This is a genomic window from Pantoea sp. Cy-639 (assembly GCF_011752525.1).
Lineage (GTDB): Bacteria > Pseudomonadota > Gammaproteobacteria > Pseudomonadales > Pseudomonadaceae > Aquipseudomonas.
This window is the reverse complement of the sequence record NZ_VWXI01000001.1, coordinates 336,002-448,399: the sequence shown is the minus strand read 5'-3', so window position 1 is coordinate 448,399 and position 112,398 is coordinate 336,002. Positions and strand designations below refer to the sequence as shown.

Here is a 112,398-nt window from a genome sequence, read left to right as displayed (position 1 = left end):
GGGCTTCGTCCAGGTCCGGCTTGGCGGTTTCGCACCAGATCAGGTCGGCGTACGGTGCATAGGCCAGGCCACGGGCGATGGCCTGGTCGAGGCCGGCACGTACCTTGTAGAAGCCTTCGCGGGTGCGCTCGCCGATCACGAACGGCTGGTCGTACGGGTCGCAGTCGCTGGTCAGCAGGTCAGCGGCGTTGGCGTCGGTACGGGCCAGGATGATGGTCGGGACGCCCGATACGTCGGCAGCCAGGCGCGCGGCCACCAGTTTCTGTACTGCTTCCTGGGTCGGTACCAGTACCTTGCCGCCCATGTGGCCGCATTTCTTCACCGAGGCCAGTTGGTCTTCGAAGTGCACGCCGGCGGCACCTGCCTCGATCATGTTCTTCATCAGTTCGTAGGCGTTCAGTACGCCACCGAAACCGGCTTCGGCGTCAGCCACGATTGGCGCGAAGTAGTCGATGTAGCCTTCGTCGCCTGGGTTCTTGCCGGCTTTCCACTGGATCTGGTCGGCGCGGCGGAACGAGTTGTTGATGCGCTTGACCACGGTCGGTACCGAGTCGACCGGGTACAGCGACTGGTCAGGGTACATGGATTCGGCCGAGTTATTGTCGGCGGCCACCTGCCAGCCCGACAGGTAGATGGCCTGGATGCCGGCCTTGACCTGCTGCACGGCCTGGCCACCGGTCAGGGCGCCCATGCAGTTGACGAAATCTTTTTCTGGGCGGAAGGACGGGTGGGCACCTTCGGTGACCAGCTTCCACAGTTTCTCTGCACCCAGGCGGGCCAGGGTGTGCTCCGGCTGCAGGGAGCCACGCAGGCGAACGACATCAGCGGCGGTGTAGGTACGGGTCACGCCTTTCCAGCGCGGGTTCTCGGCCCAGTCTTTCTCGAGGGCTGCAATTTGCTGTTCGCGTGTCAGTGCCATGGAAATAAACCTCGTCGCATCGATCTTGAATGTAATTGTGCTGATGCTCGGAATCGCGGATCGGAGGGCCGGGGCGGCTGTCCATTCGCAAGGAGTGCGGCGGCGAACGGGGAAGTGTGCAGGGGGAAGGGGGCAGGTCAGGCGAGGGTGTGCCCTGCAGGTCGGCTCGTGGTTGCCTTGCTGCTGTGCGACGCGATTGCCAGAACTGCGGTGATGCGCTTCCGTCCCTCGGGACAACTTCTTCGTTGCAGTCGCAATCCCGTCGAACCGCCTTGTGGGCCGTATGGACACGAGGCGCCTCCACGGTGGGAGGAGCGCGCCTCGAAGACCCTTGCCAGGGCCTCTGATTAGCGGGAGCGAGGCCATCATGCCCTTGCCGAAAAGAGCCTGTCAAACGTTTTGTAGTGATTTTTTTGGTCTACTACATCCTTGGTCTAATGCGACTTGCCGGTCAGTTTCAAGGCCTCTGGTCGAGGCCTTGATTTGCCTGGTATCAGTCGAGAAGGTCGACTTTGACGCGCAAGGTCATGTTTTCACCGCGCTGGGTGCTGTAGGTCAGGGTCGACGCGCGGTTGTCGGCTTGGCTCTGCTGGTTGAACCCGGCCAGGGTGATCCACTCGCCGAGCTTGCCGGTGATGGTCGTGTCGGTGCTCTGCACTTTCACTACATCGGGACGTTCGTGACTCATTCGGTCGTTATTGGTGCTTATTTGCAGACGAACCGTATCTCCGCTCAGGCGTGGGGTGACGTAGAAACCCTGGGTGACATTGCGGTATTCGGTGTTGCTCTGGAGGCGTCCGTAGCCGTCGGTGGACGTGCTGGTGACTGGGATGCTCTGGCCGACCTGGATCAGCGCCGGCTGGCCTTCGCTGGCCTGCACTTGCTGCAGGCCGCCTTCGCGGTTGGCGGTGCCGTACTGGATGACTCGCGCGTTGCCGCGGTTGTCCTGGAAGTTGCTGTCGCTGTTGTCGACGCTGATCAGCATGCGCTTGGGGGCGGTGTCGAGTTGCTGCAGCAGGGCGCGCAGGTCGTCGATGCGCGGCTGCGGAGCGTTGACGATCAGCTTGTCCTCGAAGGTGTTGACGCTGCCGTCCTTGCCGATGAACGACTGGGCGGCGGGCAGCAGTTCGGCGCTGCTGCGGTGCTGCAGCGCAATGACCTCGGTGGCGGCCTGGGCGCCGAGGCTGGCGGCGAGCAGCAGGGAGGCGATGATGGGGCGTAGCGGCATGTCCATGATCTCCGCGGGTGGAATGTTCATGATGGCAAATTTGTCAGCATCTTGCCGGGTATGGATCACAGCGGGGTGAATTAATGCGTGGTGGCTGCTGTCAGACAAATTCCGTAACATCGCGCCCCTCGATTTCAGGCTCACCCCCCTCGCTGCTCTATTGCGTGGGCGCGGGACAAACCCGCTCCCACGCGGTCGAGCCGGGGCTGTTTACAGGACCACCATGAAACCCGCTCGCCTACGTGCCGACCTGCTCGCCGGCCTCACGACCTCCTTCGCCCTGGTGCCCGAGTGCATTGCCTTCGCGCTGGTGGCGCATCTCAACCCTCTGATGGGGTTGTACGGTGCCTTCATCATCTGCACGCTCACTGCGCTGTTCGGTGGTCGTCCAGGCATGATTTCAGGCGCTGCCGGCTCGATGGCGGTGGTGATCGTCGCCCTGGTGGTGCAGCACGGCGCCCAGTACCTGCTGGCCACCGTTCTGCTCGGCGGGGTGGTGATGATCCTGTTTGGCGTGTTGCGCCTGGGCAAGTTGGTGCGCCTGGTGCCGTATCCGGTGATGCTCGGCTTCGTCAACGGCCTGGCCATCGTCATCGCCCTGGCCCAGCTGGAGCATTTCAAGGACGGCGAGCACTGGCTCAGTGGCGCGCCGCTGTACCTGATGATCGGCCTGGTGGCGCTGACCATGCTGGTGGTGTACGTGCTGCCGAAGCTGACCCGTGCGGTGCCACCGGCGCTGGTGGCGATCCTCGGCGTCGGCCTGCTGGTCTACCTGCTCGGCCTGCCGACCCGCACCCTCGGCGACATGGCGCATATTGCCGGTGGCTTGCCGACGCTGGCCCTGCCGGACATCCCGTGGAACCTCGAGACCCTGAAGATCATTGCGCCCTACGCGGTGCTGATGGCCATGGTCGGCTTGCTGGAAACACTACTGACCCTCAACCTCACCGACGAGATCACCGAGAGCCGTGGCTACCCGGACCGCGAATGCGTGGCCCTGGGGGCGGCCAACATGGTCTCGGGCCTGTGCGGTGGCATGGGGGGCTGCGCGATGATCGGCCAGACCGTGATCAACCTCAGTTCCAACGGACGAGGCCGGTTGTCGGGCGTGGTCGCGGGGGTGATGATCCTGCTGTTCGTGCTGTTCCTGTCGCCGCTGATCGAGCGCATTCCGCTGGCGGCGCTGGTGGGCGTGATGTTCGTGGTGGCCCAGCAGACGTTCGCCTGGGCCTCGTTGCGGGTGCTGCACAAGGTGCCGGCGAGCGATGTGCTGGCGATCGTCGCGGTGACCGTGGTCACGGTGTTCACCGACCTGGCCATGGCGGTGATGTTCGGCATCGTCATCGCCGCGGTGAACTTCGCCTGGCAGCATGCGCGGGAGCTGTATGCCGACAGCCATGAGGACGCGCAGGGGAGCAAGCACTACCAGGTGCATGGCACGCTGTTCTTCGCCTCGACCACGCCGTTTCTCAACCAGTTCGACCCGGCGGGCGATCCGGCCAGGGTCATCCTGGATTGCCGGCACCTGAGCGTTGTCGACTACTCGGCGATCGCGGCGTTGAAGACGTTGCGCGAGCGTTATGCCAAGGCTGGCAAGCAACTGCGCGTGGTGCACCTATCGGAGCGCTGCAAGAAGTTGCTGAGGCGGGCTGGCGAGCAGGACTGAGGTTCTTCATGGGCCGAGCCGGCTTCATCGCTGGCTGTCGCCAGCTCCCACAGGATGTCTATTGATCTGGCTTTATCGCTGGCTGTCGCCAGCTCCCACAGGATGTTTATTGACCTGGCTTCATCGCTGGCTGTCGCCAGCTCCCACAGGATGTTTATTGACCTGGCTTCATCGCTGGCTGTCGCCAGCTCCCACAGGATGTCTATTGACCTGGCTTCATCGCTGGCTGTCGCCAGCTCCCACAGAATGTCTATTGACCTGGCTTCATCGCTGGCTGCCACCAGCTCCTGCAGGGTTCTAGGTGACTTTGGGGGCAACATGGTCCTTGTGGGAGCTGGCGATAGCCAGCGATGAGGCCGGTACAGGTCATTCCCCGCGGTTCTTCTTCACGATGGCATCGGCAATGCTCGCCGGTGCCTCGGCGTAGCGGGTGAACTCCATCGAGAAACTGGCCCGGCCCTGGGTCATCGAGCGCATCGAGGTGGCGTAGCCGAACATCTCACCTAAAGGTACCTCTGCACGAATTGCCTTTCCTGCGGAAACATCTTCAGTGCCCTGTATCATTCCTCGGCGGCGATTCAAGTCGCCCATGATGTCCCCGAGAAAATCTTCCGGCGTCACCACCTCGACCTTCATCACCGGCTCCAGCAGCACCGCGCCGCCTTTCTGCGAGAGCTGCTTGGTGGCCATGGACGCGGCGATCTTGTAGGCCATCTCGTTGGAGTCGACGTCATGGTACGAGCCGTCGAACACCGCCGCCTTGAGGCTGATCAGCGGATAGCCGGCCAGCACGCCGTTCTTCATCTGCTCCTCGATGCCTTTCTGGATTGCCGGGATGTACTCGCGCGGCACCACGCCGCCGACGATCTCGTTGACGAAGGCCAGGCCCTCCTGGCCTTCGTCGCCCGGAGCGAAGCGGATCCAGCAGTGCCCGTACTGGCCGCGCCCGCCGGACTGGCGGACGAAGCGGCCTTCGATCTCGCAGGTGTTGCGGATCTTCTCGCGGTAGGCCACCTGCGGCTTGCCGATGTTGGCCTCGACGTTGAACTCGCGGCGCATGCGATCGACGATGATGTCCAGGTGCAGCTCGCCCATGCCGGAAATGATGGTCTGGCCGGTCTCCTCGTCGGTCTTGACCCGGAACGACGGGTCCTCCTGGGCCAGCTTGCCCAGGGCGATGCCCATCTTCTCCTGGTCGCCCTTGGTCTTCGGCTCGACCGCCACCGAGATCACCGGGTCGGGGAAGTCCATACGCTCGAGGATGATCGGCTTGTCCATGTCGCACAGGGTATCGCCGGTGGTGACATCCTTCATGCCGATCAGTGCGGCGATGTCGCCGGCGCACACGTCCTTGATCTCGGCGCGCTGGTTGGCGTGCATCTGCACCATGCGACCGATGCGTTCCTTCTTGCCCTTGACCGAGTTGAGCACGGCATTGCCGGAACTGAGCACGCCGGAGTACACCCGGGCGAAGGTCAGGGTGCCGACGAACGGGTCGGTGGCGATCTTGAAGGCCAGGGCCGAGAACGGCTCGTTGTCGTCGGCGTGACGCTCCAGGTGCTTCTCTTCGTCGTCCGGGTCGGTGCCTTTGATGGCGGGGATTTCCGAAGGCGCGGGGAGGTAGTCGATCACCGCGTCGAGCATCAGCGGCACGCCTTTGTTCTTGAACGATGAGCCGAGGATGGTGGGCACGATCTGGTTGGCGATGGTGCGCTGACGCAGGGCCGCCTTGATTTCTGCGATGCTCAGCTCCTCGCCGTCGAGGAATTTCATGGTCAGCTCGTCATTGGCTTCGGCGGCTGCTTCGACCAGGTGCGCGCGCCACTCGTCGGCGAGCGCCTGCAGTTCGGCCGGAATCTCTTCTTCGCGGTAGCTGGTGCCCTGGTCGGCGTCGTTCCAGTAGATGGCCTTCATCTTCACCAGGTCGATCTGGCCGATGAAGTGTTCCTCGCTGCCGATGGCCAGCTGGATCGGTACCGGGTGGTGGCCCAGGCGCTGGTCGATCTGCTTGACCACGCGCAGGAAGTCGGCACCCTGACGGTCCATCTTGTTGATGTAGGCCAGGCGCGGCACATGGTACTTGTTGGCCTGGCGCCACACCGTTTCCGATTGCGGCTCGACCCCGTCGGCGCCGCTGAACACCACCACCGCGCCATCGAGCACGCGCAACGAGCGTTCCACCTCGATGGTGAAGTCGACGTGGCCAGGGGTGTCGATGATATTGAAACGGTACTTGTGCTCGAACTGCTTGGTCGAGCCTTGCCAGAACGCCGTGGTCGCCGCCGAGGTGATGGTGATGCCGCGTTCCTGTTCCTGGGCCATCCAGTCCATGGTCGCGGCGCCGTCGTGGACCTCGCCCATCTTGTGGTTGACCCCGGTGTAGAACAGGATCCGCTCGGTGGTGGTGGTCTTGCCGGCATCCACGTGGGCGACGATACCGATGTTGCGGTACAGCTCGATGGGGGTCGTGCGGGCCATGGTCGGATCACCTGCGGGTGAGGATCCTCCCACGTTAGCAGAGCGGGAGAATCCTGCCGGGGCGTCCGTCAGTCGGCGAGCACCTGCAACTGCCAGTGGCCGTCGCTTTCGCGGGCCAGGCCGCTGGCCGGCAGCAGGGCCAGCAGGCGGCTGTGCAGGGCGGTCTCGGTGAACGACTTGAGGGTGGTCATGTCCAGCTGGCCGACGGTGACCAGGTCGCTCTTGGTGTAGGACAGCCAGGCCTTCTTCAGTGCCAGCAGCACATCGCTGCCCGCCGTGCCGGCGAAGCGACGGTGCAGGGTGCTGCCGTCCAGTTCGAACGTGTGGCGGTGGCTGTAGCCGCTCTCGTCGCCATTGCCCTCGACGCAGCGGTGGCAGCGGCAGGGGCCGTCGCCGAAAGCGTTGCGCAGGAAGCTGTTGAAGTCCACGACGGGCTTGAGGGTCAGGCGTTTGTCGACCTCGAACAGGTCGGCGATCAGGGGTTGTTCGGCGCTCACTCGGTATCCTCGCGTGGTGGGGCATGCATCGGCGGGCACCCTAACAGATCGGGGCATTCAGATCACCTTTTGCAGGCCCGCCCTCATCGCGGGGCAAGTCCGTTTCCACGCGACACGTGCAAGCCGTGCATGGGAGGGTGCATTGCTTGGGCGTTTTGCGTGGGAGCGGGCTTGTCCCACGATGCGTTCGCTAGAGACAACCACGACCGTCTGCCGTACCCTAGCGCCACTTTCCGCACCTTACCCCGAGGTAACCCCGCTTGAGCAGCAAGTACCCCTACACCGCCACCGTCACCGTCAGTTCAGAAGACCGTGGTGGTGATACCGAGGCTTCGGAAAACACCAACATGCGCGTGGGTCTCGAGGCGGTGACCGAAGTGCTGAAGAAGGTGCATTTCGTCGGCACCCTCGGTGCGCCGGAAAAGGGCGCCACGCACATCTGCGTCACGCTGGAGAACGGTCTGAGCTACTACGGCCCGATCGTCAACGGTCACGCCGAACTCGAAGGCGGCTGGATCGCCTTCGAGTGCGACATGCCCACCCCAGAAGAGCTGGGCCTGTAACCCTCAGTCCAGTTCCGCCAGGCACTGCTCGAGGATATCCAGCCCTTCCTCGAGTACCTCGGCCTCGATGGTCAGCGGTGCCAGCAGGCGAATGATGTGCCGCGCCTTGCCGCTGGGCATCAGCAGCAACCCGCGATCCCGCGCCGCTTGCAGGACCTTGGCCAGTGCCGCGGGCGCAGGGCTGCCGTCGCGGTTGAGCAGTTCCAGCCCGCGCATGGCGCCGACTCCGGTCAAGCGTCCGAGCGCGGTGCACAATCCCGAAGCCTTCCAGCGCGCGTAGCGTGCGACGATTGCCTGTTCCTGGCGTTCGCCCCAGTCGGCGAGGTGCTCGTCGGTCATCTGCGCCAGGCTGGCCAGTGCCGCCGCGCAGGCAATCGGGTTGCCCGAGTAGGTGCCGCCCAGCCCGCCCTTGGGCAGTGCATCCATGATCTCCCGGCGACCGACCACCGCGCCCAGCGGCATGCCACCGGCAAGGCTCTTGGCCAGTAGCAGCAGGTCGGGCTCGATGCCCAGGCGTGGGTAGGCGAAGCGCTGGCCGGTGCGGCCGAAACCGGACTGGATCTCGTCGATGATGATGAGGATCCCGTGTTCGTCGCAGAAGCGGCGCAGGGCCTGGGCAAAGGCCGGGTCGAGGGCGAGGAAGCCGCCTTCGCCCTGTACCGGCTCGAAGATGAACGCCGCTACATCCTCCACCGCCAGTTCGACGCTGAACAGGCGCTCCATGGCCTTGAGCGCCTGCTCGCAGGTGACGCCGGTGTCCGCGCTGGGGTAGGGCAGGTGATAGACCGGGCCGGGCAGTTCGCCCACGCGCTGTTTGTACGGCGCCACCTTGCCGTTGAGGTTGAGGGTGGCCAGGGTACGTCCATGGAAGCCGCCGTCGAAAGCGACGATGGCGCGTTTGCCGGTGCTGGCGCGCACAAGCTTGAGGGCGTTTTCCGCCGCTTCCGCGCCACTGTTGGTGAGCATGCCAGCCAGCGGGTAACTGACGGGAACGAACTGGCACAGGCGCGTCATCAGCTCCAGGTAGGGGCCATGGGGCGCGGCGTTGAAGGCGTAGTGGGTCAGGCGGGTGGCCTGCTGCTGGATCGCCGCGACCACGGCTGGGTTGCAATGGCCCAGGTTGAGCACACCGATGCCGCCGACGAAGTCGATATAGCGTTTGCCGTCGGTATCCCAGGCTTCGGCATTGCGGCCATGGGAAAGTGTGATCGGGTGAACGATGGCAATGGACTGGCTGATACTTTCCGGGTTCATCTGCAGGCGGCCTGTTGTTCGATTTGATGACTATCGAAGCGTGCCGCGGAGGCCTTGCGCAAACGAATTATTGGATTGCGATCATTCCTTGAATTCGTGAACTTTCGCGGGCAAGGCCGCTTTCCATGCAACACATGCGAGCATTGTCCCGCGCAGGTCTTCAGTCCGCCTGCGCCACCCGCTCGTGAATCCACTCGACGAATGCCCGCACCTTGGGCACTTCGGCGGCATGTTCGGCATGGGCCATGAAATGCCGGCCCTTGCTCTGCACCGGGTGATCCCAGGCCACCACCAGCTTGCCCTCGGCCAGTTCCTCGGCGACCAGGTAGCGCGGGATCAGGGCTATTCCGCAGCCGGAGATGGCCGCCCGGATGCACAGGTAGAACGTGTCGAAGCGCGGTCCGTGGTAGCTGTTCTGGCTATGCAGCCCCAGGCCAAGGAACCACTCGTGCCAGGCCTCCGGACGCGAGGCGCATTGCAGCAGGCGATGCTCGGCCAGTTCCCCGGCGCTGGCGAAGCGCCGTTGCTCCAGCAACTGTGGGGCGCACACCGGCACCACTTCCTCGCTGAACAGTTCGATACAGGTCGCCCCCGGCCAGGTGCCCTTGCCGAAGAAGAACGCGATATCGGCCTTGGCCTGCACCAGGTCGAACGGTTCCAGCTCGTTGCGTATGTCCAGGTGGATGCGCGGGTGGCGATCGCCGAAGCCCTTGAGCCTGGGCACCAGCCAGCGCGCGCCGAAGGTCGGCTGGGTGGCGATGCGCAGGACCTCGGTCTCGTCGCCGTAGCTGAGGATGTAGCGGCTGGAGATGTCGATCTGGGTGAGGATCTTGTTCACCTCGGCGAGGTACAGCGCGCCGGCCGGCGTCAGGTGCAGGCGCCGGCGAATGCGCTGGAACAGCGGGTGGGCGAGCATGTCTTCGAGCTGCGCCACCTGCTTGCTCACCGCGCTCTGGGTCAGGTGCAGCTCCTGTGCCGCACGCGTGAAGCTGAGGTGGCGGGCGGCTGCCTCGAAGCACTGCAGGGCGGTGGAGGAGGGCATCAGGCGCTTGGACATGACGAAGGGTTATCCCGCGAAAATGGAAGAAGTTCATTCTTTTGGAGAATGATGTGCTTCGAAAAGGTCGTTTGTTGACCCGCTCTAAATAAATTAATACTGACCTCGGTCAACGATGACAACCCGGTGCCCTGACAAACGCAAAGGACAACTTTTCAGGCACGCCACTGGGGTGCGGGAGTGGGCTCCCACAGGATCAAGAACAACAAGAACCAGCAGCAAAGACCTACAACAAATCTGCTCAGACTCATCGCCGCCCTTGCGACGATCGACCCACCCGAGGGTTCTCCATGGCATTGCCAGACAACAAGAAACAGCGTTCCCTGCAGCACGGCCTGACTTCGCGTCAGGTGTCGATGATCTCCATCGCCGGCATCATCGGCGCCGGCTTGTTCATCGGCTCCTCCAACGCCATCGCCACTGCCGGCCCGGCGATCCTGATCTCCTACGCCATGACCGGCCTGCTGGTGCTGCTGGTGATGCGCATGCTCGGCGAGATGGCCATCGCCAACCCCAACAGCGGCTCGTTCTCCACCTACGCCTCGGAGGCCATCGGCCCCTGGGCAGGCTTCACCATTGGCTGGCTGTACTGGTGGTTCTGGGTGCTGATCATTCCGGTCGAGGCCATCGCCGGCGCGGATATCCTCCACGCCTACTTCCCGGGTGTGCCGTCGTGGCTGTTCGCGTTCCTGATCATGGTCGTGCTGTCAGGCACCAACCTGGTCAGCGTGAAGAACTTCGGCGCCTTCGAGTACTGGTTCGCGCTGGTCAAGGTGGTGGCGATCATCGCCTTCATCGTGGTCTGCAGCCTGGCGGTGTTCGGTGCCTGGCCATTGGCCGAGGTGTCCGGCGTCAGCCGCCTGTGGGACAACGGGGGCTTCATGCCCAATGGCTTCGGCACCGTGCTGGGCGGCGTGCTGATCACCATCTTCTCGTTCTTCGGCGCCGAGATCGTCACCATCGCCGCCGACGAGACTGCCAACCCGAAGGAGAAGATCCGCCGCGCCACCAACCTGGTGGTGTACCGCATCGCCATCTTCTACCTGGCGTCGATCTTCCTGGTGGTGTCGCTGGTGGCCTGGAATGACCCGGGGCTCAAGGCGGTCGGTTCGTTCCAGCGGGTGCTGGAGGTGCTCAACGTGCCAGGCGCCAAGCTGCTGGTCGACCTGGTGGTGCTGGTGGCGGTCACCAGTTGCATGAACTCCGGGCTGTACACCGCTTCGCGCATGCTCTACTCGCTGGGCGCGCGCGGGCAGGCCCTGGGCATGACCCGGCGTATCTCCGGGGCTGGCGTGCCGACCGTGGCGGTCATCCTCTCGACCTTGGCCGGTTTCGCGGGTTGTTTCGTCAACTACGTGTTCCCTGGCAAGGTGTTCGGCTTCCTGTTGTCGACCACTGGCGCCATCGCGTTGCTGGTGTACCTGGTCATCGCCGTGTCGCAGTTGCGCATGCGTGCCCGTGCCGAGCGCGAAGGGCGCCCGCTGGAGCTGAAGATGTGGCTGTTCCCCTGGCTGACCTGGCTGGTGATCGGCACCATCGTCCTGGTGCTGGGCTACATGCTGTTCAGCGATGCCTACCGCTACGAGACCTTGATGACGGCCGGGGTGACGCTGTTCATCCTGCTGGTGTCGCTGACCCAGCGCGGTAATCGCCAGGGCCTGGCGCAGACGGCCTGAGTCGCGACCGTTGGCCGACCCGCGCCCATGAGCCGGTCATGGGCGCGTGCATTGGCGTCGGCCGGGCAGGGCGTTAACATCGGGCGCTGCTTCCTGTTCCAATTCCAACAAGCCAAGGACGCGTATGACCCTGCAATCCCCCTCCCTGCAAGCCCTGGCCGCCCCCGAAGGTGTCTGCTACGGCTGCGGCTGTTCCCACCCCAGCGGCCTGCACCTGCAGAGCCACTGGGACACCGATGGCATTCACCTGCTGTGCCGCCATGCCCCCGACGAAACCTTTACCGGCTGGCCGGGCCTGGTCTATGGCGGGTTGCTGGCGATGCTGGTGGACTGTCATTCGAACTGGACCGCGATGGCCTACCACTACCGGGCCGAAGGCCGCGAGGCAGGCAGCTTGCCGCGGATCGACTGTGTTACCGGCCAGCTCGGGCTGACTTACCTCAAACCCACGCCGATGGGCGTCGAGTTGCTGCTCAAGGCGCGGGTCGAAGGCGAGGTCGGGCGCAAGAGCCGGGTGATCTGCGAGGTCTGGGCCGGTGACGTGCTGACGGTACTCGCCGATTCGGTGTTCGTACGGGTCGACACCGAAAAACTCAAGCTCAAGGCCCATCAGCAGGGTTGATGCTTGCAACCACGCTTAGCCCCTGTTTCGGTCTGCCGTTACAGGGGAGCCACCTGATATTTTTGTCAGTAGACGCCTTTCCAGTCGAAATCCTACCGTCAGCAAGCGTCATTCCGACGTAATAGCGGCTCGGATTGGAGAAGGCATCATACCCAACGGAAATACCCTGCAAGACGCAAAACAGCCTACCCCTCTGGACACCAGCAAGTCACCGGCCAGTCTCGGAGGGGAGGGCGTGGTCGTTTGTTGAAAAACCTTACAGGTCGATTGCGAAAAGTCCTATTCGGTTGCCTGTTTGCTGGGAATAGTCTGATGCCGTTTTCGAAACAGTCTGTCTTGGTTGCTCTCAATTTCCTTATGCCGAAAAGGACCATGGCACCAGGTCTCAATAAGCTTTATGACGAGCAATCCAGACATTTCCCACATTCTCAGACCTGTTCCGCTGACGAGCGTCGCTCGCCGGTCACCGGTCTGCGAGCGCAGCAAAGGAGCTTTTCCATGCGTGTCCCATTCAACCGCAAGACGTTGCCGCTGGCCGGCCTGCTCTTGGTCCTTGGCGGGTGTGCCAGTGCGCTGGTGCCTACCGAACAGATCGAACTCGCCCGTAGCGCCGTCAACCGCGCGGTTGCCGCCGACGCCACCCAGTACTCACCAGTGCGGATGCACTCGGCGCAAGGCAACCTCAGTGCCATGGATCGGGCACTGGGCGAGAAAAACTACGACGAAGTCGTTCGCCTGGCCAAGCGTGCCCGGGCAGATGCCGTCGCAGCAGAGGCCGAGGCCGGCGCGGCCAAGGCCGATGAGCACGCGAAGGAAGCGAAGAAGGCCGTGGACGATATCCGTAAAGAGGGGCTCCAGGCGTCTGGTCTCTCCACTGACAAGCCTGCCCACTGAGAAGGAAACCATCATGTCGAAGAACCATCTGCTTCCAGCCCTGTCCGTGCTTGCACTGATGCTCGCGGGTTGTGCCGCCACGCCGGAGAATCCGCAACTGGTGGACGCCCGCGAGGCCTTCACGGCGTTGCAGGGCAAACCTGAGTCGCACCGCCTGGCAGCCTTGGAAACCCAGCAGGCACAAGCCGCGCTGCAGCGAGCCGAAGCCGCCTCGCAGGTCAATCGCAAGTCGCCTGAGGTGGAGGAACTTGCTTACGAGGCCAAGAGCAAGACCGACACTGCCAATGCGGTCATCGACCGACGCCTGGCCGAGGCGAAGCTCAAGGGCGTCGAGGCCGAGCGTGCCAAGGCGCAACTGGATGTACGTACCGCCCAGCTCAACGCCTTGAAGGCACTCAAGGCCGACAAGGTCGAACAGACCGAGCGGGGCACCGTGGTGACCTTCGGTGATGTGCTGTTCAAGACCGGCAGCGCCGAGCTGAGCGACCGTAGCCACGATGATATCCAGCGCCTGGCGAGGTTCCTGAGCGAAAACCCAGAGCGCAAGGTGCGGATCGAAGGCTTTACCGACTCCACCGGGGGCAATGAACTGAACCAGCGGTTGTCGGAAAATCGTGCAGAGTCGGTATCTCGCGCCTTGCAGCGCCAGGGGGTGGATCGCGCGCGTATCGCGACCCGCGGCTACGGCAAGGCCTATCCGGTGGCGAGCAACGGCGCGCATTCGCGGCATCTCAACCGCCGCGTCGAGGTGATCATCTCCCAGGGCTCGGAGGTCGTGAGAGCGCGTTGAGGCGATAAGCAGGCGATCCGGTGTGAGCCGGGTCGCCTTTTCATTTGCAGCGCCCGGGCAGGGCTGGCATTGTCGGAGTCGATCCGGATGCCCGACAGGAAGTTGCCATGCCCTACCAGATCCGCCCGGCCCACGGCGATGACTGCGCTGCCCTGAGCCAGGTCGGCCAGGCCACCTTCGCCCTGGCCAGCCCGCCCGACAGCGCACCCGCCGCGCAGCGGCACTACATTGCCGACAACCTGCAGCCCGAGCACTTCCTGGCGCACCTGCGCGATCCGCACAAGCGCCTGCTGGTGCTCGAGCAGGATGGCCGGGTGCTGGGCTACAGCATGCTCGACCTGGCGCCCGGCACGTTGGGTATCCCCGACGCCGACCCGCTGGTGGAAATCTCCCGTTGCTACGTGCTGCCCGAGGCTCACGGGCAGGGTGGCGCACAGCAGTTGCTCGACGCCACCCTGGCGTATACCCAAGGCGCGGTGCGCCTGACCGTCAATGAACGCAACGCCCGGGCCATCCGCTTCTACCAGCGCAATGGCTTTGGCAAGGTGGGCGAGGCGATCTTTCCCTGCGGCGAGGAGCGTCACCGCGACTGGGTGATGGTTCGTCGTCCTGAACTTTCCTGATTACTCACTGCGCAAGGCCTGCCCATGACCGATCTTTCCGCGTTCCCCATTACCCGCAAATGGCCAGCCAGCCACCCCGAGCGACTGCAGCTCTACTCGTTGGCCACGCCCAACGGTGTCAAGGTCTCGATCATGCTCGAGGAGATCGGCCTGCCCTACGAGGTGCACAAGATCAGCTTCGACAGCGAGGACCAACTGACCCCGGCATTCATCTCGCTGAGCGCCAACAACAAGATCCCGGCGATCCTCGATCCCGACGGTCCCGGTGGCCAGCCGCTGGCGCTGTTCGAGTCGGGGGCGATCCTGCAGTACCTGGCGGAAAAAAGCGGCCAGTTGCTGAGCCAGGAGCCGGCTCAGCGTTACCAGACGCTGCAATGGCTGATGTTCCAGATGGCTGGCATCGGGCCGATGTTCGGCCAGGTGGGGTTCTTCCATTTCTTCGCCGGCAAGGACTATGAGGACAAGCGTCCGCGCGACCGCTACGTCAACGAGTCGAAGCGTCTGCTCGGGGTGCTGGACCGGCATCTGCAGGGGCGCGAGTGGATGGTGGACGACTACAGCATCGCCGATATCGCCATCTTCCCCTGGGTACGCAACCTGGTGGAGCGCTACAACGCCCGCGAACTGGTGGAGTTCGATCGGTTCCAGCAAGTGCAACGGGTGCTGGCGACGTTTCTCGAACGCCCGGCCGTGCAGCGTGGCTTGAAGATTCCGGCCTGACGCGTAACTGTGCAGGGCAGAGCAAATGTGTGGCGAGAGGCACGTGGGAGCGGGCTTGCCCCGCGATAGGGCCGGCATGGCAATCGCGGGGCAAGCTCGCTCCCACGCCTCTTCCATGAACTGCACCACGCCTTCCACGGCCTGCCCCGCGTGCATCCAACCAGCCTGAGCCGGCGTCTCAGAACACCTGGTTGAGCAGCCAGTACAGGCTCCCCGCCAGCAGCATCGCCGCCGGCAGTGTCAACACCCAGGCCATCAGCAGGTTGACCAGAGTCTTGCGCTGGATCCCCGAGCCATTGGCGACCATGCTCCCGGCCACCCCCGAGCTCAGCACATGGGTGGTCGACACCGGCAAGCCGAACATGTCCGCCGCGCCGATCGTGCACATCGCCACCACCTCCGCCGAAGCGCCCTGGGCATAGCTCAGGTGGGTCTTGCCGATCTTCTCGCCCACCGTCACCACGATGCGTCGCCAGCCGACCATGGTGCCCAGGCCGAGGGCAATGGCCACTGCCACCTTGACCCACAGCGGGATGTAGCGGGTGGCATCGTCGAGCTGACGCTTGAACAGTTGCACATGGCGCTGGGTGTCGGCATCGAACGCGGCCAGGCGGTGCTTGTCGAGCAGGCGGATGGCCTCGCTGGTCAGGTACATGTCGTTGCGCACGTTGGCCATGGCTTCGGCCGGCACACGCTTGAGCGAGCCATAGCCCTTGACCTCGTCGCCGATCATGCCGGTCAGCGCGGCCAGCGCCGGCACCAGCTCAGGGCTGGCCTTGGGCTCGGAGATGAACGCGGTGAGGGCCTGGCGCGGATCCGTCGGCGGCGCTTGCGGGGCGCTGCGCACCAGGGCTTGGCGGGTCACCTCGGCGACCGCCGAGAATTGCAGGGCCTGCTCGTTGGGCATGGTCTTGTTCAGGGCGTAGGCCATCGGCAGGGTGCCGACCAGGATCAGCATGATCAGCCCCATGCCTTTCTGTCCGTCGTTGGAGCCATGGGCGAACGACACGCCGGTACAGGTGAGGATCAGCACGCCGCGAATCCACCACGGTGGCGGGGTCTGTCCCTCGGGTGCCTGGTACAGTTCGCGGCGCTTGACCAGCGCGCGCAGGGCGAGCAGCAGCAGGGCGGCGCAGGCGAAACCGATCAGGGGCGAGAACAGCAAGGCGTAGCCGACCTTGCTGGCCTGGGTCCAGTCCACCCCGCTGGTACCGTCACGGCCATGCATCAGCGCGTTGGCCACGCCCACGCCGATGATCGAGCCGATCAGCGTGTGCGAGGACGAGGCCGGCAATCCCAGCCACCAGGTGCCGAGGTTCCAGATGATCGCGGCCAGCAGCAGGGCGAAGACCATGGCGAAGCCCGCCGAAGAGCCGACCTGCAGGATCAGCTCGACCGGCAGCAGGGCAATGATGCCGAACGCCACTGCGCCGCTGGACAGCAGCACGCCGAGGAAATTGCACAGCCCTGACCAGACCACCGCCACGGGAGCCGGCAGCGAGTGGGTATAGATCACCGTGGCCACGGCGTTGGCGGTGTCGTGGAAGCCGTTGACGAATTCGAAGCCCAGGGCGATCAGCAGCGCCAGCCCCAGCAGCAGGAAGGGCGTGACCGTGGTGACCAGGGTGCCGCTGGCGCTGACGTCCTGCTTGAGGCTCCAGAAGGTGTAGGCGAGGCCGGCGAGCAACAGGCCGAAGAACAGGATCAGGGTGGCGCGGCCAGGACGGTGGGACAGGTGCGGGCGGGAATCGGGCATGGGCAGCGTGTCCTGGCTGGCCAGCGAGGGAGTGGTCATGATGGCTCCGGTGTGCGTCGGCGGAGAAGGGGATGGCTTCCTATCCTAGAAACAATCTGTTACCGGGGAGTGACCTCGGTCAAAGGAGCTTCTAGTCTAGAAGGCAATGCCGGATTGCCAAGCGAGCCGCTGATGATTCACTGCAAGCGTGTGTACGAACCTGTCGCCGCCACGGATGGCCAGCGAGTGCTGGTTGATCGCCTATGGCCACGCAACAAGCGCAAGGAAGACCTGCATGGCCAGTGGTTGCGCGAGGTGGCGCCATCCGACGAGCTGCGCAAGGCGTTCCATGCCGGCGAGGTGGATTTCGCCGGCTTCAGCCAGCGTTACCGGCACGAGTTGGCCGCCCATCCGGAGCACTGGTATCCCCTGCTCGATCTGGCGGGCAAGGGCGACCTGACTCTGCTCTATGCCGGCAAGGACACCGAGCACAACAATGCCAGGGTGCTGGCCGACTGGCTGGAGGAGGAACTGGATCGACGCGGCCCGGGTAGTTCCCCGGTGTGCTACGCCCAGTGAGCCGTGTAACCTGTGCCAGTCGCCCTTGAACCGCACGTTTGCGCAAGCCCATGCCCCTGCAATTGACCCCCGCCAACGACAGTCACCGCACCTTCGCCCGCGATCTCGCCCGCCGTGCGATGCTGCCGTATTACCGCGAATTCGACCTGCTGTGGATCGAGGAGGCCTTCGACGAAGCCTGGGGGTGGCGCGAACAGTGGCTGGTGGAGGAGGACGGCGAGCTACTGGGCTTCTGCAGCCTCAGCCAGGACCGCCAGGCGCTGTTCATCCGCGAACTGCATTTGCTGCCCGAGCATCGGGGGCGGGGTATCGGCAGTTGGCTGCTGGAGGCGCTTGCCGGATGGGCGGCGCAACGCCGGCTACCGTTGCTGCGCCTGATGGTGTTCAGCAGCAATCCGGCGCGGCGGCTGTATCTGCGTCACGGCTTCGTCGAGGTGGGGATGGACGAGTGCTTCGTACGGATGCAGCGCCCGGTTGCCTGATCCAGGTATCTGGCCGTAGCGGTTGGCGCTATCGCGGGGCAAGCCCGCTCCCACGCAGTGTTCGCTGGGCTCGGGCAAGTCGGCATGGCAGCACTATTGCTGGCGAATCCGCACCATCCGCCCCTGGCTCAGCGTCGCCTCCAGCACTTGCCCTTGCACCGGCGACAGATCGCCGATCAGCAGGTTCTGCAGCAATGCCTTGCCCTCGAAGCTGTTGCCCCCCAGGCGCACCTCGTTCATCCCTTCGACCCTTACCAGCGCCTTGCCCACTCGCCCCAGACGGTTGTCGCTGATCAGCAGCGGCCCCGGTTGCGTCGTGCTGTTGCGCAGGCTGAACGCATACTCCGGCGTATTGCCGATGCGGTTGTCCACCAGGGCCAGGCTCGTCACTTCGGCGGCATCCACCGCGCTTGCCTGGCTGCCGGCCAGCAGGTTGCCGTCGATCAGCAAGGGGGCTGCCGTGCTGGGGGTCAGGTTGCGCAACTGGAGGCCGTTGCCCCGACTGTCGCCGATACGGTTGCTGGTGACCAGCACGGCCCCGCGCTGGTCGCTGAGTTCGATGGCGGCCTTGGCCGCGCCGAGGATCAGGTTGCCTTCGATCAAGGCGCGGGTCTGACCGCGCAGGCGTACGCCGCTGTTGTTGGCGATGCCGCGCAACTGGTTGTCGCGCAGGCTCAACTGGCTGTCGCGGGCGTCGATGGCGTACTGCTGGGACTGCTCGAAGCGACTGCCGGTGATCACCGCCTGGCTGTGCTGCAACTCCACGCCGCTGGACAGCTCGCGGAACTGGCTGGCGTCGATCAACAGCGTGGCCGGGCGGGTAGCGACAGGTTGCTGGCTACTGAGCGCGGTGCTCAGGCCCCGGGACAGGTTGGCGTTGTAGCCCAGGCGCTGCAGGCGTGAGTCGATCACCTGGGTGTGGCTGCCGGCCCAGGCCACCACGAAGGGCCGCCAGGCACGATCGGTGGCGCTGGGACGGTCGCCGCTCAGGCTTTCCAGGGTCGCGTGGCGCAACCCGAGCCAGCCCTGGTTGATCAGCGCGGTGCCGGAAAAGCTGTAGAGGTACAGGTGGGTGTCTTCGACCAGCAGCCCGGCGTCGGCGCCGATCAGCAGCGGGTAGCTGAGCAGGTAGCCGTCCTTGTAGCGTCTGAGGATGCGTGGATCGTTCAGCGCGTCATGCAATTGTCCCAGGCTGATGCCGCCGCCACGCAGCACCACGGCCTGCGGATGGTGTGCCTGATAGCCGGCGATGGCGCGGAACAGCCCGTTGTTGACGAAGGGCTCGAACGGCCAACTGCCGGCCTGGGCGGAGAACATCGGTTGCAGGCTGACGCTGGCACGACCGCCGGGCAACGCGCGCGGCTTCTGTTCGAAGGCCACCGCCTGGCGGGCCTGCTGGCGCAACTGGGCGAGCTGCTGGCGGTGCTGCTCGGTGTCCAGGGTATCGACCACTGGTGTGGCAGCCAGGGCATTGCCGGCGAGCAGCAGGCCGATGAGGGAAAAACGGGCGAACGTGGCCATGACAGGTTCCTGGTTCAGGGCAGTATGGGGTAGGCCGGCTTGAGCGGGCCGCCGACCTGGCTGTAGTTGTCCACCTCGCCGTGTTCGCGCTCGTACAACTGACGGGCCAGGTGATGGCCGGGCTGGCGGGCGAGGAAGGTGATCAGCCAGGCCAGCTTGTACGGGGCGACGTCAGCCTGGCTGCGGCCCTCGAGCTCCGGCAGGCTGTCGGGGGCGAGCACGCTGCGCGCGGCGAAGCTGGCCAGGCGCTCGAGGGTCTGCTGGTCGTCGTCGTTCCAGGCCAGGCCGTTGGCCCGTGCCGACTCGCCGAGCAGGACCAGCGGCACCAGGGCGTACTGGCTGTAGCTGGCGGCCAGCTTGCCGCGGGCTACCTCAAGGGGCAGGTAGGCGTAGTCGCCGCGGCGTACCGCCTGGGCCAGGCCACGGCGCAGGGCGCCGTCGGCCCAGCGAATGAAATCGTCGCGCTGCACCAGCATGCCGGTGGCGGCCACGGCCCAGGCGGCCCAGTAGTCGTGGTTGTTGAAGTACACGGTGGTGGCGTGGCGGCGCGGCTCGTAGTCGCGGATCACCTGCTCGCCGAGGCGGGTGAACCAGCGCTGTTGCGTGGGGCTGAGCTGGAGCTTGCCGTCGGCCGCGGCCTGGGTCAGCAGCACCGCGCCGGCCATCGCCGCCAGCGCCCATTTGCGCGCGGCCATGCCCGTGGCGCTGGCGTCCGGGTCGAGCAGGGCATCGGCGCGTGCCCAACGTTCCAGCCATTGGTCCTGGCAGGCCAGGGCCAGGTTGGCTTCCTGGGGTTTCTTCGCCTTCTGGAAGCGCTTGCCGGCATAGATCAGGCCACCGATGAACTGCTTGACCTGCTTGCCGATACGCTCGCTGTCGGCGTCCGGACGGGCGCGCAAGGTCGACTTGCTGGCATCGCGCTGGTCGTACTTGCTTTGCAGGCGCAGGTTGCCGGTATAGGGCGCAGGGGGCTCCTTGTTGCACGTGAGCGCGCGGTAGTCGGCGATCATGGCCGACTGCGCGGTGGCGCGGGCTGGCCAGATCGACTGGGCGGCGTGGGCCTGGGGCAGCAGCATGGCAAGCAGCAGCAGGCCGGCATGACACCTGTGGGCGTTCACAGGCATAACCGGGTCTGCACTTCGGTGGCGGTGGTCCCGGCCTTGGTCGGCTCGAGGAACACCGACAGCAGGTTGGCCCCGGCGAATGCCGGCGCCTTGCTCAGTTCCAGGTAGTACTGGCCGCCGCTGACCGCCGCTTCGCGACGGAACCAGACTTTGTCGCGAGCGCCATTGTCGTAATAGACGATGATGTAGAAGTCACGCACGTTCTTGTCGCTCAGGCGGATATCGAGAAAGCCACCGGTCACCGACTGCCGGGCGCTGCCGGCATTGCTCAACAGTTCGATGCGTTCGCCCACCTGCAGGGCCGGGCGCTGGAGCTTCGAGCTCAATACCCCGGCGGCGGCCTTGCAGCCACCCTGGATCGCTGGCACCAGTTGCCGGTACATCAACGGCGAGTCGAGCCGGTAGTTGGCCGGCAACTCCCAGACGATCAGCTTGGGCGGCGCCTCGGGCTTGTAGTCGGCGGACAGCAGGTATTCGAGCAGCGAACCGTCCTCGCCGACGCCGGGCAGGGCGTAGTTGAGAATGTCCACACCCAGGTACTGCTTGAGATAGCCGTCGAAGTTGAACTGCTTGCTCTCGTCCTCGCGGGTTGCGGCGTTGCTGTCGCCGACCAGGATCACCTGTGGATCGGGCGCCTCGTCGAACAGGGCATCGCTGCTGTCGGCCACCGGGATGGTCTGGTAGCCGCGCACGTACTGGAACCCGTAGTTGTTGCCGCAGATGTAGCTCAGGGCCAGGTTCAGGGTGCCGTCCTTGGGCACCATCACCCCAGGCTCGGTGCGGTACTGTTTCTTGGTCAATCCGGCGTAGAACGGCTGGCGACGGATTTCGTCGGCCAGCAGTCGCGCCGTGGCCTCGGCGCCGGCGGGGGTCCAGTGGTGGTCGCGGCGGAAGAAATACTCGTCCTTGGGCGGTTGCCGCACCAGCTGCATCATCGGCGCCACCACGGCGCCACCCTGGCGCAACTGGCCCAGGTAGGTGTCGAGGTTGTGGCTGGCGCGCTCGTAGTCGAAGCCGTGCAACTGGTCCGGGTACAGCTTGTCCCGGTGCATCAGGCCACGGGTCGGCTGGATGGCCATGGCTACCTGGATACCCTGGCGCTGGAAGGCCGCCATCAGGCGGGCGAACTCCGGGCGCATGGGCGCGGGGATGCCGAAGTCGTTGGTCAGGTCGACCATCGAACGGAACAGCCAGCGCTCCTTGCCGGGGACGATCTGGCGCATCAGCTTCATGCGCCCTTCGGCGTAGCGCTGGGGTTCGGCCAGGGCCGGGCAGACCATGCACTGCAGGTTTTCGCAGCCGGGCCGCACGGGCGCCTCGGCGGCCTGGCCGGACAGGCTCAGCAGCGCCAGGGACGCTGCCAGGCCGAGGGGGAGGAGGGTATTCATGGGCCGGTCATCCTTGCGGGGCGCTGGGTCACTCGGTCGGGTCGATGCTGTTGGCCAGGCTCAGGCCACGGTTGCCCGGCAGCAGCACGTAGCTGTAGGAGCGGCCTTTCTTGAGGAACAGCTCGTCGAAGCTGGCCACTTGCTTGTCGCCGACGTAGGCGGCGAAGTCGATCTTGATCTCGTTGACCATGCGCGCGCCGGTCTGCCCGTTGGCCAGGGCCTTGACCACCTCGTGCTTGCCATCGGCGGTGCGCAGCATGGCCTGGGCAGGCGTGAGGTTGTAGAACGCGACCTGGGCCTTTTTCGGCTCGTTGACGTACTGGTCGGCGATCAGCTTCAGTTGCTGGCCGTCATAGACCACGGTACTGGCGGCGTTGGCCTGCAGGCTTGGCTCGATGGCCTTGGCACCGATGGCGATGCGGTGCGTGCCGGCGGGCACGAAGCGGTAGCCGCCCAGTTGGCCGGGGGCGACCTTCTGCGGGTTGAGCTTGCCGCTCAGGGTGACGTCGACGCTGGCGTCTGACAGGTTGAGCACCCGGACGAAGGCCGAATCGGCCGGAGCCACGGCGTCATACAGGTCGGCGTTGCCTTCGGCGGCCAGGGTGGCATGGCTGGCGCAGGCCAGGGCGAGTGTGGCGAACAGGGGCGAGAGCTTCATCGGGTTTCTCCTTGAAACGTCAGAAATGCGCGGGCTGGGTGTTGCCCGCGAGGGTGCCGGGGCGGTGGGCAAGCAAGGTACGCAGCGGGAACTCCCAGACCACGGTGTCGATCTGCGGGTTGTGCGACTGGTCGCTGGCGAGGAACTGGCGCATCGCCTCGAACGGCCCGCGGGCCTCCACGGCGATGTTCAGCAAGTCACGGTTGAGCGCCTCCTTGAGGAAGCCGACGAAGTTCCAGTCGTCGATCTTGCTGTAGCTGGTGCCGACCAACAGCAGGCTCTGGGCCTGTTCGGCGAACAGGTCGTCGCTGTCCTGCTCGGCCTTGAGGGTTTCGTACAGCTCGATGGTGCTGGCGCCGTATTGCGGCGCCAGGCCATGGTCGAACTGCAGGTAGTTCATCAGGTCGCCCTTGACCTGCTTGTCGCCGGTCTTGTGCGAGACGTAGACCTGGTCGCCCAGCAGATGCGGACGCTGGCGTGCCAGCTCGTAGGCCGCCAGGCGGGCACCGTCCGGGCTCCAGTGGGTATCGGACTTGAGGAACAGCCGCGGGCCGGACAGGTTGCGCAGGTACGCCTCGCGCAGCGGCACCACATCCAGCTGGCGGGCCTGCAGGTCGCTGACGAAGCGCTGGTAGAGGCTGCTCACCCGCGGGTCGAAGGTGCGTGCGGCGTGGGCGGCGTAGATGTCCAGCTTCATGGGCAGCGGCAGCAGCAGCAGGTGCTTGCCGCGCTCGGCCAGTTGCCGCTCGATGTCGGTGATCTGCGCCAGCTGGTACGCCAGGTTGGCGTCCAGGTCGTTGGGCACACGGTATTCCTGGTTGGTGTAGAGCCAGCCGTCGTGACCCAGTAGCACACCCTTGGTGCCTTCGCCGAACAGCCGGAACTGGGCGTCGGCCCACAGTCTTACCGACGGGTCGCGCAGGAAGAAGCGCTTGTCGTAGGCCTGCTCGAACCTGCGCAGCAGCTTGCCGTCGACGAACAGATGCCAGGCGTCGTCCTGGCTGCGGGCGAAGCTGAACACCGGTGGCAGCGAATAGACGAACATCGCCGCCAGCACCAGGGCGAAGATCACACCATTGGCCTTGCTGGCCGAATTCATCACTGGGTACATGCTATTTCCACGAAACAGTAAGTTGGGTCATCGAGCGACGCGTTCCCTGCCAGCGCCTGGTCCTAGAACTGGAAGTACAGGAACGGCGAGAACGAGTTGGCCGCCAGGCTGCTCAGTGCCAGCAGGAAGCCGCCCCACAGCAGCAGGCTGTGCAGCACTCCCACGCGGGCCATGAAGTAGCCGTCCTTGTTGCCGGCGTAGAAGCGCACGTTGTTGATCCCGGCCAGCAGCAGCCAGACCAGTGCCACCAGGGCGAAGGCCATGGCCATCTTCGAGGCGCCGAGCACGTAGAGCTCCAGCGAGCCGAAGCCGTTGAAGCCCAGTAGCGCCTGGTAGATGTCGAGGCTGTGGCGCAGGTCCATGGTGAAGAACAGCGGCATGCTGAGGATGATCAGCAGCGCGGTGCGCAGGTTGCGGCCCAGGCGGTACGGGCTGTTGAGCTTGGTGGCGAGGCCGAACTTGCGTTCGAGCACCATGCCGATGCCGAAGAACAGCCCCCAGCAGATGAAGGCGAAGCTCGCCCCGTGCCACAGCCCCGACAGCAGCATGGTCCACACCAGCGCCGGCAGCGCGCCGGCGACACGCTTGCGCACCAGCGGCAGGTACACGTAGTCGCGCAGGAAGTGGGCCAGGGTCATGTGCCAGCGTGACCAGAACTCGGTGATGCTCTGCGACACATAGGGCTGGTTGAAGTTTTCCGGGAAGCGAAAGCCCATCATTAGTGCCAGGCCCAGTGCCATGTGGCTGTAGCCGGCGAAGTCGAAATACAGCTGCAAGGTCGAGACCACCAGGCCGAACCAGGCATCGCTGAACTGCAAGGTACCCTCGCCGACGAACAGCACGTTGATCGGCGCCAGGCGGTCGGCGATCAGCACCTTCATGATGAAGCCGAGCATGAAGCGGCATGCGCCCAGGGAGAACAGCTCCAGCGAGTGGCTGCGCTGACGCAGCTGCGGCGCCAGCTGGCTGTAGCGCAGGATCGGCCCGGCCACCAGGTGCGGGAACAGTGCGACGAAGGCGGCGAAGTCGATGAAGCTGCGGGTCGGCGTGGCTTCCTTGCGGTAGATGTCGACGATGTAGCTCAGGGCGTGGAACACGTAGAACGAGATGCCCAGCGGCAGGAAGATGTTCTCCAGGGTCCAGGTGTCGATACCCAGCGGCGCCAGCAGCAGGGCCAGCACCTCGGCGCCGAAGTTGGCGTACTTGAAGTAGCCCAGGGTCGCCAGGTTGCCGGCCACGCCAAGCCACAGCAGGCGCAGGGCGCGACGTTTGTCGTCGGCGTCCAGGCGCGCCTTGATCAGCAGGCCGAGGCCGTAGTTCCAGGCGGTGATGGCGACGAACAGCAGCAGGAAGTCCGGGCGCCACCAGGCATAGAAAAGGTAGCTGGCGGCGACGATCACCAGCGAGCGCCACTGCGGCCGGGCCAGGTAGTAGATGGCCAGGAACAGCGGCAGGTAGAGGAACAGGAACACGTTGGAAGCGAAGATCATGCTGGGCCGTCCTTAGTAGCTGATCACGACGCCGACGCTCAGCTGGTAGTCGTCACCGGTGTTCAGGGCATTGCCGGCGTTGAGGTAGCTGGCGCTGACCAGGGTGTTGACGTCCAGGCGCTTGCCGTCGAGGGCTACCGGGAACATCTTCCAGTAGTAGTTGAGGTCGATCATCTGGCCGACGTTGTCGCCCTTGCGCTGGCCCTGGCTTGCCTCGAGCGTGGCTTGGCGCCGCGCATCGGCGGCCATGCGGATCGGCAGGGCGCCCTGGGTGTCGCGCAGGTTGAGCTGGGTGATGCGCAGGTCCAGTGCGCTGCGCGGGGTCGGGCGGGTTTCCAGGGCGATGCCGTAGTAGCTCAGGTTGCGCAGGTCGAGGGCGACGAACGAACTGGTCAGCCGCGTGCTGTAGGAGCCTTGGCGGGTGATGCGGTCGGACTGGATCGGGTTGAGGCGAAAACCGTCGTTGTCGTCGTCCGGCTTGTCGGTCAGGCCGCCGCGCAGGGCGACCCGCGGGGTCCAGGGCAGGTTGTCGAAGCGCGTGCCGACTTCGCCGAGGGCGGCCCAGCCACGGCTGGCGTGGCCAGTGGTGGTGACGCCGTTGCTGGCGGTGTTGTCCATCGTGCCATCCAGCGCTGCCAGCTCCAGGTGGTAGTCGCTGTCCAGTGGCAGGTGCTCGCCCTTGAAGAACAGGCCGTAGCGCAGGCCCTTGAAGTCGTAGCGATCGTCGCTGTCGTGGCCGCTGCGGTCGTTCTCGTGCATCAGGCGCAGGCCGGCCTGGTTGTGGGTGCTCCAGCGGTAGGCGTATTGGCCCATCACGTAGAGCGTGCGTTCTTCGCTGGCGGGCAGGGCGTTGACGTCGGTGTTGTAGTTGTGGAATTTCTGCCCGACGGCGAGGAAGGCATCGGAGAAGCTGCCCTGGTAGTTGAAGCGCACCGACTCCAGGCTGTCGTCCCACCAGATGCCATAGTCGTCGTTGAAGCGCTGGCGGCCGAACGACAGCGAGAAGCGCGGGTCGTCGCCGATCAGGTTGCGCTTGACGTACAGCTCGCGCAGTTCGGCGTACCAGCCTTCGGGTTGTTCGCGAGTGTTCGGGTTGGTCGATTCGCTGTTCAGGTTGCTTGACTGGCTGGAGTCGTAGTTCAGCCACAGGCGGCCGTAGACCATCCACCTGGCCCAGCGCTTCTCGGGCGAGTACCAGGCGAACGACGGTTCGTAGCGCAGGCTGTAGAAGCTCGTGCGGTCACGGCCGACCTGGGAGTCCTCGGGGCCGTAGCCGGTCTGCACGGTGAGCTTGTTGAAGAACTCCGAGGTGATCACCGGCTCGCCACCGTCGGCGGTTACGCGTACCGGCGCGTTCTGGTCGGCCTCGGGGCCGGTGACTTCCTCCGCGGCCAGCGCCGCCGACAGTGGCGCCAGGGCGAGCAGGGCACCGAGCAGGGGATGATGCGCTTTCACAGCGAAGCCTCCTTCAACAGATCGCCCCGCGCCGCGAGGGCACGTGCGATGTCATCCTTGGGCAGGGTCTTGTCCAGGCGCCTGAGCAGGCCGCGGGCGCGGGTCTCGCCCAGGTCCAGGGCGATGCGCGCATAGGTGTAGGCCTTGACCGGGTCGTGACAGACCGCCCGGCCGCGCAGGTGCACGGTGGCCATGCGGTACCAGGCAGCGGTCGAACCCTGCTCGGCCTGTTGCTGCCAGATGCGCAGGGCGCGCTCCTGGTCGGGCTGGTCGAGGCCGCCCTTGCTGTACAGGTCACCCAGCAGCAACTGGGCCTCGGGGTAGTGGGCGTCGATCAGCTCGTCGATCAACCCCAGGGCCTTCTCCGGATCCAGGGTCAGCCAGTTGTTGACCATGTAGAACGATGCCTCCAGCGCCTTGGCCCGGGTCGGTTCCTTGGCCCGCACCTGGGCGATCAGCGCCTGGGTCTGCTCGGCGTTGTGCTCGGTGGGATTGGAAATCATGAAGTTGGCCTTGGACACCAGGGCCGGCAGGTAGCCCCGAGCCACGGCATGGTCCAGCCAGCGCTGGGCCTCGGCGATGCCGTCGGCGCGCAGCTTGTCGTTGGCCTGGTCGCGGGCCTTCTGCTCGGGCGTTGGCTCGACCTTGGGGCCCATGGCATCGCCCAGGCGCTGTTCGCGCTCGGCATCCAGTTCGGCGCGGGTGACGGCATGGATGTTGTCCACCAGGGCACCGATGCGTTGCACGATCTCCACCGGCAGGCTGGCCATTTCAGGTTCCAGGCGGCGGGCGAAGGCGAGGAACGCGTTGTCCTGCTGCGCGCCAAGAAAGCGGTAGTAACGGTCGACGGCACGCGGGTCGATGCGCGCAGCCTGCTGGTACCAGCGCTCGGCGCCGACGCGGTCGCCCTGGCGCTCGGCGACCACGGCGTGGAACAGTTCGGGGCGGCAGTAGAGCAGGCAGCTCTGTTCGTACAAGGCCAGCAGCTCGGCGGCGCGGTTGCCGGCGAACAGCTGCGGGTAGACCAGGAACACCTCGAGGCTGGTACTGGTGCTGCGTGGGTCGAGGTCGTTGGGGTAGCGGGTCAGGGCCTGGCGCATCCAGGCCTGGTAGCGGCGTTGCAGGTTCGGCGTGCGGTCGAGCAGGCGTGCCAGCGAGGCCAGCGCGGGGATCTGCCCGTGACCGTCGGCGAAGGCTTCCTGGTACAGGCGGATGATCTGCGGGCGGCTGGCAGCGTCACTGCCGGCCAGCACGTCGCCGAGCAACTGCTTGGCGGCCAGGTCGCCACGCTCGGCGAGCGCGCGCAGGTCGGCGCCGACGTCGGCGCTCGGGTCCTTGTACAGCGCATAGCGCACCTGCTCCAGGCTCTGGCCGGCGCAGGCGCTGCCGGCCCAGGCCAGGCCCAGGCCGGCCAGCAGCAGGCGCGGGACGTTCTTGGCGTTCATGGCCCGTCCTCAGTTGCCGCTGCCGAACGGCAGGCCCAGGTACAGGTCGACCGCCACCGCCTTCTGGTAGGCCGCCGCCGGCAGCGGGCGATCGGGCTGGATGGTCAGTGCCAGGTTGCGGTTGACCTCGTCGGAGCGGGCATCGACCACCGTGCCGGCAAAATGCTGGTCGAGGCCGAACACCTGCATGTCCACCGAGCGCACGCGGCTGACATCGGCGAGCTTGTCGAACGGCACATTGGCACGCACGAACAGCCCCTGGTCCTTGGGCAGCAGGTGCATCAGCGGGGCCGCCTTGTAGCCGAAACCGTCGAGCGGCGGCGTGGGGTAGTACACCCGGCAGTCGCAGGGGCTGTTGATCACCGTCTCGATCGTCGCACGGCCGAGCAGTGCCTGCAGGTCACCGGGGGCGAGGTCGGCCAGGGCCTTCATGTCCGCGGGGCTGGTGAAGCTGGTGGCCAGTTGGGTGGAGATGCTCGCCAGCGGCTGGCCGGCCTGTACGTCGGTGGCGCCGGCAGGCAACAGGAACTTGAGGTAGCCGTTGTCGGGCATGCTGATGACCTGGGCGTTGCCTGCCACCGTGGCTTGCACGGCCGGGACGCGGAAGAACAGCAGGTAGCCCTTGTAGCCGACGAAGCCCAGGGCGGCGAGGCCCGCGGCGGTGTACAGCGCGGTGCCGGCCAGCGCCTTGAGGCGCTCGCCAGGGGTGCGCGCATGGGCCTGCTTGTGCTTGCGCTCCTTGATGTAGTTCTCGCGCTGCATCACGTTGAACAGGCCGTTGATGTCGGCGACCTCGCCGGACAGGTAGGCGCTGATCAGATAGCGCAGGATGTCGCGCTTCTGCGTGTCGAGCTCGACGAACTGGGCGCCGACCTCGGGACCGCGCTGGGAGACGATGCGCACCTTGCCGTCGATCGACAGGTCGACCTGGTTCAGGCGCAACTGGATCGAGGCGTCGTACAGCGCGCCGAGGGTCAGCGGCGCGTCGTGGCGCAGGCCGATGCCGCCCAGCGAAATGTCCGCCAGCTCCGCCTCGAACGCTTCGCGTCCGTGGCCGGACAGTCGCACCCGTGCATGCATCCGGGTGCGCACGTGCTGGCGCTCGTCGATCGCTTCATGGACGATGTTGGCCGGCGTCTTGCCCGTGGCCGCGGGGGTGTGCGAAGTACTCATGTGCAGGCGCCTTTCCTTAACGTTGCGAGAGTTCCAGAAGAACGGTGATGACCCCGAAGAAGATCGCGATGGACGAGCCCAGCATCGCCTTCGAGGACCAGCGGTTGAGACGGGCGTCGAAGTCGACGCTGCCGTTGGCCAGGGTGGTCTGCTGCCGGGTCCAGCGCTGCTGGTCCAGGTGGAACAGGGCATAAACCTTCATCAGCGAGCCGACGATCTGGTTGTAATAGAGAACGAATGGGTACATCGGGCTGACCGGGTGGCCGGCGAAGACGAACAGCACCGTCACCAGGCTGCGCGAGAGCAGCACCCAGAACAGGTACACCAGCAGGTACTGGATGCCGAACACCAGTCCGGCCACCACCGAGGCGGTCAGGCCCATCAGGCAGGTCCACATCGACACCCGCTGGTCGAGCAGCACGTACAAGGTGAACAGGCCCAGGCGGGCGCGGCCGAGCAGGGCGGTGGCGCGCAGGTTCTGGCGCAGCGAGTTGCCGTACCAGCGGAACATCAGCTGGCGGGTGGCGACCCAGAAGCTGTCGCTGGGCGGGTGCTCGACGGTCAGGGTATGGCTGTCGGGCACGTAGAAAGTGTCCCAGCCGGCGCGCATCAGGCTCAGCCAGCTGGACTTATCGTCGCCGGTGAGGAACTGGAACCGACCCAGGCGCCAGTGCTCGAGGAAGTCGGCCTCGACGTCGCGAATGAAACCGGGGTCGGTCATCACCCCGGCGCGGAAGAACGACAGCCGCCCGGTGAGGGTCAGCACCCGATGTGACAGGGCCATCGAGCACATGTTGATGTGTCGCTGGACGAAGCGCATCGAATGCCACTGGCGCATCCAGCGGCTGCCTTCGACCTCGCAGAATTCGTTGGTGGTCAGTCCGCCGACATTCGGCAGCAGGGCGAACAGCTTGACCGCCCGCTCGACGCAGCCAGGCAGCATCATGGTGTCGCCATCGACCACGCCGACCACGGCGTCATCCAATGGCATCTGCCGAGACAGCGCCCGGAAGGCGTGGGCCAGGCCATCGCGTTTGCCGGTGCCGCGGGCACGGACGATCACCAGGTCGATGTCGTCGCGTTCGCGCACTTCGTTGCGCATGATGTCCTTGATGAACTGCTCGTCGCCTTTCTCGACGATCGAGGCGATCACCGTGCATGGCACCTGCAGCCGCTGCACTTCCTGGAACACCGACTGGTACACCTTGAACGTGGTGTGGGTAGGGATGCGGAAGCTGGTCACCACCATGAACAGGTGCGAGGGCAGCGCCGCGTCGCCGAGGCGTTCGACCTGGCGGCGCAGGCGCGGGAACCGCCAGTGCAGGAACCACATGCCGCGCAGGTAGTGGACGATGGCGTTGCCGTAGCGCCACATGCCCAGCGTGCCGATGAGGAAGATGAACAGGTGATGGCCGGGGTCCAGGTACTGCGGGCCGACCAGTTGCGCGACCAGCGCGATCAGCGCGGCGAGCAGCGCCCAGGCGCAAGAGGTGGCGGCCAGGCGCAGGTGGCCCGGGGCCACGAAGGGCCGCTGTTGCTGTCGATCCATGTCACTGAAACTCCTGTGTCCGGTAGCCGCCCGGGCGGCTACCTGCGTCGGGGGCCTACCAGCAGATACCCTGGTGGCGGGCGTCGCTGCCGGCGGCCATGAAACCGACCAGGTCGATCACCTGTCGGTCGCCCTCGGCGTCCAGGGCCTGGATGAAGCGCTCGTCGTTGTTGCCCAGCACGATCACCTCGGCCTCGTCGATCACCTGTGCCAGGTCGCTGCGCAGCAGCGCGGCGACATGAGGGATCTGTTGCTCGATGTAGGCGCGGTTGGCGCCGAAGCGCCGTGCGTGATCGACGTTGGCGTCGAAGATGCGCAACGTGTAGCCCTTGCCGATCAACTGTTCGGCAAGGGCCAGCAACGGGCTTTCGCGCAGGTCGTCACTGCCGGCCTTGAAGGCCAGGCCGAGCAGGGCAATGCGCCGTTTGCCCGACTGGGTCACCAGTTCGAAGGCGCGACGTACCTGGTGGCGGTTGCTGGGCATCAGCGATGCCAGCAGCGGGTGCTCGACGTCCAGCTGGCCGGCGCGGTAGGTGAGGGCGCGCACATCCTTGGGCAGGCATGAGCCGCCGAAGGCGAAGCCTGGGCGCAGGTAGTAGCGCGACAGGTTGAGCTTGTGGTCCTGGCAGACCACATCCATGACCTCGCGGCCGTCGACCCCCGAAGCCTTGGCGATGTTGCCGATTTCGTTGGCGAAGCTGACCTTGGTGGCGTGCCAGACGTTGCAGGTGTACTTGATCAGTTCGGCAACCTCGATCGGTTTGCGGATCAGCGGGGCGTCGAGGCCTTGGTACAGCGAGGCGAGCAGGTCGCCGGAGGCCGCGTCCAGCTCACCGATCACGGTCATGGCCGGGAAGTCGTAGTCCTGGATCGCCGTGCTCTCGCGCAGGAACTCCGGGTTGACCGCCACGCCGAAGTCGCGTCCGGCCTGCTTGCCCGAGGTACTTTCGAGCAGCGGGATGACCACGTTCTTCACCGTGCCCGGCAGCACGGTGCTGCGCACTACCACGGTGTGGCGTGCGGCCTTGTCGCGCAGGGCGGCGCCGATCTCGCGGCATACCGTTTCCATGTAGGTCAGGTCGAGGTCACCGTTGCGCTTGCTGGGCGTACCCACGCAGATCAGCGACAGGTCGGTGGCCAGGATCGCTGCCTGGACATCGGTGGTGCCGCGCAGACGCCCCTGGCGCACGCCGTCGAGCAGCAACGCCTCCAGGCCGGGCTCGACGATCGGTGAACGGCCCTGGTTGATCATGTCGATCCTGGCCTGGTCCACGTCCACGCCCTGCACGTGATGGCCACGGGCCGACAGGCAACCGGCGCAGACGGCTCCTACATAGCCGAGTCCGAAGATACTGATGTTCATAGATCCCTCTCCCCAGGCACGGCACAGGCCGGCCGAGATACACCGTTCATGAAGTTTTGAAATAGCAGACGCGCAGGCGCAGGCCGCACTTTTACTTAGTGTGGGCGCTGCTTTTCGATAGTCTTTTTACATCCTAAGAAGTTTTTTATTAGTTCGGCAAGCGTTCAAGTGATGCTTTTTAAAAAAATACTTCAATCGCGTTGTTGAAGTTTAAAAATCCTTATAAATCAAAAAGATAAAGTTTGTACAAGGTTGGGCGTCAAAAAATTGTATTGTCGCTTTGTGTCGATAAAATGGCGTCAATTCGATGGTTTTCTGGTGTTTTGAGTGGCTTTTTGATAGTGCTTTCTCGGGTTTTTATTGCACTTTTTAATTTGCAAAGTTGCTGTTTTCGGCGGGGTGATTTGTGCCTGGCACGTCTGCGGCGAGGACTTCGTGGTTCTTCCGTTCGCGGCCACCTATCGTCAGCCTGGGGGCTGTATTCCAGGCCAGTCTTGAGCGCCCCCCTGTCGCCGAAAGCGTCATGCGCGAAAAAAATGAAGCGCCCAAAAACTCGTATAGGCCCCTAAATACAAGGCTTGACGAGTTGTCCCGCAAGTCAATCGGAAAGTGTGGCTCAATGATGGCTTGCAAGGATTGGATCCAATTGGCATAGTGCCGAGCGAATGCGCAAACATTCACTCGGGTGCTGGATGCACCTGTCTTCCATCCATGCAAAGGAGGCAACCAGATGAGCGGATTCGGTCCACGGTTACGAGAGGAACGCGAACGCCTGGGTCTGACCCAGCGTGTATTCGGTGATATCGGGGGGGTGGAACCCAACGCCCAAGGCAAGTACGAGAGCGGCGAGCGTACGCCGCGCATGGACTATCTGGCGGCCGTCGCCGCTCGAGGTGTCGACGCGCTGTATGTACTGAGCGGGGTACACACCCCCGCACCACTGGACAGCCTGACCTCCAATGAAGACCGTCTGCTCGGCGTGTTTCGGCGTTTGCCCCCGGCCGATCAGGCTGCCGTCTGGCACCTGCTCAACCGCCTGGCCGGCGATGTGGGGGACTCCGAGGGCATGCGCATCCGACGCCTCGACCGTCCGGCATATTTCCATGACGCTTTGCGCTAGGTTCGTTGTGAAAAATTTTGTTAAGGTGGCGGGATCCAATCGCCCACTGACGAGGTGTCTGCTTGATTAGGGTCCTGGTGGTCGACGATCACGATCTGGTGCGTACCGGCATCACACGCATGCTGGCCGACATCGATGGCCTGCAGGTGGTGGGAGAGGCGGACTCGGGTGAGTCCGCCCTCAAGCTTGCCCGCGAGCTGAAGCCGGACGTGGTCCTGATGGACGTGAAGATGCCAGGGATTGGTGGTCTGGAAGCCACGCGCAAGCTGTTGCGCAGTCATCCGGACACGAAGGTGGTCGCCGTTACCGTGTGCGAGGAAGATCCATTTCCCACTCGGTTGCTGCAGGCGGGGGCCGCCGGTTACCTGACCAAGGGCGCCGGGCTCGACGAGATGGTCCAGGCCATTCGTCTGGCCTTCGCCGGTCAGCGCTACATCAGTCCGCAGATTGCCCAGCAACTGGCGCTCAAGTCGTTCCAGCCCCAGGGCTCGCCGTTCGATGCGCTGTCGGAGCGGGAAATCCAGATCGCCCTCATGATCGTCGGCTGCCAGAAGGTGCAGATCATCTCCGACAAGTTGTGTCTGTCCCCCAAGACCGTCAATACTTACCGTTATCGAATCTTCGAAAAACTCTCGGTCACCAGCGACGTCGAGTTGACATTGCTGGCGGTCCGACACGGTATGGTCGACGCAAGTCTGTAAATACACCTCATGTCTCAACCTTTTGACGCAAGCGCGTTCCTGGCGACCTGCAGCGGTCGCCCGGGCGTGTACCGGATGTTCGATGCCGACGCCCGGCTGCTCTACGTGGGCAAGGCCAAGAACCTCAAGAAACGCCTGGCCAGCTATTTCCGCAAGTCTGGCCTGGCGCCGAAGACGGCTGCCCTGGTCGGGCGTATCGCCCAGGTCGAAACCACTATCACCGCCAACGAGACCGAGGCGCTGCTGCTTGAGCAGACGCTGATCAAGGAATGGCGGCCGCCTTACAACATCCTGTTGCGCGACGATAAGTCCTATCCCTATGTGTTCCTGTCCGACGGAGAGTTTCCCCGCCTGGGTATCCACCGTGGCGCCAAGAAAGCCAAGGGGCGCTACTTCGGTCCATATCCCAGCGCCGGTGCCATTCGAGAGAGCTTGAGCCTGTTGCAGAAAGCCTTCTCGGTGCGTCAGTGCGAGGACAGCTACTACGCCAACCGCACCCGGCCGTGCCTGCAGTACCAGATCAAGCGCTGCAAGGGACCGTGCGTGGGGCTGGTGGAGGCGGCGGAGTATGCCGAGGATGTGCGTCACTCGGTGATGTTCCTCGAAGGACGCAGCCAGCAACTGGGCAACGAGCTCAACGCCGAGATGGAAAAGGCCGCCATGGCCCTGAATTTCGAGAAGGCCGCCGAGCTGCGTGACCAGATCGCCCTGTTGCGCCGCGTCCAGGACCAGCAGTACATGGAAGGTGGCTCCGGCGACGTCGATGTGGTGGCTGCCTTCGTCAACCCTGGCGGCGCCTGCGTGCACCTGATCAGCGTGCGCGGCGGGCGGGTGCTGGGCAGCAAGAACTTCTTCCCGCAGGTGGGTATCGAGGAGGACGTGTCCGAAGTCATGGCCGCGTTCCTGTCCCAGTACTACCTGGGCAACGCCGAGCGCGAGTTGCCGGGGGAACTGATCGTCAACGTGGTCCACGATGACTTCGCGACCATCGCCGAGGCCGTGCAAACCCTGCGCGGTCGCGAGTTGACCTTCAGTCACCGGGTGCGCGGTACCCGCGCGCGCTGGCAGCAATTGGCGGTGACCAACGCCGAGCAGGCGCTCAATGCCCGCCTGGCTAATCGCCAGCACATGGCGGCCCGGTTCGAGGCGCTGGCCCAGGTACTTGGCCTGGATGAGGTGCCGCAGCGCCTGGAGTGCTACGACATCAGCCATTCCAGCGGCGAGGCCACGGTGGCCAGTTGCGTGGTGTTCGGCCCCGAGGGCCCGCTCAAGTCCGACTACCGCCGCTTCAACATCGAAGGCGTCACTGCCGGCGACGACTATGCCGCCATGCACCAGGCCTTGATGCGCCGTTATGGCCGCATCAAGGAGGGCGAGGGCAAGCTGCCCGATGTGCTGCTGGTGGACGGCGGCAAGGGCCAGTTGAACATGGCCCGCGACGTGATGCAGGAACTAGGCCTGAGCGAACTCACCCTGCTCGGCGTGGCCAAGGGGGTGACCCGCAAGGCTGGTTTCGAGACCCTTTATCTGAACGATGTCGCTCATGAGTTCACCCTCAAGGGCGATTCGCCTGCGTTGCACCTGATCCAGCAGATCCGAGACGAGGCCCACCGTTTTGCCATTACTGGCCACCGCGCGCGTCGCGGCAAGGCTCGGCGCACCTCGAGCCTGGAGGATGTGGCCGGGGTAGGGCCCAAGCGCCGGCGCGACCTGCTGAAACATTTCGGCGGCCTGCAGGAGCTCAACCGCGCCAGTATCGACGAGATCGCCAAGGCGCCGGGAATCAGTAAAAAGCTTGCCGAGTCGATTTATGCCAGCCTGCATAGCGAGTAGAATCCCAGGCTCAACTCGCAGCCAGTCGTACCGATGAATATTCCAAACCTGCTCACCGTTCTACGCGTCCTGCTCATTCCGATCTTCATCCTGCTGTTCTACGTGCCGTATCACTGGAGCTACGCCGCTGCCAGCACGGTGTTCGCCATCGCCGCCGCCACCGATTGGCTGGATGGCTACCTGGCTCGCCGGTTGCAGCAGAGCACGCCGTTCGGCGCCTTTCTCGACCCGGTGGCCGACAAGCTGATGGTGGCCGTGGCCCTGGTGTTGCTGGTGCAGGTGCATGCCAACTTCTGGCTGACGCTGCCGGCGGCGGTGATCATCGGTCGCGAGATCGTGGTCTCGGCATTGCGCGAGTGGATGGCCGAGCTGGGTGCCCGTGCCCATGTGGCGGTGTCCAACCTGGGCAAGTGGAAGACTGCGGCGCAGATGCTGGCGTTGGTCATCCTGCTGGCCAACCCGCCGGTGCTGAGCTTCTGGGTCGTGCTGGGCTATGGTCTGCTGCTGGTTGCCGCTGGCCTGACCCTGGTGTCGATGGTGCACTACCTGCTGGCCGCCTGGCCGCACTTGCGCGAAGGCTCGGAGCAGAAGTAAAAGTTTTTTTGAATCAAGGGGTTGACGTCATTCTGGAAATCGCTAGAATGGCACCCATCACGACGCGGGAATAGCTCAGTTGGTAGAGCACGACCTTGCCAAGGTCGGGGTCGCGAGTTCGAGTCTCGTTTCCCGCTCCAAATTAGCCTTAACGAAGTATTTCGGTAAGGCAAGAAATAAGGCCCTTCGGGGCCTTTTTTCGTTTCTGGCAAATCCACTTCGATCCATGGGCATCCGGACTTTTTAGTTCAGGAATTAGTTCATGGAACCGTACCTGGACTGTGGCGGTTTGTTGCTGGAGATGAGCGTCGAGCGTTACGAGGAGAACACCTTTCAGGCGATGTATGCGTATGGTGTGAACCATGGAGGCGTGCTCAAGAAGGGCCGGCAAATGCACTTTGGAGCAGATCGAGCGCATTTTCGTCAACGATGTGCTTCCAGCCTTGGGCAAGTACTCAATCTGCGCCATCAAGCGGCATGATCTGCTGGACCTCTACCGTACTGCAGTAGATCCGGCCGGTACTCACAACACGTGTAGATTGACGAAGCCAGCCGCCGCAGTTTCGAACCGGAAGGCAAGGCCACTCTGACCTGCAACCTGTCGGTGCTGGCGTCGTACACCTAAACCGACGACGGAGTGCCCAAGACTGGTTATGTGACTTTCACGTACAGCGATATAAATAACGATCTGCCCCACACCCCGCGCTAACAATCCAGAACCTGGGACGCAGCGTGGTGGCGATGTTGACGGACAACAGGTGATGCGTAAGCCGTTCTTGGGCGGGCGCCCAAAAACGGCTGTTTATAAAAAGATTCTGCGAGCAAGCGCTTATTCCGCAGCGAGAACGGCCAGACTTCGCCGTTCACGCTGTGCTGAAGATAGAATAAATGTTATGAAGTCTCGTAACCTCGCTTGCTTTTAGCATGATCAAGCGACGCTTAAGTAAAGTCCTCATATTCTGCCGGAGAGGGCGAGCGGTAAGGGTCCTCATAAATTCCCTTGTTGCTATGATAGCGCTTCAGAATAGCGCTATTTGACATATGATTATATTTATATTTTACGGAGCCGTTTTCATATGTAAAGGTTGCAGACTTGAAATTTTCATAGCGCACCAATGTGCCTTTTCCTGTCCCAGGCTCTAGCAGTATCCGACCGTTCGCATCTCTGACCCACTGAACCTTAATTGGTTTCAGCGAACGATTGATCGCTTCTTTTCCTAGCATCGCTTCCATTTGTGAATAAGTATGAGGCGCATACACCCCGACATGCTCGTTCATGGCAGGAAGGAACTCAGAGGCACTCTCGATGGTTAACCCCATTGTCATCCTGCCGTGATAACCCTTGGTTGTTGTTTTGGTCAGTCGCGCCCACTCTTCTGCAAAGGAAACACCGTTCTCCGCAGCATCCGCAGAATGACACATGTGCAACTTGAAATATTTAAATCTGGTAAGGTCAACGCCTTGAGCTTCGAGAGTGGCTTTAAGTTGTCGTGGTGTCACCCATTGATCGTCGACATAGGTTAGCCCTGGCTGGCCGTGAGATTCTATGATCAACCGTGGAAGGCCTTTGTGGATATCTGTATAGAATCGACTGTATCTGCCTAGAGTTTGATAGCTGTCTATGTCTCCCATGTCCCATGTGTAAATCCTATTACCTCCACGCGTGATTTGCGCAGCAACCGGTTTCGGAGTTTTAGAGAGCGTACCCTTCAATTTATTAATAACGTTCCGAACCAGCCGTAATCGCGCGATTCCCTTCGCAAGGGACGGCAGCGTCGTAACCGCCCCGACAATCCCCGACGCGGATGAAGCCCACCCAAGTTTTTCTGCCAGTTCCGGGTTGTCCTGTTCCACGGCCATCCTCGCAATATCCAGTGTTGCCGAAGCCAGCGTAGTGGCCACCACTACTCCCGCAAGCAACGCTGGCAAGCTGGCAGCCATCCCCGGAAGGCTAGCCAATAGCATCACGATGTGTCCCGCCCCTTCCAGGCGTGAGGACAATCGTGGATTGCTCTGGCGCTGGGCCATGCCTGCGGCAGTGATGACCCCACCCACCGTGATCGCGGTACAGAGCGCCATACCGATCCCGGCCATCACCGGTCCCGCAGACCCAAACGTGGCGATGGTCGCGGCAATAGCGACTACCACAAAGACCCCCAATAGAAGCCATTGCCACCAGGGAGCGGCCTCATGCACCGGTGGCTGGGTTTCCGTGATTGTCCTATCAAGCCGCGCCAGACTTTCAGATTGATCACGTCGGCTGAGCATGATGTGCCCGCTGGGATCATGCCAGTTCACAGGGTCCGCACCCGGGCCATAGGCATGACCATTGATCCCGGCAGGGCCGAACGGGGTCCAGCTGTCACGCTGATAGAACGCTCGGTGACGCGGATCATAGATACGATAACCATTGCCCAGATGAGAGTACCCGGTCGATGGGTCCAGCCGTTGCCCGTCACGACCCAGGCCACTCTGCATCGCTTGTATGCTGGCCAATGGCGCTTCTCCCCAAGGCGTGAACGCCAGCGATCGGCGCTGCCAGCCCCCATCGGCATCCACCCAATACTCGTCGCCACCTGCCTGTTGCGGATCGCCAAGAATGAACAGCTGTGTCTCTGCCGCTCCCTGGCGGTTTTCGCTCACCAGGCCAGCGTGCTCATCCAAGGCCAGGGTGCGGATAACATTCCCCTCTTTGTCGAGCCAGGTTTCACCACAGAGCACATCACCCGCGTAAGCAAGAACACGACGTTGCTTGTCCGCGGCTATCCATTGGCTGACTAAGCAGTCGTTCTCGTCGTACTCGTAATAGGTTGAAGGCGTGGCCTGATCCTTTCCGGTGACCGAGCGCAGCCTGCCGGTGTCCGAATACGCAAGGGTTTGCTCGCGTTCGTTGAACGTCAGTTGACCATGGGAATCGTAGGTGTAACTCAATGATCGAACCGTGCCCGCCTGACCTCCGTGTGGCGTCAGCTGGGTACTTTGCCGAGTGCGACGAGTGGGATGATCTTTGTCATAGGCATAGGTCACTAGCTCCAAATCACCATTCTTGCGGGTGGTACTGCATTCCGTAAGGTTGCCCAGTACATCGTACTTATAGCGCTGTTCCTTGATTGGCTGCCCCTCAATGTCCTTGATCTCATTACCGGGGGTAGCCTCGACTGTCCATTTTTGCAGTTCATCACGCGTACCGCTCACACTGGTGTAGTAAACAAATGTCTCGGTACGAGCCGGCGTGGATTGGCCATCGCGGAACAGGGCTTTGCTCAGCAATTGGCCAATTGATGACCATGTCTGCACATACCGTGCTTTGGTCTGATCATCGAGCCTATACTGCCTTTCAACTTCATTACCCAACTTGTCGTACGTGTAGGACACCGCCATGTTTCTGCCTGTTTTCAGGTCACGTACACTCATCCGCTCGCATTGGCCCAAAGCTGTGTATTCATACCAATACTCAAGCGAGCCGCGGACAACGCGATTACATTGCCCCTGCGGACCACTCCAAGCTCGACTGGTCACGCCATTGGCATGTTTCGCTCGCTGAAGCTGGCCGCGCAAAGAAACCAACGCTTCCTGCCGCTGCCGCTGGGCATGCACAGTGCGGTCGAAGTGCCAGCCTCCCAGCAGCAGCGGGGTCAAGGCCTCACTGGTGACTTTGCTCTGCTGGGCCCCCTGCGCCGGGCGTTCGGATTTGAGAGACTGTGACAGCCTGTTATATTCAAACGATGCCAGCAGCGTACCCGCACTATCGTCCTTGCCCTCTACATACCACTCCACTCTGTTGTCAGTTTCTTTGCTGTAGAGTTTCTTGCCGTCTGGCCCGGTGATTCTTCCGTCTTGCTTACTGTAAGCCAACCCATTTTTTCCGTCGACGACCAGGCCCGTCACGCTGTCCCCCTGGTTCCCGCCGCCCCGCAATGTCTGGGTGCCGAGCACCTGGCTTTCCTTGCCCTTGGCCCTGATACTGACGCTTGTCGGTACTGAGCTCATTCCCTGGTAACTCCAGGTGACTACCGACTCGTCGGGCTGGGTTCGCGAAAGCGGGCGGTTCAAGTCATCCCAGGTCGTGGTCCACTCCCGAGACTTGACCGTTTCATCCTCCATCGGTATATGCTGCGTGAGCGTAACATTGCGCCCACGGGCATCAATGATCTCCACGGTTCTCAGCGCCTTGGCCTCATTGCTGCTGTCATGCCCGCTCCACACAGCAGACGACAACGTCACGGACCCTGCCGCATGGTTCACCTGCTGCTGCTGAAGGCTGTGCTGGACACCGCCATGCAAGAGCCCTAGCACCGACTGGTGGGTGAGTGTCTGCTCATTCTTCGCGTTCTTCTCAACGACAGGGTCGGCATACACCTGCCAGAAATGCTGGCGCGGTTGCGAGGGTGCCTGGAGCTCCCTGTCATTGTGGGTGCAAAGGCCGCCTGGCAGGAAATCGTAAGCCTTGATCTTTACAGGAGCCTCGCCCCGCTCCCAAGTGCTTTCCTCCAGCAGAACGAACTCGCTGGTGTCACTCGCCTCACGTTGCATTTCGCGTCTGATTGCGCGTTGCATGCCATCGTACAGGGTGCGCTGCCGGCGGCTATTCAAGCTTAGGGTCGTCAGCCAGGTGCCTGAACCCGTTTCTGAGCGGGTAATGAGGTGTTCCTCGATATGCCTGAGCCGGTTGACATTTCCTGAATCGAACGCACCTTGATCGTACGGATACGTCACACTGTGTGTTCCTCGGCCCCGTGTATCGTAGTTATGGCAGGAGAAACGCACAGGCTTACCCTCACCATCCTGGTGTGACTCGCGCAGCAGCCGACCACTGAACGACGACTGGATCTGCTGGCTGAGAACGGCGTCGCCGCCTGCGATCAAGGTTGCCGTGGTGATGACCTTCCAGGTATTAGGCTGTATTCCAGGATAAGTGGTTTCCGTGACTTTCTGAGTGCTGCAAGCGGTGTTGTCCTTGTACCAGGTCGTCGCTGTCCGGGTGATGCTTCGCAATGCTCCGCTGACCGTATTGGCTTGACTCTGGATCAGCGTAACTTTGATGCCACTCCAGGATTGGGCAAGCGACACCGCCCAATCCTTCGCCTGAGGCTCGATACTTTCAACCGTGACACCCTCCAGCACCAGCACTGTGTCAGGTATCAACCGGCCCTGTGCGTCCTTGGTTGCGTGGGCATAGCCACAGAGCGTAAGGGTCGCCGCCGAAGTGGATGTGCCATCGAACGCCAGGTACTCCAGGCGGGCCATCAACGGCGGTTGGCGTGGGTCGATGATCTTCGGGCACCCCAGCGCAGCTGCGGCCGCCAGCGGTGTTCCATCAGCAAGTTTAAGGCCGCTGATCAGCGAACTGATCACGGGCAACTGATTGTCGCGATTGCTAGCCGAACTATCCGCTTCGGTGTAGTAACGCATGCAAGTCGTCTGCCCATCGCTGGTAACGGTCGAGGTCGGTAGAGCGCGTTCGTCATAAACAGCCGAGGTGCTTTCGACCTGCGAGGCATTCGATGACTGTGCTTTGGCATTGTCGGTCATGGCGCGTTCTCTGCGGTTTAATTAGAGGTAAGGGATTCGGAGGTGACTTCGGTTCTGATGGGGCGTGACAGTATCAAGTACTTGTAATCATTCGCGGAGGCAGTTGCTGGATAAGTGAAACGCGTCGTACGGCGGCGTGAGCCAGGCTGCTCTTCCATTATCGAATCCACCACTCGCACTCCGTCATTAAAGGTCCACGTGGTCAGGACGAAAGGCCCAGCGTCTTTTCCGACACTGACCAGCTGCCGTTTATTTAACTGCTCGATTACGTACTTGCCTTCCCATTCATAGTGATGGGAGATGCATTGTTGTTCGGCGCCCGGAACTAACGTGTGCGTTACGACACGTGGGGCCAACTCCCCCCGAGACTGGTATCTCACTACTTCCAGCGAACCATCTTCTTCAGCAATGCTGGTAAGCACTCGATCCAACGCTGGGTCCTGGTCATAATCGAAGCGCACATAGCGCTCTGGTATTTTTTTCTGCCCGATACGATGACGCTTGATCGATTCCAGCAAGCAGTTTCGGATGTCCAGTGTTACCTCGTAGCCTTCAGGAGTGTCAGGCCAAACAGTGAATGTGCTTTGCGACGAGCCCTGCAGGGCTATGGAACCATGATTGGCCCGTAGCAGTACCGTGCTAGCGTCTGTGATGCTGTCCAGCCGGATATGCCCTTCAATGCCCTGCCATGCCAGCTTGAGTTCCCCGCCTTGTGGCGAGCGGATACTCGATGTCACTAACACCAGGCCTTTGCGGTCAATCTCCGCTAATTCCGCTTTCCAGGTTTCGCGCTGTTTTTTCAGGTTTGCAATCTGATCGTTTGTAATCTTTTCCTTGTCGATCCATTGCGTCAGGTTAGCGATGATCGTCTGCAATTTTTTCTTATAACTTGTCTTGAACGCTTCACTCGCTTCTTTTCCGTCATGGGTTGCAGGTACCTGAAGCACCTCCTGACGTGCGTCGGAGCCTGCTGGCATCTGCACAGTCAGGGCGGTCCATGCGTGCTCGTCACCTTCGACAGCCGTTATACGGTAGCCGTCCTGATCAAGGAATTTAGTCTTGTCGGCACTCAGTGACTTCATTTGTGCCTTGGTCAAGGTCAACGTGTGGCCGCTGCTTAACGTCAATACCCGGCGCCGATTGTCGAAGTAGGAGAAGCGAAAAGCCCAGCCGTCACCCAGTGCCCCTTCATTGGCGCGTACTGCGGAATAGTGCAGGGTCAGGTCCAGCTCGGGACCTTTACCCTCAAGTCCCCTCAGTGTGGCGAGTGGGTAGTGGGCATGGAACAGGCCGGTGTTCTCGTCTACACCATTGTCCCGAGCGCCCCCTGTATCGTAGACATGCGCTCCTAAGGTCATGCAGCGGTCGGCACAAAGCGTATTGTCGGGACTGAATGATGCTATGTGGTCTGGTGGCGTCTTCAGGTCGCGTTTAAAAGGTCGATGCCAAGGGGATTCAGTAGTGAAGTAGGCACCGATTACACCCACTGATGCTAAGGGTGATGAGTGGGAGGCGGATGAAAGAAATAAAGTATCCCTTCCCGCTAGCGCTTCAATAGTTGTGAAGCGTACACCTGCGCTTATCGCTTCCCGTTCAAGATTTAACTGTAGCAACCGGTTAGATAATATCGCGGTACCGCCGGATACCAAGTTAGGGTAGCGCATATTGTCTTTGGTTAGAGCTAAGAGGTCTTGGCTCTTGATGTTCATGCCTTCAAGGCGATAGTCGCTGTAATGGATGTCTCGATAATTCTCGTAATCAAAAGGACTTTCAGAGTATGTTGTGGTGGGTGTGATGGTATGTGTGAAATTCAGAAAAAAGTTGCCAGTCGATTTCGTCAGTTTTGTGGGGGGCTGTAAACATAAGGTGCCCGTCATGCCAAGTTTCTTAGGTAGCCACAAAGTAATCGTCTTCTCCGGGCTCTCAGCATCATTACTAGGTGAAGGGTGATCTCCAAGGGTCACGTCGGGAAGGCCACTGTTTCGCATGCCGTTTATCAATGCTTGGGTGAACGCTTGGAATGTATTGGTGTATCCCACTTTGAATTTCAATTGCGATCGATAACAAATATACCCTGTGCGATTATCTTGCAGCGTCACTTCAATCGTAATGACTTCCCAGTGCCTGTCGCGCGCTGCTGTAATTCCCCAGTCTGTAAATACTTCCGGCTTTGTATAGTATCCAGCCTTCAAAGCGTCAGCGTCGAACTCTTTCTTTGAACTTGCTAGCTGGAGTAGCCGCTCGTTAATTGTAATGGGCTGATCAGGTTGGCTATCTTGAGATAGCATCGGCACCCGATCATTACTTTCCTCGAGGGGCGCGCTCATCAAGATGCGCAATGGAACCCCCGCACACTTCCACTGCCCGGAGGAGGCGCCATTATCTTTCCCAAGCTCCAAGGCAAGATAGTCGCCCAACAGTGATGCTTGCAGTCTTTCGGCCAAGGCTACCGGCCATTTGCACTGATCAAGCTCTTCAGCGCCAGCCGTGAAGATAAACGGCGAACCCGTCAGTTGCATGCCTGTGACATCATCATGTATGTGGATCCGCAATTCTTCATCCGCCGCGAGTGCTCGCGATGCGGCGAAGTTGTCATGGACTACCCATGGCGCAGGATCTACGGTTACCGACAAATCCGAAAGCTGTGGCATCCACAGGGAGTTCCCCTGATCGTTCAGGGTGATACTGATACCGTTATCCTCCAGCACGCCGGCCCGCAGTATCTGACTGTTGTGCATCACCGCTTCGCACAGCGCTCTGGCCCGAGCAGTTGAAGTAGTACCGGCCTCGAAGGTAACCACAATTGATTCCAGTAAACCCTGACTGATGCGGTCACGTACTTGAACGCACATGCGGTGTGCCGCTTGGAAATCGACGCTCGCCAAATTGTGTGCCATCACCTGATTAGCGGCGAACGGTGCATTGGTAAATAGCCTCGCATGAGTGGAAAACACCCATAGACGGTTGTAATCCTCACGGGAAGACGCGGCGATGCAATCCGCCGTGGAGTAGCTCGCTGTGCCTACTTCGAAAGTGGTGCCCTTGATGACGCCCCCATGAAGTAATTTGGAATCGTCGACCAGCGTGTCATCGTCACGGATCGCTGTAACAAGGGCTGCCGGCCATTTATCTTTGGTGCGGTTGGCCGCTGTGGCTGTCAATGCAACCATTTTCAATATGCGCCCGTCATCCTTACCAACCGCCCACACACGTATGACCTCGTTCAATGCAAGATCTCTGTCAGCCAACAAGTAGCAAGGCGAAGTCCACTCACATCTTGGAATGCCAATTCGTTCTTCTGCAAAACCGACCATGCAGGGCAGGGCGTCATTAAACGGGGTGGGAACAAAGGCAGTTACGTCAGTGGGGGCAGAGTCAGGCTGATCACGTGCAGCTGCCAAGGTATCACGTGCCCGTGCTTCAGCTTTACGTGCTTCTATTGCTGGTTTGAATAGCTCAATGTTTTCCAGCGAATAGATCGTGCGAATATCTTTCACGGTAATGGCTGTAACGTCGTCTGGCGCTTTGAAGTAATTCAGCAGCCTGTGTTTTTTTGCGAATTCATTTTTGATTTCTCTGAACGCCTCGTCTGTTGATACACTGAGATGTTGTACATACGCTAGGGAAGGACTGATATCTCTCATGTAGCCGACGATACTGTAATTTCCAAGCTCGGCCGGGAGTGGATGGTCAGGTCTGGTATAGTCATGGGTTCCGGTGTCCTGGTAGAATTCGGCCGGCTCCTTGAGTTCAATAAGTGCCGGAATATGGCTGTTGGTGTCCTGGTGGAGCTCGGCCGGTTCCTTGAGTTCAATAAGTACCGGAATATGGCTGTTGGAGAGCGCCGGTATATCTGTAATTGATTTTTCAATTGCGCCCGCTTCTATAAATTCATCTACCAGGTCGTTGTAGACGGTCTCATATCTCTCGTATGCTTTAGGATTGCAGCTATGCACTGTGATGCGCTCGGTCGCGATGCCATCGATTGCCAGTAGAAGTTCTGTATGTGCTCTGCCCAATGCTGTTTTGTCGAATACAAAGCGTCTAGGGTATTTTCGCTCACTATCTTGGGCTGCCGTAATTCCCTCGTCGTCCACACTCCAGTATGTACTAGCGTTATTGTAAGTTTTCTGAATCCTTATGTTGTCGCCATGTTTTAGCATGGCTTTCTCGATCACGCTTTTGTTATAGCCATACTTGAACATTTCTGTGAAACGACCCATGGGAGACTCCAGTTTATCTTTGAGTGAACGCTAATGGGCGGTGTGGCAGGATCGAGATGTATCATGCTCACCGTGCCAGGGGATATTTGCCTTTTTGCGGGCATACTGATGAAACTGTGAATCTGGCTAGGCGTTTTGCCTTGCGAACTTGTACTTACTCTCATCCTTTGACGGCACTCCGGCAACTGATAAAAGTGACAGTGGACATGTGAACAAAAGTGAGGGCCTCGGCGTCCGAGGTATTCGGTTTCTCTGCGGGGGGGGGGGCTACCCTGTTAACACGGACACTTTCGAGTAAGCTCAGATCGAGCCGAAGGAGTGTTCATGTCCAAGCGTAAAAATACAGTCCCGAGTTCAAGCGGGAGGCTGTCGAGTTGGCCCATCGTTCAGAAGCCAGCTGCCGCCAAATCGCTCAAGAAATCGGAGTAGCTCCGAGCCTATTGAATCGCTGGGTTCGCGAGGCACAGCCAGGTACAGAAAAAATCTTTCCCGGAACAGGTAGCCCACGAGATGAGGAACTAGCCCGCCTCAAGCGTGAGCTGGCCCACGTGCTCAAGAGAATGCGCGTCTGGTGAGGCGCATTCATGAGATTCATGAGGACAGCCGTGGCGTAATCGGTACACCGCGTATGCATGAGGATCTGCTCGACGAGGGCGAAACCGTCAGCCTGAACCGCGTTGCTCGCCTGATGGCGGCGGAGCGAATTCAAGGCTGGCCACGCCGCAAGAAACGCGGCCTTGGCCGAACAACCATTGGCCGCCCAGCAGGGGTGAAAAACCTGCTGGAGCGCGACTTCTGCGCCCTGGAGCCGGAACGAAAATGGGTTACGGATATCACGGAAATCGCGCGTCGCCGGGGTCAAAAAGAAAGAGGCCGAAAGGCCTCTTTTTTATGCTTGGGAGTTCTTGGGCGACCGGATTTTCCCTCAGGAAGTCGAAATCTGGTGAATGGCCGAGCAGAGATAGCGCATTGCAGTGCGGTCTTTCTCGGGAAGGGCGCGGAAGTGTTCGAGGAGGTTCGACTCTTCATCGCTGAGCCGCTGGCGGGAGGCTCTGCTCAGGGTTGGAGCCAGCTCGCGGAAGAACTGCAGCAAATTATTGTTCTTGGGTGCCATGCATTCACCTTGTTTTGCTATCCATCCTTGGGTGATTGTTCGAGGTCCGTGCTTGGGCAGGCGCGCTCAGGCAAGCACGTGGCGAAGGCTGAAGTCTAGAGGCGCGTGGCAGGGGTAGCATCAAGCGCTTCATTACATTTCTTGTCTCCCTGCTCCCGCCAGATGCAGGCCTGGCAGAAGGGGCCGCGATGCGGCCCCGTGCTCCTGGGTCAATCGCTCGCCTTGGGTGCGAAGCGCAGGATCAGGCAGGCTATCACCGCCGACAATATCGACCCCAGCAGGATGCCGATCTTGGCCGCGTCGATCTTTTCGGGCTGCCCAGGGAAGGCCAGCTCGCCGATGAACAGGCTCATGGTGAAGCCGATGCCGCAGAGCATCGCCACGCCATAGATCTGCAGCCAGCTGGCGCCACGCGGTTTGCTGGCCAGGCCGGTCTTCACCGCCAGCAGCACGCCGCCGAACACGCCGAGCTGCTTGCCCAGCAACAGGCCGAGGGCAATCGCCAGCGGCAGCGGGGCGACGATATCGCTCCAGCCCAGGTTGCCGAAGGAGACCCCGGCATTGGCGAAGCCGAAGGCCGGCACGATGAGGAACGCCACCCAGGGCGCCAGGCCGTGTTCGAGCTTGAGCAGCGGGCTCGCCTCACGGGGCTTGCCGGCGCCGGCGCTGTAGGGGATCAGCAGGGCGCCGACCACGCCGGCGATGGTGGCGTGCACGCCCGACAGCAGGGTCACGTACCACAGCGCGGCCACGCCGAGCAGGTAGGGCCACAGTGCCACCACGCGCAGGCGGTTGAAGGCCAGCAACAGGGCGACGATACCGGCAGCGCCGGCCAGCGCCAGCAGGTTGATCGACGAGGTGTAGAACACTGCGATGATCGCCACTGCCCCCATGTCGTCGATGATCGCCACCGACACCAGCATCACCTTCAACGACAGCGGCGCATGTCGGCCGAGCAGGGCCAGGGCGCCGACCGCGAAGGCGATGTCGGTGGCCGCCGGGATCGCCCAGCCGCCGGCCAGGCCCGGCTCGCCGCACGACACCGCGAGGTAGATCAGCGCCGGCACGGCCATGCCCATCAGTGCCGGCAGGGCCGGCAGGCGGCGCTGCTCCCAGCTGGCCAGGCGGCCATCGACCAGCTCACGCTTGATCTCCAGGCCCACCAGCAGGAAGAAGATCGCCATCAGGCCATCGTTGATCCACATGTGCACGGTCATCGGGCCGAGCTTGTCGGTCAGGGTCGGGCCGACCTGCAGGTGCATCAGGTGCTGGTAGGCCTCGGCCCAGGGGCTGTTGGCGATGACAATGGCCAGTGCGGCGGTGAGCATCAGCAGCACGCCGCCAGCGGCTTCGCTGGTCAGCAAGCGTTGCAGCAGCGAGCGCTGCCGGACAGGGGAGAGTGGGGCATTCATGCGGGAGTCCTCGTTCATGACGTCGCGCTCGTGCAGGCAGCGGCGTGGCGTACGGCGGGCACGGCAAGACGATGGCGCCGGAAGCGACGGGCCACTGCGGCGAAGGGCGAGAAGAAGGATGGGTGACGCGGCGCAGCAGGTTGTGCCGTGCGGACACGGGACGTAGCTGGCCATGGGAAATGGGGGCATGCGTGCAACATGGACGGATCTCACGGAAAACAAATGAATGTTCTCCGTATTCGGGAAGGCTCCCGGGCGCACGCAGCACACGCCAGGCGCGCATTTTAGCGATACGCACGAATGGATGCGCGGGTTATTTGCGTCGAAATGTTGCCAAGCAGGTGTGCGCCCCCTAGCATCCACCTTCAGGAGATGGCATTCCTCCTTGAACCGCCTCGTGCTGATGATGCCTGCGCAACCCCCATCGAAGGGCGCGCAGGCGGCTGCCTGTCTCTCCATGGGGGTCTTTCCGACCTTTGATGGAGTCTGTCGATGTACCTGTCCTTGTTTTCCGTTGTCGTCGGTGGCAGTGCCGGTTGCGTGCTGCGCTGGATAGTGGGCCTGCGCCTGAATTCGCTGTTCCCCGGCATGCCGTTCGGCACCTTGCTGGTCAACCTGGTCGGTGGTTTCGTCATCGGCGGGGCGATGGCCTTCTTCCTGCGTTTCCCGAATCTCGACCCGGCCTGGCGCCTGCTGATCACCACGGGCTTCTGTGGCGGGCTGACCACCTTCTCGACGTTCTCGGCCGAAGTGCTGTCGATGCTCATGCACGGCCGTGCCGGCTGGGCCATGGCCACGGTGCTGGCCCATGTGCTTGGCTCGTTGCTGATGACCTTCGCCGGATTCGCCCTGGTGCGCTGGCTGGGCTGAAGGGCCGTCGTGTGGCTGCCAGTGCCATTTGGCCAGGCGTTGCGCTGGTGGTCCGCACTGTATCGTTCGCCTGGTGTGTGATCACGCCCTTTTTCACTGGTGCGGCGCATCGGCAGCGACAGGGATATCACCCTGCGTACACGTGAGTCGGCCAGGTTGCTGGTCATCGACCCTGAGCGGAGGGGCTGCTGTTCCGGCTCGTCCACACCCAGGGGCCCCTGGCCGGCGATGACTACTGGGCCACCCCTGGCGGTGGTTTCGCGGGCGCTGATCCGCGCGTACGTGCTGTGTTCGCGCAGGCAGACCAGCACGTGGGTCTGGTCTTCGAACACGTCGCGGCAAACGATCATCGCCTTGCTCAGGGCAGTGACGAAGCGGTCGATGGCATTGCCCGACTCGGCCAGCTCGAAACGCAGGCCGCCGGGATTGTTGTAGAAGATCGGTCGCTCGAAGCAACGTTCGCCGAAGATGCGCTGGATTTCCTGTTGCAGACTCAAGCTTGCCTCACAGGTCGGATGCCGGAGTGTATGAAGCGGCCATGGTACGTGGCACAACCTTACGATAAAACCAGAATCCTCCCACAGAGGCTCTGGCATGGGTATCATGCGGCTTTCGCCACCTGCCCGAGGGTCGTACATGGACACCCATTCGCTTCTCGCCTTCACCCTGGTCGCCGCGATCGCCATCGCCAGCCCCGGACCTGCCACCCTGATGGCGATCAACAACAGCCTGGCCCATGGCCAGCGCAGTGCGGTGTGGTCGTCGCTGGGCAATGCCAGCGGACTGTTCTGCCTGTCGGCGGCGGCGATGCTAGGGCTGGGCGCGCTGCTGGCCAGCTCCGAGATGCTGTTCAACGCCGTCAAGCTGGTCGGCGCCGGCTACCTGTTCTACCTCGGTGCCCGGCAATTGCTGAAGAACAGCCCGATGCTGGTGGCCGGGACGGAGCAGGGCGATGCCCGGCGTCGGCCGACGCCAGCGAAGCTGTACAAGTCGGCATTCCTCACCGCCGTCACCAATCCCAAGGCGACGATGTTCTTCACCGCGCTGTTTCCGCAGTTCATCGACCAGGGGGCTGCACTGCTGCCGCAGTTCCTGCTGCTGACCGGGATCTTCATCCTGTTGTCGCTGACGTCATTGAGCCTGTACGCCGCGCTTGCCGCCCGGGCCAAGGGTGTGCTGACCCGACCGTCGCTGTCGCGCTGGGTGAGCCGGGTAGTGGGCACCACCTTCATCGGCTTTGGTGCGGCGATTCTGGCGATGCGTCGGCAGACGGCCTGAGGCTGTCCACGCAAGCGTGCCTCTCGAGGGCCGCTTGCGAATGGGCATCGACGACACGGCGAGCCCTGGCCAAACAACTTTCAAGTTGATCAAAAGTTGTACGAGCTGCCGCTGGAAAGATGCTTTTCAGCAAAGTGCCTAAATATTTCGACGCGCAATTCGTTTCTGTCGGTAAGAAGGCTTCGGCACATCTGTGTGGCAGTTGGATTGTTGGACAGTTTTACCAGTTGCGGCTCTCCAGGCCATGAACCAGAAGGCCTGTAGAACTTGTATCGAGTATTTCAAGGAATGAATAGACGAACTTGATCAACTTTTGATCAAGTAGCAGGTAGCGCTGTCCCGACGAACTAAAGTTTCATGAGTTGTGCCGATACCCTCAAATAAGTAAGCCGGAAAGTTCAGGCTGTTGCCGACGCCGGTGAGCGTCTTTCGCGCTGTTTCGTTTGCATGGGTGTTGTATGTCGTACCGGTTAGCCAGTTCCCGCCGTTGTTCCGCCCCTTGCGTGCTGTTGTCGCTGGCCTGGCTGGGCCTGTACGGCGACGTCCAGGCCGAACCGGTGGCGCCGGGGCAGGAAGCCTTGCGCCAACAGCAACAGCAGCAGCGCGACTTGCAGCAATTGCAACTGGAGCAACGCCGCCGACAATTGCAGCGCGGCACGTTCGCGCCACCCGGCGGCACCGTGCAGGCGCCGCAGTCGGTGGCGCAGGATGAGTACTGCTGGGCGGTGAGCGGCGTGCGCGTCGGCGGAGTCACGCTGATCGAGCGCAGTGTCGTCGACGCACGTATCCAGCCACTGCTGGCACCGTGCATGGGCGTTGGCCAGATCAACCACCTGCTGGCGACCATCACCGCGCTGTATGTCGAGAAAGGCTACATCGCCAGCCGCCCCTACCTGGCCAGTGCCCCGGCAGCCGGCCAGTCGCTGGACATCCTGGTCGACGAGGGCTATCTGGAGGCCATCGAGCTGGCCGACCAGCAACTGCCGGTGTCCCTGGCAGGAGCCTTCCCCGACATGCTCGGGCGACCGCTCAATCTGCGAGATCTGGAGCAGGGCCTGGACCAGTTGAATCGCCTGCGTTCGGTCGATCTCGGCGCCGATATCGCCCCGGGCAGCCAGCCGGGCGCCTCGCGCATCATCCTGCGTGCTCGCAGTGCCGGACAGCCCCGGGTATCGCTGGGCCTGGGCCTGGACAATCTCGGCAGCGCCAGTACCGGACGTGACCGCAGCGTGCTCAGCCTGGGCCTGGACAGCCCCTTGGGGCTCAACGACCTGCTCAGCCTCAGCGCCAGCGACACCCTCAACCAGGCGGACCGCTACAGTCGCAACGCCAGCCTCTACTATGCCGTGCCCTACGGCTACTGGACCTTCAGCCTGTTCGCCAGCCACGCCGAGTACCGCGCGCCGGTCAAGCTCAGCAGCCAGACCTTGTACAGCACGGGCATCACCGACCAGCTCAGCCTGCGCGGCGAGCGGGTGCTGTGGCGCGACCAGAGCCATCAGCTGAGCGCCAGCCTGCAACTGGCGCACAAGGACGTCGACAGTGAGTTCGCCAAGGTGCGCCTGGATATCCAGAGCCCCACGCTGACCGTGGCCGAGGCCGGCCTCAACCTGTTCTGGCTCGACCGCGCGGTCTGGAACCTGGACTTCAACTATGCCCAGGGCCTGCGCTGGCTTGGCGCCGACGACGATGCCCGGCGTCTGGTCGACGATTTGCCCCGGGCACAGTTCCACAAGTACCGCGCCAGTCTCGGCCAGTGGCGCAACGGCCAGTTGGCCGGCCAGCCCTGGCAGTGGCAGAGCCAGCTCAACCTGCAGTACAGCCCCGACCCGTTGCCGGCCATCGAGCAGTTGCTTGGCACCGACGATTCCGCGGTACGCGGCTACCGGGTCAGCAGCCTGTCCGGCGCCAGCGGGGCGATCTGGCGCAACACCCTGCGCCTGCCGCTGCGTCAGCAGGGGCCGCTGGGCATCACCCCGCGCATCGGCCTGGACCACGGCTGGATCAAGGCCGACCACGGCGCCACCAGCCAGCGCCTGGGCGGCGCCAGCCTCGGCCTGAACCTGGCCTGGAAAGACCTGCAGTTCGACCTCGACTACCAACGCAGCCTGACCACCCCCAGCGGCTTGCACCGCGAGCCGGAAGTCTGGCTGTTCCGGGCCAGCGTACAGATCTGAGCCCGGGTACACCGTATTGCAGCACCTACATGGAGAGTGACCTATGACGATGAACACCTTTGCCTTCAATCTGTCTCCCCAGGGCAAGCTGCGCTGGGCGATCGCCAGTCTGTTCCTCGCGGCGAGCCTGCCCCAGGCGCTGGCCGGGGGGCTAGTGGTGGCGCCCGGACCGGGCGGCACGGCGCAACTGCAGACCCAGGGCGGCGTGCCCATCGTCAATATCGTCGCGCCCAACGGCGCGGGCCTGTCGCACAACCAGTTCCTCGACTACAACGTCGAACGCCAGGGCGTGGTGCTGAACAATGCCTTGCAGGCCGGCAACTCCCAGCTGGCCGGGCAACTGGCGGCCAACCCACAGTTCCAGGGCCAGGCGGCCAGCGTGATCCTCAACGAGGTGATCAGCCGCAATCCTTCGGCCATCAACGGGGCCCAGGAGATCTTCGGCCGCGCTGCCGATTATGTGCTGGCCAATCCCAATGGCATTTCGGTCAACGGTGCCAGTTTCATCAATGCGCCCAATGCCAGCCTGGTGGTGGGCCGACCTGAACTGAACGATGGCAAGCTGCAGGCATTGAACACCCGTGATGCCAGTGGTCAGTTGCAGGTGCAGGGCGGTGGCCTGCGCAACGACGGTGGTTCGGTCAACCTGATCGCCCCGCGTATCGACAGCCAGGGCCGTCTCGCTGCCCGTGACCAGCTCAATCTCAGCGTCGGGCGCCAGCGCGTGGACCACGCCAGCGGGCAGCTCAGTGATATCGATCCGGCGGCTGCCAGCGGCGAACGACGTATTGATGCAAGCCTGTTCGGTGCGATGCAGGCCGGGCGCATCAATATTGTCAGCACCGCCGAGGGCGCGGGTGTGCGGGTCGGTGCCGTGCAGGTCGAGGGGCGCGATGGTGTGCAGATCCGCTCGGCTGGTGACTTGAGCATCAGCGGCGAGGCACAGGCCAACGCGTTGCAGGCGACCCGTGCCGGCATCACCAGCCAGGGTGATGTCGGCCTGCGCAGCGGCCAGGACCTGACCCTGGCCGCCGCCGACGTGCATGGCCGCGATGTACGCCTGGATGCCGGGCGCAACCTCACCCTGACCACCGTGCAGAGTCGCAAGTTGCAGGAGCAGCGCGAGAACTGGCGCAGTGGCGCGCTGGGCATCGACTGGGAAACCTACCAGCGCACCCAGACCGACAGCGACACCCGCGAGCATGGCAGCCAGGTGGTCGCCCAGCGCGATGCTCGATTGAGCGCGCAACAGGACACCCTGATCAACGCCGCCGGCCTCGAGGCGGCGGGCACCTTGAGCGTCGACAGCGGCGCCGACCTGCGCCTGAGCGCTGCCACCGATCAGCATGTGCAGACTGACCAGGGCAAGCACACCAAGGGCTTCTGGAAGGCCGACTGGGACAAGCGCACGCAAACCCAGCGCAGCGTCACCACCCAGCTCAAAGGCGGCGACATCAACTTGCAGGCCAAGGGGGCGTTGACCACTGAAGGCGCGCAGTTGGCCAGCGGCAAGGACATCCGCATCACTGGCAAGCAGGTGCAGATCGGCACTGCCTCGCGTACCGACGCGCGCGACAGCCATGACCAGCAGAGCAAGTTCTTCGGCATCAGCCACAACCAGGCCAGCGCCGGCAGCCGCGAGAGCACGGCGGTGCGCAGCGAGCTGGTGGCAGGTGGCACGCTTGGCCTGAGCAGCGGCGAGAACCTGGATGTGGTCGGCGCCACGGTCAAGGCCAACGGCGCGCTGAGTGCCGAAGCCGCCGGCGACGTCACCTTGAGTGCTGCCGAAGACCGTCGCGAGCACAGCTCCAGCAGCGACAGCCGTGGCTTTGTCGCCTCGGCTGGGGCGACGAAACCGGGCAGCGGGCAGTACCGCGCCGGTGTCGGCTATGTGAGCGAGCACCAAGGCAGCAGCGCCACCGATGTCACCCAGCACGGCGCCAACCTCAGCGCCAGCTCGGTGCAGGTCAATGCCGGCAGCGAGCTGGCACTCAAGGGCGCGACGCTGCAGTCCACCGCCGGCGACACCACCCTCGGCGGCCAGCAGGTGTCGTTGCAGGCCGGACAGGACCAGCACAGCGAGAGCGCCGACAGCCGCCGCACCGGTGGCGGCCTGTATGTCACCGGTGGCCTCGATCGCGCCGGTGCCGGGGTCGATTTCGCCCACGCCACCAGTGCCGATGCGGCCAGCAGCAGCACTGCGAAGACCAGCAGCGTGAGCAGCAGCGGCAACCTGACCATCAACGCGGGCACTTTGCTCAGCGAAGGGGCGCAGGTGAGCAGCGCCAAGGGATTGACCGTGACGGCCGACGCGGTGGACAACCGTGCGGCGCGCGATAGCACCAGCAGCAGCCACCAGCAGAGCAGCTGGACGGCGGACATCGGCGTCAATGCCGAGTACAAGGACATCGTCCGGCCGATCGCCGGTGTGGTCAGCGATGTGATCGATGGCAAGCTGTCGGTCAAGGACGCCCTCGACGGCAAGCTGCCGGTCAAGGAGGCGCGCGACGTGCTCGAGGGCAAGGCCTCGCTGGTCGACACCCTGGGCAAGCTGGGTTCGCCGAACCTGGGCGTCGATGTTGCAGTCGGCCATGCCAGCCAGCAGCAGTCCGAGCAGACGGGAACTGCGGTGGTGAGCCAGTTCAGCGGACAGCATGTCGACCTCGACGTCGCCGGCGCACTGAAGGACCAGGGCACCCGCTACACCGCCAGCGAGGGTGCTTTGAACGTGCATGCGGGCTCGCTGCAGGCGGACGCGGCCAGCAACACCCATGAACGCAGCGACCGTCAGGTCAATGCCGATGTCGCGGCGCGGGTCTACACCAAGACTGGCGAGGATCTCAATGTCACCGCCAGCGGCTCAGGCGGCAGCAAGCGCATCGACGAGGGCTCGTCCACCGCAGTGGTGGGCGCCTTTACCGCGAGCCAGGGCGTGAACGTCCAGGTGGGCGGCGACGCGCGCCTCGAAGGTAGCCGCCTCGACGGTGGCCAAGGCGGCGTGACCCTCGCCACGGGTGGCGAACTGGCGCTGCAGCAGGCCAGTGATCAGACCCATCGCGACAGCAGCAAGCTGGACGGCAGCGGATCGCTGACTGTCGGTACCTTGCCGGTGGGTGACAAGGTCGACCTGGGTGTCGCTGGGCAACTCGACTACAGCGGCGAACAGCAGGCCGACAGCAAGGCGCGGGTGGTGCAGGTCACCGGCCAGGGCCCGGTGCGCCTGAGCAGCGGTGGCGGCCAGGTCCAGCAGGGCACGGACATTCGCACCACAGGCCCGCTCGAGGTCAAGGCCGGTGGCACCCTGGAACTGCAAGCGGCCAGTGACAGCCGCACGGTGAACGGCTTGCAACTTGGCGGCGGCTTGAACCTGGGCGGCAAGTCCGCCACTGGCGAGCAGGGCCATGAGCTGGCTGGCACGCTCGGCGGCAACGTCAAGGCGGGGCAGACCCGCGAGGCATCGACCACCCTCCAAGGTGGCCACCTCGAGTCCCGCGACACGGTAGCGTTGCAGGGGCAGTCGGTGCATTTGCAGGGGAGTCAGGTGGCCGGCCGTGATGTCGCCGTGAGCGCGGGGGCGGGCGGGCTGGTCATGGAGTCGGCGCAGTCGACCCAAGGCCGCACCAACTGGGGGGTGGACCTCAAGGCCGGTGGCAACCTGGCCCAGACCACGCCGGTCGATGCCGATCAGCCGGGCAAGGCTAGCCAGGGCTTCGAGCTGGGCGCCAAGGTCCAGGTGGATCACCTGCAAGCCACCACCCAGGGCAATAGCCGTATCAACGCCGACAGCGTTCAGCTCGACAGCGTCGGCCAGGCGCAGCTCAGCGGCGCACGGGTCGAAGGCAGGCAGGTCGGGGGGCAACTGGACGGCGGACTGGTGATCCAGGATCGCCAGGACACCCGGACCTCGGTGCGTCTCGACCTGGGCGCCGGACTGACCGGCAAGCCTGGTGAAGCCAAGGAAGGGGAGGCGCCGGCCAAGCAGGACTACAAGCCATCTTTCAATGCCCAGGGCGAGTTCGTGCGTTCGGCGAAGGTGAAGGACGATTCGCGCATCACCGCCGAGGCTGGCCTGGCGCTGGCGGGGTCGGGCGTGGAGCAGGGCGGTACGTTGCTCGGTGCCGAGCTGAAACCGGTCAGCTACGAGCTCAAGGCCACGTTGGACCAGCCGACGCTGCCGGAACTGAGCCTGCCTGCTGCCTCGCTCGAGAATGGCAAGTTGACGGTCGGGCCGGTGACGGTCGAAGGGCATATCGACGGGCTGTTGTAAGCTGTGCTACCCGGGGTCGGTTCGCGGCCCCGACACGGTCAAGGCCGCTCCTGCAGGCACCACCGATGGCGGTGTCCGCAGGAGCGGCCTTGGTCGTTTCTGGGGGGCTCAGGGCACTGCCGAGAACACCGACCCGGTCATGCGTTCGCTGAGCAGCTCCAGTGCCCGCAATCCCGCCAGCGAGTTGCCCGAGGCATTGAGCGCCGGCGACCATACGCAGATGCTGTAGCGCCCCGGCACCACGGCGACGATCCCGCCGCCCACGCCGCTCTTGCCCGGCAGGCCGACCCGATAGGCGAAATTGCCGGCTTCGTCATACAGCCCGCTGGTGGCCATGATCGCGTTCACCTGCTGCGCCTGGCGCGGGCTCAGCACCTGCTCGCGGCTGTGCGGGCAATAGCCGCTGTTGGCGAGGAAGGTGAAACCACGCGCCACGTCCACGCAGCTCATCGACAGGGCGCAGTGATGGAAATAGCTGCGCAGCACCGCATCGACATCGTTGTGGAAGTTGCCGAAGGACTGCATCAGGTAGGCCATGGCCGCGTTGCGCGCGCGGTGCTGGTATTCCGACTCGGCCACCACCGGGTCGCTGACGATACGTGGGTTGGCCGCCAGGCGGCGGACGAAGTCGCGCATCGACAGCGACGGGGTGGCATAGCGCGACTGATTGATATCGCAGATCACCAGGGCGCCGGCGTTGATGAACGGGTTGCGTGGCCGGCCTTTCTCCACCTCCAGCTGCACCAGCGAGTTGAACGCCTGGCCGGACGGCTCGTAGCCCAGGCGCGACCAGATGGCCTCGCCGCTGTGGTTGATCGCCTGGACCAGGCTGAACACCTTGGAAATGCTCTGGATCGAGAACGGGGTGCGGGCATCGCCGGCACAGTGCAACTGGCCGTCGAGGCCCTGTACGGCAATGCCCAGCTGGTGCGGGTCGACCTGGGCCAGGGCAGGGATGTATTGCGCCACCTGGCCTTGGTCGAGCAGGGGGCGGACTTGATCGAGGATCTCTTGCAGGAGTGCTTGCATGGTGGCCTGGGATGGGAGAAAGGCGAAACGCTTGCGGGTCTGACGCAAGCAGGGGCGCGGGCGACACAGGATAGCTGACAGTCAGCGTGGAAAGATGAAGGTTCGGTAGGTTCTGAATGTTCATCTGATCTGCTTTTTTTACGCGAACCTGATTCTGTAACCGTATCAGCGGGGGGCGGACAATATCGCCATGTCCAGCGCGCCGCCCCGGCGAGCCGGGCAGGCCAGGCCCGCATCGTCCCGCCTTGCCGTTCCGTCATCACACTGTAGAGGTTCCGATGGGCAAGCTCGCTCTGTTCCTGGGTGGTTTTCTGCTGCTGACTATCATGATCGGTCTGCTGGGCACCATTCCACCCAGCTGATACGCCGGTTTTTCCGTTTCAGCCCGCCTGGTGCATAGGCGGGCGCGCCGCTCCCGCCCCGTTTGACCGCAGTCATCTAGACAAGCGGTATCTGCAAGTCGTTCTCAAGTAGCAGACGCTCGTGTAATCTCGCGCCCCCGTCAAACAGGCCCGGGCACACGGGCCATCATCTGCCTTGGAGTCGATACACACTATGGAATGCAAGAAAGGCACTGCAGCGATGCTGGAGTGGCGCGGGCGTTTTCTCGGCGAGGGCATCCTGCACGAGGAAGACTACGATCAGGCACTGCGCCGAGCCGAAGAGTTGGAGCGTTCCGGAGTGATCACTGCAAGCGAATGGATCGAACTGGTCAAGTTGGCCAATGCTGCCCTTTTGCGTTTGCGATAAATCCTTCAAGCCCTTCTGAAACTGTCCACAAAAAACGTGGGTAGGTCTGTGGATAAAACGCTACAGGCCAGTATTGGCAGGTGCTCTGTTAGATTGGGCAGAAAATGATCAGCGCAGTCCTGGCCTTTTTTCACGGGGCCGGACGAGCTTCGCGCAGGTTCTGCAGCAGCTCCCGCACCCGCGCCGGCACATCGCCGGCCGGGTACACCGCGTGCATCTGCGGGTCCTGGCCGACGCTGGAGGTCAGGCGATAGTCAGGGCATACCCGCAGCAGTTTCCCCTCTCGTACCAGCGGCTCCCCGAGCCAGTCGGCCAGTCGGGCGATACCTGCCCCCGCGAGGGTGGCTTGCAGGACCGCCACCCCTGAACCGAGCCGTAGCCGCGGTTGCGGTCGCAAGCTGCTGATCCGCTGCTCCCGGCAGAAATGCCAGGCCTTGAGGATGCGTGGGGCGGTGTGCAGGATCAGCCCGTGTCGGTCCAGTTCCTCCGGCGCTTCGGGGATACCTGCGCGTGCCAGGTACTGCGGGCTGGCGTACAGGTAGCGCTGGTACTGCCACAGCGGATAGCCGATCAGTTCGCTGGATTGGGGAAAGGCGCCGCGGATGACGAAGTCCAGCTTGCTTTGCAGGGGATCGATGGCCTGGTCCCGGTACTGCACGTCGAGAGTGACTCGCGGGTGACGTCGGGAGAAGTCCGCCAGTACCGCCGGCAGCACCTGCTGGGCCAGCAGGTGCGGGGCGGCGAAGCGAATCCAGCCTTGGGCGTCGCCGGTCAGGGCGGCGAGCTCGTCGGCAGCATCGCGTTGCACATCCAGCAAGCGTTCAGCGTGGGGCAGCAAGCGCTCACCGGCCTCGGTGAGGGTGACGGCGTTGGCGCTGCGGTTGAGCAGTTTCGCCCCGCAGTTGTCTTCCAGTGTTTGAATGGCGCGGGTAACGGCGCTGGGCGAGCGGCCCAGGGCGCGGGCCGCGCTGACGAAGCTGCGTTTGTGCGCGACGCTGACGAAGGCCTGTATTTCCCGCAGCATGTCCAGGGCCATGGTAGTGCTCCTCATTGCAGATTTCGCAACGTGGCATTTCAACACAAGCGCGCTGCTTTTATTAGTCTGGGAACCTGCCTTTCGCTGCCCGGACCTTCGCCATGATGGATATCGCCCTGCTTTCGCTGTTTGCCTTCGCCGCTGGCCTGATCGACGCCGCCGTGGGGGGCGGCGGACTGATTCAGATCCCGGCCCTGTTCAACGTGCTGCCCACGGCGCAGCCGGCGGCACTGCTGGGCAGCAACAAGCTGGCCTCGGTGTGTGGCACCAGCTTCGCGGCGCGTTCGTTCATCCGCAAGGTGAAACTCGACTGGGGGTTGATCGTGCCAGCGGCGCTGAGCGCTTTCGTCATGTCGTTCTTTGGCGCCGCCACGGTGTCGCTGGTGCCCGCCAGCGTGATGCGCCCGCTGGTCCTGGTGCTGATCGTGCTGATGGCGGTCTACACCTTCTGCAAGAAAGACTTCGGCACCCAGCATGCGCCGACGGTGATCGGCCGCAAGCAGCAGTGCCTGGCGGTGCTGATCGGCGGCGCGATCGGTTTCTACGACGGACTGTTCGGCCCAGGCACCGGCAGCTTCCTGATCTTCCTGTTCATTCGTTTCTTCGCCCTGGACTTCCTGCATGCCTCGGCGTCGGCCAAGCTGGTCAACATCGCCACCAACCTCGCGGCGCTGGTGTTCTTCGTGCCGTCGGGCAACGTGCTGTGGGCGATCGCCTTGCCCATGGCGTTGTTCAACATCCTCGGCGCGCTCACCGGTACCTGGCTGGCGGTGCGCAAAGGGGCGGGCTTTGTACGTGGGCTGTTCCTGATCCTGCTGTGCGTGCTGATCGCCAAGCTCGGCTGGGACTTGCTGGCCGGCTGAGCTCAGACCACCTGGCGCTGTGGCCCGGCCAGCTCGATGCGGTTGCGGCCATGAGCCTTGGCCCGGTACAGCGCCTGGTCGGCCTCGGCCAGCAGGGCGTCCAGGCTAGGGGCGGGGCTTTCGTCGACGCAGCCAGCGAGGCCAATGCTGACGGTGATCTGCAGGTGCTGGTCGGCATGGGCGATCTGCAGGTCCTGGACTGCGCGGCGCAGGCGTTCGGCGGTGAAGCCGGCCTGCTGCGGAACCAGTCCGGGCACCACGATGGCGAACTCTTCGCCACCTAGGCGGGCGAGCAGTTCGCCTTCGTGCAACTGGTCCTGGAGAGTGACGGCAAACTGGCGCAGCACCTGGTCGCCCACCGCGTGACCGTAGCGGTCGTTGATCGCCTTGAAGTGATCGATATCGAGCATCATCAGCGTCAGCGGCATCTGCCCGGCATCCTGCTGGCGGCATTCGAGCAGGCTATTGGCGCGACGGGTGAACGCGCTGCGGGTGAGCGCGCCGGTCAGGTGGTCGACGGTCGCCTGGTGTGCCAGGCGGGCCATCAGGCTGCGGTTGGCGCTGCTGACGCAGACCAGCACCAGCGGGCCGAGGACCAGCATGGCGATGCCCAGGCGCGCCGACATCAATGTGGTCACCCCCAGCTCGCTCTGTGGCACGCTGAAGTGCATGAGGTTCTGCGCCACCGCGATGATCAGCGTGCTGCCAGCTGTCAGCGTCAGCAGCGAGACGAGGAACGGCGAATAGCTCAAGGCGCACCACAGCAGCGCGGCGATGGGGAAGGCGATGGCGCCGGGGCCGCCAAAGGCGATGCTCAGGCTCAGCGAGGCCAGCAGCACCAGCAATGGCGCCACCCGGATCGGCTGGCTACCGCCGCGAGTCAGGGCCCGTGGCGAAGGGGCGGTGAGCAGCACTGGCAGGACCAGCACGCTGGTGGAGAACTGTTCGCTGAACCAGGCCAGCCAGGTGGCGCGCAGGGATTGTTCGAACCACGGGGTGGCCATCACGCAAGCCAGGCTGGCCGCGACCATGGCTCCGCCGGCGCAGGCTCCGAACAGGCACAGGGTGCCGTGGGGCGTGCGCAGGCGGCGGTGCAGGCGTGGCAGGCGGGCCATCAGGTACCAGATGGTGGCGATGGCACCCAGGTTGCACAGGTTGAACCACAATGACGCTTGCCAACCGCTGCCGCAGGCCAGGTCGGCGAGGACCATGGCCAGGTAGACCAGAGCGAAACCGCGGGGGCTGGCCAGGCGCGGGTTGCGCAACAGCACACCGGCGAGCACGGCATTGACTGGCCAGAACAGTGAGAGGGACTCGATCGGGCGGGCCAGGATGCCGCCCACGGTCAGCGCCAGGGTGAGGGCGAACAGGATCACGGAGGGCAGCAGGCGCGACGTAGCTGGAGACACCATAGGCTCGACCGGCAAGCGATAACGGAATCCAGGAAAACGGCTGTAGGCACCTGGGACGATGTCGCGTCAGTGTGTTTCAGTCGGCAATTGATGTCAATTCGCCGGAAATCGCGCGACCGCTGACCAGGACTACAGCCCGAAGACCCAGGGCACCATGACCACGGTGACCAGCATCACCAGCAGCGTGAAGGGCACGCCGATCTTGACGAAGTCGGCGAAGCGGTACTGTCCGGGCCCCAGCACCAGGGTATTGACCGGCGATGACACCGGGGTCATGAACGCCGCGGATGCCGCCAGGGCCACGGTCATGGCGAACGGGTAGGGCGACATGCCCAGCTGGTGCGCGGTGCTGATCGCCACAGGTGCCATGAGTACCGCGGTGGCGGTGTTGGAGATGAACAGGCCGATCAGTGCCGTGAGGGCGAACAGGCAGGCCAGCATGACCCTCGGCCCGGCGCCGCCGAGCAGGTCGACCAGCGCGCCGACGGCCAGATCGATGCCGCCGGTCTTTTGCAGCGCCAGAGCGAAGGGCAGCATGCCGACGATCAGTACCAGGCTCTGCCAGTGGATGGCGCGGTAGGCGCTGTTCATGTCGATGCAGCGGCCGGCGCCCATCAGCAGGCAGCCGATCAGGGCTGCGATGACGTTGGGCACCGCGCCACTGACCATCAGCCCGACCATCACCGCCAGGCTGATCAGCGCATAGGGTGCGCGGGTGCGGGCCGGTGCCACCTGGTCGATCTCGGCCGGCAGGCTCAGTACCAGAAAGTCCCGGGGCTTGCCTTGCAGCTGGCGCACTGCCTTCCATGGACCGACCACCAACAGGGTGTCGCCCAGGCGCAGTTTTTCCTCGACCAGCTGTTCCTCGATGGCCAGTTGATCGCGGCGCAGGCCGACGACGTTGAGGTCGTAGCGAGTGCGAAAGCCCAGTTCGAGGATGCTCTTGCCTATCAGTTGCGAGCCAGGCGGCAGCGACACTTCGGCCATGCCCAGTTCCTGGGACTGGTCGATGAAGTAGGCGGCCTTGAAGTGCAAGGGCTCGAGCAGCATGGTCTGGCACAGGCTGCGCAGGTCGTCGCGGTTGGCGAACAGGTCGAGCAGGAGGATGTCGCCCTGTTGCAGCAGGGTGCCGGAGTCCGCGGCGATCACCCGGGTGGTGAACTTGTGCTGGCGCTCGATACCGATCACGTTGGCGCCGTGGCGGGTGCGCAGCGCCAGCTCACCCAGGGTGTGGCCGATCAGCGGTGAATGCGGGCGGATGCGCAGGCGTCGCTCGCGGCCGCTGAGCTTGTAGTCCAGTACCAGGTCGAGCAGGGTGCGCCGGGTTTCCACCCGGCCGTCCTTGCGCACCTCGCCGTTGAGCCAGTGGCGGGTCAGCAGCATGTAGCCGATGCCCAGCACCAGCACCACCAGGCCGAACGGCGTGAAACTGAAGAAGCTGAAACCGGCCTCGCCGTGGCGCACCAGTTCACTGTGCACCACCACGTTCGGCGGCGTGGCCACCAGACTGAGCATGCCGCTGATCAGGCCGGCGAAGCTCAGCGGCATCATCAGGCGGCTGGGCGACAGTTGCAGGCGCGCAGCGATGCTCAGCACCACGGGGATGAAGATCGCCACCACGCCGGTGGAGCTCATCACCGAACCCAGGCCGGCCACCGCCACCATCAGCAGCACCAGCAGGCGGGCCTCGCTGTTGCCGGCGCGCTCGCTCATCCACTCACCGATCCGATAGGCGATGCCGGTACGCACCAGCCCTTCACCGATCACGAACAATGCGGCGATCAGCACCACATTGGGGTCGCTGAAACCGGCCAGCGCCTGCTCCACGGTGAGGATGCCGGATAGCGGCAGGGCGAGGATCACCAGCAGGGCGACCACGTCCATGCGTGGGCGGTTGATGACGAACAGCACGACGACGACGGCCAGCAGGCCGAGGACCCAGAGCAACTCTTGGTTCATGGAGGGGGGGGGTTCCTTCACACGGGCACGGAAGACGATGGCACCAGTGTGGCAGCTCGACGCGAATACGTCGTTGACGTGCTGCAGTGTTTTGCGTGGCAGGCGTGCCTGCACGGCACCGTCGTGGATGCCGTGCAGGCAACAGGACGATCAGTGACGGTGGTGGCGTTTCTTGTGCTTGCCGTTGTTGTCGCCCATGTGGTTGCCGATGGCACCACCGGCCGCGCCGCCCAGGCCGGCACCGATGGTCGAGCCGTTGGCGCCGCCGAGCTTGCCGCCGATCACCGAGCCGCCGGCCGAGCCCAGGCCACCGCCAATGGCCGCTTCGGTGCGGTTGCCCTTGCGCGCGCCCATCGCGCTGCCGGCCGCGCCGCCGACACCGGCGCCGATGGCGGCACCGGTGCTGCCACCGATCTGTTGGCCGACAACGTTGCCCAGGGCGCCGCCCAGACCACCACCGATGGCGGTGGTGCCGTCACCGGCGAATGCGCCCTGGCAGAGCAGCAGGCCGAGGGCGAGGGAAGGCAGAGTCAGACGCATGTTGAAAACCTCAAAGGAATCATCAGGGGGAAATGCCGCACGGTCAGCGGCGAATCAGGCAGGTAGAGACGCATCAGCGCCAATCGCGGTCACGGTACTGGCGGTTGTCGTCGTCGCGATCACGGTCCTGGCGATGGTGATGACGGTGGTCGCGATCGCGCCAGCCATCATCGTCGTCGTAGTGGTTGTAGTAGCAGCCGCCGAGCAGCAGCAGGGCGGTGCTCAGCGAAACGCTTGCGAGGCGAATCTTCACGATATAGGTCCTTGATCGGTAAAGGTTTACCGGGTACTGCCTGAGACCTGATCCGATCCATTTGGTTTCTTTGCCGGAGAAGATTTTGCTGTGTCGACGATAAACGGCCTGGCGCGCCGCGCCTGACATTCCACGGCCCTGCCCGGCAGTGCTAGAGTCGCCTTCTTTTTTGTCTCGAGGATGGAAACATGCGAGCGATTCTGCCGATGACCGTGGCGCTGTTGCTGGTGGGCTGTGCGTCGTCGACCATGGAGGCGGCACGCAACAGCGCGCCGACCGCGCGACTGGATTCGCACAAGACTCCTGACGTGGTGGCCCAGTGCATCCAGTTCAGCTGGCAGGAAGAGGCCGTGTATGGCGTCGATGCCAGCGGTTACCTGGAGGCGCGCAAGCAGGGCGGCTTCACGGTGTACACCCGCGAGGCCGAGTCGTTCGTCGACGTGTATGCCCAGGCCGGTGGCACGCGGGTGGATTACTACGCGCAGCATGACGACGGCATGGCCCTGCGCCGCCGTGCGGCCGCGGCGACCTGCCTGTAAGGGATTTTGTCAGGCCAGCTGTGCCTGCAGCCCGGCGATATGCGCTTGCAACCGCTCACGTTCCTCGCGCTCGGCGCCGATGTCCTCGAACACGCTGATCAGGTGTTCCGGCTGCCCATCGGCGCGGCGCTCCAGCGAGGTGCGCGCGCGTACCCAGATATACCGCCCGTCCTTGTGCCGCACGCGCTTTTCCACCTCGTAGCGCTCGATCTCGCCAGCGAGCATGCGCCGTAGCAGTTCGAGGTTGTCCGGCAGGTCTTGCGGATGGGTCAGTTGCTGGAAGGTCAAGCCGTACAGCTCGCTTTCGGCATACCCCAGCAACTCGCAGAAACTGCCATTGACTCGGCGCCAGCTGCCGTCCGGGTCGATGTAGGCCAGCGCGCCCCAGGCCAGTTCGAAGATGCTGCGAAAGCGCTCTTCGCTCTGGCGCAGTTCTTCTTCGGCGACCTTGCGCTCGGTGTTGTCCATGCTGATGCCGACCATCTTCACCGGCCGCCCGACGCTGTCTTGCAGCACCGTGGCACGCGAGGCGATCCAGCGCTGGCTGCCATCGGGGCGGGTGATGCGAAAATCGCATTCGCAACCGGTGCCATCGGCCACGGCCTGGGCGTACATGGCTTGCATGTGGCGGGCGTCGTCGGCGTGGATGTGTACCCAGAAGTCCTCGTTGCGGCGCAGCGGCCAGCCATACACCGCCTCGACGTTGGGCGAGTAGGTGACTTCGTCGGTGACCAGGTTCCACTCCCAGGTGACGATGCGCGCGCCTTCCTGGGCCAGCTTCATGCGCGTCTCGCTTTCCATGATCTCGGCGGTGTAGCGCCGGCGCACATCGGTCATCGGCAGCTCGACCACCTCGGCCTGCTGCACGCTGTGCAGCGCTTCCTCGCCATAGCGCAGCCAGATCCAGTTGACCTTGAGAAAATCCGCCAGCTTGCGCAGGTTGTCGTAGTCGATCTCGCCGCCACGGGTCCACTTGTGCACTGCTGTGCGCGAGATGCCCAGGGCCGTGCCCACGGCTTGCAGGGTCAGCTTGTGGTGCTCGAGCAATTCCTTGAGGCGAAAGGCGAAGCTGTTTTCCGTCATGGGCGCTGGATCCTGTGGCGGGGACGAAGCGGGCAGTATACCCGAGCTGTCAACTTGAGGTTGACGGGAGGTTGCCGTAGACGTAAGCCCCGGTTAACGTGGCGCCTGACTTGAAAAAGACCAAGGAAGCAAGCCGCATGAGTCGATCACTGGAACTCAATCGCGCCAGTTGGGATGAACGCGCCCCGCTGCATGCCGCCTCGAAGGATTATGAAGTGGAGACCTTCGTCGCCGATCCTGGCCACCTCTCGGAGGTGGTGCGCTTCGATCTTCCGCGCCTGGGCGATATTCGCGGTCAGCGCGCCGTACACCTGCAATGCCATATCGGCACCGACACGCTCTCGCTGGCACGGCTGGGGGCCGAGGTCAGTGGCCTGGACTTTTCCGCCGCCTCGCTGGCCCAGGCACGTCGCCTGGCCGAGCGCTGTGGCACGGGCATCGACTATGTCGAGTCGGATGTCTACCAGGCCGCCCAGGTGCTGCCCGCCGGCGGCTTCGACCTGGTCTACACCGGCATCGGCGCCTTGTGCTGGCTGCCCAGCATCGAGCGTTGGGCAAGCACCGTGGCGGCCTTGCTCAAGCCAGGTGGGCGGCTGTTCCTGCGCGATGGCCACCCGATGCTGATGGCGGTCAACGAGGAGCATGAGGACCGCCTGCAAGTGGAGTATCCGTACTTCGAGCACGAGGCGCCGACAGTGTTCGTCAGCGACCAGACCTATGTCGATACCGACCAGGCTTTGACCCATACCGAGACCCATGAGTGGAACCATGGCCTGGGCGAGGTGATCACCGCGCTGCTGCGCAATGGCCTGCGCATCACTGGCCTGCAAGAGCACCAGAGCATCCCCTGGGAGGCGTTGCCGGGGCAGATGGCCCTGGGCGACGACGGCGAGTGGCGCCTGCTCGAAGCGCCCTGGCGTCTACCCCTGAGCTACACCCTGCAGGCCATCAAGGAGTAGGCAGCGGGCGCCTGTCAGCCTGTCCTGGTGGCCTCAGGACAGGAAGCCACCGTCGACATTGAGCGCGGTGCCGGTGGTGTAGCTGGAGGCGTCACTGGCCAGGTACAGCACCGCACCGGCCATCTCGCTCGGATCGGCGACGCGCTTGAGCGGGATCTGCTGCAGCGCGGCGTTGCGGATGCTGTCGTTCTTCACCAGTGCCGAGGCGAACTTGGTGTCGGTCAGGCCCGGCAGCAGGGCGTTGCAGCGGATGCCGAACTGCGCGCACTCCTTGGCGAAGACCTTGGTCATGTTGATCACCGCGGCCTTGGTCACCGAATAGATGCCCTGGAACAGCCCCGGCGATACGCCGTTGATCGAGGCCACGTTGATGATGCTGCCGCCGCCGTGCTCGCGCATCAGCTGGCCGGCTTGCACCGACATGAAGAAGTAGCCGCGGATGTTCACGTCCACGGTCTTCTGGAATGCGCCCAGGTCGGTGTCCAGCACGTTGCAGAACTGTGGGTTGGTGGCGGCGTTGTTGACCAGGATGTCGAGGCGCCCGAACTGCTCGCGAATCGCGGCGAAGGTCTGCTGGATCTGTTCCATCTCGCCGATGTGGCAGGCGATCGCCGTGGCCTTGCCGCCTGCGGCGTTGATCGCCTCGGCGACCTGCTGGCAGCCGTCGAGCTTGCGGCTCGACACGATGACATGGGCGCCCTGCTGGGCCAGCAGGTGGGCAATGGCCTCGCCGATGCCGCGGCTGGCGCCGGAAACGAAGGCGATCTTGCCGTCAAGGTCGAACAGGTGGGTCTTGGACATGCTGGTTTTCCTTGTTGTCGCCGGTTACAGGGTGGATTTGCCGATCAATTGCAGGCTCATGTGCTCCAGCAGCTTGTTCATGTGGATGAACTGGGCGAAGCGCTTGTCCTGGGTCTGGCCGTGGAAGAAGCGGTAGTAGATCTGCTGGACGATGCCGGCCAGGCGGAACAGGCCGTAGCAGTAATAGAAGTCGAAGTTGTCGATGCGGATGCCGGCCTGCTCGGCGTAATGGTCGACGAACTGCTGGCGGGTCAGCATGCCAGGGGCATTGCTCGGTTGGCGCCGCATCAGTTGTACCGGCGCCGGGTCGCCGGCCTCGATCCAGTAGGCCAGGCTGTTGCCCAGGTCCATCAGTGGGTCGCCGAGGGTGGCCATTTCCCAGTCCAGTACACCGATGATGCGCATCGGGTTGGCGCTGTCGAGGATGACGTTGTCGAAGCGGTAGTCATTGTGGATGATGCCTGGGCGCGGGTGGTCGGCGGGCATCTTCTCGCGCAGCCAGGCGATGACCTGCTCCCAGCGCGGCGCATCCGGGGTCAGGGCCTTTTCGTAGCGACTGGCCCAGCCTTCGACTTGCCGCTGCACGTAGCCTTCCGGCTTGCCCAGGTCGGCCAGGCCGCAGGCGTTGTAGTCGACCTGATGCAGTTCGACCATGCGCTCGATGAAGCTCTTGCACAGGGCCTCGGTGCGGCTGGCGTCGAGGTCGAGTTCGGCGGGGATGTCCGAGCGCAGGATGATGCCATTGACCCGCTCCATCACGTAGAACTCGCCGCCGATCAGCGCTTCGTCGGTGCAGTGCACGTAGGCTTTCGGGCAGTAAGGAAAGCCGGCGTTGAGCTGGTTGAGGATGCGGAACTCGCGGCCCATGTCGTGGGCTGACTTGGCCTTGTGGCCGAACGGCGGGCGCCGCAGGACGAACTCTCGGTTCGGGTACGCCACCAGGTAGGTGAGGTTGGAGGCGCCGCCGGGGAACTGGCTGATGATCGGGGTGCCTTGCAAGCCGGGGATGTGATCCTTCAGGTAGGGATCGATGACGGCGGCATCGAGTTCTTCGCCGGGGCGGACCTGGGTGGACTGGTCGGTGAGCGTCATGCGATTTCCTTATGATCGGTAGCAAGGACTATTGGCTAATCTAATTTCCTGTTACTGCTGGTACAAGCGTGCCAGACGCTTATAGGTCCGGGTGTTGCCGGACGATCAATGGCCCTGATGGTGCGGCCTTGTGCCAGGCGAAAAAAAACCGAAGCGGGTGAGGCTTCGGTTCTTTTCGCAGGCGATCCGCCGTGCCGATCAGGCCGGGAACAGCTCGCTGAGCTTCATCGACAGCATCATGTCGCCTTCGACGCGCAGCTTGCCGCTCATGAAGGCCTGCATGCCGTCGGTGTCACCGCTGACGATGCCCTTGAGGGTCTCGCTGTCCAGCACCAGGGTGCAGTTGGCGTCGGCATTTTCACCTTCCTGGATCTCGCAGGTGCCGTCTTTGACGAGCAGCGCATAGTGCTTGTCTTCGTCGGTGATATTGAAGCCGAACACCAGGTCCAGGCCTGCGGCGGCAGCAGGGTTGAATTTCGCTTTCATCGCCTCGACGGCTTTAGCTACATCGCTCATGGTGTATTCCTTGTTAAATGATATTCGCGTCCGCAAGGACACAACGGACCGGGCTTATCGATAAGTGATGAGCTCCGGTGCCCGCAACAGCTGCACATGGGCTTGGCTGTTGAAGGAAGCCAGCGCCACGTCGCGGCCACGGAACTTCAGGTGGCTGAGCGACGTGTTGATGATCTGCCAGTTCAGGGCGAAGGCCTGCGCCGGCGTGATTCCGGTAACCAGGTGAAGCAGGGCGGCGATGGTGCCGCCGGAGGTGAACAGGGCGATGTTGGCACCAGCTGCGGCGCTGTCGAGCAGGCGACGCAATCCGTCGCCGACCCGGGTGGTAAATGCCTGCCAGGTTTCCAGGTGTTCGTCCTGGGTGTGATCGCCGTTGTGCCAGCGCTGCACCATCAGGGCGAACAGCCGTTGGAACTCGCTGCGGTGCTGCGCGCCATTGCGCAGGATATGCAGCGCTTCGGGCTCGTCGGACAGAAGGCCGGGGAGCAGGGCGCGGATCACGCCGTCGGCATCGAACTCATTGAAGGCTGCGTCGGTCTCTATGACGGGCACTGCTGTGCCGTGGGTCTGCAGCGCTTCGAGGGCGAGCCGGGCAGTGTCCTGCTGGCGGCGCAGGCTACCGGCGACGCAGCGGTCCAGGCGCAGCCCCAGCTGGGCCAGGTGCTCGCCCAGGGCCAGGCTCTGGCGTTCGCCCACGGCCGAGAGGACGTCGTAGTCGTCGGCGCCGAAGGAGGCTTGGCCATGTCGGATCAGGTAGAGGTTGCCCACGAGGTTGTCCGGCCCGGTTGAAGGTTGTTGCGAGGTTAGGTTGCCCCAGTCGGGCTGTCAACGAAAAAACATACAAGCGTTTGAAAAGGTCGTTTGAACTGTATTGCCAGCGTTTTCCCCGGCTGACAGAGGCTCAGGCGCACCGGTATGCTTGCAGGCATTTCACGCCCGACGGGCGCAGGTCTATCAAGGAGTCAATGTGGAGTTTCTTGCCGAATACGCAAGCTTTCTCGCCAAAACCGCCACGCTGGTGATCGCCATCCTCATCGTCTTGTCGGCCATCGCCGGCCTGCGCGGCAAAGGGCGGCGCAAGCCTGGAGGGCAGCTGCAGGTCACCCGCCTCAATACGTTCTACAAAGAACTGCGCGAACGTCTGGAGTCCGGCCTGCTCGACAAGGCTCAGCTCAAGGCCCTGCGCAAGCAGCAGGCGAAGGCGGAAAAGCAGGAGAAGAAAAAGCCCGAGGACAAGCGCCGGGTGTTCGTGCTCGATTTCGATGGCGACATCAAGGCCTCGGCGACCGAAAGCCTGCGCAACGAAATCACCGCGCTGCTGACTTTGGCCACGCCCCGTGACGAAGTGGTGCTGCGCCTGGAAAGCGGTGGCGGCCTGGTCCACAGCTATGGCCTTGCCGCTTCGCAATTGGCGCGTATCCGCGAGGCCGGCATCCCGTTGACCATCTGCATCGACAAGGTCGCCGCCAGCGGCGGCTACATGATGGCCTGCATCGGCGAGAAGATCGTCAGTGCGCCGTTCGCCGTGCTCGGCTCGATCGGCGTGGTGGCGCAGATGCCCAACGTCAATCGCTTGCTGAAAAAGCACGACATCGACTTCGAGGTCGTCACTGCCGGCGAGTACAAGCGTACGCTCACGGTGTTCGGCGAGAACACCGAGAAGGGCCGGGAGAAGTTCCAGGAGGACCTGGACGTCACCCATCAGCTGTTCAAGGACTTCGTCGCTCGCTATCGTCCGCAGTTGCACATCGATGAAGTAGCCACCGGTGAAGTCTGGCTCGGCGTTGCCGCGCTCAATCGCCAGTTGGTGGACGAACTGGGCACCAGCGACGAATACCTGAGCCGCAGCGCTCGTGAAGCCAATGTGTTCCACCTGCACTACGCCGAGCGCAAGAGCTTGCAGGAGCGCATTGGCGTGGCGGCCAGTGGCGCGGTGGAGAACACCGTGCTCGGTCTGTGGAGCAAGCTCGGACGCCTGCGCTAACACCTTGAACCCCTTGAAGATTTTTTTCTTGCAGGGGGTTGCAAGGTCCATCGAATGCCGACATAATGGCGTCCATCGAAACGCAGCTGACTTGAAAAAGCCCAGCGGTTTCAAGGAGATAGCGAAAGCGCTCCGACTTTGAGGCCGAGTAGCAAAGTGGTTATGCTCCGGATTGCAAATCCGTCTACGCCGGTTCGATTCCGACCTCGGCCTCCACCATTCGAAAGCCCCGCAGATCTAGGTCTGCGGGGTTTTTATTTGCGCGCCAGAAAAGACCGAGAGTTCCGAGATCGTTTCGTTGGCGCAGAAGTGTCCCGGAAGAAGAGGTCTACCGCCTCCGGTTGTCGCTAAAGTTCGTTGCGAAATTCAAATCGATGCATTTCATCATCAAGGCCTGCGTACCTCCATCCAATTGAGGAGAAGAATGCCTCTGCCGCAGCATTCTGAGGTGAGACGAAAGCCACCCATCCACTACAGGGAGGATGCCCTGGCCATTTGATGGTCTCGTATAAAGCGTTACGACCGAGCCCTTTCCTCTTGTAGGCAGGGGACACCGCGATGTCTGTTATGCCATGCAGCTCATGAGGTTCGGGGTGCCAGGCGCACCCTATTAGCGCTACCGGTTGTTTATCCTCAAGCGCTACAAGTTGAATGCCGTTGTTTTCATTCAATACGACGTCCAGCCATTCTTGATCGAGAGGGCCCAGCTCTTGATTGAGTTGGGGATCTTTGAACCAGTCTTGGATCCAGGACCAATCCTCTCGTGTCAGCCGCCTAAGTTCCATGGTAACGCTCCGTTGCTGGCTCCACGCATCGTAGCATGAGGCTGCCAACGGAAATGGGTTGCAAGAAGGCTGACCTGTACGAGTCGAGGTCCTGGTACAAGTGCCTTGCCTGGCCCGCAGTTTAGGTGCCGCTCTGGGCAGTTCCGGCCTGTGAAAGACCGACAGCGTCAGGGTGCGACTCTTCTACTGCTAGCCATGGACACCCTCTGCACAGGCCTTGTGCAGAAGAGGGGATTAGCGCTAGGGGTATCGGGAAGGGCAGAAAAAAGAAAACCCGCCGGGAGAGGGGCGGGTTGAACAGAACGTTTCGAAGCCAGGTCAGTCTGCCTATCGGAATGTCAGAATTTCGTGAAGATCCTGGGGAAAGATGTTGCCAAGCATTACCAGTATTTATTCCTTCTTTATTGGTGACTCAGGTCCAAGTGGCTGATCACACAGACCGAGCCGTCATCTGTCGGGGTGGTCTCGTCATAGTCCAGTTGGTTGTAGATGCCGCCATGGAAATCAAACGTGTGGTCATTCCAGGTGGCGGCCATCAACAGGGAAGGTGAACTTGCGCTGCGCCCGTTACAGATGGCACTGACGCTCGCAACTCCGTTGCTGTTGACTTCGATGGTGATGTCGAATGGCGTTCCTGGCGGTACTTCCGTCAGCAGGTCGGCATTGAGGGGTATCGCCTGGTTGAAGTCCTGACGAAAACCGAAGCTGATCTTGCCCTTGTTCCAGAAGACTTTGATGACTGGACTGTCGTCATCGCGTACATGCATTTGCGCGATGACCACTTTCTGCGCGGCATTGACCTTCTCCAGCGCCATGCGTTGGTGATTACGGTGCCGGCTGGCACTTCCCAGAGCCCAATACAGGGGCTCCTTCCATTCGCAGCGGGTGCGCTGGGTGCTCTTGCTCGAGGCGCCTCGGGTCGGTGCGTTGAAGCGGATCGAGCCATCTGCCAGGCGGCTGACGATGCCCGGGAGGGTGGCCAATGCCTGGGCGCCGGTCAACTCGAGTGCGATCGGGATACTCGAAGATCTGGCAACTGGGGTCGTGATGGTCAGTTTGTCGATGTTTACGGCCATTGCGCTTGCTCCATGTTGAAATACCGGGCCTTCCTGGTGGGCGTGCCTGATGCAGGGACACTTTCTGCAAGGGAAATTCGCCATGGACGGGCGACAGGAGCAAAAAAAGCCCGCCGGATGGGCGGGCAAGCGTTTTTGAAGGGAGCTTGTCCAACTTGCATCATGTCGGTTAAGTCAGGGTTAACTTCGAGAAGATTGACCGCTCGCGTCGATCCGCCTATATAGGCGGGCTGTTTCCATTGGAGCCTGTGATGCGCGACGAAGACGATCTGCACGAGCCCGAGCATGACCATCTGCTCGACCATGAATTCCACGAGCACTTCGATCCCGAAGCGGACGCCCACGGTGTGCTGGATGAGGTCGAGGAGGACGAAGTGCTGGACGATTTCGACGACGATGACGACCATCCCGCCTGGCATGACGACTGCGACGACTGATGCTGCGCTGATGCGTTCAGGTACAACCTGATCCGGCGTCAGGCCTCAAGGGCTTTCATCGGCGTGCGCACCGGTAGCGCCGAGGGGCGGGCGCCATGCCTGCCCCATATGTTGGCCAGGCTGGCGTTCAGCGTCGGTCGAGGGAGAAGCGTCCCGGCCCGGCAGCTGCCAGAGCCAACAGTCCACCGACAATGCTCAGGTTCTTCAGGAACTGGGTCATGTTGGCGCTGCGCTCAGGCTCGACCATGTTCCAGAACGGGTGCCCGAGCAGCCCGGTGCCGAGCACGAATAGGGCGAACAGCAGCGCCAGCGGGCGGGTATAGAAACCCAAAACCAGCAGGATGCCGACCAGGAACTCCATGATCACCGCAATGGCCGTTGCCAGCATGGGGGCCGGAGCGCCGAGCGACGCCATGTAGCCTGCGGTGGCGGTAAAGCCGGTCAGCTTGGCCCAGCCGGACAGGATGAACAGGATCATCAGAAGGATCCGGGCCAGCAGCAAGAGAATGTCGCGTTGACCTTCGAGCAAGGTGTAGCGCATGGCGGCGCCTCCAGTGGCGGGTGGTACCGTTCACTCTAGGCGATTTATGACGAGCATGAAAAAGGCGCCGCAAGGGCGCCTTTTCGAGATTCGATGGTGCGAGTGGCGGGACTCGAACCCGCAAGGCTCACGCCGACAGATTTTAAGTCTGCTGTGTATACCAATTCCACCACACTCGCACGCTTGACCGCCGTGCTTCATGGGCAGAAGGCCAGACAATCAAGCGCGCTTTATAACCCATTGTTATAGAAGCGTCAACCGCGCCTCGTTCTCAGGGCTGGATGGCTTCGGCGATGTCACGCATTTCGCCGGCCGTGTCGCGCAAGGCTTCGGCCTGATTGTCCATGGCCTGGGCGTCGGCCTGGTGAATCGAATGGCGCAGGTACAGAGCATGCCCGTCCAGGGCTTGGCAGAGCAGGTCCAGGTCGGTGGCGGTGCGCAGCAGGTCGTCCTGCAGACCTTGCATGCGAAGGTTCGAAATCATGTCGCTTCCTGATCGGCGGTGGGCGGCGCCTACTATAGGTGAATTGACAGGCTGCTGCCATTAGGCCATCTTTTGGCCAATTGGATCCAATGGAATCGGTCTGCCATGCCGCCGCAACCTTCAGAGCTTCCTCCCTCATCTACGCGCACCGTGCGCCCGAAACTTTTCTGGCGCCTGCTGTTTCTTCAGGTCTGTCTGCTCGGGGCGTTCCTCTATGCCGGGCTGATGTCGCTGGGTGGCTACCTGGTGATGTTGGCGCTCGACGAGCAACACCCCGACCCGCAACGTTTCATGGCCTTGTGTGGCGGGGCGCTGATCCTGTTGGTGGGCTTGTGGCTGCTGAAGGTGGCGATGCCACGCAAGCTGGTGCCCACGCTGCGCGAAGGTTGACGACTGCCGAATGCGTGGCGATGCCGCCGCCGGGACTTTTGACTACGCTCATCTATGTCCTTTCGCGGTGCTTGTGGAGCTTCCATGGTTTCAGCGGACCGCCCCGCCCATTCGGTGATGCCCGAGGCCCGCTATGAGCAGTTGGTCCAGGCGGTCGTCGACTATGCCATCTACATGCTCGATCCCACTGGGCATGTGGTGTCGTGGAACGCCGGCGCCCAGCGTATCAAGGGCTATGCCGCCGACGAGGTGATTGGCCGGCATTTCTCGTTGTTCTTCACTGACCAGGATTGCGCCGAGGGACGTCCCGATCGCTTGCTGCTCCAGGCATTGGCGGAGGGTGGGGCGCAGGACGAGGGTTGGCGCGTGCGCAAGGACGGCACGCAGTTCTGGGCCCTTGCGGCGCTGGATGTCATCCGCGATGAGCAAGGCCAGGTCATCGGCCTGGCCAAGGTGACCCGGGACATCACCGACCGCCGCGAGTCAGCGCTGCAACTGGACAGCATGCGCGCGCAACTGTTCCAGGCGCAGAAGCTGGAGGCCCTGGGGCAACTGAGCGGTGGGTTGGCCCATGACTTCAACAACCTGCTGACCATCATCCTCAGCTCGGCGCGGCTGGCGCTCAACAGCCAGGACCCGTCGCGCATCCGGCGTCTGCTCGGGCATGTGCTCGACGCGGGTCAGCGTGGTACCCAGTTGACCCAGCAACTGCTCAGCTTTGCCCGCCACCGCCAGTTGAGCGTGAGCCGTATCGCGGTGGCCAGCGTGGTCGAATCCACGCGTGGCCTGATGGAGCATGCCCTGCCGCGCGAAATCGAACTGCTGCATCAGGTCCAGGTCGACCTGCCGCCGATCGAGGTGGATGCCGGGCAATTGCAGATGGTGCTGTTGAACCTGATGTTCAATGCCCGTGACGCGATCCAGGTACAGGGGCGCATTCGCCTGGTGGTCGAGCACATCATGCTGGCAGGCGAGGTCGAAGGATTGCAGGGGCAGTTCGTGCGGTTCGAGGTGCATGACGATGGCCAGGGGATCGATCCGCATGTGCTGCCGCGCATCTTCGAGCCTTTCTTTACCACCAAGCCGTTCGGCAAGGGCACCGGGCTTGGTCTGAGCCAGGCGTATGGCTTCGCCCGGCAGAGCAACGGAGCGATCGAGGTGACCAGCCGGCTGGGCGAAGGGACGTGCATCAGCCTGTACCTGCCAGCCAGCCCCAACGACTTGCATACGGAAGAATGAGCCAATGACCGAGCGACTCAAGCGACTACCCACCGGTATCGAAGGGCTCGACGCGTTGCTCAAGGGTGGGTTGGTGGTAGGGGCCTCCTACATCGTCCAGGGCCCTCCGGGCGCAGGCAAGACTATCCTGGCCAACCAGGTGGCCTGCAATCATGTGCGCGAGGGGGGGCGGGTACTGGTAGCTACCCTGCTCAGCGAGTCGCATGAGCGCCTGTTCCAGTATTTGTCGACGCTCACCTTCTTCGATCCGGCAATGGTGGGGGACAGCATCCAGTTCGTCAGCGCCTTCGACGTGCTGGAACAGGATGGCCTGGACGCCGTGGTTCGCCTGTTGCGCCAGGAAATTGCCCGGCAGCAGGCCAGTCTGCTGGTGGTCGATGGCTTGCTCAATGCCAGATCGCGGGCCGAGACCAGCCTCGATACCAAGAAATTCGTTTCCGAGCTGCAGGGGCATGCTGCCTTTGCCAACTGCACCGTGCTGCTGCTCACCAGTAGCTGCCTGGAGGCGAGCAGTCCTGAGCACACCATGGTCGATGGCGTGATCGAGCTGGGTGAGCATCTGGTCGGCAGTGCAGCGGTGCGCTGCGTTCAACTGCGCAAGACCCGCGGCAGTGGCGCGCTTTCCGGCCGCCACGAGTACTTGATCGGCGAGGCTGGGCTACAGGTGTTCCCGCGTCTGGAGTCGCTTTACAGCTATCCGAGCCTGGCGGGGGCACAACTCTTGCGGCGGGTCGGTACGGGTGTGGCGGACCTGGACCGCATGCTCGGCGGCGGCCTTGCCGAGGCGTCGGTGAGCCTGTTGATGGGGCCTTCCGGCGTCGGCAAGACGGCCCTTGGCATCGCTTTCCTGGCTGCTTCCAGCACAGTGGAGCCGGGGCTGCATTTCGGCTTCTACGAAACCCCCGAGCGGCTGAGGCTCAAGGCGGCAGCGCTGGGATACGATCTGTCGGGACTGGAGCGCAGCGGTGCGCTGCGCCTGTGTTGGCAACCGACCACTGAAGGCCTGCTCGATCAGGTCGGCGCACGCTTGCTGGAGCAGGTGAGGGCTTCAGGGGCCCGCCGCGTGGTGATCGACAGCCTCGGCGCCTTCGGCCGCCTGGCACTGGAGCCTGCACGGCTGAACGCGTTCTTCCGTGCCCTGAGCGGCGAGCTGCGGGCGCGCGACATCACCGTCCTGCTGACCTGGGAAATGCGCGATATCTTCGGCGCCGAAATCACCGCGCCGGCTCCGGACCTTTCGAGCATCGTCGACAACCTGTTGCTGCTGCGTTTTGCCGAGTATCAGGCGCAACTGCACCGGGTGCTGTCGATCGTCAAGGTTCGCGACAGCGATCACGATCCGGCGCTGCAGGCGCTGGACCTCGGATCGCAGGGCATCACGCTGGGGCGGGCTTTCGACGGCGCCAGCGGTGTGCTCAGCGGCACGGCCGTGCCTCAGGGCGACCCCTGACGGTGGGCAACCGATGAACACCATCCTGATCGTCGACGACGAGTACCTGATTGCCGATATCCTCGGTTTTGCCCTGGAGGATGAGGGCTACCTGGTGGAAAAGGCCGGCAATGGCGCCAAGGCCCTGGAGGCGCTGAAGGCGAAGCGGGTCGATCTGGTCATCACCGACTACATGATGCCAGTGAAGAACGGCGAGGAACTGGCCCAGGCGATCCGTAACGAGCTGCAGTTGCCTGACTTGCCGGTGATCTTGATGAGCGGCGCGCAGGCCAGCCGTGGACATGTCTGCCCGGGGCTGTTCGCCGCCGTGTTCGACAAGCCGTTCGACATGGACAAGGTGGTCGACAAGGTGCGCGAGCTGCTGGGCACCTGAGGGGCAGGGGAGGCGCCCCGCATGGGCGGGCAGTCGATCAGTCGCGTCCGTGCGGCTTGATACGGGAAATCAGTGTTGCTCGTCGCCTTTCTCGGGGGCCGGAGTGCCCGCCTGGATACGTTTGTAGATCTCTTCACGGTGCACCTGGACATCCTTCGGTGCATCGATACCGATCCTCACTTGCATCCCTTTGACGCCCAGAATGGTGACTTTGATGTCATCGTCGATGACGATGCTTTCGCCAACCTTGCGGGTGAGTATCAGCATGTAGTTCTCCTTGGTGATATAGAAAACCGCCGGGTTGTTTACCCAACGGTGGGAGCCCGTCCCTCTTCCTTCTCATTAAAGACGCTTTCGGCGGATAGTAATTCCCCGACAGACAAATTCTGTAGCCTGTCTTTAGTCGCAGGTGCCGACGCCAACCTGGTGGATTCGCCAGCGAGAGTGCTCGGTGGCAAGGATAGGGTGGTTGGCGTCATATGGGAAATTTCTGTGCTCGATAGGGTAAATAGCGGTTATCAATGATCGTTCTGATGCTCCGGGGGCGTCGGCTGCTGTTCAGCCGAGCAGCGCCACCGACTTGATCTGCGCCCATAGCAATTGACCCGGTTGCACCCCGAGCTGGTCTGCCGAATAGCGGGTGATACGCGCCAGCAACGGGCTGCCACGGGCATCGAGGCTGACCAGCACATGGGCCGGGTTGTCCGCCGGACGGCATTCACGGACCCTGACCGGCAGACGGTTGAGGATGCTCGAGGCCCCCTCGGCACTCAGAGCCAGGCTGACGTCGCGCGCCTGGACCTTGAGTCGCAGCGCGCTGCCCATCTGCAGTGCCGGGTGGGCGATACGCAGCAAGGGGCCTTCGCCACCAGGCAGGCGCAAGTCGAACAGGCCATAGTGCGGATCGTGGCCGATCACCACGCCTTCGAGCACCACGCCGGCGTCCTCGCCCTGGGCGAGCGGCAGGTCAAGACGCGCCAGGGTCTGGCCGATCGGGCCGCTGGCGATGGCCTGGCCTTGCTCCAGCAGTACCAGGTGGTCGGCCAGGCGTGCGACCTCGTCCTGGGCGTGGCTGACATAGACCAGCGGGATGTCCAGTTCGTCGTGCAGGCGTTCCAGGTAAGGCAGGATCTCGCGCTTGCGTGCGTTGTCCAGGGCCGCCAGCGGCTCATCCATCAACAACAGGCGTGGGCTGCTGAGCAATGCCCGGGCGATACCCACGCGTTGGGCCTCGCCACCGGACAAGGTGGCAGGCCGGCGTTCGAGCAAATGGCTGATCCCCAGCAGCTGGCAGGCCTGCGCCTGGGTGATCTTGCGCTCGGTCGGGGTGATGCGGCGCCAGCCAAACTCCAGGTTGCCGCGCACCGATAGGTGCGGGAACAGGCTCGCTTCCTGGAAGACATAGCCCACCGGACGTTTGTGCGGGGCGATGAACAGCCCGTTCCGACTGTCTTCCCAGATATCGCCGTTGATCTCGATATAGGCGTCGGTCGCACGTTCCAGGCCGGCCAGGCAGCGCAGGCAGGAGGTCTTGCCCGAGCCGGAGTGGCCGAACAGGGCGCTGATGCCGCGCCCTGGCAGGTGCAGGTCGACGTCCAGGGTGAAATCGGCGCGGGTCAGTTTCAGCCGCGCATGGATCGATGCACTCATTTCAGCTCCAGCCAGCCTTGCCACGGCGGCCGGCATAGAGCATCAGCAGCACCAGGAAGGAGAACACCAGCATGGCCCCGGCCAGCCAATGGGCCTGGGTGTATTCCATGGCCTCGACGTGATCGAAGATCTGCACCGAGACCACGCGGGTCTTGTCGGGGATGTTGCCGCCAATCATCAGCACCACGCCAAACTCACCCACGGTGTGGGCGAAGCCGAGAATACTGGCCGTAATGAAGCCAGGGCGGGCCAGCGGCAGGACCACGTGAATGAACGTGTCCCAGGGGCTGGCACGTAGCGTCGCGGCTACCTCCAGCGGGCGCTGGCCGATGGCGCCGAAGGCGTTCTGCAACGGTTGCACCACGAACGGCATGGAGTACACCACCGAGCCGATCACCAGCCCGGCGAAACTGAATACCACGCTGCCCAGGCCCAGGGCCTGGGTCGCCTGGCCGACCCAGCCGTGAGGGCCGAGCAGCAACAGCAGGTAGAAGCCGATCACCGTCGGTGGCAGCACCAGCGGCAATGCCACCACCGCGCCGATCGGCCCGCGCAGCCACGAGCGGGTTCGCGCCAGCCACCAGGCGATGGGCGTGCCCACCACCAGCAGGATCGCCGTGGTCAGGCTGGCCAGCTTGAGGGTCAGCCAGATGGCGCCCAGGTCACTGGCATCGAGCGGCATCAGATTTCATAGCCATAGGACTTGATCACCGCAGCCGCCTTCGGCCCCTTGAGGTAATCGACCAGGGCCTTGGCGGCTGGGTTGTCCTTGCCCTTGTTGAGGATCACTGCATCCTGGCGGATCGGCTCGTGCAGGTTGGCCGGGACGATCCACGCCGAGCCTTCGCTGACCTTGCCGTCCTTGTAGATCTGCGACAGGGCGACGAAGCCCAGCTCGGCATTGCCGGTGGAGACGAACTGGAAGGCCTGGGTGATGTTCTGGCCTTCGACGATCTTGGCCTTGGTGGCGTCGGTCAGGCCGAGCTTGTCCAGCACCTGGGTGGCAGCCAGGCCATAGGGAGCGGCCTTCGGGTTGGCGATGGACAGGTGCTTGTAGGCGTTCTTCTTCAGCACTTCGCCCTTGGCATCGACGTAACCGGGCTTGGCCGACCACAGGGCCAGGGTGCCGATGGCGTAGGTGAAGCGCGAGCCTTCGACGATCTCTTTTTCCTGCTCGAGCTTGGCCGGGGTGCTGTCGTCGGCGGCCAGGAACACCTCGAACGGTGCACCGTTCTTGATCTGTGCATAGAACTGGCCGGTGGCGCCATAGGCGGCGACCAGCTTGTGGCCGGTGTCTTTCTCGAAGTCCTTGGCGATGGCCTGGATCGGCGCGGTGAAGTTGGCCGCGACGGCCACCTGGACCTCGTCGGCGAGGGCACTGTTGACGCTGATCAGGGTGGCCAAGGCGCTGATGGCCAAGTGGGACAGGCGAATACGCATGCGAACGGCTCCTAGGGACGACGGGTTATCGTTATGGTGCGGAATATATAGCGATAAGCCATCCGTCGGGAAGAGCCGTCTCGATTGTTTCTTGATCAGAGAGTCAGTTTTTTCAGCGCCTGCGCGGCAATCTCCCGGGTCAGCTCGCCGGCGGGCAGGTGCCGGCCCAGGCGCAGGGCCTGGCCAGACCAAAGGTTGCTGAAGTCGCTGTTCCCTTGTGGGTCGGTGATCGCACGCAACGGCATCAGTGCGCCGCCGGCCAGGGGAAAGCGCGGGGCCAGGTCGCTCATCGGCCCCAGTTCACGCATGAGGCGGTTGTTGATGCCTCGCGCCGGGCGGCCGGTGAACAGGTTGGTCAGCGCGGTGTCGCTGGCAGGGGCGCTGTCCAGGGCGTGGCGGTGAGCGGGGGAGACCTTGGCTTCGGGACAGAACAGGTAGGCGGTGCCGATCTGCACCGCCGAGGCACCGAGGGCGAGCGCGGCGAGCAGGCCGCGGTGGTCGGCGATGCCACCTGCGGCGATCACCGGTACGCGCACGGCGTCGACCACTTGTGGCACCAGGGCCAGGGTGCCGATCTGGCTGGTGATGTCGGTGCTCAGGAACATGCCGCGATGACCGCCGGCTTCGTAACCCATGGCGATGATCGCGTCGCAGCCGTGCTCCTCGAGCCACCGGGCCTCTTCCACGGTGGTGGCGCTGGAGAGCACCTTGGCGCCGCTGGCCTTGACCCGTTGCAGCAAGTCAGGGGCGGGCAGGCCGAAGTGAAAGCTGACGACCTGCGGACGCAGTTGCTCCACCAGCTGGCAGCTGTGCTCGTCGAATGGCGCGCGGTTGGACACCGGCGTCGGCGCCTCGAAGTCGGCGCCGACCTCTTGGTAGTAAGGTTGGAGTGCCTGCTTCCAGCGCGCGTCGCCCTGCGCATCCGGCATGGGAGGCTGGTGGCAGAAGAAGTTGAGGTTCAACGGGCCCTGGCAGGCGGCGCGAAAGGTCGCGATCTCGGTGCGCACCTGGTCGAGGCCAAGCATGGCGCAGGGCAGGGCGCCCAGGCCACCGGCATTGCCCACGGCGATGGCCATCGCCGAACCGGTGGCGCCGGCCATGGGCGCCTGGAGAATGGGCACCTCGATGCCCAGCAGGTCGAGGATGCGGCGGTCTTGCCAGGTGCTCATGGGCGACTCCTTGAGTGCGACGGATCGGGCGTGATTACAGGGCCTTGCTGACCTGAATGTCGGAGATCTTCTCGGCGTCGTCGCCGTGGATCTTGCGCAGGGCTTCCTTGGCCTGTTCGAGGGAGGCGTCGGGCATCTGGGCGAAATCCCAACGGCGCGCGCCGTCGAGCTTGTACTTGATCACATACTTGATGGTCTGGGTCATGCGTGGGTCATCCGAGTTTCGACGACGAGCGTCGAATGATCTTGATCTTGTGGCTCAAGGCCGGCTTGCGCGTCACCGAGATCGGGCGGGTGGTGACGGTGTCGATGGTGATGTTCCAGAAACCGGTGCTGGGCACGGTGATCTTCGCCGGGAACCGTTCGAAGTGACCACCGTGGTAGGTGTGGCGCCCGCCGTTCTTGAAGCTGCGGAAGTTGGCGTCGTTCATCAGGCGGATGTTGCAGCGCTGGGAGCACTCGATGACGACGATGTCGTCCTCGTTCAGGTGCTCGCGCTGGTGTACGAATTTCATGGGGTGCTCCGCAAGGATTGGTTCTGCAAAGGCGAACGATATCACGATGTAGGGGGGGGCTTGCGCGCTGGCGTACCTGCCCAGGGATATTTCTGCCAGGACACGGAGCAAATCGTCCACGGCGTGGTCACAGATGGACTTTGACTTGGGAGATGGCATGCATGAAATGGATGGTGGCGGCGATGGTGCTGGCATTGGGGGGATGCGTCAGCGTGGAGGAGCTGGAGCAATCCCGCGAAACGTTGAACGTGATGTCCGGCAAGACGCCCCGCGAGTACGCCGATTGCGTCAAGCGCAAGTTGGCCGACACCCGTGATCCGCTGCAGGAAGAGGCTCATGGCAGCGGCCTGCGCCTGATCGTGCCGCAGAAGCTGACAGCCGGTGCCGGCCCGGCGGCGCTGCTGGACATCGACAAGCGCGGCAGCGGCAGCGCGATCAAAGTCTACGAGCGGTTGAACAACTTCCCGCTGCGCCTGGGTGACGTTCGCACCTCGGCGACCGAGTGCATCTCGGGTTCTTGATCCAGCGCAGTAAATTCGCAATTAGCTGGCGGATTGCCACATTCCTGCCCGGTGACACGTTGTCGCATGCCGGGGAATAGGCCTAGTATTTTCTTGGCTTATATCGTTTGAGCCTAAGCTTATAACAAGGAAAGGGAGTCCATCTGATGAGAACCCTCAGTCGCGTCACGATCGGCAGCCTGCTGATCCTGGCCTGGCCCGCGGCGCATGGCGCCGACGGCCAGAAAATCTTCAACCAGGGCGGGCAGAACCCCGCCGCCATGGCCTGCATGGGCTGCCATGGTCCGGATGGCAAGGGCATCGATGCTGCCGGCTTCCCTCGACTTGCCGGGCTGCCCGCCGGCTACCTCGCCAAGCAATTGCAGGACTTTCGCAGCGGCAGCCGCAAGCAGGCGGTGATGGAGCCACTGGCCAAGGCGCTGGACGACCGCGAGATCGAGGCGGTCAGTGCCTACATGGCGAAATTGCCTGCCGATCCTGCGCCAGATACGCGTCGCCAGCAGATCGCCAGCGATCCGGTCACCCGCCTGGCACTCTACGGGGACTGGAGCCGGCAGATTCCGGGCTGTGTGCAGTGCCATGGTCCGGGCGGCAGTGGTGTCGGCGAGCACTTTCCTCCCCTGGCCGGGCAGTCGGCCACCTATCTGGCCGGCCAGCTCAATGCCTGGCGCGATGGCAGTCGCAGCAATGACCCGAACCAGTTGATGGTCAATGTGGCCAAGGCCATGACCGACGCCGAGGTCAAGGCCATCGCCGAGTACTTCGCTCATTCGGCCCGCCAGGAGGTCAAGCCATGAAGACCCTGATGCCAGCCCTGCTGCTGATCGCCACGGGCAGTGCCCAGGCGACGCCTATCGCCATGGAAGACCAGTCCCAGCTCAAGGTTCCCGACGCCCAGGCCGCCCCGCAGTTCGTGCCGCCGGCGGAAAGCAGCATTCCCGACAATGCCTTCGGCAAGATGATCCGCGAAGGCCATGCGCTGTTCGTCGACACCCGTCGGTTGATGCCCGAGGCGGTCGGCAATGGCATGAACTGCAGCAACTGCCACCTCGATCAGGGCCGCCTGGCGCACTCCGCTCCGCTGTGGGGCGCCTACCCGATGTATCCGGCCTATCGCAAGAAGAACGACAAGGTCAACACGTTCGCCGAACGCATCCAGGGCTGCTTCCAGTTCAGCATGAACGGCAAGCCGCCGGCGGCCGACAGCCCACAGATGACGGCGCTGAGCGTCTATGCCTACTGGCTCTCGACCCAGGCTCCGACCGCTGTGGAGATCGCCGGGCGTGGCTATCCGGAGGTGCCGAAACCTGCCAGTGGCTATGACCTGAAACGAGGCCAGCAGGTGTACCAGGCGCAATGTGCGATCTGCCACGGCAATGACGGAGAAGGGCAGAAGGTAGCCGGCGAGTACGTGATGCCGCCGTTGTGGGGCAAGGATTCCTACAACTGGGGTGCGGGTATGCACCGGATCAACACCGCCGCGTCGTTCATCAAGTACAACATGCCGCTGGGCAAGCCTGGCAGCCTGAGCGACCAGCAGGCCTGGGACGTGGCGGCCTGGGTCAATCGCCATGAGCGCCCCCAGGATCCGCGCCTGGTCGAGGGCTCCATCGAGAAGACCCGGCAGAAGTTCCATGCCAACGACGGGGTCAACCTCTATGGGCAGAAAGTGGACGGGGTGCTGATCGGCCAGGGCACCGGGGGGTGATGCAGAGGTGGTCGCAGGTGGGTACCTGCGGCCACATCGGCCGGGTGAAAGCGCCAGGCGCAGGTGAAATTTGCGCTTGCCCGGAACTATCTACACTGAGATATCTCTATGATGGCATCGGCCAGGTGTGGGCGGGGCATTGTAAGGTGATCGCCGCCTGATTAGACTGCGCCGAATTTCGTACGCTAAGCCCTTGTTAAGGACGTTTATGATCAAAAAATGCTTGTTCCCGGCAGCCGGCTACGGCACCCGCTTCCTGCCTGCTACCAAAGCCATGCCCAAGGAAATGCTGCCGGTGGTCAACAAGCCACTGATCCAGTATGGCGTTGAAGAAGCATTGGATGCTGGTCTGAACGAGATCTCCATCGTCACCGGCCGCGGCAAGCGCGCGCTGGAAGACCACTTCGACATCAGCTATGAGCTGGAAACCCAGATCAAGGGCACCGACAAGGAGAAATACCTGGTCGGCATCCGCCGCCTGCTCGACGAGTGCTCGTTCTCCTATACCCGCCAGACCGAAATGAAAGGCCTGGGTCATGCCATCCTCACCGGCCGTCCGCTGATCGGCGACGAACCGTTCGCCGTGGTGCTGGCCGACGACCTGTGTGTCAACCTCGAAGGCGAAGGTGTGCTTGCGCAGATGGTTGCGCTGTACAAGAAATACCGCTGCTCGATCGTCGCCATCCAGGAAGTCGACCCGCAGGAAACCAACAAGTATGGCGTCATCGCCGGTGAAGAGATCAAGGACGGCATCTTCCGCGTCGACGCCATGGTCGAGAAGCCGAAGCCCGAGGACGCTCCGTCGAACCTGGCGATCATCGGTCGCTACATCCTGACCCCGGACATCTTCGAGAAGATCGAGCAGACCGAACCGGGCAAGGGTGGCGAGATCCAGATCACCGACGCGCTGATGAAGCAGGCTGCCGAAGGCAACGTGATTGCCTACAAGTTCAAGGGCAAGCGTTTCGATTGCGGTGGCGCCGAAGGCTACATCGAGGCGACCAACTTCTGCTTCGAACACTTCTACAAGGCCGGCAAGGCGTACTGATACGCCACTGCGGGTTCAAGGAGCCACCCTTCGGGGTGGCTTTTTTGTTTGCGACGAGCAACGGCGCTATGCTGGGCGCCTGCCTAGGAGACTGAATACATGGCCTACGATTTTGATCTGTTCGTGATTGGCGCCGGTTCCGGCGGTGTGCGCGCGGCGCGTTTCGCCGCGGGCTTCGGAGCCAAGGTGGCGGTGGCCGAGAGCCGCTACCTCGGTGGTACCTGCGTCAACGTCGGTTGCGTGCCGAAAAAACTGCTGGTGTACGGCGCCCATGTCGCCGACGAACTGGAACAGGCTGCCGGTTTCGGCTGGACCTTGGAAGAGGGGCACTTCGACTGGGGTACCCTGATCGCCAACAAGAACCGCGAGATCGAGCGCCTCAACGGTATCTACCGCAACCTGTTGGTCAACAGCGGGGTGACCCTGCTGACCGGCCATGCCCGCATGACCGGCGCGCACGAAGTGGAAGTGGAGGGGCAGCGCTACACCGCCGAGCACATCCTCATCGCCACCGGTGGCTGGCCACAGGTGCCGGACATTCCGGGCAAGGAGCTGGCGATCACCTCCAACGAGGCGTTCTACCTCAAGGACCTGCCGCGTCGCGTGCTGGTGGTCGGTGGAGGCTACATCGCCGTGGAGTTCGCCGGGATCTTCCAGGGCCTGGGCGCCGACACCACGCTGCTGTACCGCGGCGACCTGTTCCTGCGTGGCTTCGACGGCTCGGTGCGCACGCACCTGAAGGAAGAGCTGGAAAAGCGTGGCATGGACCTGCAGTTCAATGCCGATATCCAGCGTATCGACAAGCTCGACGATGGCAGCCTGAAGGCCACCCTCAAGGACGGCCGCGAACTGGTCGCCGACTGCGTGTTCTACGCCACCGGTCGCCGGCCGATGCTGGACAACCTGGGGCTGGAGAACACCGGCGTGGAGCTGGATGAGCGCGGCTTCATCCGCGTCGACGAGCAATACCGCACCACCGAACCTTCGGTGCTGGCGATCGGCGATGTGATCGGTCGCGTACAGCTCACCCCGGTGGCGCTGGCCGAAGGCATGGCCGTGGCCCGTCGGTTGTTCAAGCCTGAGCAGTATCGTCCGGTGGACTACCAGAACATTCCCACCGCAGTGTTCAGCCAGCCGCCAATTGGCACGGTGGGCCTGAGCGAAGAGCAGGCGCTGCAGGCCGGACACAAGGTGCAGATCTTCGAGAGCCGTTTCCGCGCCATGAAGCTGACCCTCACCGACATCCAGGAGAAGACCCTGATGAAGCTGGTGGTCGATGCCGAGACCGACAAGGTACTGGGCTGCCACATGGTCGGGCCGGACGCTGGCGAGATCATCCAGGGCCTGGGCATCGCCCTCAAGGCCGGGGCGACCAAGCAGCAGTTCGACGAGACCATTGGCGTGCACCCGACTGCCGCCGAAGAGTTCGTCACCCTGCGCACCGCTACCCGCTGATCCGCCCGAGCCTGATCGCGGGGCAAGCCTGCTCCCACGCCAACCCTGCGTGGGAGTGGGCTTGCCCCGCGATGCCGTTTGGCTCGCGCAATCCTTTGCTCAGCCCGATCCCTTCTATTAATAATCCCGCCTTATAGCCAAAACCAATCATCAGCATGAGCTTTGCCAATGAGCCTTTATCGGGACTGGCGGTTAGGATTCTCTCCGTCAACTGATTTCAATCCCATGAAGGAGCGTCTCTCATGCCAATCATCAACAGCCAGGTCAAACCGTTCAACGCTACCGCCTACCACAAGGGCGAGTTCGTCCAGGTCAGCGAAGCCGACCTCAAGGGCAAGTGGTCCGTCGTATTCTTCTACCCAGCCGACTTCACTTTCGTCTGCCCGACCGAACTGGGTGACCTGGCCGACAACTACGCCGAGTTCCAGAAACTGGGCGTCGAGATCTACGGCGTGTCCACCGACACCCACTTCACCCACAAAGCCTGGCATGACACCTCGGACACCATCGGCAAGATCCAGTACCCACTGATCGGTGACCCGACCCACGTCATTTCGCGCAACTTCGACGTGCTGATCGAAGAAGCCGGCCTGGCCGATCGCGGTACCTTCGTGATCAACCCGGAAGGCCAGATCAAGATCGTCGAGCTGAACGACGGTGGTGTCGGCCGTGACGCAACCGAGCTGCTGCGCAAGGTCAAGGCTGCCCAGTACGTCGCTGCCCACCCAGGCGAAGTCTGCCCGGCCAAGTGGAAAGAAGGCGAAGCCACCCTGGCGCCGTCGCTGGACCTGGTCGGCAAGATCTAAGCCGATGCGCACGTCGCGGGCGGTGGATAGCCGCCAAAGCTGAACTACCCACCGCCCCGTAAGAACGCCCGGGCGAGCTCGCCTGGGCGTTTTTGTATCCGAGTTTTGAAAAAGGAATCGCCCGTATGTTGGACGCCACGCTTAAATCGCAACTGAAAACCTACCTGGAGCGGGTCACCCAGCCGATCGAGATCGTTGCTTCCCTCGACGACGGCGCGAAGTCCCGCGAATTGCACGACCTGCTGGTGGAGATCGCCAGCCTGTCGAACCTCATTACCTTCAGCGCGGATGGCAGCGATGTCCGTCGCCCTTCGTTCTCGCTGAACCGCCCGGGTGCCGACATCAGCCTGCGCTTTGCCGGCATCCCCATGGGGCACGAATTCACCTCGCTGGTGCTGGCGCTGCTGCAAGTCGGCGGCCACCCTTCCAAAGCCAGCGCCGAAGTGATCGAACAGATCCAGGGGCTGGAAGGTGAATTCACCTTCGAGACCTATTTCTCGCTGTCGTGCCAGAACTGCCCGGATGTGGTCCAGGCGCTGAACCTGATGGCAGTGCTCAACCCCAACGTGCGCCATGTGGCCATCGATGGCGCGTTGTTCCAGGACGAAGTCGACGCCCGCAAGATCATGGCGGTGCCGAGCATCTACCTCAACGGTGAAGTGTTCGGCCAGGGCCGGATGGGGCTCGAGGAGATCCTCGGCAAGCTCGACACCAATGCCGGGGCCCGTCAGGCCGAGAAGATCAATGCCAAGGACGCGTTCGACGTGCTGGTGGTCGGCGGTGGTCCCGCTGGCGCAGCAGCGGCCATCTATGCCGCGCGTAAAGGCATCCGCACCGGTGTGGCTGCCGAGCGCTTCGGCGGCCAGGTGCTCGACACCCTGGCGATCGAGAACTTCATCTCGGTGCAGGAGACCGAAGGGCCGAAGCTGGCCACGGCACTGGAGGAGCACGTCAAGCAGTACGACGTCGATATCATGAACCTGCAGCGTGGCGAAGCGCTGATTCCGGCCACCGATGGCGGTCTGCACGAAGTACGTCTGGCCGGCGGTGCCTCGCTCAAGGCCAAGACCGTGATCCTCGCCACCGGCGCCCGCTGGCGCGAAATGAATGTACCGGGCGAGCAGGAGTACCGCGCCCGTGGCGTGGCCTACTGCCCGCACTGTGATGGCCCTTTGTTCAAGGGCAAGCGCGTGGCCGTGATCGGTGGCGGCAACTCGGGCGTGGAAGCGGCCATCGACCTGGCCGGTATCGTCGCCCAGGTGACCCTGATCGAGTTCGACAGCCAGTTGCGCGCCGACGCCGTGCTGCAGCGCAAGTTGCACAGCCTGCCGAACGTCAAGGTGATCACCAGCGCCCTGACCACCGAAGTGCTTGGCAATGGCGAGAAGGTCACTGGCCTGCGCTACAAGGATCGTACCAACGAGCAGGTCCATGACCTGGCGCTGGAGGGCATCTTCGTGCAGATCGGCCTGCTGCCGAATACCGATTGGCTCAAGGGCACCGTCGAGCTGTCGCCGCGTGGCGAGATCATCGTCGACGCCAAGGGCCAGACCAGTATCCCGGGGGTATTCGCCGCTGGTGACGTGACCACGGTGCCGTACAAGCAGATCGTCATCGCCGTGGGCGAGGGGGCCAAGGCCTCGCTGGCAGCCTTCGACCACCTGATCCGCACTTCGGCGCCAGCCTGAGTCCGGCCCATCGCGGGGCAAGCCCGCTCCCACGCCATGTTGTGTTCGGCGTGGGGGGGGGGCTTGCCCCGCGATGGCGTCATGGCGCCAGGGGCTATCATGAGTGCACGCCAATCCGGAGCCACGCCCATGACCCTGATCAGCCGCGAACCCTGGTGGTTAGTCCCACCTCAGCCCGGGCAGCAGGAGCAGGACCTGCACTGGGGCTACCTGGAAATCTACGCCGACGGTCGTACCGTGTTCGTCGACCAGCGCCCCACGGAGCGGGAGTTGGCCGAGCGCAAGAGCTGTCGCAACTTCCCCGATCCGGAGTCGCCCTGACTCAGCCCTCGAGCTGCGCCAGGCGAGCTTCCAGCGCGGCGATCCGCGCCTCCAGCGCTTCGATGCGCTCTTCCGATACGCTGCCGGCGCTGCCGCGCGCACCACCTTCCTGTTGGCGTGCGGCGAGGATCGCCTCGATTTCCGCTGGATCACCGAGGGCATGGGTGTAACGGTCTTCGCGTTGGCCGGCCTGGCGCGGCAGGTGCAGGGCCAGGCCGCGTGAGACCAGGCGCTCCAGCTGATGCTGGATCTGTTCGGTGTCGTCAAAGTCGTGCAGGCGGTTGCTGCGGGTCAGCAGCTCGTTGAGGGTCTGAGGGCCGCGCAGGAACATCAGTCCCATCAGCACCAACTGTGCCGGCACCAGTTCCAGCGCCTTGTCCATCCGATGCTCCCAGCGGTCGGCGCGGCTGCCCATCTGCAGGCGTGTCATGTCCTGGCCCTCGAGGGTGCGCAGGGCCTGGCCGACCTGGCCGGGGGAGAGGTTCATGACGGGTTCGCGGCTGGTCTTCTGGTTACAGGCCAGGACCAGGGCATTGAGGGTCAGGGGGTAGGTTTCCGGGCTGGTGGCCTGCTTCTCGATCAGCGCGCCGAGCACACGGATCTCGATGCTGCTGAAGCGGCCTTCGCCGCTGGTTTCATGTTCTGACATGGCCCTGTCTCGTTGCGAGGAAAAGGCCACTAGCCTAGGTAATACACCTGGCTTAAGCAATCGTCGGGTTTGCGCGGTTCAAGCTCGCTGCCGCTGGGCGTGGCAGCGGGCTTGAACCGCGCTGAGGTTCAGCTGGCGCGCCGCTCCATGGCCTGGCAGGCAGCGGCGGTGAACAGCACATCGGTCGACGAGTTCAGCGCGGTTTCCGCCGAATCCTGCAGGACGCCGATGATGAAGCCGACCGCGACCACTTGCATGGCGATTTCGCTGGGGATGCCGAACAGACTGCAGGCCAGCGGGATCAGCAGCAGCGAGCCGCCGGCCACGCCCGAGGCGCCGCAGGCGCAGACCGCCGCCACCACACTCAGCAGTACCGCGGTCGGCAGATCGACAGCGATGCCCAAGGTGTGTACCGCCGCCAGGGTCAGCACGGTAATGGTCGTCGCCGCGCCGGCCATGTTGATGGTCGCTCCCAGGGGGATCGACACCGAGTAGGTGTCTTCGTGCAGGCCGAGCTTCTCCGACAGTGCCAGGTTGACCGGGATATTGGCGGCCGAGCTGCGGGTGAAGAATGCGGTGATGCCGCTTTCGCGCAGGCACAGCAGGGTCAGCGGGTAAGGGTTGCGGCGGATCATCCAGAACACGATCAGCGGGTTCATCACCAGGGCCACGAACAGCATGCAGCCGATCAGCACGCCGAGCAGGTGCAGGTAGCCCAGCAGCGCGCTCAAGCCGGACTGGGCGAGGGTCGAGCTGACCAGGCCGAAGATCCCCAGTGGGGCGAAGCGGATCACCACGCGCACGATCAGGGTGACGCCGTTGGACAGGTCCTCGACCACGGTGCGGGTGGTCTCGCCGGCATGGCGCAGGGCCACGCCCAGGCCGATGGCCCAGGTCAGCACGCCGATGAAGTTGGCGTTGAGCAAGGCGTTGACGGGGTTGTCCACGGCGCTGAGCAGCAGGTTCTGCATGACCTCGGCGATGCCGCCGGGAGCGCTCAGCGAGGCCTCGCCGGTGGTCAGTACCAGGTGCGAGGGGAACAGCATGCTGGCGACCACGGCCACCGCCGCGGCGGCGAAGGTGCCCAGCAGGTACAGCCAGAGGATCGGCCGGATATGGGTTTCCTGGCCATGGCGATGGTTGGCGATCGAGGCCATCACCAGGATGAACACCAGCACCGGTGCCACGGCTTTCAGGGCGCTGACGAACACCTTGCCGAGGAACGCCAGGTCACGGGCCACGGCCGGCGCGAACAGGGCGAGGAGAATGCCGGCCGCCAGGCCGATGCAGATCTGCGTCACCAGGCCGGTGCGGTTGATCAGGCGGAGGATGGGTGTCATGTGAAGCGCAATCCGGTTACGTGAAAGGGCGTGACTTTACCATAGACCCGCACCTGCCCCCACCCAGGCCCGTATCACCAGTGGAACAGCTCCCGCCGGGCACCTTCGGTGATCGCCACGATCCCCGGGTGCTTGACCTTGCGCTCCACCGAAATGGCATAGAACGACTCGTTGACCGCTTCGGTCTGCCCGATCAGGCAGACGCCATACTGCCGGCAGACCTCCTCGGCGATCACGCTGGGGGCGACGAAGATACCGCTGCCGGACTGGCCGAAGGCTTGCATCAGCGCGCTGTCATCGAATTCGCCGACGATCCGCGGCTGTACCTGCTCCTCGGCCAGCCAGCGCAGCAGGCGGCTGCGCACCACGGTTTCCTGCCCGGGGATCAGCAACGGGGCATCGTTCAGGCAGGCGGGGAAGGGCTGCTCTAGCCCTGCGGCCAGCGCGGGGGTGGCGAAAAAGCTCAGGCCGCACTCGCCGAGCTTCTGACTGTAGCCCTTGATATCCAGGTGGACGGGCATGGGGCTGTCGGAGATCACCAGGTCCAGGCGCTGGATCGCCAGGTCGGCCAGCAGGCGTTCGAGCTTGTCTTCGCGGCAGTTGATCCGCAGCACGTCTTCCAGCTCCATGGTCGGTGCCAGCAAGCGGTAGACGATGGATTTGGGCACGACATCGGCGACCCCGACGCGGAACAGGATCTGTTCCTGCGGCCCGGCACGCAGCATCGCCTCCAGCTCTCCACCGAGCTGGAACATCTGCTCGGCATAGACCAGGGCCTGGCGGCCGGTCTCGGTCAGCTCCAGCTGGCGGCCGACACGCTGGAACAGCTCCAGGTTCCAGGTCTGCTCGAACAGGCTGATCTGGCCGCTGATGGTCTGCGGCGTCAGGTTCAGTTGCTCGCTGGCGCGGGCGATGCTTCCGGTCTTTGCTACAGCCCAGAAGTAATGCAACTGACGGTAGTTGAGCATGACGGGTCCCGATTCGTAAAAACCGAAGTATAACCGCTGGAAATACGAATTTTCTGGATGTTTCAGTCTCTCTAGAATGCCCATCCATCAGGCGCGACGGGCGCCGCAGGGATATCGACAAACGAGGACACCATGCTGCAGTTCAAATCCATCGGCACACCCCTGGTACTGGCCTTGGCACTGTTCGCCATCAGTGGCTGCGACCAGGCCGAGAAATCCGCCCAGCAGATGCTCGACCAGGCGGCCGAATCGGCCAAGCAGGCCATCGACAAGACCCATGACGCCGCCCAGCAGGCCTTGAGCGAGGCCATTCATGGCGAGGGCAAGCAGGCCGACGGCGACAGCCAGGACAAGCAAGACAAGAAAGCCACCCAGGACATCTGATCCTCCGACCCGATAGACAGGACTGCCCCATGGAATATCTGCTGGAACTAGCCGCAAGCCCTACCGCCTGGGTCGCCCTGGCCACCCTGGTGGCGATGGAGATCGTGCTCGGTATCGACAACCTGATCTTCATCTCCATCCTCACCAACAAGCTGCCCGAGGCGTATCGCTCGAAGGCGCGCCGTATCGGTATCAGCATGGCCCTGGTCATGCGCCTGGCCTTGCTCAGCACGGTGGCCTGGATCGTCCAGCTGACCGAGCCGGTGGTCGAGGTGTTCGGCCATGCCTTCTCGTGGAAGGACATGATCCTCATCGCCGGTGGCCTGTTCCTGCTATGGAAGGCGACCAAGGAAATCCATGAAAGCGTCGACCCGCACGGTGCCAAGGAAGAGTCCAAGGCGGGGTCCACGGTCACCCTGGGCTTCGCCGCGGCGATCGGGCAGATCCTGCTGCTGGATATCGTCTTCTCGGTGGACAGCATCATCACCGCGGTAGGCATGACCGAGCACCTGCCGATCATGATCATCGCCGTGATCAGTGCCGTGATCGTGATGCTGGTGGCGGCCGATCCGCTGGCGAAGTTCATCAACGACAACCCGACCGTGGTGATGTTGGCGCTGGGCTTCCTGATCATGATCGGCATGACCCTGATCGCCGAAGGTTTCGGGGCTCATGTACCGAAAGGCTATGTGTATGCGGCGATGGCCTTCTCGACGGCCATCGAGATCCTCAACATCATGGCGCGTCGGGCGCGGCTCAAGCGTGAGGCTGGCGAAGGCTGACGCGACCGGCGAGAGCCTGCCCGCGTCTGCATGCGAATGCGGGCGCGGGCGGCGCTCGTGATGGCGTATGCGCTGCGTCTGGCCGGTCAATGCGCCTCGGCATGGCGCCGGGCGCGGCGCGCGGCCTGGGGCTTGGCCAGCGGTTGAGGTGGCAGGTGGTGGGGGTGGGAATGCCGCCGCACGATACGCAACACCCCCCACAGCATGGCGGCTGCGACGCTCAGCCACATGCCCACCAGCATGAGGATTGCCATTGTCAGGCTCATGTGTGCCTCCTTCTCTGTGACCCGCCGCGGCGGGTCATCCAGACACAGCTTTAGTCTAGCCCGGTGCCTGTGACGTTCCATTGACCGAAGGTCTAGTGCTTGGGCCGTTTCGTTCCAAGCCCGTGGCGGGCTATACCCAAAGCCCGGCACATCCTATGATCAGCGCTCATGGCCGGGCGCTGCCCGCCCGGCGCCGGAACAAGCGAGTGCCCATGTTGCAAGATGCCATTCCCTCCCGGGCCTTCGGCCCACGTCGCCTGCTGGCTGCCTGCCTGGTGGCGCTGGCCCTGTCCGGCTGCGCAAGCGCTCCGCCTGCCTCGCTCAAGGGACTGCCGCAGCGGGTCGAGATCAGCAGCGTGCCGTTCTACCGTGGCAATGCCAACCACAGCGGCTCGATGGCCCTGGCGGCGCTGCTGTCGCAGCGCGGGGCGCCGATCACCCCCGGCCTGCTCGACAAGGCGCTGAACCTGCCCAAGGCCGTCGACACGCTGGATACCGGCATCGCTCGGGTGGCCCGCGAGTACGGCATGGTGGTCTACCCGCTGGACAAGCAGCTGGACGCGTTGCTCGAGCAGGTCGCCGCCGGGCATCCCGTGCTGCTGCGCTATCAGGAAGGATCGATGTGGTGGAGTGAACCACGCTATGCGGTCATGATCGGCTACGACCGCTACAAGAAGCGCGTGCTGTTGCGCTCGGGCATGCACCGCCGCCAGTTGCTGGACTTCGACTCGTTCGCCTCGGCATGGGCGAAGCAGGGGAGCTGGGCGGTGCTGGTGCAGTCGCCGCGGCAGTTGCCGGCACGGGTGGACCGTCAGCGCTGGCTGCAGGCGGCTGACGAGCTGGCGCGTGCGGGGCAGGAGGTCGCGGCACGGCAGGCCATCGGTAGCCTAGGGCAACCGTAGGCAGGTCATCCGAATCGCCAGAAGGGCCGCAATGCGGCCCTTCTGGCTGGATGCGTCATCGGATGAGCGTGGTGGCGCGCTCAGTCCTTGATCTGCGACGGATCGGTCTGCAACAGCCACAGGCCACTGTTGGCCGCCAATTGCTGGTCGAGGTCGGACTTGCTGCCGTCGCGACGGGCCTTTTCGTCCGCCTTGAACAGATCATCGAGCAGGTTCAGCAGGTTGCGCGTGCGGCTGACCGAGGTCGGCGTCTTCTCGTCCGAGAGGAGAATGCCGTTGCTGTAGGTGGTCACCCGCTTGTTGCTGGTCGCCTCCTGGGTGACGCTGGCTTCCTTGAGCACATTGTCGACGATCGCCAGGCTGGTGGTGGTGCTGGCCGATTCGCTGAGGGTGTGATAGCGGTAGTTCTTGGCGTCGAACGGATCCTCTTCGCTCTGCCGCGCCGTCGAGGCGAGGCTCGAGTGCCAGGCCGCGTCCAGCTTGGCTTCCTGGCGCTGCTGGCGGGCGATGCTGTTGCCTTCGCCGTTGCTTGCAGTCGCTTGCGAGGCCTCGTAGCTGAAACGGTCCTCCTCATCCAGTCGCTGTGGATTGAGGTGCGAGGAGGGTTGTACGACCGACACCTTGAAGTCGGCCAGGCCGCTGAGCAGGGCGCGGCTGTAGGTGTTCAGCGCCGAATCATGGCCGGCCGGGCGAGGGCGGTTGTCATCGATGCTGTTGAGTTGGGTGAAGGCGTCCTTGAGCAGGCTGGTCAGCTGGGCATCGCCCTTGCCACGCTTCTGGGCATCGTCGAACTGGGTCAGGTAGTTGCTCAGGGCCGCCTGGCGCTGGGCCTGGCCACCGACCAGCGTGCCGCCCTGGGTGTCCAGGTCCAGTTGCACCACACCGCTTGGGCCATCGAGCTTCAGGCTGCGGGTCGAGTCGTCCAGGCGCAGGTCGAAAGTCTGCCGTGCGCCGCCCGGCAGTTCGAGGCTGGCGTTCATCTGCAGACCGCTGAACAACGCAGGGTCGACCTTGAGCAGCGAACCCAGTTGCAGATTCGGCGGCTGTTGGCTCAGGCCACTGATGGCCGACTGGAAGCCACTGGCCAGGTTGGCCAGGCCCTTGAGTTCGTCGGCGTTGAGCTCGCCACCTTGCACCTGGGCGTCGACGGCCAGGCCCTTGTCGCTGCTGTACAGGCCCAGGCTCACCGTGGCGCCAGAGGCGCTGGTCAGGTTGAGGGTGACGGTGTTGCTGGCGAACTCGCGCAGGCGTGACTGCTGCAGGCTCAGTGCAACGCCGTCGGTATCGTTGACCAGCAGCGCCGACTGCGAGATGCGCTGGCCGCCGTTGCTGGCCAGTTGTTCCATCAGGAGGGCACCCAGGCCCTGGAAGCGGGCACCGGCCGAGGCCGACTTGATGCCGCTGAGCATGTTCATGCTGAGCTTGTCGAGGCTGTCCTGTTCCCAGATATAGCGAGGCTGCGAGCTGTCCAGGGAGCCCCTGGCGGTGTAGGTCTCGGCATCCTGGATACGAGTGTCCTGGCCGAGGCTGACCTGGGTGCCGGGTGTGTCGGCGGTGCTGGCGGCCTGGCGGACGATAGCGTTTTGCGATGCGGGCGCCGGGGTGTAGACCGGGGTCAGTCGAAGTGCGGAGGAAATCGGGTTCATTGTCGCGGTCCTTGCGGATTTAACGAGTACGCCTTGATATCGGCATGCCATTAGCAAACCTGAGCGAGCGCGTGTTCTTTTTTCGCAAGGGACGAAAGTGACGGGGTACGAATGCATCGGCCCGCCGGGAGGCGGGCCGATGGCTGTGGCGGGTAGCGGTCAGCGGCGCCGGAACAGCGGCAGTGGCTCGTCGGTGGCGCCCTGGTAGGTAACCGAGAAGTCCTTCAGGCTCTGCAGCGCGTCTTCCGGATCCTTGTCGGCACGGATGGCGAAGGCGTCGAAACCGCAGCGGGCCATGTAGAACAGCTGGTCGCGCAGTACGTCGCCGATGGCGCGCAGCTCGCCCTTGAACTTGTAGCGGTCGCGCAGCAGGCGCGCATTGGAGTAGTTGCGTCCGTCGGTGAAGGCCGGGAAGTTCAGGGCGATGACCTGGAAGTGCTGGACATCGTCGCCGATCTCCTCGGCTTCCTCGTCGCTGTCCAGCCAGATGCCCAGGCCGCCGTCGCGGGCCTTGAGCAGGCTAGGGTGATCGCGCCACAGCTGCAGTGGCACGATGTAGTCGTCGCAGTTGGTCAGCTCGTCGATCGAGACATCCTTGGGCAGCAGGTGCCAGGTTTCGTCGACCAGCTGGTTGTTCTTAATGATTCGCTGCATAGACGCGCTCCTTGAAGGGGTCGATGCCGATACGCTGGTAGGTGTCGATGAAGCGCTCGTCTTCGGTGCGTCGCTCGACATACACGCTGATCAGCTTTTCGATCACGTCGGCCATGTCGTCCTGGGCGAAGGACGGGCCGAGGATCTTGCCGAGGGATGCATCGCGCGCGGCGTTGCCGCCCAGCGAGACCTGGTAGAACTCCTCGCCCTTCTTGTCCACCCCGAGGATGCCGATGTGGCCGACGTGGTGGTGGCCGCAGGCGTTCATGCAGCCGGAGATGTTCAGGTCGAGCTCGCCGATGTCGAACAGGTAGTCGAGGTCGTCGAAACGGCGCTGGATGGATTCGGCGATCGGGATCGACTTGGCGTTGGCCAGCGAGCAGAAGTCACCGCCCGGGCAGCAGATGATGTCGGTCAGCAGGCCGATGTTCGGGGTGGCGAAGCCTTGCTCGCGCAGTTCCAGCCACAACGCGTGCAACTGGCGCTGCTCGACGTCGGCAAGGATGATGTTCTGCTCGTGGGAGGTGCGCAGGTAGCCGAAGCTGTAGCGCTCGGCCAGGTCGGCGACGGCGTCCAGCTGCTTGTCGGTCAGGTCGCCGGGGGCGACGCCGGTGGGCTTGAGCGACAGGGTGACAGCGACGTAGCCCGGCTTCTTGTGCGCGCGGGTGTTGCGCGAGCGCCAACGGGCGAACCCAGGGTGCTCGGCGTCCAGGGCGCTGTAGTCGACGGCATCCAGGGCCAGGTACTCGGGGTCGACGAAGTGACGGGCGACGCGCTGCAGCTCGGCCTCGGTCAGGGTGGTGCTGCCACCGCGCAGGTGGGCCATCTCGGCTTCGACCTTCTCGGCGAACACTTCAGGGGTGAGGGCCTTGACCAGGATCTTGATCCGCGCCTTGTACTTGTTGTCACGGCGGCCGTAACGGTTGTACACGCGCAGGATGGCGTCGAGGTAGCTGAGCAGGTCCTGCCAGGGCAAGAACTCGTTGATGAACGAGCCGATCACCGGGGTACGGCCCAGGCCACCGCCGACCAGCACACGGAAGCCCAGCTCGCCGGCTGCGTTGCGTACCGGTTCCAGGCCGATATCGTGCACTTCGATGGCGGCGCGGTCGTCGCTCGAGCCGTTGACGGCAATCTTGAACTTGCGCGGCAGGTAGGCGAATTCCGGGTGGAAAGTGGTCCACTGGCGGACGATTTCGCACCATGGGCGCGGGTCCACCAGCTCGTCGGCGGCGACACCGGCGAACTGGTCGGTGGTGACGTTGCGCAGGCAGTTGCCGCTGGTCTGGATGGCGTGCATCTGCACGGTAGCCAGCTCGGCGAGGATCTCCGGGATGTCTTCCAGGGCCGGCCAGTTGTACTGCACGTTCTGGCGGGTACTGATGTGCGCGTAGCCCTTGTCGTAGTCTCGGGCGATCTTCGCCAGCATGCGCACCTGGCGTGCGTTCAGTTGGCCATAGGGCACGGCGACCCGCAGCATTGGCGCGAAACGTTGGATATAGAGGCCGTTCTGCAGGCGCAGAGGGCGGAATTCTTCTTCGCTCAGCTCTCCGGCCAGGTAGCGGCGGGTCTGATCACGGAACTGCTTGACGCGGTCCTCGATGATCCGCTGATCGTACTCGTCGTATACGTACATAAAAGTCCTGTCTCAGGCTGCATGCAGCTAATCGCGCGCACGGCCGCGCACTCCGGTTCGGAGCCGGGGAACGATAGCAGAGTGGGTTTATGCGCTAAAGTGATGTTTTTGCATATGAAAAGAACCATTTGGACTAAGTGAGACTGACTGGCATTTGTCCGCTCTGGCACGCCATCTGTCTATAATCCGCGGTTTGCTTTGCAGGGATGTAACCGCATGTTCAAGGCCTTGTGCCAGGGCCTGTGCCTGAGCCTGCCGCTGGCGGCGGGCGCACAGGCCGCCTCGGTGGTGTTTCTCAATCCGGGGCATTCCAACGAAACGTTCTGGGTCGACTACTCGCGCTTCATGCAGGCCGCCGCCACGGACCTTGGCCTGCAGCTGCGTGTGGAGTACAGCGAGCGCCGCGCCGACCTCGCCCTGACCCAGGCCCGCGCGGCGTTGCTGGCCACGCCACGCCCGGACTACCTGGTACTGGTCAACGAGCAGTACGTGGCGCCGGAGATCATTCGTCTGACCCGGGGCACCGGGGTCAAGCTGTTCCTGGTCAACAACGGCCTCACCGAGGACCAGGCGCACAGTATCCAGGCCCATCCGGAGAAGTACGCCGAGGTGCTCGGCACCCTCACCAGCAACGATGAGGAGGCCGGTTTCCAGATGCTCAAGGCCATGGTCGGGCAACTGCCCCGGGACAGCGGGCCGGTGGACCTGCTGGCCTTCTCCGGGGTCAAGACCACGCCGGCCTCGCAGTTGCGCGAGCAGGGCATGCGTCGGGCGCTGGCGGACTACCCTCAGGTACGTCTGCGCCAGGTGGTCTACGGTGGCTGGAGCCGTGAGCGCGCCTATGAGCAGGCGCAGATGTTGCTGCAGCGCTACCCCGACACCCGGCTGGTGTGGTCGGCCAACGACGAGATGGCCTTTGGTGCCATGCGCGCGTTCGAGGCAGCGGGCAAGGTGCCGGGACGCGACGCGGTGTTCAGCGCGGTCAACAGCTCGCCCGAGGCGCTGCGCGGGCTGATCGACGGGCGCCTGGGCGTGTTGATGGGCGGACACTTCACCCTGGGGGGCTGGGCCATGGTCATGCTCCACGATGATGCCCATGGCCTGGCGGTCAATCGCGACGGCCTGCGCGAGCACCGCGTGCCGGCACTGCAACTGATCGACCGGGACAAGGCCCGGCGCTGGCTGCGCCTGCTGGAGCAGGATGGCCGTGGCATCGACTTCCACCAGTACAGTGCCCAGGGACAGGCGGCGGATTACCGCTATCCCTTTCTCACGTCACCCGTCGACTATTGAATGTCCCTGCTTGAGCAAAGGACATTGCTGGACTTAACTGCTGCCTGTGAAGTGCATTCCCATAACCACTACAAGAGGTAATGCAATGGGAAACTCTACCAAGGTCCGCAAAGCTGACAGCAGTGTCGACGCCTGGGCGATCCTGTGCCTGATCGTGCTGGTGGTGGTCACCGCGGTGTACTGGGTCAGCCATCAGTAGCCTTCTTTCCAAGACCGTGATGCAACCTGAACCGCCCGCGCAATGGACTTGCGCGGGCGGGTTGCGTCTGGCTGTGCGCTAGCGTGCGGTCAGGTGCATCGCCAACTGCACCAGGCCAATCAGCACACCGATGAAGATCAGGGTGAACAGCGTGCCCAGCGCGATGAAATGGCTGGCCTTGCCATAGGTGAAGTCACGTGCGCGGTTCTTGCCGCTCTGCACGCCGAAGGCCGCGGCGAGGATGCTCTGCAGCATCTGCCAGAAAGTGGGAGGTCTGCCTTGGCTGGAATCGTCCATGGTTGGCTCCTGATGGATTCAGAGACAATCACCGACAGTGTAGGCGGCTGACGCGCTGATGCCGGCGTGGACCGATGAGGGGCTCAACTGCGGGGCGGCACGGCGCGGCTTGCGACATCGGTGAGCGCTGGCTGCTGGCCGGCACGCAGCACCGCCAGGCGACGATGCTCGTAGTCTTCCTGGGACAAGCCCTGACGCTGCAGCGCTTCGAGTTGCAGCTGGCGAGTTTCCTCGGCGGTATAAGGGCGCAGCTCGGGGTGGCTGGCGCAGCCACTGAGCACGGCGAGGCCGATGGCGGCGAGCAGCAGGTGGGCGGTGATGTTCATCGGGGGGGTCCCATGATCCGGGATTCACGATGGGTGAATCGATGGAGCAAGGTTATGTGGCGTGCCCTTCGAGGAGAAATCGCCACGCTCGATAGTGACTATCGAGGCGGCATGGGGACCCGTGGCAGGTGGCGTGGCTGGCTCAGCGCGGCATATAGGCCAATTGCCACGCCCGCGGGATGAACAGGGTGATCAGTGCCAGCACGCACGCCAGGCCACTGCTGGCGGCGAAGGCGAACAACCCGAGTTGCTGCTGCAACCAGGCACCAGCCGCCGCCCCCAGCAGCATGCCGCTCCAGGGGACCAGTTGCACCCGCCAACCCAGCCGGCGCTCGCCCAGCAGCCAGCGCCCCAGCCCCCGGCCGAAGCGCGACAGGGCGCCGGTGACGTAGGTCAGGCCGATCGGCAGGCCATTCACTTGTTCGACCACCGCATTGAGCATGCCCATGGCCAGCACCGCCGCCACCAGTGCGGGGAAGGTGGTGTCCAGGGGCCAGACAGCGGCGCTGGCGAGCAGGGCCGCGACCACCAGCAGCAACGGTGAGGCGCGACGGCGAAAGCGCCGGGCCAGCAGCACGCCGAGGGCGTTGCCCAGCACGAAGCTGAAGATGGCCAGGGCCAGTCGCGCGACCTGGGCCATTTCGACCTGGCTGACAGCCACCGCCAGGCGCGTGGTGTTGCCGCTCATGAACGAGACGAAGTCGCCCAGTGCCAGCAAACCGATGGCGTCGGTCATGCCGGCCAGCACCGACAGCGCGGCCACCAGCCCCAGGCCGACCCGTCCGCGCAACACCTGCAAGCGAACCCGGCGGGCACTGTGCGGCGAAAGGGCGGTGGGCAGCATGGCAGGGGCTCCGGGGTCGGGTCTGGGCAAGGCCCCCGATCTTATACCCTGGCCTGCCTTTTGCGCAGGGCCTGGCTACCGATGCTGCCCTCAGGGGATTTCGAACGAGCCTGTACGGACCGCGCCACTGCGCACGTAGCGTGTGATCAGCACGCCGCTGGGCGAGGCGAGCGACTCCACCAGCTCGAATGCCGTCGGCTGGGCGTCATCGCCGAACAGGCGCTTGCCGCGGCCGAGCAGTAGCGGATGGACCAGCAGGCGCAGTTCGTCCACCAGGCCTGCGGCCAGCAGTTGGCGGACCAGTTCGGCACTGCCCTGGGTCAGCAGCGGGGCACCGTCCTGCTGTTTGAGTGTCCGTACCGCCGCGACCACATCGGCACCCAGCACATGGCTGTTGTGCCATTCGACGGACGCCGGGTGGTGGGTGGCAACGTGCTTGGCGACGCCGTTGAACAGGTCGGCCATCGGGCGGTTCTGCGAATCGGCGCCGACCCGCGGCCAGTAGCCGGCGAAGATGTCGTAGGTGCGCCGTCCCAGCAGGAGCTCGAACGGTTGGCTGAACAACGCCTGCATGGCCTGGCCGAAGACCTCGTCGGCATAGGGCGGCAGCCAGCCACCGTGGCTGAAGCCGCCGCTGGTGTCTTCCTGAGGGCCGCCGGGAGCCTGCATGACGCCATCCAGGGTGATGAAGGCGGCGACGATGAGTGTGCGCATGGAAGTAGCCTCTTTCGGGTGGGAGTACCGAATAGTCGAATGAGGGCGGCGCGGATCGACAGGCACCTTGCACGCTTGGACAACTGCGGCGTCGATGTTCTGCCCGTGCAGGCGTTGATGGTCGAAGTAGCGATCCGGCGCCTGCGGCCAGGGCTGCAGGCGCCAGTCTTGCCGGCGAGCGGTCTGTCAGAGCCAGTAGGTCACTGCCCACCAGCCCAGGCCGCCCATGACCACGGTGTACGGCAGCGCCATCCACACCATGCGCCCATACGACAGGCGTACCAGCGGCGCGATCGCCGAGGTCAGCAGGAACAGGAACGCCGCCTGGCCGTTGGGCGTGGCCACGCTCGGCAGGTTGGTGCCGGTATTGATCGCCACCGCCAGGGTCTCGAAGTGCTCACGGCTCATCGCACCGTTGAGGAACGCCTGTTTGACCTCGGTGATGTAGATGGTGGCGACGAACACGTTGTCGCTGATCGCCGACAGCAGACCGTTGGCCAGGTACAGCATGCCTGGCTGTTGCGCGCTGGGCAGTGCCAGCACCCAGGCGATCAGCGGGCTGAACAGTTGCTGCTGGTGGATTACCGCGACCACCGCGAAGAACACCACCAGCAAGGCGGTGAATGGCATGGCGTCCTGGAACGCACGGCCCAGGCGGTGCTCGTCGGTGATGCCGGTGAAGGCGGTGATCAGCACGATCACCAGCAGGCCGATCAGCCCGACCTCGGCGATGTGCAGGCCCAGGCAGACGATCAGGATCAGCGCGGCCAGGCCTTGCACCACCAGGGCGACCCGCTGGGCCTGGGTGCGCGCGGCATCGTCCTCGGCGGCATAGGCGGCGAGCACCTGGCGTACTCGTTCCGGCATCAGCGTGCCGTAGCCGAACAGGCGCAGTTTCTCCAGCAGTACGCAGGTGACCAGGCCCGCCGCGAGCACGGGCATCGACACGGGCGCGACCTCGAGGAAGAAATCGGCGAAGTGCCAGCCCATTTCATGACCGATCAACAGGTTCTGCGGTTCGCCGACCAGGGTGCATACGCCACCCAGTGCCGTGCCCACCGCGCCATGCATCAGCAGGCTGCGCAGGAAGGCGCGGAACTGGTCGAGGTCTTCACGGTGCAACTGGGCGATGTGCTGGTCGCTGTCCAGTGCGCTGTCCTCGCGAGGGTTGGCGCCGGAGGCGACGCGATGGTAGACGGCGTAGAAGCCCACCGCCGCGCTGATGATCACCGCGGTGACGGTCAGTGCGTCGAGAAACGCCGAAAGGAATGCCGACAGCACGCAGAACAGCAGCGAAAGCACGGCCTTGCTGCGCACGCCGAGGAGGATGCGCGAGAACAGGTACAGCAGCAGTTCCTTCATGAAGTGGATGCCGGCGACCATGAACATCAGCAGCAGGATCACCGGAAAATTGTGCTGCAGCTCTTCGTACAAGGCCTCGGGCGTGGTCATGCGCAGCAGCAGTGCCTCGACCAGCAGCAGGCCGCCGGGCATCAGCGGGTAGCACTTGAGCGCCATCCCCAGGGTGAAGATGAACTGGATCACCAGCACCCAGCCGGTGACCACCGGGCCGAGGGTCGCCAGCAGCAACGGGTTGAGGAGCAGGAACAGGCAGATGACGGCCTTGTACCAACGCGGCGACTGGCCCAGGAAGCTGTGGGCGAGGGCGCCGGTCAGGGAACGGGACATGAATTTGTATCCTTTTGATTCAGCAGTGCCGCAAGGTGCCCCATCGGGGCGCAGGGTGCAAGGCGTGCAGTCCCGCTTTTGGCACATGTACGGCCTTGCGGGTGCGCTAAGATCCTGCGTTGTGAATCCTTTCCCCAATGGAGTGTCGTCCGTGACCGAATACACCGCGTTCAAGGTTGAACTGACCGATAACATCGCCCACGTACAGATCAACCGCCCGGAAAAGATCAACGCCATGAACGCTGCGTTCTGGGAGGAGATCGTCGAAATCTTCCAGTGGATCGACGACACCGACGCTGTGCGCGCGGTGGTGATCAGCGGTGCCGGCAAGCATTTCTCGTCGGGGATCGACCTGATGATGCTGGCCTCGCTGGCCCAGCAACTGGGCAAGGATGTCGGTCGCAACGCACGCCTGCTGCGCCGGACCATCCTGCGCCTGCAAGACTCGTTCAATGCCGTGGACAACTGCCGCAAGCCGGTGCTGGCGGCGATCCAGGGCTATTGCATCGGCGGTGCGATCGACCTGGTGTCGGCCTGCGACATGCGCTACTGCGCCAGCGACGCACAATTCTCGATCAAGGAAATCGACATGGGCATGGCCGCCGATGTCGGTACCTTGCAACGTTTGCCGCGGATCATCGGCGACGGGATCATGCGCGAGCTTGCCTTTACCGGGCGTAACGTCGATGCCCAGGAGGCGCTGCGCATCGGCCTGGTCAACCGCGTCTATGATGACCAGGCGGCGCTGCTCGACGGGGTCTTTGCCATTGCCCGCCAGATTGCCGCAAAATCACCGATCGCCGTGGCCGGCACCAAGGAGATGCTCAGCTACATGCGCGACCATCGCATCGACGATGGTCTGGAGTACATTGCCACCTGGAACGCCGCCATGCTGCAGTCCGAAGACTTGCGGGTAGCGGTGGCCGCGCATATGAGCAAACAGCAACCGACGTTCGCCGACTGACCGGTTGGCGGGCGCTTTTCAGGATCCCGAAGCATGTCAGCACGCTGGAAAACCGCAGTACTCGACCCGCAGACCACCGGCGGGCTGGCTGTCGCCCGCAGTCCGGAAGGGTTCCTGGTGGACGCCAACGGCGCGCTGTTCCCCCGTGACTGGCTCAAGCGCCAGGACCTCGATGTGCTGTGCGAGCATGGCATCGGCCATCTCGACGGTGAGCCGGTGTTCCTGCTCGAGCTGCGCCGCGCCGCCGAGGTGCCGGGCTGCGTCTGGCAGGGGCTGCGCCGATTCATGCTCGAGGGCGATTTCGACACCTACACGGTGCTGGGTTATGCCGCGCAGATCGGCACCTGGGCACGCGAGCACCGTTTCTGTGGCAGTTGCGGCCAGCCGATGACGCAGATCCACTGGGAGCGGGCAATGTACTGCCGGCCCTGTGACCTGCGCAGCTATCCGCGTATCTCACCGAGCATGATCGTGCTCATCACCCGTGGCGACGAGGTGCTGCTGGCACGCTCGCCGCGCTTCGTCGCTGGCGTCTACAGCACCCTTGCAGGTTTCGCCGAGCCGGGGGAGTCGGCCGAGGATTGCCTGGTACGCGAGGTGCGTGAGGAGGTGGCGGTGGAGGTCAAGAACATCCAGTACGTGGGTAGCCAGTGCTGGCCGTTCCCGCACTCGATGATGCTGGGGTTTCATGCCGAGTACGCGGGTGGGGAGATCGTCATGCAGCCGGACGAGATCGAGGATGCCCAGTGGTTCAATGTCCATGACCTGCCGCCGTTGCCGGCGGGACGTTCGATTGCGCGGTATTTGATTGATCTGTATGTGGCGCGGCGGTTGGGGTTGGCGGAACCTGTTCTGCCTGCCTGATGCTGAAAGGTTCATTTGCGGTGTCGGCGCATCGTCACTTTTGCGCTCTTGCGGCCAGCACTTTCAAGGTCTTTCGGGCTATTGGAAATGATGGTTTCAACTCCAGATTGCCGGGGCTGCTCTGCGGCCCTTTCGCGACACAAGGCCGCTCCCGAAGGCCATTGGCGAGGTGAGGGCCCCCGGAGCGGAGGGGCCGGATGAATGGAGCGAGCGGTTTTTGCCTACTTGTGCCCAAGAGCAAAAGTAAAGGTGACTAAGCGTCGACATCGCCTATGAATGTTCATACAAAAAGTCAAAACAGTCTTCCGATCCCTTACCCAAACCAATGCTGCCAAGCCAGCCGCACAGTCAGCGCCAACACCACGGCAATGAACACCGGCCGAATGAACTTGCTCCCACCACTGATCGCCGTCCGCGCCCCGAAGAACGCCCCGACCATCACCGACACTCCCATGCACAGCCCGACGATGTAGTCCACCTGCCCGGAAATGACGAACACGGTCAGTGCCGCGATGTTGCTGACGAAGTTCATGCTGCGTGCCACGCCACTGGCCCGGACCAGGTCGATGGGGTAGAGCAGCAGCGTGCTGACGGTCCAGAACGCGCCGGTTCCGGGGCCGGCGACCCCGTCGTAGAAGCCCAAGGTGAAGCCCTGGGGCAGTTGCCATTTCTTCCTGATCGGCGCGTCGGCATCCAGCGGCGCCTTGGGCGTTGCGCCGAACAGCAGGTAAACGCCACAGGCGAAGACGATCACCGGCAGCATCTTGTTCAGCCATTCGGCCGGCATGTAGTGGGCGATCACTGCGCCGAGCAGCGCGCCTGCCAGGGTGCCGACGATCGCCAGGCGCCATTGCGCCGGGTGGAACAGCTTGCGTCGGTAGTAGGTGATGCTGGCAGTGGCTGCGCCGAACGTCGAGCTGAGCTTGTTGGTGCCCAGCACCAGGTGCGGCGGCATGCCGGCGGTGAGCAGCGCCGGGGTGGTCAGCAAGCCGCCGCCACCGGCGATGGCATCGATGAACCCGGCGACGAAGGCGACCAGGGCGAGAATCAACAGAGTGAGCGGTTCTACGGTGAGTTCGAAGGGCATGGGGGCACGGGACTGGCTGGGCGGCGGGGTGCGGCAATCTGCCACGCTGAAAGCCGTGCATGGTAAACCGCAGGTGGCGACTTGTCAGCCAGCGCCGCTGGGGCAAGCCCGCTCCCACGAGTGCCCCTCAAAGGCGCGTGTTCTCACAGGAACCAGCGGTACTCCCGCGCACTGACCTCCTGCATGAACGCCAGGTGGTCCTGGCGCTTGTTCTCGCAGTAGACCATCACGAACTCCTCGCCCAAGCCTTCGTTCACCGCAGGATGCCCACGCATGGCCGCCACTGCGCCGAGCATGTCCTTGGGAAAGTCGATGCCGCTGTTGCGGTCCTGGTTCAACGGGGCGATTGGTTCCTGCCCGGCGTCCAGCCCATGCTCCATGCCACAGAGAATGGCCGCCAGCACCAGGTATGGGTTGGCATCGGCCCCTGCCAGGCGATGTTCGATCCGCAGGTTGCGTGGGTCGGACTCAGGAATGCGGATACAGGCATCACGGTCTTCGAACCCCCAGCTCGCGCGACTGGCGGCGTTGACCATGGCGCCGTAGCGGCGCAAGGCGTTGTGGTTGGCGGCGAACACCGGCATGCAGTGTGGCAAGAGCGCCAGGCAGCCGGCCACGGCGTGCCGCAGGGGACGCTGGTCGTCGGCGGCGAGCAGGTTGTGGCCGGCCGGGTCGTACAGGCTTACATGCACATGCATGCCACTGCCCGGTGCCTGCAGGTACGGCTTGCTCATGAACGAGGCGCGCAGCCCGTGCTTGAGCGCCACGCCGCGGGTGCTGCGGCAGAACAGCGCCGCCCAGTCGGCGGCGCGCAGGCCATCGTCGCAGTGGCCGAAATTGATCTCGAACTGGCCCGGGCCCAGCTCGGCGGTGATGACGTTGGCGTCCACGCCCTGGGCGTTGGCGGCTTCGACCATCTCCCGCAGCACGTCGGAGAAGCGTGACAGGCGCTCGATGTGCAGGTTGGGCTGGTCGTCGGCGTCACCGCTGCTGGGGTCGTGGGGAAACTGCGGCAGACCGTCCTTGAGCGCTCGGTCGAACAGGTAGAACTCCAGCTCGAACGCCACCACCGGGCGTATGCCACGGCGCTCCAGGCGTTGCAGCACGCGGGCGAGTACTTCGCGCGGTTCGAACTCGATGGGCGCGGCCGTGCCGTCGGAACTGATCAGCATCTGTCCCAGCGGCTCGCGCTCCCAGTCCACCGGCTTGAGCGTGCCGGGCACCAGGCGCCGTGGTGCGTCCGGGTCGCCATCGGCGAAGCAGTAGTCGCCGATCGGGAACAGGCCACCCTGCGTGCCTAGCAGCACGGCGTTCTGCGGCAGCTTGAGCGGGCTGCCGGCCGCGACCTTCTCCAGCATGTCGATGGGGTAGCGCTTGCCATAGAAGTGCCCGGGGATGTCCAGGCTGATCAGGTCGACGTAGCGAACCTGCGGGTGGTTGGCGCGAAAGGCGCGCACTTCGCTGAGCAGGTCGGGAAAGCCGGTTGTACTTGTCATTATCGTGCTCTCAACGGAAGACCCAGAGGATCCGGGCCGGCTGGTCGGTCAGGTTGGCGTAGCGGAACTGGCTGTGCGGCGGCAGCTGGAAGCTGTCGTTGGCTCGCAGGGTGACGGCACCTTCGTGGCCTTCCCGCCACAAGGTCAGCTCGCCCTCGAGGACGAACCCACCTTGCTCGGAACTGTCGTCCAGGTGCCCCTCGCCACTGCTGGCACCCGGCGCCAGGTGGCTCTCGAGCATGGCGAAACGGCCATTGAGGGTCGGCGAGACCAGCACGTCGGTAATCCCTTCGGCGTAATACAGGGTGCGGCGCTCGCCGGGGCGGGTGACCCAGTCGATCTCCCGCGCAGGGACGGCCTGGTAGAAGTAGGTGGTGGGGACCTGCAGGGCTTCGCTGATGGCCGTGAGGTCGGCCACGGTCGGGCGCGACAGGCCACGTTCGACCTGGGACAGGAAACCCAGCGAGCGCTCGACCCGGCTGGCCAGTTCGTCGAGGGTCAGGCCACGGTGCTTGCGCAGGTCGCGGATCTGCCGGGCCAGCGCCTGGAGGTCCTCAGACATGGTCGCGCATCCGATACCAGGCCTTGGCCGCTGCCTCCAGGGGCGCGGCCAGCAGGTCGCCACCGGGGAAGGTGCCGTTGTCGATGCCCTGGTACAGCGCCAGCAGGTCGTCATCGCCGAGAATCGCATCGCTCACCGCCCGGGCACCGGCCAGGGTCGGCAGCACGCCATGGCCGGAGAACCCCTGCAGCCAGTAGCGTTGGCCTTGGCGGCCGATGTCCGGTGTGCGGCGGATACTGCAGTCGATATGGCCGCCCCAGGCGTGCTCGATGGCTACACCGCGCAGTTGCGGGAAGACCCGCTCCAGATATGGGCGGGTGGCGCTGGCCACGTCCCTGGGGATGCCGCCCAGGTAGGTGCAGCCGCCGCCGAACAGCAGGCGGTGATCGGGGGTGAGGCGAAAATAGTCGGGGACGAACTGGTTGTCGATCACACAGCTGTTGCGCGGTAGCAGCGAGGCGGCCAGTCCGGCGTCCAATGGCGCGGTAGCCACCTGGTAGGAGCCTACCGGCAGCAGGCGCCGGGCAAGGCTGCGGTCGAGCCGGTCGATGTAGGCGTTGCAGGCCAGCACCAGCACGTCGCTGCGGATCTCGCCGGCGGCAGTACGGACGATGTAGCCGTCGGCCTGCTCGCGATAGTCGAGTACCTGGCTCTGCTCGAAGATGCGTCCACCGGCCGCCTCGATGGCGCTGGCCAGGCCCTGGGCCAGTTTCAGCGGATTGAGGTGGGCGCCGTTGGGGTCGTACAGCGCGGCCTGGTAGCGTGGGCTGTCGACCCACTCGGGCAACTCGTCGCGGCCGATCAGGCGCAGGCAGTCATAACCGAACTTGCGCGCGGCCTCCTGGCGGGCCTCTTCCAGCAGCTTCACCCGCCGTGGCAGGACGGCGCTCCACAGGCTGCCGAGCCGATAGTCGATATCGAAGCCATGGCGCAGTGGCAGCGCGCGCATTTCCTCGGCGGCCCAGCACATGCTTGCCCACAGGCGTTGGCTGCGCTCCAGGCCCAGTGATTTTTCCAGCGGCGGCATATCGCACGACCAGCCGAGCAAGGCCTGGCCGCCGTTGCGCCCGGAGGCGGCCCAGGCCACGCGGCTGGCCTCCAGCACGGTCACGCGCTTGCCGGCCAGGGCCAGGCGCAGGGCGGTGTGCAAGCCGCTGAAGCCGGCGCCGACAATCAATACGTCGGTGTCGCCAGGGCCTTGCAGGGTAGGGCGCAGAGGAATGGTCGCGGGGTAGGTACGGGCGTAGTAGCTGGCGACGTGCTGGGCGGATTGCTTGAACATGCCGGGGCCTCGTGAAATTTCTTCTGATTATTTTCATGAAAAAATAGCAGAGGATTTTCATGGCGCCAGTCGAGGGTGGCTCGTGGTCGTCGTGGCGCGGGCTTGCCCCGCGCTCCGCGTGCGCCAGGCGCTGTGTGAAAAGCCTTGATACTCGGTGAGGCTGCGTTGAAAACAGCCTCGGAATGCTCATTTGCAATCCGTAAAGTCGGGCGCGACCCCGGCCGTTCCTCAGCTGTTTTCGCCTTGCCTGACCTTCGTCCCAAGACGTTTCACACAGACCCTAGGTCGCTGCCTTGCGCCGGGGCTTGCTGGCGGTTGCCTTGCCCTTGGCCGTGCTCTTGCGTTTCTTCTTCCAGGGTGCCGCGGCCTTGCCGGCTGCCGGCCCGCTGATGGTCAGGCGCATGCCGCTGCAGCGCTGCACCAGCTTGCCCATCCACGCCGACTGCCGGGCGACGAACTCC

103 protein-coding genes, 3 tRNA genes, 2 pseudogenes and 1 riboswitch (2 of these 109 only partly in view) are annotated in these 112,398 nt (G+C 63.6%); of the genes and pseudogenes, 46 read left to right on the top strand and 62 right to left on the bottom strand.

What is annotated here, in order from left to right:
• Nucleotides 1-919 carry the 5' portion of an isocitrate lyase gene (gene aceA, locus F3J43_RS02085; RefSeq protein WP_166883154.1) on the bottom strand. Its footprint begins 407 nt before the window's first position, so the window shows 919 of its 1,326 coding nt (coding positions 1-919); its start codon is at nt 917-919; the stop codon falls past the left edge of the window.
• Between the two features lie 493 nt (nt 920-1,412).
• Entirely contained in the window at nt 1,413-2,177 is a 765-nt protein-coding gene (locus tag F3J43_RS02080) for a secretin GspD/PilQ domain-containing protein (protein ID WP_205297574.1), read from the bottom strand.
• 193 nt (nt 2,178-2,370) lie between these two features.
• Here F3J43_RS02080 and F3J43_RS02075 point away from each other — a divergent pair, with 193 nt between their 5' ends.
• Nucleotides 2,371-3,813, top strand: coding sequence for a SulP family inorganic anion transporter (locus tag F3J43_RS02075; protein ID WP_166883153.1), 1,443 nt, complete (start codon nt 2,371-2,373; stop codon nt 3,811-3,813).
• A gap of 366 nt (nt 3,814-4,179) precedes the next feature.
• On the opposite strand, the gene fusA is transcribed toward F3J43_RS02075, so the two are convergent.
• A complete protein-coding gene (fusA, locus tag F3J43_RS02070) occupies nt 4,180-6,291 on the bottom strand; it encodes an elongation factor G (protein WP_166883152.1) in 2,112 nt (703 codons plus the stop codon).
• Nucleotides 6,292-6,359: 68 nt separating this feature from the next.
• Complete coding sequence (locus F3J43_RS02065; protein WP_166883151.1) at nt 6,360-6,788, bottom strand: hypothetical protein; 429 nt, start codon at nt 6,786-6,788, stop codon at nt 6,360-6,362.
• Between the two features lie 260 nt (nt 6,789-7,048).
• Here F3J43_RS02065 and F3J43_RS02060 point away from each other — a divergent pair, with 260 nt between their 5' ends.
• A complete protein-coding gene (locus F3J43_RS02060) occupies nt 7,049-7,351 on the top strand; it encodes a hypothetical protein (RefSeq protein WP_166883150.1) in 303 nt (100 codons plus the stop codon).
• 3 nt (nt 7,352-7,354) lie between these two features.
• On the opposite strand, the gene F3J43_RS02055 is transcribed toward F3J43_RS02060, so the two are convergent.
• Nucleotides 7,355-8,605, bottom strand: coding sequence for a 2-aminoadipate transaminase (locus F3J43_RS02055; protein ID WP_166883149.1), 1,251 nt, complete (start codon nt 8,603-8,605; stop codon nt 7,355-7,357).
• Nucleotides 8,606-8,765: 160 nt separating this feature from the next.
• The gene (gene gcvA, locus F3J43_RS02050) at nt 8,766-9,662 is read right to left on the bottom strand and encodes a transcriptional regulator GcvA (protein WP_166883148.1); all 897 of its coding nucleotides are present in this window, start codon (nt 9,660-9,662) and stop codon (nt 8,766-8,768) included.
• A gap of 296 nt (nt 9,663-9,958) precedes the next feature.
• On the opposite strand from gcvA, the gene F3J43_RS02045 reads away from it, so the two are divergent.
• The 6 genes from F3J43_RS02045 to F3J43_RS02020 all read left to right on the top strand — a co-directional run bounded on the left by F3J43_RS02045 (nt 9,959) and on the right by F3J43_RS02020 (nt 14,987).
• Nucleotides 9,959-11,338: an amino acid permease gene (locus F3J43_RS02045; RefSeq protein ID WP_502706594.1), complete on the top strand. Its 1,380-nt coding sequence runs from the start codon at nt 9,959-9,961 to the stop codon at nt 11,336-11,338.
• Nucleotides 11,339-11,462: 124 nt separating this feature from the next.
• The gene (locus F3J43_RS02040) at nt 11,463-11,960 is read left to right on the top strand and encodes a PaaI family thioesterase (protein WP_166883146.1); all 498 of its coding nucleotides are present in this window, start codon (nt 11,463-11,465) and stop codon (nt 11,958-11,960) included.
• A 498-nt stretch (nt 11,961-12,458) separates the two neighbouring features.
• On the top strand, nt 12,459-12,854 hold the full coding sequence (locus F3J43_RS02035) for a DUF4398 domain-containing protein (protein WP_166883145.1): 396 nt from the start codon (nt 12,459-12,461) through the stop codon (nt 12,852-12,854).
• Nucleotides 12,855-12,867: 13 nt separating this feature from the next.
• Nucleotides 12,868-13,644 carry an OmpA family protein gene (locus F3J43_RS02030; protein WP_166883144.1) on the top strand — a complete coding sequence of 259 codons (777 nt, stop codon included), beginning with the start codon at nt 12,868-12,870 and terminating at the stop codon, nt 13,642-13,644.
• A 107-nt stretch (nt 13,645-13,751) separates the two neighbouring features.
• Nucleotides 13,752-14,267, top strand: coding sequence for a GNAT family N-acetyltransferase (locus F3J43_RS02025; protein ID WP_166883143.1), 516 nt, complete (start codon nt 13,752-13,754; stop codon nt 14,265-14,267).
• Between the two features lie 24 nt (nt 14,268-14,291).
• Nucleotides 14,292-14,987: a glutathione S-transferase N-terminal domain-containing protein gene (locus tag F3J43_RS02020; protein ID WP_166883142.1), complete on the top strand. Its 696-nt coding sequence runs from the start codon at nt 14,292-14,294 to the stop codon at nt 14,985-14,987.
• 178 nt (nt 14,988-15,165) lie between these two features.
• Here the strand turns inward: F3J43_RS02020 and F3J43_RS02015 are convergent, their stop codons facing one another.
• Nucleotides 15,166-16,782, bottom strand: a complete 1,617-nt coding sequence (locus F3J43_RS02015) for an inorganic phosphate transporter (protein WP_166883141.1) — start codon at nt 16,780-16,782, stop codon at nt 15,166-15,168.
• A gap of 132 nt (nt 16,783-16,914) precedes the next feature.
• On the opposite strand from F3J43_RS02015, the gene F3J43_RS02010 reads away from it, so the two are divergent.
• Together F3J43_RS02010 and F3J43_RS02005 are read left to right on the top strand one after the other, a co-directional pair.
• Entirely contained in the window at nt 16,915-17,301 is a 387-nt protein-coding gene (locus F3J43_RS02010) for a DUF488 domain-containing protein (protein WP_166883140.1), read from the top strand.
• A 50-nt stretch (nt 17,302-17,351) separates the two neighbouring features.
• Nucleotides 17,352-17,783: a GNAT family N-acetyltransferase gene (locus tag F3J43_RS02005; RefSeq protein WP_166883139.1), complete on the top strand. Its 432-nt coding sequence runs from the start codon at nt 17,352-17,354 to the stop codon at nt 17,781-17,783.
• 93 nt (nt 17,784-17,876) lie between these two features.
• On the opposite strand, the gene F3J43_RS02000 is transcribed toward F3J43_RS02005, so the two are convergent.
• The 11 genes from F3J43_RS02000 to F3J43_RS01950 form a co-directional block, all read right to left on the bottom strand.
• Nucleotides 17,877-19,304, bottom strand: coding sequence for a right-handed parallel beta-helix repeat-containing protein (locus tag F3J43_RS02000; protein ID WP_166883138.1), 1,428 nt, complete (start codon nt 19,302-19,304; stop codon nt 17,877-17,879).
• 14 nt (nt 19,305-19,318) lie between these two features.
• Nucleotides 19,319-20,422, bottom strand: coding sequence for a polysaccharide lyase (locus tag F3J43_RS01995; protein ID WP_205297573.1), 1,104 nt, complete (start codon nt 20,420-20,422; stop codon nt 19,319-19,321).
• Nucleotides 20,419-21,816: an alginate O-acetyltransferase AlgX-related protein gene (locus tag F3J43_RS01990; RefSeq protein WP_166883136.1), complete on the bottom strand. Its 1,398-nt coding sequence runs from the start codon at nt 21,814-21,816 to the stop codon at nt 20,419-20,421. Before F3J43_RS01990 ends, F3J43_RS01995 begins: the two co-directional genes overlap by 4 nt.
• Before the next feature lie 28 nt (nt 21,817-21,844).
• A complete protein-coding gene (locus F3J43_RS01985; RefSeq protein WP_166883135.1) occupies nt 21,845-22,474 on the bottom strand; it encodes an alginate O-acetyltransferase AlgF in 630 nt (209 codons plus the stop codon).
• A gap of 19 nt (nt 22,475-22,493) precedes the next feature.
• Entirely contained in the window at nt 22,494-23,585 is a 1,092-nt protein-coding gene (locus F3J43_RS01980; RefSeq protein ID WP_166883134.1) for an alginate O-acetyltransferase, read from the bottom strand.
• Between the two features lie 62 nt (nt 23,586-23,647).
• Nucleotides 23,648-25,075: an MBOAT family O-acyltransferase gene (locus F3J43_RS01975; RefSeq protein WP_166883133.1), complete on the bottom strand. Its 1,428-nt coding sequence runs from the start codon at nt 25,073-25,075 to the stop codon at nt 23,648-23,650.
• Between the two features lie 12 nt (nt 25,076-25,087).
• Nucleotides 25,088-26,530: an alginate export family protein gene (locus F3J43_RS01970; RefSeq protein WP_166883132.1), complete on the bottom strand. Its 1,443-nt coding sequence runs from the start codon at nt 26,528-26,530 to the stop codon at nt 25,088-25,090.
• Nucleotides 26,527-27,975, bottom strand: coding sequence for an SEL1-like repeat protein (locus tag F3J43_RS01965; RefSeq protein ID WP_166883131.1), 1,449 nt, complete (start codon nt 27,973-27,975; stop codon nt 26,527-26,529). Before F3J43_RS01965 ends, F3J43_RS01970 begins: the two co-directional genes overlap by 4 nt.
• 9 nt (nt 27,976-27,984) lie before the next feature.
• Nucleotides 27,985-29,148 (bottom strand): PilZ domain-containing protein, encoded by a 1,164-nt coding sequence (locus F3J43_RS01960; RefSeq protein WP_166883130.1) that lies wholly within the window; start codon nt 29,146-29,148, stop codon nt 27,985-27,987.
• Nucleotides 29,149-29,164: 16 nt separating this feature from the next.
• On the bottom strand, nt 29,165-30,697 hold the full coding sequence (locus tag F3J43_RS01955; RefSeq protein WP_205297572.1) for a glycosyltransferase: 1,533 nt from the start codon (nt 30,695-30,697) through the stop codon (nt 29,165-29,167).
• A gap of 55 nt (nt 30,698-30,752) precedes the next feature.
• A complete protein-coding gene (locus F3J43_RS01950) occupies nt 30,753-32,060 on the bottom strand; it encodes a nucleotide sugar dehydrogenase (protein WP_166883129.1) in 1,308 nt (435 codons plus the stop codon).
• 730 nt (nt 32,061-32,790) lie between these two features.
• Between F3J43_RS01950 and F3J43_RS01945 the strand changes: the two genes are divergently transcribed.
• The 6 genes from F3J43_RS01945 to F3J43_RS01920 all read left to right on the top strand — a co-directional run bounded on the left by F3J43_RS01945 (nt 32,791) and on the right by F3J43_RS01920 (nt 36,789).
• Entirely contained in the window at nt 32,791-33,180 is a 390-nt protein-coding gene (locus F3J43_RS01945) for a helix-turn-helix domain-containing protein (RefSeq protein WP_166883128.1), read from the top strand.
• A 62-nt stretch (nt 33,181-33,242) separates the two neighbouring features.
• On the top strand, nt 33,243-33,881 hold the full coding sequence (gene gacA / locus F3J43_RS01940; protein WP_023631421.1) for a response regulator transcription factor GacA: 639 nt from the start codon (nt 33,243-33,245) through the stop codon (nt 33,879-33,881).
• A 9-nt stretch (nt 33,882-33,890) separates the two neighbouring features.
• Nucleotides 33,891-35,714, top strand: a complete 1,824-nt coding sequence (gene uvrC, locus F3J43_RS01935; protein WP_166883127.1) for an excinuclease ABC subunit UvrC — start codon at nt 33,891-33,893, stop codon at nt 35,712-35,714.
• A gap of 33 nt (nt 35,715-35,747) precedes the next feature.
• Entirely contained in the window at nt 35,748-36,308 is a 561-nt protein-coding gene (gene pgsA, locus F3J43_RS01930) for a CDP-diacylglycerol--glycerol-3-phosphate 3-phosphatidyltransferase (RefSeq protein ID WP_166883126.1), read from the top strand.
• 64 nt (nt 36,309-36,372) lie between these two features.
• Nucleotides 36,373-36,448, top strand: a tRNA-Gly gene (locus tag F3J43_RS01925).
• 122 nt (nt 36,449-36,570) lie between these two features.
• Nucleotides 36,571-36,789, top strand: a complete 219-nt coding sequence (locus F3J43_RS01920; RefSeq protein ID WP_166883125.1) for a hypothetical protein — start codon at nt 36,571-36,573, stop codon at nt 36,787-36,789.
• 458 nt (nt 36,790-37,247) lie between these two features.
• Here F3J43_RS01920 and F3J43_RS01915 read toward each other — a convergent pair whose 3' ends face one another.
• Together F3J43_RS01915 and F3J43_RS01910 are read right to left on the bottom strand one after the other, a co-directional pair.
• Nucleotides 37,248-41,840, bottom strand: a complete 4,593-nt coding sequence (locus tag F3J43_RS01915) for an RHS repeat-associated core domain-containing protein (RefSeq protein WP_166883124.1) — start codon at nt 41,838-41,840, stop codon at nt 37,248-37,250.
• Nucleotides 41,841-41,857: 17 nt separating this feature from the next.
• Entirely contained in the window at nt 41,858-46,063 is a 4,206-nt protein-coding gene (locus F3J43_RS01910; protein WP_166883123.1) for a hypothetical protein, read from the bottom strand.
• A gap of 324 nt (nt 46,064-46,387) precedes the next feature.
• Here F3J43_RS01910 and F3J43_RS23945 point away from each other — a divergent pair.
• Nucleotides 46,388-46,925, top strand: a pseudogene (locus F3J43_RS23945) (IS3 family transposase); the annotation flags it as partial.
• A gap of 461 nt (nt 46,926-47,386) precedes the next feature.
• On the opposite strand, the gene nhaA reads toward F3J43_RS23945, so the two are convergent.
• Nucleotides 47,387-48,589, bottom strand: a complete 1,203-nt coding sequence (gene nhaA, locus F3J43_RS01895; protein ID WP_166883120.1) for a Na+/H+ antiporter NhaA — start codon at nt 48,587-48,589, stop codon at nt 47,387-47,389.
• Between the two features lie 359 nt (nt 48,590-48,948).
• Nucleotides 48,949-49,009, top strand: a riboswitch (Fluoride riboswitch).
• 72 nt (nt 49,010-49,081) lie between these two features.
• On the opposite strand from nhaA, the gene crcB reads away from it, so the two are divergent.
• Nucleotides 49,082-49,459, top strand: a complete 378-nt coding sequence (gene crcB / locus F3J43_RS01890) for a fluoride efflux transporter CrcB (protein WP_166883119.1) — start codon at nt 49,082-49,084, stop codon at nt 49,457-49,459.
• A 281-nt stretch (nt 49,460-49,740) separates the two neighbouring features.
• On the opposite strand, the pseudogene F3J43_RS24405 reads toward crcB, so the two are convergent.
• A pseudogene (locus F3J43_RS24405) lies at nt 49,741-50,055 on the bottom strand (DUF3885 domain-containing protein); the annotation flags it as partial.
• A gap of 40 nt (nt 50,056-50,095) precedes the next feature.
• Between F3J43_RS24405 and F3J43_RS01885 the strand changes: the two are divergent.
• From F3J43_RS01885 to F3J43_RS01875, 3 genes are all read left to right on the top strand, one after another.
• Entirely contained in the window at nt 50,096-50,737 is a 642-nt protein-coding gene (locus F3J43_RS01885) for a LysE family translocator (RefSeq protein ID WP_166883118.1), read from the top strand.
• A 458-nt stretch (nt 50,738-51,195) separates the two neighbouring features.
• Nucleotides 51,196-52,914, top strand: coding sequence for a ShlB/FhaC/HecB family hemolysin secretion/activation protein (locus F3J43_RS01880; RefSeq protein ID WP_166883117.1), 1,719 nt, complete (start codon nt 51,196-51,198; stop codon nt 52,912-52,914).
• A 43-nt stretch (nt 52,915-52,957) separates the two neighbouring features.
• Nucleotides 52,958-57,181 (top strand): hemagglutinin repeat-containing protein, encoded by a 4,224-nt coding sequence (locus F3J43_RS01875; protein ID WP_166883116.1) that lies wholly within the window; start codon nt 52,958-52,960, stop codon nt 57,179-57,181.
• A 108-nt stretch (nt 57,182-57,289) separates the two neighbouring features.
• Here the strand turns inward: F3J43_RS01875 and glsB are convergent, their stop codons facing one another.
• Nucleotides 57,290-58,210, bottom strand: a complete 921-nt coding sequence (gene glsB, locus F3J43_RS01870) for a glutaminase B (protein WP_166883115.1) — start codon at nt 58,208-58,210, stop codon at nt 57,290-57,292.
• Between the two features lie 555 nt (nt 58,211-58,765).
• Here glsB and F3J43_RS01865 point away from each other — a divergent pair.
• A complete protein-coding gene (locus tag F3J43_RS01865) occupies nt 58,766-58,960 on the top strand; it encodes a hypothetical protein (RefSeq protein WP_166883114.1) in 195 nt (64 codons plus the stop codon).
• A gap of 130 nt (nt 58,961-59,090) precedes the next feature.
• Here the strand turns inward: F3J43_RS01865 and F3J43_RS01860 are convergent, their stop codons facing one another.
• Complete coding sequence (locus F3J43_RS01860) at nt 59,091-59,996, bottom strand: LysR family transcriptional regulator (RefSeq protein WP_166883113.1); 906 nt, start codon at nt 59,994-59,996, stop codon at nt 59,091-59,093.
• A 101-nt stretch (nt 59,997-60,097) separates the two neighbouring features.
• Between F3J43_RS01860 and F3J43_RS01855 the strand changes: the two genes are divergently transcribed.
• Entirely contained in the window at nt 60,098-60,859 is a 762-nt protein-coding gene (locus F3J43_RS01855; RefSeq protein ID WP_166883112.1) for a sulfite exporter TauE/SafE family protein, read from the top strand.
• A gap of 2 nt (nt 60,860-60,861) precedes the next feature.
• Here the strand turns inward: F3J43_RS01855 and F3J43_RS24250 are convergent, their stop codons facing one another.
• The 4 genes from F3J43_RS24250 to F3J43_RS01835 all read right to left on the bottom strand — a co-directional run bounded on the left by F3J43_RS24250 (nt 60,862) and on the right by F3J43_RS01835 (nt 65,023).
• Nucleotides 60,862-62,271 carry a GGDEF domain-containing protein gene (locus F3J43_RS24250; protein WP_502706591.1) on the bottom strand — a complete coding sequence of 470 codons (1,410 nt, stop codon included), beginning with the start codon at nt 62,269-62,271 and terminating at the stop codon, nt 60,862-60,864.
• A 129-nt stretch (nt 62,272-62,400) separates the two neighbouring features.
• Entirely contained in the window at nt 62,401-64,230 is a 1,830-nt protein-coding gene (locus tag F3J43_RS01845; RefSeq protein WP_166883110.1) for an SLC13 family permease, read from the bottom strand.
• 150 nt (nt 64,231-64,380) lie between these two features.
• On the bottom strand, nt 64,381-64,770 hold the full coding sequence (locus tag F3J43_RS01840; protein ID WP_166883109.1) for a glycine zipper domain-containing protein: 390 nt from the start codon (nt 64,768-64,770) through the stop codon (nt 64,381-64,383).
• A 73-nt stretch (nt 64,771-64,843) separates the two neighbouring features.
• Nucleotides 64,844-65,023 (bottom strand): hypothetical protein, encoded by a 180-nt coding sequence (locus tag F3J43_RS01835; protein WP_166883108.1) that lies wholly within the window; start codon nt 65,021-65,023, stop codon nt 64,844-64,846.
• Nucleotides 65,024-65,211: 188 nt separating this feature from the next.
• Here F3J43_RS01835 and F3J43_RS01830 point away from each other — a divergent pair, with 188 nt between their 5' ends.
• On the top strand, nt 65,212-65,562 hold the full coding sequence (locus tag F3J43_RS01830) for a hypothetical protein (RefSeq protein WP_166883107.1): 351 nt from the start codon (nt 65,212-65,214) through the stop codon (nt 65,560-65,562).
• 9 nt (nt 65,563-65,571) lie between these two features.
• Here the strand turns inward: F3J43_RS01830 and F3J43_RS01825 are convergent, their stop codons facing one another.
• Nucleotides 65,572-66,645 carry a PAS domain S-box protein gene (locus F3J43_RS01825; RefSeq protein WP_166883106.1) on the bottom strand — a complete coding sequence of 358 codons (1,074 nt, stop codon included), beginning with the start codon at nt 66,643-66,645 and terminating at the stop codon, nt 65,572-65,574.
• A 137-nt stretch (nt 66,646-66,782) separates the two neighbouring features.
• Between F3J43_RS01825 and F3J43_RS01820 the strand changes: the two genes are divergently transcribed.
• The gene (locus F3J43_RS01820; RefSeq protein ID WP_166883105.1) at nt 66,783-67,604 is read left to right on the top strand and encodes a class I SAM-dependent methyltransferase; all 822 of its coding nucleotides are present in this window, start codon (nt 66,783-66,785) and stop codon (nt 67,602-67,604) included.
• Between the two features lie 33 nt (nt 67,605-67,637).
• On the opposite strand, the gene F3J43_RS01815 is transcribed toward F3J43_RS01820, so the two are convergent.
• The 4 genes from F3J43_RS01815 to F3J43_RS01800 all read right to left on the bottom strand — a co-directional run bounded on the left by F3J43_RS01815 (nt 67,638) and on the right by F3J43_RS01800 (nt 70,781).
• Nucleotides 67,638-68,405 carry an SDR family oxidoreductase gene (locus tag F3J43_RS01815; RefSeq protein ID WP_166883104.1) on the bottom strand — a complete coding sequence of 256 codons (768 nt, stop codon included), beginning with the start codon at nt 68,403-68,405 and terminating at the stop codon, nt 67,638-67,640.
• Between the two features lie 24 nt (nt 68,406-68,429).
• A complete protein-coding gene (locus F3J43_RS01810; protein ID WP_166883103.1) occupies nt 68,430-69,497 on the bottom strand; it encodes a phosphotransferase family protein in 1,068 nt (355 codons plus the stop codon).
• A gap of 198 nt (nt 69,498-69,695) precedes the next feature.
• Nucleotides 69,696-70,013, bottom strand: coding sequence for an SCP2 sterol-binding domain-containing protein (locus tag F3J43_RS01805; protein ID WP_023381290.1), 318 nt, complete (start codon nt 70,011-70,013; stop codon nt 69,696-69,698).
• A 54-nt stretch (nt 70,014-70,067) separates the two neighbouring features.
• A complete protein-coding gene (locus F3J43_RS01800; RefSeq protein WP_166883102.1) occupies nt 70,068-70,781 on the bottom strand; it encodes a histidine phosphatase family protein in 714 nt (237 codons plus the stop codon).
• Nucleotides 70,782-70,980: 199 nt separating this feature from the next.
• Between F3J43_RS01800 and sohB the strand changes: the two genes are divergently transcribed.
• The gene (sohB, locus tag F3J43_RS01795; protein ID WP_166883101.1) at nt 70,981-71,997 is read left to right on the top strand and encodes a protease SohB; all 1,017 of its coding nucleotides are present in this window, start codon (nt 70,981-70,983) and stop codon (nt 71,995-71,997) included.
• Nucleotides 71,998-72,139: 142 nt separating this feature from the next.
• A tRNA-Cys gene (locus tag F3J43_RS01790) sits at nt 72,140-72,213 on the top strand.
• Between the two features lie 131 nt (nt 72,214-72,344).
• Here the strand turns inward: F3J43_RS01790 and F3J43_RS24245 are convergent.
• Both F3J43_RS24245 and F3J43_RS01780 read right to left on the bottom strand, forming a co-directional pair.
• Nucleotides 72,345-72,782, bottom strand: a complete 438-nt coding sequence (locus F3J43_RS24245) for a GNAT family N-acetyltransferase (protein ID WP_166883100.1) — start codon at nt 72,780-72,782, stop codon at nt 72,345-72,347.
• A gap of 401 nt (nt 72,783-73,183) precedes the next feature.
• A complete protein-coding gene (locus F3J43_RS01780) occupies nt 73,184-73,858 on the bottom strand; it encodes a polysaccharide lyase family 7 protein (RefSeq protein WP_166883099.1) in 675 nt (224 codons plus the stop codon).
• 251 nt (nt 73,859-74,109) lie between these two features.
• On the opposite strand from F3J43_RS01780, the gene F3J43_RS01775 reads away from it, so the two are divergent.
• On the top strand, nt 74,110-74,295 hold the full coding sequence (locus F3J43_RS01775; RefSeq protein WP_166883098.1) for a hypothetical protein: 186 nt from the start codon (nt 74,110-74,112) through the stop codon (nt 74,293-74,295).
• 127 nt (nt 74,296-74,422) lie between these two features.
• On the opposite strand, the gene F3J43_RS01770 is transcribed toward F3J43_RS01775, so the two are convergent.
• The 3 genes from F3J43_RS01770 to F3J43_RS01760 form a co-directional block, all read right to left on the bottom strand.
• Nucleotides 74,423-74,836, bottom strand: coding sequence for a DoxX family protein (locus F3J43_RS01770; RefSeq protein WP_166883097.1), 414 nt, complete (start codon nt 74,834-74,836; stop codon nt 74,423-74,425).
• Nucleotides 74,837-74,930: 94 nt separating this feature from the next.
• A tRNA-Leu gene (locus tag F3J43_RS01765) sits at nt 74,931-75,015 on the bottom strand.
• A 92-nt stretch (nt 75,016-75,107) separates the two neighbouring features.
• Nucleotides 75,108-75,320, bottom strand: coding sequence for a hypothetical protein (locus F3J43_RS01760; protein ID WP_166883096.1), 213 nt, complete (start codon nt 75,318-75,320; stop codon nt 75,108-75,110).
• A gap of 150 nt (nt 75,321-75,470) precedes the next feature.
• On the opposite strand from F3J43_RS01760, the gene F3J43_RS01755 reads away from it, so the two are divergent.
• The 4 genes from F3J43_RS01755 (at nt 75,471) to F3J43_RS01740 (ending at nt 78,772) form a co-directional block, all read left to right on the top strand.
• Complete coding sequence (locus F3J43_RS01755; RefSeq protein ID WP_205297569.1) at nt 75,471-75,710, top strand: hypothetical protein; 240 nt, start codon at nt 75,471-75,473, stop codon at nt 75,708-75,710.
• 84 nt (nt 75,711-75,794) lie between these two features.
• Nucleotides 75,795-76,949, top strand: coding sequence for a two-component system sensor histidine kinase NtrB (locus F3J43_RS01750; RefSeq protein WP_166883094.1), 1,155 nt, complete (start codon nt 75,795-75,797; stop codon nt 76,947-76,949).
• 4 nt (nt 76,950-76,953) lie between these two features.
• Nucleotides 76,954-78,399, top strand: coding sequence for an ATPase domain-containing protein (locus F3J43_RS01745; protein WP_166883093.1), 1,446 nt, complete (start codon nt 76,954-76,956; stop codon nt 78,397-78,399).
• Between the two features lie 13 nt (nt 78,400-78,412).
• Nucleotides 78,413-78,772, top strand: a complete 360-nt coding sequence (locus F3J43_RS01740; RefSeq protein ID WP_166883092.1) for a response regulator — start codon at nt 78,413-78,415, stop codon at nt 78,770-78,772.
• Nucleotides 78,773-78,841: 69 nt separating this feature from the next.
• On the opposite strand, the gene csrA is transcribed toward F3J43_RS01740, so the two are convergent.
• From csrA to F3J43_RS01705, 7 genes are all read right to left on the bottom strand, one after another.
• Entirely contained in the window at nt 78,842-79,039 is a 198-nt protein-coding gene (csrA, locus tag F3J43_RS01735) for a carbon storage regulator CsrA (protein WP_166883091.1), read from the bottom strand.
• Nucleotides 79,040-79,330: 291 nt separating this feature from the next.
• Complete coding sequence (gene modC, locus F3J43_RS01730) at nt 79,331-80,422, bottom strand: molybdenum ABC transporter ATP-binding protein (protein WP_166883090.1); 1,092 nt, start codon at nt 80,420-80,422, stop codon at nt 79,331-79,333.
• Nucleotide 80,423: 1 nt separating this feature from the next.
• Nucleotides 80,424-81,104, bottom strand: a complete 681-nt coding sequence (gene modB, locus F3J43_RS01725; protein WP_166883089.1) for a molybdate ABC transporter permease subunit — start codon at nt 81,102-81,104, stop codon at nt 80,424-80,426.
• On the bottom strand, nt 81,104-81,862 hold the full coding sequence (gene modA, locus F3J43_RS01720; protein WP_166883088.1) for a molybdate ABC transporter substrate-binding protein: 759 nt from the start codon (nt 81,860-81,862) through the stop codon (nt 81,104-81,106). The genes modB and modA overlap by 1 nt, the downstream gene beginning before the upstream one ends.
• A 95-nt stretch (nt 81,863-81,957) precedes the next feature.
• Nucleotides 81,958-83,031 carry an NAD(P)H-dependent flavin oxidoreductase gene (locus F3J43_RS01715; protein ID WP_166883087.1) on the bottom strand — a complete coding sequence of 358 codons (1,074 nt, stop codon included), beginning with the start codon at nt 83,029-83,031 and terminating at the stop codon, nt 81,958-81,960.
• Nucleotides 83,032-83,065: 34 nt separating this feature from the next.
• Nucleotides 83,066-83,236, bottom strand: coding sequence for a hypothetical protein (locus tag F3J43_RS01710; protein WP_166883086.1), 171 nt, complete (start codon nt 83,234-83,236; stop codon nt 83,066-83,068).
• Between the two features lie 7 nt (nt 83,237-83,243).
• On the bottom strand, nt 83,244-83,546 hold the full coding sequence (locus F3J43_RS01705) for a DUF1883 domain-containing protein (RefSeq protein ID WP_050706249.1): 303 nt from the start codon (nt 83,544-83,546) through the stop codon (nt 83,244-83,246).
• 161 nt (nt 83,547-83,707) lie between these two features.
• Between F3J43_RS01705 and F3J43_RS01700 the strand changes: the two genes are divergently transcribed.
• The 8 genes from F3J43_RS01700 to F3J43_RS01665 all read left to right on the top strand — a co-directional run bounded on the left by F3J43_RS01700 (nt 83,708) and on the right by F3J43_RS01665 (nt 91,093).
• Nucleotides 83,708-84,067, top strand: a complete 360-nt coding sequence (locus F3J43_RS01700) for a hypothetical protein (RefSeq protein WP_166883085.1) — start codon at nt 83,708-83,710, stop codon at nt 84,065-84,067.
• Nucleotides 84,068-84,213: 146 nt separating this feature from the next.
• Nucleotides 84,214-84,864, top strand: coding sequence for a c-type cytochrome (locus F3J43_RS01695; protein WP_166883084.1), 651 nt, complete (start codon nt 84,214-84,216; stop codon nt 84,862-84,864).
• A complete protein-coding gene (locus F3J43_RS01690) occupies nt 84,861-85,775 on the top strand; it encodes a c-type cytochrome (RefSeq protein WP_166883083.1) in 915 nt (304 codons plus the stop codon). Before F3J43_RS01695 ends, F3J43_RS01690 begins: the two co-directional genes overlap by 4 nt.
• A gap of 208 nt (nt 85,776-85,983) precedes the next feature.
• Complete coding sequence (gene galU, locus F3J43_RS01685) at nt 85,984-86,823, top strand: UTP--glucose-1-phosphate uridylyltransferase GalU (RefSeq protein WP_166883082.1); 840 nt, start codon at nt 85,984-85,986, stop codon at nt 86,821-86,823.
• 99 nt (nt 86,824-86,922) lie between these two features.
• Nucleotides 86,923-88,278, top strand: a complete 1,356-nt coding sequence (gorA, locus tag F3J43_RS01680; RefSeq protein ID WP_166883081.1) for a glutathione-disulfide reductase — start codon at nt 86,923-86,925, stop codon at nt 88,276-88,278.
• Between the two features lie 242 nt (nt 88,279-88,520).
• A complete protein-coding gene (gene ahpC / locus F3J43_RS01675) occupies nt 88,521-89,084 on the top strand; it encodes an alkyl hydroperoxide reductase subunit C (RefSeq protein ID WP_060479900.1) in 564 nt (187 codons plus the stop codon).
• Nucleotides 89,085-89,209: 125 nt separating this feature from the next.
• Complete coding sequence (ahpF, locus tag F3J43_RS01670; protein WP_166883080.1) at nt 89,210-90,772, top strand: alkyl hydroperoxide reductase subunit F; 1,563 nt, start codon at nt 89,210-89,212, stop codon at nt 90,770-90,772.
• A 129-nt stretch (nt 90,773-90,901) separates the two neighbouring features.
• A complete protein-coding gene (locus F3J43_RS01665) occupies nt 90,902-91,093 on the top strand; it encodes a hypothetical protein (protein WP_166883079.1) in 192 nt (63 codons plus the stop codon).
• 1 nt (nt 91,094) lies between these two features.
• On the opposite strand, the gene F3J43_RS01660 is transcribed toward F3J43_RS01665, so the two are convergent.
• The 3 genes from F3J43_RS01660 to nhaR form a co-directional block, all read right to left on the bottom strand.
• Complete coding sequence (locus tag F3J43_RS01660) at nt 91,095-91,742, bottom strand: YceH family protein (RefSeq protein ID WP_166883078.1); 648 nt, start codon at nt 91,740-91,742, stop codon at nt 91,095-91,097.
• A 128-nt stretch (nt 91,743-91,870) separates the two neighbouring features.
• Nucleotides 91,871-93,082 (bottom strand): serine/threonine transporter SstT, encoded by a 1,212-nt coding sequence (sstT, locus tag F3J43_RS01655; RefSeq protein ID WP_166883077.1) that lies wholly within the window; start codon nt 93,080-93,082, stop codon nt 91,871-91,873.
• Nucleotides 93,083-93,156: 74 nt separating this feature from the next.
• Nucleotides 93,157-94,050, bottom strand: coding sequence for a transcriptional activator NhaR (gene nhaR, locus F3J43_RS01650; RefSeq protein WP_166883076.1), 894 nt, complete (start codon nt 94,048-94,050; stop codon nt 93,157-93,159).
• Nucleotides 94,051-94,182: 132 nt separating this feature from the next.
• Here nhaR and F3J43_RS01645 point away from each other — a divergent pair, with 132 nt between their 5' ends.
• Nucleotides 94,183-94,434 carry a hypothetical protein gene (locus tag F3J43_RS01645; RefSeq protein WP_166883075.1) on the top strand — a complete coding sequence of 84 codons (252 nt, stop codon included), beginning with the start codon at nt 94,183-94,185 and terminating at the stop codon, nt 94,432-94,434.
• Nucleotides 94,435-94,463: 29 nt separating this feature from the next.
• Nucleotides 94,464-95,216, top strand: a complete 753-nt coding sequence (locus F3J43_RS01640; RefSeq protein ID WP_166883074.1) for a TerC family protein — start codon at nt 94,464-94,466, stop codon at nt 95,214-95,216.
• Between the two features lie 86 nt (nt 95,217-95,302).
• On the opposite strand, the gene F3J43_RS01635 is transcribed toward F3J43_RS01640, so the two are convergent.
• Nucleotides 95,303-95,482, bottom strand: a complete 180-nt coding sequence (locus tag F3J43_RS01635) for a hypothetical protein (protein WP_166883073.1) — start codon at nt 95,480-95,482, stop codon at nt 95,303-95,305.
• A 212-nt stretch (nt 95,483-95,694) separates the two neighbouring features.
• Between F3J43_RS01635 and F3J43_RS01630 the strand changes: the two genes are divergently transcribed.
• Nucleotides 95,695-96,384 (top strand): peptidase C39 family protein, encoded by a 690-nt coding sequence (locus F3J43_RS01630; RefSeq protein WP_205297568.1) that lies wholly within the window; start codon nt 95,695-95,697, stop codon nt 96,382-96,384.
• A gap of 80 nt (nt 96,385-96,464) precedes the next feature.
• Here the strand turns inward: F3J43_RS01630 and F3J43_RS01625 are convergent, their stop codons facing one another.
• From F3J43_RS01625 to F3J43_RS01615, 3 genes are all read right to left on the bottom strand, one after another.
• Entirely contained in the window at nt 96,465-98,030 is a 1,566-nt protein-coding gene (locus tag F3J43_RS01625) for a hypothetical protein (RefSeq protein ID WP_166883071.1), read from the bottom strand.
• Nucleotides 98,031-98,189: 159 nt separating this feature from the next.
• Nucleotides 98,190-98,684 carry a DUF934 domain-containing protein gene (locus F3J43_RS01620; protein WP_166883070.1) on the bottom strand — a complete coding sequence of 165 codons (495 nt, stop codon included), beginning with the start codon at nt 98,682-98,684 and terminating at the stop codon, nt 98,190-98,192.
• Nucleotides 98,668-100,320, bottom strand: a complete 1,653-nt coding sequence (locus tag F3J43_RS01615; RefSeq protein WP_166883069.1) for a nitrite/sulfite reductase — start codon at nt 100,318-100,320, stop codon at nt 98,668-98,670. The genes F3J43_RS01620 and F3J43_RS01615 overlap by 17 nt, the downstream gene beginning before the upstream one ends.
• Before the next feature lie 216 nt (nt 100,321-100,536).
• Between F3J43_RS01615 and F3J43_RS01610 the strand changes: the two genes are divergently transcribed.
• A complete protein-coding gene (locus F3J43_RS01610) occupies nt 100,537-101,613 on the top strand; it encodes an ABC transporter substrate-binding protein (protein ID WP_166883068.1) in 1,077 nt (358 codons plus the stop codon).
• Between the two features lie 277 nt (nt 101,614-101,890).
• On the opposite strand, the gene F3J43_RS01605 is transcribed toward F3J43_RS01610, so the two are convergent.
• The 5 genes from F3J43_RS01605 to nhaB all read right to left on the bottom strand — a co-directional run bounded on the left by F3J43_RS01605 (nt 101,891) and on the right by nhaB (nt 105,682).
• Entirely contained in the window at nt 101,891-102,109 is a 219-nt protein-coding gene (locus F3J43_RS01605; RefSeq protein ID WP_166883067.1) for a DUF2970 domain-containing protein, read from the bottom strand.
• Nucleotides 102,110-102,192: 83 nt separating this feature from the next.
• Complete coding sequence (locus F3J43_RS01600; RefSeq protein WP_166883066.1) at nt 102,193-102,435, bottom strand: P-loop NTPase family protein; 243 nt, start codon at nt 102,433-102,435, stop codon at nt 102,193-102,195.
• A gap of 142 nt (nt 102,436-102,577) precedes the next feature.
• On the bottom strand, nt 102,578-103,279 hold the full coding sequence (locus tag F3J43_RS01595; protein WP_166883065.1) for a YoaK family protein: 702 nt from the start codon (nt 103,277-103,279) through the stop codon (nt 102,578-102,580).
• 90 nt (nt 103,280-103,369) lie between these two features.
• A complete protein-coding gene (locus tag F3J43_RS01590) occupies nt 103,370-103,993 on the bottom strand; it encodes a dihydrofolate reductase family protein (protein ID WP_166883064.1) in 624 nt (207 codons plus the stop codon).
• 186 nt (nt 103,994-104,179) lie between these two features.
• Nucleotides 104,180-105,682 carry a sodium/proton antiporter NhaB gene (nhaB, locus tag F3J43_RS01585; protein ID WP_166883063.1) on the bottom strand — a complete coding sequence of 501 codons (1,503 nt, stop codon included), beginning with the start codon at nt 105,680-105,682 and terminating at the stop codon, nt 104,180-104,182.
• A 151-nt stretch (nt 105,683-105,833) separates the two neighbouring features.
• On the opposite strand from nhaB, the gene F3J43_RS01580 reads away from it, so the two are divergent.
• A complete protein-coding gene (locus F3J43_RS01580; protein WP_166883062.1) occupies nt 105,834-106,646 on the top strand; it encodes a crotonase/enoyl-CoA hydratase family protein in 813 nt (270 codons plus the stop codon).
• A 33-nt stretch (nt 106,647-106,679) separates the two neighbouring features.
• On the top strand, nt 106,680-107,510 hold the full coding sequence (gene nudC, locus F3J43_RS01575) for an NAD(+) diphosphatase (RefSeq protein ID WP_166883061.1): 831 nt from the start codon (nt 106,680-106,682) through the stop codon (nt 107,508-107,510).
• Between the two features lie 313 nt (nt 107,511-107,823).
• Here the strand turns inward: nudC and F3J43_RS01570 are convergent, their stop codons facing one another.
• The 5 genes from F3J43_RS01570 to F3J43_RS01550 all read right to left on the bottom strand — a co-directional run.
• Nucleotides 107,824-108,597, bottom strand: a complete 774-nt coding sequence (locus tag F3J43_RS01570; RefSeq protein WP_166883060.1) for a TSUP family transporter — start codon at nt 108,595-108,597, stop codon at nt 107,824-107,826.
• Between the two features lie 143 nt (nt 108,598-108,740).
• Entirely contained in the window at nt 108,741-110,093 is a 1,353-nt protein-coding gene (locus F3J43_RS01565; protein WP_166883059.1) for a glutamine synthetase family protein, read from the bottom strand.
• A gap of 10 nt (nt 110,094-110,103) precedes the next feature.
• Nucleotides 110,104-110,655: a helix-turn-helix domain-containing protein gene (locus F3J43_RS01560; RefSeq protein WP_166883058.1), complete on the bottom strand. Its 552-nt coding sequence runs from the start codon at nt 110,653-110,655 to the stop codon at nt 110,104-110,106.
• The gene (locus F3J43_RS01555; RefSeq protein WP_166883057.1) at nt 110,648-111,937 is read right to left on the bottom strand and encodes an NAD(P)/FAD-dependent oxidoreductase; all 1,290 of its coding nucleotides are present in this window, start codon (nt 111,935-111,937) and stop codon (nt 110,648-110,650) included. Before F3J43_RS01555 ends, F3J43_RS01560 begins: the two co-directional genes overlap by 8 nt.
• 280 nt (nt 111,938-112,217) lie before the next feature.
• Nucleotides 112,218-112,398, bottom strand: partial view of a DNA topoisomerase III gene (locus F3J43_RS01550; RefSeq protein ID WP_166883056.1) — the final stretch only. The gene runs 1,757 nt beyond the window's last position; 181 of the gene's 1,938 nt are visible here — the last part of the coding sequence; its start codon lies off the right edge, out of view; its stop codon occupies nt 112,218-112,220.

What these genes read in the sequence shown, in the direction of transcription:
- F3J43_RS02080 (WP_205297574.1), bottom strand. Translation starts at nt 2,177, where the DNA reads ATGAACATTCCACCCGCGGAGATCATGGACATGCCGCTACGCCCCATC.
- F3J43_RS02075 (WP_166883153.1), top strand. Translation starts at nt 2,371, where the DNA reads ATGAAACCCGCTCGCCTACGTGCCGACCTGCTCGCCGGCCTCACGACC.
- fusA (WP_166883152.1), bottom strand. Translation starts at nt 6,291, where the DNA reads ATGGCCCGCACGACCCCCATCGAGCTGTACCGCAACATCGGTATCGTC.
- F3J43_RS02055 (WP_166883149.1), bottom strand. Translation starts at nt 8,605, where the DNA reads ATGAACCCGGAAAGTATCAGCCAGTCCATTGCCATCGTTCACCCGATC.
- gcvA (WP_166883148.1), bottom strand. Translation starts at nt 9,662, where the DNA reads ATGTCCAAGCGCCTGATGCCCTCCTCCACCGCCCTGCAGTGCTTCGAG.
- F3J43_RS02040 (WP_166883146.1), top strand. Translation starts at nt 11,463, where the DNA reads ATGACCCTGCAATCCCCCTCCCTGCAAGCCCTGGCCGCCCCCGAAGGT.
- F3J43_RS02035 (WP_166883145.1), top strand. Translation starts at nt 12,459, where the DNA reads ATGCGTGTCCCATTCAACCGCAAGACGTTGCCGCTGGCCGGCCTGCTC.
- F3J43_RS02030 (WP_166883144.1), top strand. Translation starts at nt 12,868, where the DNA reads ATGTCGAAGAACCATCTGCTTCCAGCCCTGTCCGTGCTTGCACTGATG.
- F3J43_RS02025 (WP_166883143.1), top strand. Translation starts at nt 13,752, where the DNA reads ATGCCCTACCAGATCCGCCCGGCCCACGGCGATGACTGCGCTGCCCTG.
- F3J43_RS02020 (WP_166883142.1), top strand. Translation starts at nt 14,292, where the DNA reads ATGACCGATCTTTCCGCGTTCCCCATTACCCGCAAATGGCCAGCCAGC.
- F3J43_RS02015 (WP_166883141.1), bottom strand. Translation starts at nt 16,782, where the DNA reads ATGACCACTCCCTCGCTGGCCAGCCAGGACACGCTGCCCATGCCCGAT.
- F3J43_RS02010 (WP_166883140.1), top strand. Translation starts at nt 16,915, where the DNA reads ATGATTCACTGCAAGCGTGTGTACGAACCTGTCGCCGCCACGGATGGC.
- F3J43_RS02005 (WP_166883139.1), top strand. Translation starts at nt 17,352, where the DNA reads ATGCCCCTGCAATTGACCCCCGCCAACGACAGTCACCGCACCTTCGCC.
- F3J43_RS02000 (WP_166883138.1), bottom strand. Translation starts at nt 19,304, where the DNA reads ATGGCCACGTTCGCCCGTTTTTCCCTCATCGGCCTGCTGCTCGCCGGC.
- F3J43_RS01990 (WP_166883136.1), bottom strand. Translation starts at nt 21,816, where the DNA reads ATGAATACCCTCCTCCCCCTCGGCCTGGCAGCGTCCCTGGCGCTGCTG.
- F3J43_RS01985 (WP_166883135.1), bottom strand. Translation starts at nt 22,474, where the DNA reads ATGAAGCTCTCGCCCCTGTTCGCCACACTCGCCCTGGCCTGCGCCAGC.
- F3J43_RS01980 (WP_166883134.1), bottom strand. Translation starts at nt 23,585, where the DNA reads ATGTACCCAGTGATGAATTCGGCCAGCAAGGCCAATGGTGTGATCTTC.
- F3J43_RS01975 (WP_166883133.1), bottom strand. Translation starts at nt 25,075, where the DNA reads ATGATCTTCGCTTCCAACGTGTTCCTGTTCCTCTACCTGCCGCTGTTC.
- F3J43_RS01965 (WP_166883131.1), bottom strand. Translation starts at nt 27,975, where the DNA reads ATGAACGCCAAGAACGTCCCGCGCCTGCTGCTGGCCGGCCTGGGCCTG.
- F3J43_RS01960 (WP_166883130.1), bottom strand. Translation starts at nt 29,148, where the DNA reads ATGAGTACTTCGCACACCCCCGCGGCCACGGGCAAGACGCCGGCCAAC.
- F3J43_RS01955 (WP_205297572.1), bottom strand. Translation starts at nt 30,697, where the DNA reads ATGGATCGACAGCAACAGCGGCCCTTCGTGGCCCCGGGCCACCTGCGC.
- F3J43_RS01950 (WP_166883129.1), bottom strand. Translation starts at nt 32,060, where the DNA reads ATGAACATCAGTATCTTCGGACTCGGCTATGTAGGAGCCGTCTGCGCC.
- F3J43_RS01945 (WP_166883128.1), top strand. Translation starts at nt 32,791, where the DNA reads ATGAGCGGATTCGGTCCACGGTTACGAGAGGAACGCGAACGCCTGGGT.
- uvrC (WP_166883127.1), top strand. Translation starts at nt 33,891, where the DNA reads ATGTCTCAACCTTTTGACGCAAGCGCGTTCCTGGCGACCTGCAGCGGT.
- pgsA (WP_166883126.1), top strand. Translation starts at nt 35,748, where the DNA reads ATGAATATTCCAAACCTGCTCACCGTTCTACGCGTCCTGCTCATTCCG.
- F3J43_RS01920 (WP_166883125.1), top strand. Translation starts at nt 36,571, where the DNA reads ATGGAACCGTACCTGGACTGTGGCGGTTTGTTGCTGGAGATGAGCGTC.
- F3J43_RS01915 (WP_166883124.1), bottom strand. Translation starts at nt 41,840, where the DNA reads ATGACCGACAATGCCAAAGCACAGTCATCGAATGCCTCGCAGGTCGAA.
- F3J43_RS01910 (WP_166883123.1), bottom strand. Translation starts at nt 46,063, where the DNA reads ATGGGTCGTTTCACAGAAATGTTCAAGTATGGCTATAACAAAAGCGTG.
- nhaA (WP_166883120.1), bottom strand. Translation starts at nt 48,589, where the DNA reads ATGAATGCCCCACTCTCCCCTGTCCGGCAGCGCTCGCTGCTGCAACGC.
- crcB (WP_166883119.1), top strand. Translation starts at nt 49,082, where the DNA reads ATGTACCTGTCCTTGTTTTCCGTTGTCGTCGGTGGCAGTGCCGGTTGC.
- F3J43_RS01885 (WP_166883118.1), top strand. Translation starts at nt 50,096, where the DNA reads ATGGACACCCATTCGCTTCTCGCCTTCACCCTGGTCGCCGCGATCGCC.
- F3J43_RS01880 (WP_166883117.1), top strand. Translation starts at nt 51,196, where the DNA reads ATGTCGTACCGGTTAGCCAGTTCCCGCCGTTGTTCCGCCCCTTGCGTG.
- F3J43_RS01875 (WP_166883116.1), top strand. Translation starts at nt 52,958, where the DNA reads ATGACGATGAACACCTTTGCCTTCAATCTGTCTCCCCAGGGCAAGCTG.
- glsB (WP_166883115.1), bottom strand. Translation starts at nt 58,210, where the DNA reads ATGCAAGCACTCCTGCAAGAGATCCTCGATCAAGTCCGCCCCCTGCTC.
- F3J43_RS01865 (WP_166883114.1), top strand. Translation starts at nt 58,766, where the DNA reads ATGGAATGCAAGAAAGGCACTGCAGCGATGCTGGAGTGGCGCGGGCGT.
- F3J43_RS01860 (WP_166883113.1), bottom strand. Translation starts at nt 59,996, where the DNA reads ATGGCCCTGGACATGCTGCGGGAAATACAGGCCTTCGTCAGCGTCGCG.
- F3J43_RS01855 (WP_166883112.1), top strand. Translation starts at nt 60,098, where the DNA reads ATGATGGATATCGCCCTGCTTTCGCTGTTTGCCTTCGCCGCTGGCCTG.
- F3J43_RS24250 (WP_502706591.1), bottom strand. Translation starts at nt 62,271, where the DNA reads ATGGTGTCTCCAGCTACGTCGCGCCTGCTGCCCTCCGTGATCCTGTTC.
- F3J43_RS01845 (WP_166883110.1), bottom strand. Translation starts at nt 64,230, where the DNA reads ATGAACCAAGAGTTGCTCTGGGTCCTCGGCCTGCTGGCCGTCGTCGTC.
- F3J43_RS01840 (WP_166883109.1), bottom strand. Translation starts at nt 64,770, where the DNA reads ATGCGTCTGACTCTGCCTTCCCTCGCCCTCGGCCTGCTGCTCTGCCAG.
- F3J43_RS01830 (WP_166883107.1), top strand. Translation starts at nt 65,212, where the DNA reads ATGCGAGCGATTCTGCCGATGACCGTGGCGCTGTTGCTGGTGGGCTGT.
- F3J43_RS01825 (WP_166883106.1), bottom strand. Translation starts at nt 66,645, where the DNA reads ATGACGGAAAACAGCTTCGCCTTTCGCCTCAAGGAATTGCTCGAGCAC.
- F3J43_RS01820 (WP_166883105.1), top strand. Translation starts at nt 66,783, where the DNA reads ATGAGTCGATCACTGGAACTCAATCGCGCCAGTTGGGATGAACGCGCC.
- F3J43_RS01815 (WP_166883104.1), bottom strand. Translation starts at nt 68,405, where the DNA reads ATGTCCAAGACCCACCTGTTCGACCTTGACGGCAAGATCGCCTTCGTT.
- F3J43_RS01810 (WP_166883103.1), bottom strand. Translation starts at nt 69,497, where the DNA reads ATGACGCTCACCGACCAGTCCACCCAGGTCCGCCCCGGCGAAGAACTC.
- F3J43_RS01805 (WP_023381290.1), bottom strand. Translation starts at nt 70,013, where the DNA reads ATGAGCGATGTAGCTAAAGCCGTCGAGGCGATGAAAGCGAAATTCAAC.
- F3J43_RS24245 (WP_166883100.1), bottom strand. Translation starts at nt 72,782, where the DNA reads ATGGAACTTAGGCGGCTGACACGAGAGGATTGGTCCTGGATCCAAGAC.
- F3J43_RS01780 (WP_166883099.1), bottom strand. Translation starts at nt 73,858, where the DNA reads ATGGCCGTAAACATCGACAAACTGACCATCACGACCCCAGTTGCCAGA.
- F3J43_RS01775 (WP_166883098.1), top strand. Translation starts at nt 74,110, where the DNA reads ATGCGCGACGAAGACGATCTGCACGAGCCCGAGCATGACCATCTGCTC.
- F3J43_RS01770 (WP_166883097.1), bottom strand. Translation starts at nt 74,836, where the DNA reads ATGCGCTACACCTTGCTCGAAGGTCAACGCGACATTCTCTTGCTGCTG.
- F3J43_RS01760 (WP_166883096.1), bottom strand. Translation starts at nt 75,320, where the DNA reads ATGATTTCGAACCTTCGCATGCAAGGTCTGCAGGACGACCTGCTGCGC.
- F3J43_RS01750 (WP_166883094.1), top strand. Translation starts at nt 75,795, where the DNA reads ATGGTTTCAGCGGACCGCCCCGCCCATTCGGTGATGCCCGAGGCCCGC.
- F3J43_RS01745 (WP_166883093.1), top strand. Translation starts at nt 76,954, where the DNA reads ATGACCGAGCGACTCAAGCGACTACCCACCGGTATCGAAGGGCTCGAC.
- F3J43_RS01740 (WP_166883092.1), top strand. Translation starts at nt 78,413, where the DNA reads ATGAACACCATCCTGATCGTCGACGACGAGTACCTGATTGCCGATATC.
- csrA (WP_166883091.1), bottom strand. Translation starts at nt 79,039, where the DNA reads ATGCTGATACTCACCCGCAAGGTTGGCGAAAGCATCGTCATCGACGAT.
- modC (WP_166883090.1), bottom strand. Translation starts at nt 80,422, where the DNA reads ATGAGTGCATCGATCCATGCGCGGCTGAAACTGACCCGCGCCGATTTC.
- modB (WP_166883089.1), bottom strand. Translation starts at nt 81,104, where the DNA reads ATGCCGCTCGATGCCAGTGACCTGGGCGCCATCTGGCTGACCCTCAAG.
- modA (WP_166883088.1), bottom strand. Translation starts at nt 81,862, where the DNA reads ATGCGTATTCGCCTGTCCCACTTGGCCATCAGCGCCTTGGCCACCCTG.
- F3J43_RS01715 (WP_166883087.1), bottom strand. Translation starts at nt 83,031, where the DNA reads ATGAGCACCTGGCAAGACCGCCGCATCCTCGACCTGCTGGGCATCGAG.
- F3J43_RS01710 (WP_166883086.1), bottom strand. Translation starts at nt 83,236, where the DNA reads ATGACCCAGACCATCAAGTATGTGATCAAGTACAAGCTCGACGGCGCG.
- F3J43_RS01705 (WP_050706249.1), bottom strand. Translation starts at nt 83,546, where the DNA reads ATGAAATTCGTACACCAGCGCGAGCACCTGAACGAGGACGACATCGTC.
- F3J43_RS01700 (WP_166883085.1), top strand. Translation starts at nt 83,708, where the DNA reads ATGAAATGGATGGTGGCGGCGATGGTGCTGGCATTGGGGGGATGCGTC.
- F3J43_RS01695 (WP_166883084.1), top strand. Translation starts at nt 84,214, where the DNA reads ATGAGAACCCTCAGTCGCGTCACGATCGGCAGCCTGCTGATCCTGGCC.
- F3J43_RS01690 (WP_166883083.1), top strand. Translation starts at nt 84,861, where the DNA reads ATGAAGACCCTGATGCCAGCCCTGCTGCTGATCGCCACGGGCAGTGCC.
- galU (WP_166883082.1), top strand. Translation starts at nt 85,984, where the DNA reads ATGATCAAAAAATGCTTGTTCCCGGCAGCCGGCTACGGCACCCGCTTC.
- gorA (WP_166883081.1), top strand. Translation starts at nt 86,923, where the DNA reads ATGGCCTACGATTTTGATCTGTTCGTGATTGGCGCCGGTTCCGGCGGT.
- ahpC (WP_060479900.1), top strand. Translation starts at nt 88,521, where the DNA reads ATGCCAATCATCAACAGCCAGGTCAAACCGTTCAACGCTACCGCCTAC.
- ahpF (WP_166883080.1), top strand. Translation starts at nt 89,210, where the DNA reads ATGTTGGACGCCACGCTTAAATCGCAACTGAAAACCTACCTGGAGCGG.
- F3J43_RS01665 (WP_166883079.1), top strand. Translation starts at nt 90,902, where the DNA reads ATGACCCTGATCAGCCGCGAACCCTGGTGGTTAGTCCCACCTCAGCCC.
- F3J43_RS01660 (WP_166883078.1), bottom strand. Translation starts at nt 91,742, where the DNA reads ATGTCAGAACATGAAACCAGCGGCGAAGGCCGCTTCAGCAGCATCGAG.
- sstT (WP_166883077.1), bottom strand. Translation starts at nt 93,082, where the DNA reads ATGACACCCATCCTCCGCCTGATCAACCGCACCGGCCTGGTGACGCAG.
- nhaR (WP_166883076.1), bottom strand. Translation starts at nt 94,050, where the DNA reads ATGCTCAACTACCGTCAGTTGCATTACTTCTGGGCTGTAGCAAAGACC.
- F3J43_RS01645 (WP_166883075.1), top strand. Translation starts at nt 94,183, where the DNA reads ATGCTGCAGTTCAAATCCATCGGCACACCCCTGGTACTGGCCTTGGCA.
- F3J43_RS01640 (WP_166883074.1), top strand. Translation starts at nt 94,464, where the DNA reads ATGGAATATCTGCTGGAACTAGCCGCAAGCCCTACCGCCTGGGTCGCC.
- F3J43_RS01635 (WP_166883073.1), bottom strand. Translation starts at nt 95,482, where the DNA reads ATGAGCCTGACAATGGCAATCCTCATGCTGGTGGGCATGTGGCTGAGC.
- F3J43_RS01630 (WP_205297568.1), top strand. Translation starts at nt 95,695, where the DNA reads ATGTTGCAAGATGCCATTCCCTCCCGGGCCTTCGGCCCACGTCGCCTG.
- F3J43_RS01625 (WP_166883071.1), bottom strand. Translation starts at nt 98,030, where the DNA reads ATGAACCCGATTTCCTCCGCACTTCGACTGACCCCGGTCTACACCCCG.
- F3J43_RS01620 (WP_166883070.1), bottom strand. Translation starts at nt 98,684, where the DNA reads ATGCAGCGAATCATTAAGAACAACCAGCTGGTCGACGAAACCTGGCAC.
- F3J43_RS01615 (WP_166883069.1), bottom strand. Translation starts at nt 100,320, where the DNA reads ATGTACGTATACGACGAGTACGATCAGCGGATCATCGAGGACCGCGTC.
- F3J43_RS01610 (WP_166883068.1), top strand. Translation starts at nt 100,537, where the DNA reads ATGTTCAAGGCCTTGTGCCAGGGCCTGTGCCTGAGCCTGCCGCTGGCG.
- F3J43_RS01605 (WP_166883067.1), bottom strand. Translation starts at nt 102,109, where the DNA reads ATGGACGATTCCAGCCAAGGCAGACCTCCCACTTTCTGGCAGATGCTG.
- F3J43_RS01600 (WP_166883066.1), bottom strand. Translation starts at nt 102,435, where the DNA reads ATGAACATCACCGCCCACCTGCTGCTCGCCGCCATCGGCCTCGCCGTG.
- F3J43_RS01595 (WP_166883065.1), bottom strand. Translation starts at nt 103,279, where the DNA reads ATGCTGCCCACCGCCCTTTCGCCGCACAGTGCCCGCCGGGTTCGCTTG.
- F3J43_RS01590 (WP_166883064.1), bottom strand. Translation starts at nt 103,993, where the DNA reads ATGCGCACACTCATCGTCGCCGCCTTCATCACCCTGGATGGCGTCATG.
- nhaB (WP_166883063.1), bottom strand. Translation starts at nt 105,682, where the DNA reads ATGTCCCGTTCCCTGACCGGCGCCCTCGCCCACAGCTTCCTGGGCCAG.
- nudC (WP_166883061.1), top strand. Translation starts at nt 106,680, where the DNA reads ATGTCAGCACGCTGGAAAACCGCAGTACTCGACCCGCAGACCACCGGC.
- F3J43_RS01570 (WP_166883060.1), bottom strand. Translation starts at nt 108,597, where the DNA reads ATGCCCTTCGAACTCACCGTAGAACCGCTCACTCTGTTGATTCTCGCC.
- F3J43_RS01565 (WP_166883059.1), bottom strand. Translation starts at nt 110,093, where the DNA reads ATGACAAGTACAACCGGCTTTCCCGACCTGCTCAGCGAAGTGCGCGCC.
- F3J43_RS01560 (WP_166883058.1), bottom strand. Translation starts at nt 110,655, where the DNA reads ATGTCTGAGGACCTCCAGGCGCTGGCCCGGCAGATCCGCGACCTGCGC.
- F3J43_RS01555 (WP_166883057.1), bottom strand. Translation starts at nt 111,937, where the DNA reads ATGTTCAAGCAATCCGCCCAGCACGTCGCCAGCTACTACGCCCGTACC.